The organism is Citrobacter sp. XT1-2-2 (genome assembly GCF_023516235.1).
Taxonomy (GTDB): domain Bacteria; phylum Pseudomonadota; class Gammaproteobacteria; order Enterobacterales; family Enterobacteriaceae; genus Citrobacter; species Citrobacter werkmanii.
Genome location: NZ_CP097324.1, coordinates 3043538 through 3158880, shown reverse-complemented (window position 1 = coordinate 3158880; position 115343 = coordinate 3043538). Strand labels below are relative to the sequence as shown.

At 49.7% G+C, this 115343-nt stretch carries 105 protein-coding genes, 1 tRNA gene and 1 pseudogene (1 of these 107 cut by a window edge); 65 read left to right on the top strand and 42 right to left on the bottom strand.

All coding sequences use genetic code 11. The features are described from left to right. Positions 1 to 47 precede the first annotated feature (47 nt). The 9 genes from rpsA to M4I31_RS15075 all read left to right on the top strand — a co-directional run bounded on the left by rpsA (position 48) and on the right by M4I31_RS15075 (position 10704). A complete protein-coding gene (gene rpsA, locus M4I31_RS15115) occupies positions 48 to 1721 on the top strand; it encodes a 30S ribosomal protein S1 (RefSeq protein WP_003035776.1) in 1674 nt (557 codons plus the stop codon). 159 nt (positions 1722 to 1880) lie between these two features. Further along, positions 1881 to 2165: an integration host factor subunit beta gene (gene ihfB, locus M4I31_RS15110; RefSeq protein ID WP_003035780.1), complete on the top strand. Its 285-nt coding sequence runs from the start codon at positions 1881 to 1883 to the stop codon at positions 2163 to 2165. 205 nt (positions 2166 to 2370) lie between these two features. Further along, the gene (locus M4I31_RS15105) at positions 2371 to 4635 is read left to right on the top strand and encodes a ComEC family protein (protein ID WP_085049196.1); all 2265 of its coding nucleotides are present in this window, start codon (positions 2371 to 2373) and stop codon (positions 4633 to 4635) included. Positions 4636 to 4671: 36 nt separating this feature from the next. After that, a complete protein-coding gene (gene msbA / locus M4I31_RS15100; protein WP_038639312.1) occupies positions 4672 to 6420 on the top strand; it encodes a lipid A ABC transporter ATP-binding protein/permease MsbA in 1749 nt (582 codons plus the stop codon). Continuing rightward, on the top strand, positions 6417 to 7394 hold the full coding sequence (gene lpxK, locus M4I31_RS15095) for a tetraacyldisaccharide 4'-kinase (RefSeq protein WP_038639315.1): 978 nt from the start codon (positions 6417 to 6419) through the stop codon (positions 7392 to 7394). The genes msbA and lpxK overlap by 4 nt, the downstream gene beginning before the upstream one ends. Positions 7395 to 7435: 41 nt before the next feature. Then, positions 7436 to 8668: a winged helix-turn-helix domain-containing protein gene (locus M4I31_RS15090; protein ID WP_085049197.1), complete on the top strand. Its 1233-nt coding sequence runs from the start codon at positions 7436 to 7438 to the stop codon at positions 8666 to 8668. A gap of 51 nt (positions 8669 to 8719) precedes the next feature. After that, positions 8720 to 8902: a protein YcaR gene (ycaR, locus tag M4I31_RS15085; protein ID WP_038639323.1), complete on the top strand. Its 183-nt coding sequence runs from the start codon at positions 8720 to 8722 to the stop codon at positions 8900 to 8902. Further along, complete coding sequence (kdsB, locus tag M4I31_RS15080; protein ID WP_038639327.1) at positions 8899 to 9645, top strand: 3-deoxy-manno-octulosonate cytidylyltransferase; 747 nt, start codon at positions 8899 to 8901, stop codon at positions 9643 to 9645. The genes ycaR and kdsB overlap by 4 nt, the downstream gene beginning before the upstream one ends. A 165-nt stretch (positions 9646 to 9810) precedes the next feature. Further along, positions 9811 to 10704 (top strand): YcbJ family phosphotransferase, encoded by an 894-nt coding sequence (locus tag M4I31_RS15075; RefSeq protein ID WP_038639330.1) that lies wholly within the window; start codon positions 9811 to 9813, stop codon positions 10702 to 10704. A gap of 92 nt (positions 10705 to 10796) precedes the next feature. On the opposite strand, the gene elyC is transcribed toward M4I31_RS15075, so the two are convergent. After that, positions 10797 to 11561, bottom strand: a complete 765-nt coding sequence (gene elyC, locus M4I31_RS15070; protein WP_161668240.1) for an envelope biogenesis factor ElyC — start codon at positions 11559 to 11561, stop codon at positions 10797 to 10799. A 135-nt stretch (positions 11562 to 11696) separates the two neighbouring features. Between elyC and cmoM the strand changes: the two genes are divergently transcribed. From cmoM to M4I31_RS15035, 7 genes are all read left to right on the top strand, one after another. Next, positions 11697 to 12500: a tRNA uridine 5-oxyacetic acid(34) methyltransferase CmoM gene (gene cmoM / locus M4I31_RS15065; protein WP_069323253.1), complete on the top strand. Its 804-nt coding sequence runs from the start codon at positions 11697 to 11699 to the stop codon at positions 12498 to 12500. Beyond that, a complete protein-coding gene (gene mukF / locus M4I31_RS15060) occupies positions 12493 to 13815 on the top strand; it encodes a chromosome partition protein MukF (protein WP_038639340.1) in 1323 nt (440 codons plus the stop codon). The genes cmoM and mukF overlap by 8 nt, the downstream gene beginning before the upstream one ends. Beyond that, positions 13796 to 14500 carry a chromosome partition protein MukE gene (mukE, locus tag M4I31_RS15055; RefSeq protein WP_038639343.1) on the top strand — a complete coding sequence of 235 codons (705 nt, stop codon included), beginning with the start codon at positions 13796 to 13798 and terminating at the stop codon, positions 14498 to 14500. Before mukF ends, mukE begins: the two co-directional genes overlap by 20 nt. Continuing rightward, positions 14500 to 18960: a chromosome partition protein MukB gene (mukB, locus tag M4I31_RS15050; RefSeq protein WP_038639346.1), complete on the top strand. Its 4461-nt coding sequence runs from the start codon at positions 14500 to 14502 to the stop codon at positions 18958 to 18960. Before mukE ends, mukB begins: the two co-directional genes overlap by 1 nt. A 260-nt stretch (positions 18961 to 19220) precedes the next feature. Next, the gene (gene ldtD, locus M4I31_RS15045; RefSeq protein ID WP_085049198.1) at positions 19221 to 20972 is read left to right on the top strand and encodes a L,D-transpeptidase; all 1752 of its coding nucleotides are present in this window, start codon (positions 19221 to 19223) and stop codon (positions 20970 to 20972) included. 177 nt (positions 20973 to 21149) lie between these two features. Continuing rightward, entirely contained in the window at positions 21150 to 21698 is a 549-nt protein-coding gene (locus M4I31_RS15040) for a YcbK family protein (RefSeq protein WP_003831948.1), read from the top strand. A 28-nt stretch (positions 21699 to 21726) separates the two neighbouring features. Further along, a complete protein-coding gene (locus tag M4I31_RS15035; protein ID WP_038639351.1) occupies positions 21727 to 22374 on the top strand; it encodes an MBL fold metallo-hydrolase in 648 nt (215 codons plus the stop codon). Positions 22375 to 22428: 54 nt separating this feature from the next. Here the strand turns inward: M4I31_RS15035 and aspC are convergent, their stop codons facing one another. The 4 genes from aspC to pncB form a co-directional block, all read right to left on the bottom strand. Beyond that, positions 22429 to 23619 (bottom strand): aspartate transaminase, encoded by a 1191-nt coding sequence (aspC, locus tag M4I31_RS15030; RefSeq protein ID WP_085049199.1) that lies wholly within the window; start codon positions 23617 to 23619, stop codon positions 22429 to 22431. A gap of 183 nt (positions 23620 to 23802) precedes the next feature. After that, the gene (gene ompF, locus M4I31_RS15025; RefSeq protein ID WP_121528839.1) at positions 23803 to 24879 is read right to left on the bottom strand and encodes a porin OmpF; all 1077 of its coding nucleotides are present in this window, start codon (positions 24877 to 24879) and stop codon (positions 23803 to 23805) included. Positions 24880 to 25484: 605 nt separating this feature from the next. Next, positions 25485 to 26885: an asparagine--tRNA ligase gene (gene asnS / locus M4I31_RS15020; RefSeq protein ID WP_085049200.1), complete on the bottom strand. Its 1401-nt coding sequence runs from the start codon at positions 26883 to 26885 to the stop codon at positions 25485 to 25487. 166 nt (positions 26886 to 27051) lie between these two features. Further along, positions 27052 to 28254: a nicotinate phosphoribosyltransferase gene (pncB, locus tag M4I31_RS15015; RefSeq protein WP_069323257.1), complete on the bottom strand. Its 1203-nt coding sequence runs from the start codon at positions 28252 to 28254 to the stop codon at positions 27052 to 27054. Positions 28255 to 28520: 266 nt separating this feature from the next. On the opposite strand from pncB, the gene pepN reads away from it, so the two are divergent. Beyond that, positions 28521 to 31133 carry an aminopeptidase N gene (gene pepN / locus M4I31_RS15010; RefSeq protein ID WP_085048605.1) on the top strand — a complete coding sequence of 871 codons (2613 nt, stop codon included), beginning with the start codon at positions 28521 to 28523 and terminating at the stop codon, positions 31131 to 31133. Between the two features lie 71 nt (positions 31134 to 31204). Here the strand turns inward: pepN and ssuB are convergent, their stop codons facing one another. Genes ssuB through ssuE form a run of 5 tightly spaced genes read right to left on the bottom strand, consistent with a single transcriptional unit; the run spans position 31205 to position 35456 of the window. Then, positions 31205 to 31972, bottom strand: a complete 768-nt coding sequence (ssuB, locus tag M4I31_RS15005) for an aliphatic sulfonates ABC transporter ATP-binding protein (RefSeq protein ID WP_085048604.1) — start codon at positions 31970 to 31972, stop codon at positions 31205 to 31207. Continuing rightward, positions 31969 to 32760: an aliphatic sulfonate ABC transporter permease SsuC gene (gene ssuC, locus M4I31_RS15000; RefSeq protein ID WP_038639375.1), complete on the bottom strand. Its 792-nt coding sequence runs from the start codon at positions 32758 to 32760 to the stop codon at positions 31969 to 31971. Before ssuC ends, ssuB begins: the two co-directional genes overlap by 4 nt. Positions 32761 to 32771: 11 nt before the next feature. Beyond that, positions 32772 to 33917, bottom strand: coding sequence for an FMNH2-dependent alkanesulfonate monooxygenase (gene ssuD / locus M4I31_RS14995; protein ID WP_038639379.1), 1146 nt, complete (start codon positions 33915 to 33917; stop codon positions 32772 to 32774). Beyond that, positions 33914 to 34888: a sulfonate ABC transporter substrate-binding protein gene (locus M4I31_RS14990; protein ID WP_085048603.1), complete on the bottom strand. Its 975-nt coding sequence runs from the start codon at positions 34886 to 34888 to the stop codon at positions 33914 to 33916. The genes ssuD and M4I31_RS14990 overlap by 4 nt, the downstream gene beginning before the upstream one ends. After that, entirely contained in the window at positions 34881 to 35456 is a 576-nt protein-coding gene (ssuE, locus tag M4I31_RS14985) for an NADPH-dependent FMN reductase (RefSeq protein WP_061381850.1), read from the bottom strand. Before ssuE ends, M4I31_RS14990 begins: the two co-directional genes overlap by 8 nt. Before the next feature lie 242 nt (positions 35457 to 35698). On the opposite strand from ssuE, the gene pyrD reads away from it, so the two are divergent. Further along, positions 35699 to 36709 (top strand): quinone-dependent dihydroorotate dehydrogenase, encoded by a 1011-nt coding sequence (gene pyrD, locus M4I31_RS14980; protein ID WP_038639394.1) that lies wholly within the window; start codon positions 35699 to 35701, stop codon positions 36707 to 36709. A gap of 165 nt (positions 36710 to 36874) precedes the next feature. Continuing rightward, positions 36875 to 37417 (top strand): cell division protein ZapC, encoded by a 543-nt coding sequence (zapC, locus tag M4I31_RS14975; protein WP_038639397.1) that lies wholly within the window; start codon positions 36875 to 36877, stop codon positions 37415 to 37417. Here the strand turns inward: zapC and M4I31_RS14970 are convergent. Continuing rightward, a complete protein-coding gene (locus tag M4I31_RS14970) occupies positions 37414 to 38520 on the bottom strand; it encodes a YcbX family protein (protein WP_085048602.1) in 1107 nt (368 codons plus the stop codon). The two genes, zapC and M4I31_RS14970, sit on opposite strands and share 4 nt — an antisense overlap. A gap of 98 nt (positions 38521 to 38618) precedes the next feature. Between M4I31_RS14970 and rlmKL the strand changes: the two genes are divergently transcribed. From rlmKL to rmf, 6 genes are all read left to right on the top strand, one after another. After that, on the top strand, positions 38619 to 40727 hold the full coding sequence (gene rlmKL / locus M4I31_RS14965) for a bifunctional 23S rRNA (guanine(2069)-N(7))-methyltransferase RlmK/23S rRNA (guanine(2445)-N(2))-methyltransferase RlmL (protein WP_085048601.1): 2109 nt from the start codon (positions 38619 to 38621) through the stop codon (positions 40725 to 40727). Between the two features lie 12 nt (positions 40728 to 40739). Beyond that, complete coding sequence (locus tag M4I31_RS14960; RefSeq protein ID WP_250856808.1) at positions 40740 to 42647, top strand: ABC transporter ATP-binding protein; 1908 nt, start codon at positions 40740 to 40742, stop codon at positions 42645 to 42647. 15 nt (positions 42648 to 42662) lie between these two features. Continuing rightward, on the top strand, positions 42663 to 43916 hold the full coding sequence (gene pqiA, locus M4I31_RS14955; RefSeq protein ID WP_085048599.1) for a membrane integrity-associated transporter subunit PqiA: 1254 nt from the start codon (positions 42663 to 42665) through the stop codon (positions 43914 to 43916). Between the two features lie 4 nt (positions 43917 to 43920). Further along, on the top strand, positions 43921 to 45561 hold the full coding sequence (pqiB, locus tag M4I31_RS14950) for an intermembrane transport protein PqiB (protein ID WP_038639416.1): 1641 nt from the start codon (positions 43921 to 43923) through the stop codon (positions 45559 to 45561). Next, entirely contained in the window at positions 45558 to 46121 is a 564-nt protein-coding gene (pqiC, locus tag M4I31_RS14945) for a membrane integrity-associated transporter subunit PqiC (RefSeq protein ID WP_085048598.1), read from the top strand. Before pqiB ends, pqiC begins: the two co-directional genes overlap by 4 nt. Positions 46122 to 46375: 254 nt before the next feature. Further along, positions 46376 to 46543, top strand: coding sequence for a ribosome modulation factor (gene rmf, locus M4I31_RS14940; protein ID WP_071888121.1), 168 nt, complete (start codon positions 46376 to 46378; stop codon positions 46541 to 46543). 114 nt (positions 46544 to 46657) lie between these two features. On the opposite strand, the gene fabA is transcribed toward rmf, so the two are convergent. After that, positions 46658 to 47176 (bottom strand): bifunctional 3-hydroxydecanoyl-ACP dehydratase/trans-2-decenoyl-ACP isomerase, encoded by a 519-nt coding sequence (fabA, locus tag M4I31_RS14935; protein ID WP_003035875.1) that lies wholly within the window; start codon positions 47174 to 47176, stop codon positions 46658 to 46660. A gap of 68 nt (positions 47177 to 47244) precedes the next feature. Then, on the bottom strand, positions 47245 to 49005 hold the full coding sequence (locus tag M4I31_RS14930; RefSeq protein WP_085048597.1) for a Lon protease family protein: 1761 nt from the start codon (positions 49003 to 49005) through the stop codon (positions 47245 to 47247). A 185-nt stretch (positions 49006 to 49190) separates the two neighbouring features. On the opposite strand from M4I31_RS14930, the gene matP reads away from it, so the two are divergent. Then, entirely contained in the window at positions 49191 to 49643 is a 453-nt protein-coding gene (gene matP, locus M4I31_RS14925; protein ID WP_042314187.1) for a macrodomain Ter protein MatP, read from the top strand. A gap of 98 nt (positions 49644 to 49741) precedes the next feature. Here matP and ompA read toward each other — a convergent pair whose 3' ends face one another. Both ompA and sulA read right to left on the bottom strand, forming a co-directional pair. Beyond that, on the bottom strand, positions 49742 to 50788 hold the full coding sequence (ompA, locus tag M4I31_RS14920) for a porin OmpA (RefSeq protein ID WP_085048596.1): 1047 nt from the start codon (positions 50786 to 50788) through the stop codon (positions 49742 to 49744). Positions 50789 to 51145: 357 nt separating this feature from the next. Further along, positions 51146 to 51655, bottom strand: a complete 510-nt coding sequence (gene sulA / locus M4I31_RS14915) for an SOS-induced cell division inhibitor SulA (protein WP_038639432.1) — start codon at positions 51653 to 51655, stop codon at positions 51146 to 51148. 216 nt (positions 51656 to 51871) lie between these two features. Here sulA and M4I31_RS14910 point away from each other — a divergent pair, with 216 nt between their 5' ends. Then, positions 51872 to 52486: a TfoX/Sxy family DNA transformation protein gene (locus M4I31_RS14910; RefSeq protein ID WP_085048595.1), complete on the top strand. Its 615-nt coding sequence runs from the start codon at positions 51872 to 51874 to the stop codon at positions 52484 to 52486. Here the strand turns inward: M4I31_RS14910 and yccS are convergent. Both yccS and M4I31_RS14900 read right to left on the bottom strand, forming a co-directional pair. Continuing rightward, a complete protein-coding gene (gene yccS, locus M4I31_RS14905; RefSeq protein WP_085048614.1) occupies positions 52455 to 54617 on the bottom strand; it encodes a YccS family putative transporter in 2163 nt (720 codons plus the stop codon). The genes M4I31_RS14910 and yccS overlap by 32 nt on opposite strands. A gap of 18 nt (positions 54618 to 54635) precedes the next feature. Then, positions 54636 to 55082: a YccF domain-containing protein gene (locus tag M4I31_RS14900; RefSeq protein WP_085048594.1), complete on the bottom strand. Its 447-nt coding sequence runs from the start codon at positions 55080 to 55082 to the stop codon at positions 54636 to 54638. Between the two features lie 125 nt (positions 55083 to 55207). Between M4I31_RS14900 and helD the strand changes: the two genes are divergently transcribed. Then, positions 55208 to 57262, top strand: a complete 2055-nt coding sequence (helD, locus tag M4I31_RS14895; RefSeq protein ID WP_250856807.1) for a DNA helicase IV — start codon at positions 55208 to 55210, stop codon at positions 57260 to 57262. A 32-nt stretch (positions 57263 to 57294) separates the two neighbouring features. On the opposite strand, the gene mgsA is transcribed toward helD, so the two are convergent. Together mgsA and M4I31_RS14885 are read right to left on the bottom strand one after the other, a co-directional pair. Next, on the bottom strand, positions 57295 to 57753 hold the full coding sequence (gene mgsA, locus M4I31_RS14890; RefSeq protein WP_038639442.1) for a methylglyoxal synthase: 459 nt from the start codon (positions 57751 to 57753) through the stop codon (positions 57295 to 57297). Positions 57754 to 57846: 93 nt separating this feature from the next. After that, positions 57847 to 58509: a DUF2057 family protein gene (locus M4I31_RS14885; protein ID WP_038639445.1), complete on the bottom strand. Its 663-nt coding sequence runs from the start codon at positions 58507 to 58509 to the stop codon at positions 57847 to 57849. A 172-nt stretch (positions 58510 to 58681) separates the two neighbouring features. On the opposite strand from M4I31_RS14885, the gene M4I31_RS14880 reads away from it, so the two are divergent. Next, entirely contained in the window at positions 58682 to 59095 is a 414-nt protein-coding gene (locus tag M4I31_RS14880; RefSeq protein WP_006685217.1) for a CoA-binding protein, read from the top strand. Positions 59096 to 59198: 103 nt separating this feature from the next. Here the strand turns inward: M4I31_RS14880 and hspQ are convergent, their stop codons facing one another. Further along, positions 59199 to 59516 carry a heat shock protein HspQ gene (hspQ, locus tag M4I31_RS14875; protein WP_038639447.1) on the bottom strand — a complete coding sequence of 106 codons (318 nt, stop codon included), beginning with the start codon at positions 59514 to 59516 and terminating at the stop codon, positions 59199 to 59201. Between the two features lie 57 nt (positions 59517 to 59573). Continuing rightward, positions 59574 to 60785, bottom strand: a complete 1212-nt coding sequence (rlmI, locus tag M4I31_RS14870) for a 23S rRNA (cytosine(1962)-C(5))-methyltransferase RlmI (RefSeq protein WP_069323269.1) — start codon at positions 60783 to 60785, stop codon at positions 59574 to 59576. Positions 60786 to 60999: 214 nt separating this feature from the next. Here rlmI and M4I31_RS14865 point away from each other — a divergent pair, with 214 nt between their 5' ends. The 3 genes from M4I31_RS14865 to yccX are packed head-to-tail and all read left to right on the top strand — an operon-like array spanning position 61000 to position 62680. After that, the gene (locus M4I31_RS14865; protein ID WP_085048592.1) at positions 61000 to 61551 is read left to right on the top strand and encodes a YbhB/YbcL family Raf kinase inhibitor-like protein; all 552 of its coding nucleotides are present in this window, start codon (positions 61000 to 61002) and stop codon (positions 61549 to 61551) included. 13 nt (positions 61552 to 61564) lie between these two features. Then, positions 61565 to 62353 (top strand): AraC family transcriptional regulator, encoded by a 789-nt coding sequence (locus M4I31_RS14860; RefSeq protein ID WP_085048591.1) that lies wholly within the window; start codon positions 61565 to 61567, stop codon positions 62351 to 62353. A 45-nt stretch (positions 62354 to 62398) separates the two neighbouring features. Continuing rightward, complete coding sequence (gene yccX, locus M4I31_RS14855) at positions 62399 to 62680, top strand: acylphosphatase (RefSeq protein WP_085048613.1); 282 nt, start codon at positions 62399 to 62401, stop codon at positions 62678 to 62680. On the opposite strand, the gene tusE is transcribed toward yccX, so the two are convergent. The 6 genes from tusE to M4I31_RS14825 all read right to left on the bottom strand — a co-directional run bounded on the left by tusE (position 62677) and on the right by M4I31_RS14825 (position 68911). After that, positions 62677 to 63006, bottom strand: coding sequence for a sulfurtransferase TusE (gene tusE / locus M4I31_RS14850; RefSeq protein WP_038639458.1), 330 nt, complete (start codon positions 63004 to 63006; stop codon positions 62677 to 62679). The genes yccX and tusE overlap by 4 nt on opposite strands. A 69-nt stretch (positions 63007 to 63075) precedes the next feature. Beyond that, positions 63076 to 63627, bottom strand: a complete 552-nt coding sequence (locus M4I31_RS14845) for a LuxR C-terminal-related transcriptional regulator (protein WP_085048590.1) — start codon at positions 63625 to 63627, stop codon at positions 63076 to 63078. Positions 63628 to 63637: 10 nt separating this feature from the next. Beyond that, positions 63638 to 64795 (bottom strand): CfaE/CblD family pilus tip adhesin, encoded by a 1158-nt coding sequence (locus M4I31_RS14840; RefSeq protein ID WP_085048589.1) that lies wholly within the window; start codon positions 64793 to 64795, stop codon positions 63638 to 63640. A 1-nt stretch (position 64796) separates the two neighbouring features. Beyond that, the gene (locus M4I31_RS14835; RefSeq protein ID WP_085048588.1) at positions 64797 to 67514 is read right to left on the bottom strand and encodes a TcfC E-set like domain-containing protein; all 2718 of its coding nucleotides are present in this window, start codon (positions 67512 to 67514) and stop codon (positions 64797 to 64799) included. A gap of 72 nt (positions 67515 to 67586) precedes the next feature. Beyond that, complete coding sequence (locus M4I31_RS14830; RefSeq protein WP_069323274.1) at positions 67587 to 68093, bottom strand: CS1 type fimbrial major subunit; 507 nt, start codon at positions 68091 to 68093, stop codon at positions 67587 to 67589. A gap of 74 nt (positions 68094 to 68167) precedes the next feature. Further along, a complete protein-coding gene (locus M4I31_RS14825) occupies positions 68168 to 68911 on the bottom strand; it encodes a fimbrial protein (protein ID WP_069323275.1) in 744 nt (247 codons plus the stop codon). Between the two features lie 308 nt (positions 68912 to 69219). On the opposite strand from M4I31_RS14825, the gene M4I31_RS14820 reads away from it, so the two are divergent. Further along, entirely contained in the window at positions 69220 to 69975 is a 756-nt protein-coding gene (locus tag M4I31_RS14820) for a winged helix-turn-helix domain-containing protein (protein ID WP_085048587.1), read from the top strand. Next, complete coding sequence (locus tag M4I31_RS14815; RefSeq protein WP_038639481.1) at positions 69972 to 70448, top strand: hypothetical protein; 477 nt, start codon at positions 69972 to 69974, stop codon at positions 70446 to 70448. The genes M4I31_RS14820 and M4I31_RS14815 overlap by 4 nt, the downstream gene beginning before the upstream one ends. A 56-nt stretch (positions 70449 to 70504) precedes the next feature. On the opposite strand, the gene yccA is transcribed toward M4I31_RS14815, so the two are convergent. Then, positions 70505 to 71164, bottom strand: coding sequence for an FtsH protease modulator YccA (gene yccA, locus M4I31_RS14810; RefSeq protein ID WP_003035917.1), 660 nt, complete (start codon positions 71162 to 71164; stop codon positions 70505 to 70507). 269 nt (positions 71165 to 71433) lie between these two features. On the opposite strand from yccA, the gene M4I31_RS14805 reads away from it, so the two are divergent. The 8 genes from M4I31_RS14805 (at position 71434) to M4I31_RS14770 (ending at position 77722) form a co-directional block, all read left to right on the top strand. Further along, positions 71434 to 73062: an ABC transporter substrate-binding protein gene (locus M4I31_RS14805; protein WP_085048585.1), complete on the top strand. Its 1629-nt coding sequence runs from the start codon at positions 71434 to 71436 to the stop codon at positions 73060 to 73062. Between the two features lie 142 nt (positions 73063 to 73204). Then, positions 73205 to 73292: transfer RNA gene (locus M4I31_RS14800), tRNA-Ser, on the top strand. Between the two features lie 360 nt (positions 73293 to 73652). Beyond that, on the top strand, positions 73653 to 74498 hold the full coding sequence (locus M4I31_RS14795; protein WP_085048584.1) for a DUF6387 family protein: 846 nt from the start codon (positions 73653 to 73655) through the stop codon (positions 74496 to 74498). Between the two features lie 166 nt (positions 74499 to 74664). Further along, positions 74665 to 74871, top strand: a complete 207-nt coding sequence (locus M4I31_RS14790) for an AlpA family transcriptional regulator (RefSeq protein ID WP_085048583.1) — start codon at positions 74665 to 74667, stop codon at positions 74869 to 74871. An 81-nt stretch (positions 74872 to 74952) separates the two neighbouring features. Next, positions 74953 to 75243 carry a hypothetical protein gene (locus M4I31_RS14785; RefSeq protein ID WP_085048582.1) on the top strand — a complete coding sequence of 97 codons (291 nt, stop codon included), beginning with the start codon at positions 74953 to 74955 and terminating at the stop codon, positions 75241 to 75243. 52 nt (positions 75244 to 75295) lie between these two features. Further along, a complete protein-coding gene (locus tag M4I31_RS14780) occupies positions 75296 to 75592 on the top strand; it encodes a hypothetical protein (protein WP_085048581.1) in 297 nt (98 codons plus the stop codon). A gap of 245 nt (positions 75593 to 75837) precedes the next feature. Next, on the top strand, positions 75838 to 77109 hold the full coding sequence (locus M4I31_RS14775) for a nucleotidyltransferase (protein WP_085048580.1): 1272 nt from the start codon (positions 75838 to 75840) through the stop codon (positions 77107 to 77109). Positions 77110 to 77173: 64 nt separating this feature from the next. Then, the gene (locus M4I31_RS14770; protein WP_085048579.1) at positions 77174 to 77722 is read left to right on the top strand and encodes an SLATT domain-containing protein; all 549 of its coding nucleotides are present in this window, start codon (positions 77174 to 77176) and stop codon (positions 77720 to 77722) included. Positions 77723 to 77896: 174 nt separating this feature from the next. Here M4I31_RS14770 and M4I31_RS14765 read toward each other — a convergent pair whose 3' ends face one another. The 3 genes from M4I31_RS14765 to M4I31_RS14755 form a co-directional block, all read right to left on the bottom strand. Beyond that, a complete protein-coding gene (locus tag M4I31_RS14765; RefSeq protein ID WP_085048578.1) occupies positions 77897 to 78301 on the bottom strand; it encodes an H-NS family nucleoid-associated regulatory protein in 405 nt (134 codons plus the stop codon). Positions 78302 to 78457: 156 nt separating this feature from the next. Next, positions 78458 to 78937, bottom strand: coding sequence for a DUF4756 family protein (locus M4I31_RS14760; RefSeq protein WP_085048577.1), 480 nt, complete (start codon positions 78935 to 78937; stop codon positions 78458 to 78460). Positions 78938 to 79097: 160 nt separating this feature from the next. Next, the gene (locus M4I31_RS14755) at positions 79098 to 79655 is read right to left on the bottom strand and encodes a replication/maintenance protein RepL (protein WP_085048576.1); all 558 of its coding nucleotides are present in this window, start codon (positions 79653 to 79655) and stop codon (positions 79098 to 79100) included. An 857-nt stretch (positions 79656 to 80512) separates the two neighbouring features. Here M4I31_RS14755 and M4I31_RS14750 point away from each other — a divergent pair. The 5 genes from M4I31_RS14750 to M4I31_RS14730 all read left to right on the top strand — a co-directional run bounded on the left by M4I31_RS14750 (position 80513) and on the right by M4I31_RS14730 (position 84642). After that, entirely contained in the window at positions 80513 to 80782 is a 270-nt protein-coding gene (locus tag M4I31_RS14750) for a hypothetical protein (RefSeq protein ID WP_085048575.1), read from the top strand. A gap of 576 nt (positions 80783 to 81358) precedes the next feature. Beyond that, complete coding sequence (locus tag M4I31_RS14745) at positions 81359 to 81937, top strand: hypothetical protein (RefSeq protein ID WP_085048574.1); 579 nt, start codon at positions 81359 to 81361, stop codon at positions 81935 to 81937. Between the two features lie 15 nt (positions 81938 to 81952). Next, positions 81953 to 82525, top strand: a complete 573-nt coding sequence (locus M4I31_RS14740) for a DNA-directed RNA polymerase subunit beta (protein WP_085048573.1) — start codon at positions 81953 to 81955, stop codon at positions 82523 to 82525. Between the two features lie 72 nt (positions 82526 to 82597). Further along, positions 82598 to 83866: a hypothetical protein gene (locus M4I31_RS14735; protein WP_250856806.1), complete on the top strand. Its 1269-nt coding sequence runs from the start codon at positions 82598 to 82600 to the stop codon at positions 83864 to 83866. A 116-nt stretch (positions 83867 to 83982) separates the two neighbouring features. Further along, positions 83983 to 84642: a hypothetical protein gene (locus M4I31_RS14730; RefSeq protein ID WP_085048571.1), complete on the top strand. Its 660-nt coding sequence runs from the start codon at positions 83983 to 83985 to the stop codon at positions 84640 to 84642. 94 nt (positions 84643 to 84736) lie between these two features. Here M4I31_RS14730 and mobQ read toward each other — a convergent pair whose 3' ends face one another. Then, positions 84737 to 86224, bottom strand: coding sequence for a MobQ family relaxase (mobQ, locus tag M4I31_RS14725; protein WP_085048570.1), 1488 nt, complete (start codon positions 86222 to 86224; stop codon positions 84737 to 84739). 804 nt (positions 86225 to 87028) lie between these two features. Between mobQ and M4I31_RS14720 the strand changes: the two genes are divergently transcribed. The 5 genes from M4I31_RS14720 (at position 87029) to M4I31_RS14700 (ending at position 93081) form a co-directional block, all read left to right on the top strand. After that, a complete protein-coding gene (locus M4I31_RS14720) occupies positions 87029 to 87340 on the top strand; it encodes a conjugal transfer protein TraD (protein ID WP_085048569.1) in 312 nt (103 codons plus the stop codon). A 307-nt stretch (positions 87341 to 87647) separates the two neighbouring features. Further along, the gene (gene pilV / locus M4I31_RS14715) at positions 87648 to 89177 is read left to right on the top strand and encodes a shufflon system plasmid conjugative transfer pilus tip adhesin PilV (RefSeq protein ID WP_085048568.1); all 1530 of its coding nucleotides are present in this window, start codon (positions 87648 to 87650) and stop codon (positions 89175 to 89177) included. Between the two features lie 593 nt (positions 89178 to 89770). Then, a complete protein-coding gene (locus M4I31_RS14710; RefSeq protein WP_085048567.1) occupies positions 89771 to 91282 on the top strand; it encodes a recombinase family protein in 1512 nt (503 codons plus the stop codon). 13 nt (positions 91283 to 91295) lie between these two features. Next, positions 91296 to 92198 (top strand): ParB/RepB/Spo0J family partition protein, encoded by a 903-nt coding sequence (locus M4I31_RS14705; protein ID WP_176281269.1) that lies wholly within the window; start codon positions 91296 to 91298, stop codon positions 92196 to 92198. Further along, positions 92191 to 93081, top strand: a complete 891-nt coding sequence (locus tag M4I31_RS14700) for a plasmid partitioning protein RepB C-terminal domain-containing protein (protein WP_049271411.1) — start codon at positions 92191 to 92193, stop codon at positions 93079 to 93081. The genes M4I31_RS14705 and M4I31_RS14700 overlap by 8 nt, the downstream gene beginning before the upstream one ends. 271 nt (positions 93082 to 93352) lie before the next feature. Here M4I31_RS14700 and M4I31_RS14695 read toward each other — a convergent pair whose 3' ends face one another. From M4I31_RS14695 to M4I31_RS14685, 3 genes and pseudogenes are all read right to left on the bottom strand, one after another. Further along, positions 93353 to 94099, bottom strand: a complete 747-nt coding sequence (locus M4I31_RS14695; protein ID WP_250856805.1) for a hypothetical protein — start codon at positions 94097 to 94099, stop codon at positions 93353 to 93355. Between the two features lie 83 nt (positions 94100 to 94182). After that, positions 94183 to 94479, bottom strand: a pseudogene (locus M4I31_RS14690) (tyrosine-type recombinase/integrase); the annotation flags it as partial. Between the two features lie 8 nt (positions 94480 to 94487). Continuing rightward, on the bottom strand, positions 94488 to 95714 hold the full coding sequence (locus M4I31_RS14685) for a site-specific integrase (protein WP_085048565.1): 1227 nt from the start codon (positions 95712 to 95714) through the stop codon (positions 94488 to 94490). Positions 95715 to 96322: 608 nt separating this feature from the next. Between M4I31_RS14685 and M4I31_RS14680 the strand changes: the two genes are divergently transcribed. From M4I31_RS14680 to M4I31_RS14670, 3 genes are read left to right on the top strand one after another with little or no spacing between them, the layout of a single operon-like run. Further along, positions 96323 to 97048, top strand: a complete 726-nt coding sequence (locus tag M4I31_RS14680) for a gluconate 2-dehydrogenase subunit 3 family protein (protein WP_085048563.1) — start codon at positions 96323 to 96325, stop codon at positions 97046 to 97048. 2 nt (positions 97049 to 97050) lie between these two features. Beyond that, positions 97051 to 98826 carry a GMC family oxidoreductase gene (locus M4I31_RS14675; protein ID WP_085048562.1) on the top strand — a complete coding sequence of 592 codons (1776 nt, stop codon included), beginning with the start codon at positions 97051 to 97053 and terminating at the stop codon, positions 98824 to 98826. Positions 98827 to 98839: 13 nt separating this feature from the next. After that, positions 98840 to 100117, top strand: a complete 1278-nt coding sequence (locus tag M4I31_RS14670; protein ID WP_085048561.1) for a cytochrome c — start codon at positions 98840 to 98842, stop codon at positions 100115 to 100117. A 122-nt stretch (positions 100118 to 100239) separates the two neighbouring features. Here the strand turns inward: M4I31_RS14670 and cbpM are convergent, their stop codons facing one another. The 3 genes from cbpM to dsbA form a co-directional block, all read right to left on the bottom strand. Beyond that, entirely contained in the window at positions 100240 to 100533 is a 294-nt protein-coding gene (gene cbpM / locus M4I31_RS14665; RefSeq protein ID WP_085048560.1) for a chaperone modulator CbpM, read from the bottom strand. Continuing rightward, entirely contained in the window at positions 100533 to 101453 is a 921-nt protein-coding gene (gene cbpA, locus M4I31_RS14660; RefSeq protein WP_085048559.1) for a curved DNA-binding protein, read from the bottom strand. The genes cbpM and cbpA overlap by 1 nt, the downstream gene beginning before the upstream one ends. Before the next feature lie 206 nt (positions 101454 to 101659). After that, positions 101660 to 102283: a thiol:disulfide interchange protein DsbA gene (gene dsbA, locus M4I31_RS14655; protein WP_085048612.1), complete on the bottom strand. Its 624-nt coding sequence runs from the start codon at positions 102281 to 102283 to the stop codon at positions 101660 to 101662. A 420-nt stretch (positions 102284 to 102703) separates the two neighbouring features. Between dsbA and M4I31_RS14650 the strand changes: the two genes are divergently transcribed. The 7 genes from M4I31_RS14650 (at position 102704) to agp (ending at position 109106) form a co-directional block, all read left to right on the top strand. Continuing rightward, positions 102704 to 103066, top strand: coding sequence for a hypothetical protein (locus M4I31_RS14650; RefSeq protein ID WP_038639515.1), 363 nt, complete (start codon positions 102704 to 102706; stop codon positions 103064 to 103066). Positions 103067 to 103114: 48 nt separating this feature from the next. Continuing rightward, on the top strand, positions 103115 to 104995 hold the full coding sequence (locus M4I31_RS14645; RefSeq protein ID WP_085048558.1) for a protein-disulfide reductase DsbD: 1881 nt from the start codon (positions 103115 to 103117) through the stop codon (positions 104993 to 104995). Then, positions 104992 to 105615, top strand: coding sequence for a DsbA family protein (locus M4I31_RS14640; RefSeq protein WP_085048557.1), 624 nt, complete (start codon positions 104992 to 104994; stop codon positions 105613 to 105615). Before M4I31_RS14645 ends, M4I31_RS14640 begins: the two co-directional genes overlap by 4 nt. After that, complete coding sequence (locus tag M4I31_RS14635) at positions 105605 to 106111, top strand: protein disulfide oxidoreductase (protein ID WP_085048556.1); 507 nt, start codon at positions 105605 to 105607, stop codon at positions 106109 to 106111. The genes M4I31_RS14640 and M4I31_RS14635 overlap by 11 nt, the downstream gene beginning before the upstream one ends. 134 nt (positions 106112 to 106245) lie before the next feature. After that, positions 106246 to 107001 carry a sulfite exporter TauE/SafE family protein gene (locus M4I31_RS14630; protein WP_085048555.1) on the top strand — a complete coding sequence of 252 codons (756 nt, stop codon included), beginning with the start codon at positions 106246 to 106248 and terminating at the stop codon, positions 106999 to 107001. Positions 107002 to 107069: 68 nt separating this feature from the next. Beyond that, positions 107070 to 107777 (top strand): helix-turn-helix transcriptional regulator, encoded by a 708-nt coding sequence (locus M4I31_RS14625; protein WP_085048554.1) that lies wholly within the window; start codon positions 107070 to 107072, stop codon positions 107775 to 107777. An 87-nt stretch (positions 107778 to 107864) separates the two neighbouring features. Next, complete coding sequence (gene agp, locus M4I31_RS14620; RefSeq protein WP_085048553.1) at positions 107865 to 109106, top strand: bifunctional glucose-1-phosphatase/inositol phosphatase; 1242 nt, start codon at positions 107865 to 107867, stop codon at positions 109104 to 109106. Positions 109107 to 109144: 38 nt separating this feature from the next. Here agp and M4I31_RS14615 read toward each other — a convergent pair whose 3' ends face one another. Both M4I31_RS14615 and wrbA read right to left on the bottom strand, forming a co-directional pair. Next, the gene (locus M4I31_RS14615) at positions 109145 to 109372 is read right to left on the bottom strand and encodes a YccJ family protein (RefSeq protein WP_038639537.1); all 228 of its coding nucleotides are present in this window, start codon (positions 109370 to 109372) and stop codon (positions 109145 to 109147) included. A gap of 20 nt (positions 109373 to 109392) precedes the next feature. Next, complete coding sequence (gene wrbA, locus M4I31_RS14610) at positions 109393 to 109989, bottom strand: NAD(P)H:quinone oxidoreductase (protein WP_003036019.1); 597 nt, start codon at positions 109987 to 109989, stop codon at positions 109393 to 109395. 386 nt (positions 109990 to 110375) lie between these two features. On the opposite strand from wrbA, the gene M4I31_RS14605 reads away from it, so the two are divergent. The 3 genes from M4I31_RS14605 (at position 110376) to rutR (ending at position 112323) form a co-directional block, all read left to right on the top strand. After that, the gene (locus M4I31_RS14605) at positions 110376 to 110549 is read left to right on the top strand and encodes a general stress protein (RefSeq protein WP_003036022.1); all 174 of its coding nucleotides are present in this window, start codon (positions 110376 to 110378) and stop codon (positions 110547 to 110549) included. A gap of 162 nt (positions 110550 to 110711) precedes the next feature. After that, the gene (locus M4I31_RS14600) at positions 110712 to 111626 is read left to right on the top strand and encodes a DMT family transporter (protein WP_069323288.1); all 915 of its coding nucleotides are present in this window, start codon (positions 110712 to 110714) and stop codon (positions 111624 to 111626) included. A 58-nt stretch (positions 111627 to 111684) separates the two neighbouring features. Continuing rightward, on the top strand, positions 111685 to 112323 hold the full coding sequence (gene rutR / locus M4I31_RS14595; RefSeq protein ID WP_085048552.1) for an HTH-type transcriptional regulator RutR: 639 nt from the start codon (positions 111685 to 111687) through the stop codon (positions 112321 to 112323). Here the strand turns inward: rutR and M4I31_RS14590 are convergent. Next, positions 112320 to 112715 (bottom strand): lysozyme inhibitor LprI family protein, encoded by a 396-nt coding sequence (locus M4I31_RS14590; RefSeq protein ID WP_085048551.1) that lies wholly within the window; start codon positions 112713 to 112715, stop codon positions 112320 to 112322. The genes rutR and M4I31_RS14590 overlap by 4 nt on opposite strands. Positions 112716 to 112773: 58 nt before the next feature. After that, a protein-coding gene (gene putA, locus M4I31_RS14585; protein ID WP_085048550.1) for a trifunctional transcriptional regulator/proline dehydrogenase/L-glutamate gamma-semialdehyde dehydrogenase crosses the window boundary here: on the bottom strand, positions 112774 to 115343 show its 3' portion. The gene runs 1393 nt beyond the window's last position; 2570 of the gene's 3963 nt are visible here — the last part of the coding sequence; the start codon falls outside the window, past its right edge; the stop codon is at positions 112774 to 112776.

Sequence of the window (115343 nt, the reverse complement as noted above, 5' to 3'; positions counted from 1 at the left end):
CGGCATGGAGCCAGGTGGACGTTAAATATGAAACCTGAAGATTAAACATGACTGAATCTTTTGCTCAACTGTTTGAAGAATCCTTAAAAGAAATCGAAACCCGTCCGGGTTCCATCGTTCGTGGTGTTGTTGTTGCTATCGACAAAGACGTAGTACTGGTTGACGCTGGTCTGAAATCTGAGTCCGCCATTCCGGCAGAGCAGTTCAAAAACGCCCAGGGCGAGCTGGAAATCCAGGTTGGTGACGAAGTTGACGTTGCTCTGGATGCAGTAGAAGACGGCTTCGGTGAAACCCTGCTGTCCCGTGAGAAAGCTAAACGTCACGAAGCTTGGATCACGCTGGAAAAAGCTTACGAAGAAGCTGCAACCGTTACTGGTGTTATCAATGGCAAAGTCAAGGGTGGCTTCACTGTTGAGCTGAATGGTATTCGCGCGTTCCTGCCGGGTTCCCTGGTAGACGTTCGTCCGGTCCGCGACACGCTGCACCTGGAAGGCAAAGAGCTTGAGTTCAAAGTCATCAAGCTGGATCAGAAGCGTAACAACGTTGTTGTTTCCCGTCGTGCCGTTATCGAATCCGAAAACAGCGCAGAACGCGATCAGCTGCTGGAAAACCTGCAGGAAGGCATGGAAGTTAAAGGTATCGTTAAGAACCTCACTGACTACGGTGCATTCGTTGATCTGGGTGGCGTTGACGGCCTGCTGCACATCACCGACATGGCATGGAAACGCGTTAAGCATCCGAGCGAAATCGTAAACGTTGGCGACGAAATCACTGTTAAAGTGCTGAAGTTCGACCGCGAGCGTACTCGTGTATCTCTGGGCCTGAAACAGCTGGGCGAAGATCCATGGGTAGCTATCGCTAAGCGTTATCCGGAAGGTACCAAACTGACTGGTCGCGTGACCAACCTGACCGACTACGGCTGCTTCGTTGAAATCGAAGAAGGCGTTGAAGGCCTGGTTCACGTTTCCGAAATGGATTGGACCAACAAAAACATCCACCCGTCCAAAGTTGTTAACGTTGGCGATGTAGTGGAAGTTATGGTTCTGGATATCGACGAAGAACGTCGTCGTATCTCCCTGGGTCTGAAGCAGTGCAAAAACAACCCATGGCAGCAGTTCGCGGAAACCCACAACAAGGGCGACCGTGTTGAAGGTAAAATCAAGTCTATCACTGACTTCGGTATCTTCATCGGCCTGGACGGCGGCATCGACGGCCTGGTTCACCTGTCTGACATCTCCTGGAACGTTGCAGGCGAAGAAGCAGTTCGTGAATACAAAAAAGGCGACGAAATCGCAGCAGTTGTTCTGCAGGTTGACGCAGAGCGTGAGCGTATCTCTCTGGGCGTTAAACAGCTCGCAGAAGATCCGTTCAACAACTGGGTTGCACTGAACAAGAAAGGCGCAATCGTAAACGGTAAAGTCACTGCAGTTGACGCTAAAGGCGCAACCGTAGAACTGGCTGACGGCGTTGAAGGTTACCTGCGCGCTTCTGAAGCTTCCCGTGACCGCGTTGAAGATGCAACTCTGGTTCTGAGCGTAGGCGACGACGTTGAAGCTAAATTCACCGGCGTTGATCGTAAGAACCGTGCAATCAGCCTGTCTGTTCGTGCTAAAGACGAAGCTGATGAGAAAGATGCAATCGCAACTGTTAACAAACAGGAAGATGCAAACTTCTCTAACAACGCAATGGCTGAAGCTTTCAAAGCAGCTAAAGGCGAGTAATATCAAGTTCTCTAAATCCTTTGTGCCGTTAACAGCACAAAGGGTGACGAGTAGCTTGACAGATTACAGGATTCGTCCTGTAATCAATGACAAAGGGCGGCTACGGCCGCCCTTAATCAATGCAGCAGCTAATTATGCCTTTAAGGAACCGGAGGAATCATGACCAAGTCAGAATTGATTGAAAGACTTGCAACCCAGCAACCTCATATTCCCGCGAAAGCGGTTGAAGATGCAGTAAAAGAGATGCTGGAACATATGGCCTCGACTCTTGCGCAGGGCGAGCGTATTGAAATCCGCGGTTTCGGCAGCTTCTCTTTGCATTACCGCGCACCTCGCACCGGACGTAATCCGAAGACCGGCGATAAAGTGGATCTGGAAGGGAAATACGTTCCGCACTTTAAACCAGGTAAAGAACTGCGCGATCGCGCCAATATTTACGGTTAAGTTTTTAGCGAGACTTAACGCCGAGGAAAGCACCTGCATGGGTGCTTTTTTCATTTCTGCAGGCCCATACTGGAATCCCCATCCCAATTAATTCGCATGTTACATCCGCCGCCAAAGATCAGCGGAACGCGTGCCGTATAACAGTAAATTGTCGCCAGACAACCGTTGAGTATTACTACACACTCCCCGCAACAGGGAGGTATTGATGAAAATAACAACGGTGAGTACGTGTGCATTGTGCGGCATTCTTCCTCTGATGCTATTACCCGCGCTACCTGAGATGCTGAGCATCAGCGTTGTATTTTGTCTGGCATGTCTGCTCTGCCTTTTTCCCCACAAACATATGCGTTTCGCCGGGTTGACCCTGCTGTTTTTTCTTTGGGGAATAATGGCGGCGAAAGATGCACTTTGGGCGGGTAATACGCTTCCTGCTAAAAACCAGCAGGCAATTGTGCGCATAACCGGAACCGACAATATGACCACGCACTATGGTCAGATCACGCACCTGCTGGGGCGGCGAATCTTTCCTGCGCAAGGAATTGTGCTGTATGGGCAGTACCTGCCCGGCGACGTTTGCGCGGGCCAGACATGGGCGATGACGCTAAAAGTTCGCGCCGTACACGGTCAATTAAATGAGGGAGGATTTGACAGTCAACGTCACGCGTTAGCACAGCATCGGCCGCTGACGGGACGGTTCTTACAGGCTTCGGTCATCGCGCCACACTGTAGCTTACGTTCGAAGTATCTCTCTTCGTTGAAAATCCAGCTCGCCGACTATCCCTGGCAGCAGGTCATACTGGGGCTGGGAATGGGAGAGCGCTTGTCCGTGTCACAAGAGGTAAAAGCCATTATGCGTGATACCGGCACGGCGCATTTGATGGCTATCTCCGGGCTGCATATTGCGTTTGCCGCACTTTTGGCGGGAGGACTGATTCGCGGTGGACAATTTTTTATGCCAACCAGATGGATTTGCTGGCAGGTTCCATTGATTGGCGGGATTATCTGCGCGACATTTTATGCATGGTTAACGGGGCTTCAGCCGCCTGCATTGCGCACGATTGTCGCGCTGATGGTCTGGGGGGCGCTGAAGCTAAGCGGCAGGCAGTGGAGCGGATGGTCGGTCTGGGTCTGTTGTCTCGCAGCCATCGTGGTGGCTGATCCTCTCGCTATTCTGTCACAAAGTCTGTGGTTGTCTGCTTTTGCCGTCGCGGCGCTGATATTCTGGTATCAGTGGGTACCTTTACCTGCCTGGTCGCTCTCTCGCATTGGACGCATACTGCTGGCGCTCGCTCATCTGCAACTGGGTATCACGATTCTGCTTTTGCCTGTGCAAATTTCGATGTTTCACGGCATAAGTCTGACTTCATTGGTGGCTAATATATTTGCCGTACCGCTGGTCACGTTTATTTCCGTACCGCTGATACTAGCCGGCATGCTCGTACATTTAACCGGTCTGGGAGGGCTGGAGTCGGGACTGTGGTATTTAGCCGATCGGTCTCTGGCGCTGTTATTTGGGGGACTTAATGCTCTGCCCCAAGGCTGGATTAACATAGATGCCCGCTGGCAATGGCTTGCATTGGCACCTGGGCTGATGCTCATCGCATGGCGACTGAATGCCTGGCGTACTCTACCGATGCTTTGTTTCACGGCGCTATTTTTGCTGAGTGAACCGCTCTGGCGAGCGCCACGCACGGACGCATGGCAAGTGCATATGCTGGACGTCGGGCAGGGACTGGCGATGGTGATCGCCCGCAATGGAAAAGCGATTCTTTATGATACGGGCCTGGCATGGCCTGAGGGCGATAGCGCGCAGCAACTGATCATTCCCTGGTTACGCTGGCACAACCTCGAGCCTGAAGGGGTTATTTTAAGTCACGAGCATATGGATCATCGGGGAGGGTTGCGCTCGCTGCAACAAGCATGGCCATTCTTATGGATAAGAAGCCCACTAGGCTGGAAAGGTCATCTCCCGTGTTTTCGCGGGGAACGCTGGCAATGGCAAGGATTAACGTTCGGTGCGCACTGGCCGGTGCGCGGAAATACAGCGCAAGGGAATAACCAATCCTGCGTGGTTAAAGTCGATGACGGACATCAGAGTATTCTTCTGACCGGGGATATTGAGTCTCCCGCTGAACAAAAAATGCTAAGTCACTACTGGTCGCATCTGCAGGCTACTGTTATGCAGGTTCCACACCATGGCAGCAATACATCATCATCACTGGCGCTGATTCAGCGAGTTGGCGGACAGGCGGCATTAGCCTCGGCATCCCGTTACAATGCCTGGCGACTGCCTTCCTGGAAGGTGAAGCGGCGCTATCGGCAACAAGATTATCAATGGCTGGATACGCCACATCAGGGGCAGATTACGCTGGATTTTTACCCGAAAACCTGGCAAATACGCAGCATGCGGGATCAGATTTTACCCCGTTGGTATCATCAGTGGTTTGGCGTGTCGGAGGATAACGGGTAGAATATGCGGCTATTCTAACAAATGCTGGTTTTTTGAATGCATAACGATAAAGATCTCTCTACGTGGCAGACGTTTCGCCGACTATGGCCAACCATAGCGCCTTTTAAATCGGGTCTGATCGTGGCGGGTATAGCGTTAATCCTTAACGCGGCCAGCGATACCTTCATGTTATCGCTCCTTAAGCCATTACTGGATGATGGTTTTGGTAAAACTGACCGCTCGGTGCTGTTGTGGATGCCGCTGGTGGTCATTGGGCTGATGATAGTTCGTGGCTTAACCAGCTATGTCTCCAGCTACTGTATCTCATGGGTGTCAGGCAAAGTGGTTATGACCATGCGCCGCCGCCTGTTTGGTCACATGATGGGCATGCCAGTCTCCTTTTTTGATAAACAGTCTACAGGTACGTTGCTGTCACGTATTACCTATGATTCAGAACAGGTTGCGTCATCGTCTTCCGGTGCGCTGATCACCGTGGTACGTGAAGGGGCGTCAATTATTGGCCTGTTCATCATGATGTTCTATTACAGCTGGCAGCTGTCATTGATCCTGATAGTACTGGCGCCAATTGTGTCAGTGGCGATTCGTGTGGTTTCTAAGCGCTTTCGTAGCATCAGTAAAAATATGCAAAACACCATGGGGCAGGTTACGACCAGTGCGGAGCAGATGCTGAAAGGCCACAAGGAAGTTCTGATTTTTGGTGGTCAGGAAGTCGAAACCAAACGCTTTGATAAAGTCAGCAACAAGATGCGCTTACAGGGGATGAAGATGGTTTCCGCCTCTTCTATCTCCGATCCTATCATCCAGTTGATTGCGTCTCTGGCTCTGGCCTTTGTGTTATATGCAGCCAGTTTCCCAAGCGTCATGGAAAACCTGACGGCAGGGACCATTACCGTTGTTTTCTCGTCAATGATCGCGCTGATGCGTCCGTTGAAATCGCTGACTAACGTCAACGCGCAGTTCCAGCGTGGTATGGCGGCATGCCAGACCTTATTTACGATTCTGGATAGCGAACAGGAGAAAGACGAAGGTAAACGCGTTATCGAACGCGCTACCGGCGATCTGGAATTCCGCAATGTGACCTTTACTTATCCAGGACGTGAAGCCCCTGCGCTGCGTAACATCAACCTGAATATTCCGGCGGGTAAAACCGTCGCTCTGGTTGGGCGTTCGGGTTCAGGTAAATCCACCATCGCCAGCCTGATCACGCGCTTCTACGATATCGATGAAGGACAGATTCTGATGGACGGGCACGATCTGCGCGAATATACCCTCGCATCCCTGCGCGATCAGGTTGCTTTGGTTTCGCAGAATGTGCACCTGTTTAACGATACGGTTGCCAATAACATCGCCTACGCGCGTACCGATTTATACAGTCGCGAACAGATCGAAAAAGCGGCGCAGATGGCCTATGCCATGGATTTCATCAATAAGATGGATAATGGTCTGGATACGGTGATTGGCGAAAACGGCGTACTGCTTTCCGGTGGACAGCGCCAACGTATCGCTATCGCCCGTGCCTTACTGCGTGACAGTCCGATCCTGATCCTTGATGAAGCTACGTCGGCTCTCGATACTGAATCCGAACGCGCGATTCAGGCGGCACTGGATGAGCTACAGAAAAACCGTACTTCTCTGGTCATTGCACACCGTCTTTCTACCATTGAGCAGGCGGATGAAATCATCGTGGTGGAAGACGGGGTGATTGTCGAGCGCGGAACCCATAACGAGCTGATTGAGCAACGCGGCGTGTATGCGCAATTACACAAAATGCAATTTGGTCAATGATCGCACGTATCTGGTCTGGTGAATCGCCGCTGTGGCGCTTATTACTTCCACTCTCCTGGCTGTATGGCCTGGTGAGTGGGGGGATCCGCTTATGCTACAAACTTGGGCTCAAGCGCGCATGGCGCGCGCCGGTACCAGTTGTCGTAGTGGGAAACCTTACCGCAGGCGGGAACGGTAAAACGCCGGTGGTGATTTGGCTGGTTGAACGACTACAGCAACGTGGTATCCGCGTGGGCGTGGTTTCTCGTGGTTATGGCGGAAAAGCCGCGGCTTACCCGCTGTTGCTGACAACGGATACCACGACTGCAGAAGCGGGCGATGAACCGGTGCTCATCTACCAGCGCACCGGCGTGCCTGTAGCGGTCTCTCCGAACAGAGCGGATGCGGTAAAAGCTATTTTGGCGCATCATGATGTGCAAATTATTGTGACGGACGATGGCCTGCAGCACTATCGTCTGGCGCGAGATGTTGAAATCGTGGTGATTGACGGCGAGCGTCGGTTTGGCAATGGCTGGTGGCTTCCTGCCGGTCCAATGCGGGAACGCGCAGGTCGGCTTAAATCGGTAGATGCGACAATCGTTAACGGCGGTAGTCCACAGCCGGGGGAGATCCCCATGCGACTTGAACCAGGGCTGGCCGTTAATTTACGCACGGGTGAACGCCGTGATGTGGCACAGCTAACCAATATTGTCGCCATGGCGGGTATTGGTCATCCGCCACGTTTTTTTGCCACGCTTGAAGCGTGTGGCGTCAAACCACAAAAATGTATTGCGCTGGCAGATCATCAATCTCTGACCTACAGTGACGTCAGTGCGTTTTCAGACGCAGGGCAAACGCTGGTGATGACGGAAAAAGATGCGGTTAAATGCCGCGCATTTGCTGATGATAACTGGTGGTATTTACCTGTGGACGCACATTTGTCAGGCGAACGGCCTGATGTGTTGCTGGATAGCTTAATCTCGCTGACTCGCTAACGGATTCAAGCTGCGGCAGCGAATCATTTATGAGGTCATAAATGTCGTTGCCGCACCTTTCTCTGACGGATGCTCGTCATCTTCACCTTGCCGCTCAAGGTCTGCTGAAAAAAACACGCCGCCGGGCATCTCCTGCCGATATTCTTGCCACCATTTCGCGCATATCTTTATTGCAAATCGATACCATCAATATTGTGGCGCGCAGTCCTTACCTGGTGCTGTTCAGTCGTTTAGGTGATTATTCCCCGCAATGGCTGGATGACTCGCTACGGCAGGGTGAACTGATGGAGTACTGGGCGCACGAGGCCTGCTTTATGCCGCGCAGTGACTTTATGCTGATACGCCACCGCATGCTGGCGCCGGAGAAAATGGGCTGGAAATATAAAGCGGCGTGGATGGCAGAACATGCCCATGAGATTGAGCAGTTACTCCAGCATATCCATCATAATGGGCCGGTACGCTCAGCCGATTTTGAACATCCCCGTAAGGGGGCTAACGGTTGGTGGGAATGGAAGCCGCATAAGCGACACCTTGAAGGACTGTTTACTGCCGGGAAAGTCATGGTGGTGGAGCGGCGTAATTTCCAGCGAGTCTATGATTTAACCCATCGCGTCATGCCGCACTGGGATGATGAACGTGACAGGCTTTCACAAGAGGAAGCCGAAATTGTCATGCTGGACAACAGCGCCCGTAGTCTGGGGATTTTTCGCGAACAGTGGTTGGCAGACTACTATCGTTTGAAGCGTCCGGGATTAAAAAACTGGTGTGATGTGCGCAAGGAACAGCAACAAATTATTCCGGTCGACGTTGAAGGGCTGGGAACCCTGTGGTTGCATAGCGATCTTCAACCGCTGCTTGAGCAGGCATTGGCGGGTAAATTAACAGCAACGCATAGCACGGTTTTATCGCCGTTTGATCCGGTGGTCTGGGATCGTAAACGGGCAGAGCAGCTATTCGATTTTAGCTATCGGCTGGAATGTTATACGCCAGCAGCGAAACGACAATACGGTTATTTTGTCCTGCCTTTACTGCATCATGGGCAGTTAGTGGGGCGGATGGATGCCAAAATGCACCGTAAAACAGGTGTACTGGAGGTGATTTCGCTATGGTTACAGGATGGGGTCAAACCTGGCATTACTCTGCAAAAAGGGTTGTTCCAGGCGATTGATGATTTTGCCCGCTGGCAGCAGGCAACGCGCGTGACGCTGGGGCGCTGTCCTGAAGGTATATTTGCTGGTGTACGTCATGGCTGGGAAATAGCCCCAGCCCGTTAAGCGATTATGTTAATATTTACGGATTCACAATCCGGTCCATCTGGAGGAACTATGGATCATCGTCTGCTTGAAATCATTGCCTGCCCGGTATGCAATGGCAAACTCTGGTTTAACCAGGAAAAACAGGAACTAATTTGTAAACCGGATAACCTTGCTTTCCCACTGCGTGATGGCATTCCCGTTTTACTGGAAACCGAAGCTCGCGTTCTGACTGCGGATGAGAGTAAATCATGAGTTTTGTGGTCATTATTCCTGCGCGTTATGCGTCCACCCGTTTGCCGGGCAAGCCACTGCTGGATATCAACGGCAAGCCGATGATCGTGCATGTGCTGGAGCGTGCGCGTGAATCTGGCGCTGAGCGCATTATCGTTGCCACCGATCATGAAGATGTCGCTCGTGCGGTAGAAGCGGTGGGAGGGGAAGTTTGCATGACCCGGGCCGATCACCAGTCTGGTACCGAGCGTCTGGCGGAAGTCGTCGAGAAATGTGGCTTTAGCGATGATACCGTTATTGTGAACGTTCAGGGTGATGAGCCGATGATCCCAGCGGTCATTATTCGTCAGGTGGCCGAAAATCTGGCGCAACGCCAGGTTGGCATGGCGACCCTTGCGGCTCCCATTCATAGTGCGGAAGAAGCATTCAATCCGAATGCGGTTAAAGTCGTTCTGGACAGCGAAGGCTATGCGCTCTATTTTTCGCGCGCAACGATTCCCTGGGATCGCGACCGTTTTGCCAAAAGCCTGGAAACGGTAGGCGATACCTTCCTGCGTCACCTCGGTATTTACGGTTATCGCGCCGGTTTTATTCGCCGCTATGTTAACTGGCAGCCCAGCCCGCTTGAGCATATTGAAATGCTGGAGCAACTGCGTGTGCTGTGGTACGGCGAAAAAATTCACGTGGCCGTAGCTAAAGAAGTACCGGGTACTGGCGTAGACACTGCTGAGGATCTTGAGCGCGTTCGCGCTGAAATGCGTTAGTTTTTCTCATGGCACTCCACCCATAATACCGCCTATTTTTGGGAGGAGTGTCGTATCGTTACGTTTTCCCTGTGCTTTTCTTTTCATCAATTGATCTCATCCGGGTGACATCTGTCTGCGCGACGCTCATTATGAAAGCAGTAGCTTTTATGAGGGCAATCTGAAATGGAACAGTTGCGTGCCGAACTCAGCCATCTGCTGGGTGAAAAACTCAGTCGTATTGAATGCGTGAATGAAAAAGTGGATACCGCCCTGTGGTCACTGTACGACAGCCAGGGTAATCCGATGCCGCTGATGGCGCGAAGTTTCACCACGCCGGGGATGGCGCAGCAGCTGGCATGGAAAACCTCCATGCTGGCGCGCAGTGGCACGGTACGTATGCCGGTCATTTATGGCGTCTTAACGCATGAGGAGCATCCCGGTCCTGATGTGCTCCTGCTTGAGCGTCTACGCGGCGTGCCGGTGGAAGCGCCTGCCCGAACGCCCGAGCGCTGGGAACATTTAAAAGATCAAATCGTAGAAGGTTTGCTGTCATGGCATCGGCAGGACAGCCGCGGCTGCGTGGGAGCTGTGGATAACACGCAAGAGAACATCTGGCCGTCCTGGTATCGCCAGCGTGTCGAGGTATTGTGGAGCACGTTGAATCAGTTCAACAATACTGGGCTGACGATGCAGGACAAGCGGATTCTGTTCCGCACCCGTGAATGTTTACCCGACTTATTTGCCGGTTTTAATGATAACTGCGTGCTGATCCACGGCAATTTCAGTTTACGCAGCATGCTCAAAGATGCTCGTAGCGATCAGCTCCTGGCGATGGTGGGACCGGGCTTGATGCTATGGGCGCCAAGAGAATATGAATTGTTCCGCTTAATGGATAATGCGCTGGCGGAAAGCCTGCTTTGGCAATATCTGCAACGCGCGCCAGTGGCGGAGTCATTCATCTGGCGGCGCTGGTTGTATGTGTTATGGGATGAGGTGGCGCAGTTGGTCAATACCGGACGCTTTAATCGTTCCAACTTTGATCTGGCGACAAAATCCCTGCTGCCGTGGCTCGCCTGATCAACACGTGAACACCGTATCCGGCCTGGAATTCTGCGCTGATCCGTAGGCCTGATAAGACGCGATAGCGTCGCCATCAGGCAACATTTCGGTCAATGTTCAGCTCCCTTCAGCCACTGCCAGATGCGCCCCAGCGTTTCGTATCCGGCACGATCGCTGTGCATCAGCCAGACCGGCGAGGGAATTGCCCGCTCCCATGGATTAAGCGGGGAATCAATCGCTAACTGATTGGCAGGTGCTGGCAGCGGATGTAGCCCGGCCTGCTGGAAGAAAATCATGGCACGCGGTAAGTGCGACGCGGAGGTCACCAGCAGAAAAGGCGCGTTGCCGATGGCCTGCTTTACTGCCGCTGCTTCTTCTTCAGTATCTTTGGGTTGATCCAGCGTGATGATGTCACCAGCCGGCACCCCCAGCGACTTTGCTACGCGAGCGCCAGCTTCCGCGGTACTAACGTTATTCGTTTTTGCGGCGGCACCGGTAAAGATAAGCTTCGACCCCGGATTCGCGCGCCATAGGCGAATACCTTCATTCAGGCGTGGGAGGCTATTGTTAATCAGGTTTGAACTCGGCGCCCACTGAGGGTTCCAGGTATATCCCCCGCCCAGCACCACAATGTATTCCACTTTTTGCGTATCCTGCCAGGTGGGATAGCTGTCCTCAATGGGCTTGAGCAGACTGTCGGCGACGGGTTGTAAACTCAGGAGTAATAGCGCCAGCCAACTCAGGCTGATACACACTTTCCCTGTTTTTTGAAAGCGGCTAAACCAGACCAGCGCCAGGCCAATACCCATCATTGTTAGCATCAGCGGAAGCGGCAGCATCATACCGCCAATCACTTTCTTCAGCGTAAAAAGCATCCTTTTTGGTTCCTTTTTTAACCATACAGCAGGGGATCTGCAGGGATATTACACCAGGAAGGTTCATTCTCGGCGCGGGTGTGACAAAATAGCGGTTTTACTTAGTCACCCTAAAGCCAGTATGTGGAGAGCCCGATGCGGGATCGCAATTTTGATGACATTGCAGAGAAGTTTTCCCGTAACATTTACGGCACCACCAAAGGCCAATTAAGACAGGCTATTCTTTGGCAGGATTTGGATCGATTATTGGCGACATTCGGCGAGCAGCAATTGCATATTCTGGATGCCGGCGGCGGTGAAGGGCAAACGGCCATCAAGATGGCGGAACGTGGGCACTTCGTGACATTATGCGATCTGTCAGGCGAAATGATCGCCCGTGCGCGACAGGCGGCAGAGGCAAAAGGTGTGAGCGGAAACATGCATTTCATACAATGCGCCGCTCAGGACGTTACTGCGCATTTGGAAACCCCGGTTGATCTGATATTGTTTCATGCTGTGCTGGAATGGGTGACGGATCCCGTCAGCGTGTTGCAGACGTTGTGGTCAGTATTGCGTCCCGGCGGCGCGCTGTCGTTAATGTTCTACAATGCTAACGGTCTGTTGATGCATAACATGGTCGCAGGGAACTTTGACTATGTGCAGGTGGGGATGCCGAAACGTAAAAAGCGTACGCTTTCACCGGACTACCCACGCGATCCGGGGCAGGTTTACCAGTGGCTGGAACAGATCGGTTGGCAGATAACAAGTAAAACGGGCGTCCGAGTGTTTCATGACTATCTGCGGGATAAGCATAAACAACATGACGACTATGAAATGTTACTTGAGTTAGAAACGCGCTATTGCCGCCAGGAACCGTATATCAGCCTTGGGCGCTATATTCATGTCACCGCGATTAAAAGTCCGGCCCGAGCCGCAGATGCAAGGATAACCTATGAGTGAATTTTCCCAGACAGTCCCCGAACTGGTTGCCTGGGCCAGAAAAAATGACTTCTCCATCTCTCTGCCGGTAGACAGACTTTCGTTCCTGCTGGCGGTCGCCACTCTGAACGGCGAGCGACTTGACGGCGAGATGAGTGAAGGTGAGCTGGTGGATGCGTTCCGCCATGTGAGTGATGCGTTTGAGCAAACCAGCGAAACCATTGGCGTACGTGCTAACAACGCGATTAACGATATGGTGCGTCAACGTCTGCTGAACCGCTTTACCAGCGAGCAGGCGGAAGGCAATGCCATATATCGTTTAACGCCGCTCGGGATTGGCATCACGGATTACTACATACGTCAGCGCGAATTCTCTACGCTGCGTCTTTCAATGCAACTGTCGATTGTTGCAGGCGAACTGAAGCGCGCGGCGGATGCGGCAGCGGAAGGCGGCGATGAGTTCCACTGGCATCGCAATGTTTACGCGCCATTGAAATATTCGGTGGCGGAGATTTTCGACAGTATCGATCTCACCCAGCGCATCATGGATGAACAGCAGCAGCAGGTGAAAGACGATATCGCGCAGTTGCTGAACAAAGACTGGCGGGCGGCGATTTCCAGCTGTGAACTGCTGCTTTCTGAAACTTCCGGGACGCTGCGCGAACTGCAGGATACGTTGGAAGCGGCGGGGGATAAGCTACAGGCAAACCTGCTACGAATCCAGGATGCCACGATGGCGCATGACGATTTGCATTTTGTCGACAGACTGGTGTTTGACTTACAAAGTAAGCTCGACCGTATTATCAGTTGGGGCCAGCAGTCTATTGATTTGTGGATCGGTTACGATCGCCATGTGCATAAGTTTATCCGTACCGCGATTGATATGGATAAAAACCGCGTCTTTGCCCAGCGTTTGCGCCAGTCCGTGCAGACTTATTTTGACGATCCATGGGCGCTGACTTATGCCAACGCCGACCGTCTGCTGGATATGCGTGATGAAGAGATGGTCCTGCGTGACGAAGAGGTCACCGGTGAGCTTCCGACAGATCTGGAATATGAAGAATTTAACGAGATCCGTGAGCAACTGGCGGCGATCATCGAAGAACAGTTGGCTATCTACAAATCCAGACAAACGCCACTGGATCTCGGTTTGGTAGTGCGCGAGTATCTGGCGCAATATCCACGTGCGCGTCACTTCGACGTCGCGCGTATTGTTATCGATCAGGCGGTACGTCTTGGCGTAGCGCAAGCAGATTTCACCGGACTGCCAGCCAAATGGCAGCCGATTAATGATTACGGAGCCAAGGTACAGGCGCATGTCATTGACAAATATTGAACAAGTGATGCCGGTAAAGCTGGCGCAGGCGCTGGCGAATCCGTTATTTCCGGCGCTGGATAGCGCCTTACGTTCGGGCCGACATATCGGCCTGGATGAACTGGATAATCATGCCTTCCTGATGGATTTTCAGGAATATTTTGAAGAATTTTATAGCCGCTATAACGTGGAACTGATCCGCGCGCCGGAAGGATTCTTCTACCTTCGTCCGCGTTCAACGACGCTCATTCCGCGTTCGGTTCTGTCCGAACTGGACATGATGGTGGGTAAAATTCTTTGCTATCTCTATCTCAGCCCGGAACGCCTGGCGAATGAAGGGATTTTTACCCAGCAAGAGTTATACGACGAGTTGTTGACGCTGGCGGATGAAGCGAAACTGCTGAAGCTGGTGAACAATCGTTCAACCGGTTCGGACGTTGACCGTCAAAAGCTACAGGAAAAGGTACGTTCTTCGCTAAACCGTCTGCGTCGCTTAGGCATGGTGTGGTTTCTGGGTCACGACAGCAGCAAATTCCGTATTACGGAATCGGTCTTCCGCTTTGGCGCGGACGTACGCACCGGTGACGATCCGCGCGAAGCACAGCGTCGCTTAATTCGTGATGGCGAAGCGATGCCGGTCGAGAACCGCCTGCAGCTCAACGATGAGCCCGAAGAGAATCAGCCGGACAGTGGAGAAGAAGAATAATGATTGAACGCGGTAAATTTCGCTCACTTACGCTGATTAACTGGAATGGCTTTTTTGCCCGTACGTTCGACCTGGATGAATTGGTCACCACGCTGTCCGGTGGTAACGGTGCGGGAAAATCCACGACCATGGCGGCATTTGTTACGGCGCTCATCCCGGATTTAACCCTGCTGCATTTCCGTAATACCACCGAAGCCGGTGCGACCAGCGGTTCACGTGACAAAGGTCTGCACGGTAAGCTGAAGGCGGGGGTCTGTTACTCAATGCTTGACGTCCTCAACTCCCGCCATCAGCGCGTGGTTGTCGGCGTTCGTCTGCAACAGGTTGCCGGTCGCGATCGTAAAGTGGATATCAAGCCGTTTGCCATTCAGGGGCTGCCGATGTCGGTGCAGCCCACTCAGTTGGTTACGGAAACGCTGAACGAACGCCAGGCGCGCGTCCTGTCTCTCCCTGAGCTGAAAGAGAAGCTTGATGAGATGGAAGGCGTGCAGTTTAAGCAGTTCAACTCGATAACGGATTATCACTCGCTGATGTTCGATCTGGGCATCATTGCCCGTCGTCTGCGCTCTGCGTCCGATCGTAGTAAATTCTATCGTCTGATTGAAGCCTCGCTGTATGGCGGTATCTCCAGCGCTATTACTCGCTCGCTGCGTGATTACCTGCTGCCAGAAAACAGCGGCGTACGCAAAGCGTTCCAGGATATGGAAGCCGCACTGCGTGAAAACCGCATGACCCTGGAAGCCATTCGCGTAACCCAGTCTGACCGCGATCTGTTTAAGCATTTGATCAGCGAAGCGACCAACTACGTGGCAGCGGATTATATGCGCCATGCCAACGAGCGCCGTATTCATCTGGATAAAGCGCTGGAATATCGTCGTGAACTGCATACCTCACGCAAGCAGTTGGCTGCTGAGCAGTATAAGCACGTGGATATGGCGCGCGAACTGGGCGAGCACAACGGCGCGGAAGGCGATCTGGAAGCTGATTACCAGGCGGCGAGCGATCACCTCAATCTGGTGCAAACCGCGCTGCGTCAGCAGGAAAAAATTGAACGATATGAAGCGGATCTCGAGGAATTACAGATCCGTCTCGAAGAACAAAATGAGGTCGTCGCGGAAGCCGTTGACCGCCAGGATGAAAACGAAGCCCGCGCGGAAGCCGCTGAGCTGGAAGTGGATGAGCTGAAAAGTCAGCTTGCCGATTATCAGCAGGCGCTGGATGTCCAGCAAACGCGAGCTATCCAGTATACCCAGGCGATTCAGGCGTTAAGCCGGGCCAAAGAGTTGTGCCACTTACCGGATCTGACAGCCGACAGCGCTGCCGAATGGCTGGAAACCTTCCAGGCCAAAGAGCAGGAAGCCACAGAAAAACTGTTGACGCTGGAACAAAAAATGAGCGTGGCGCAAACCGCGCACAGCCAGTTCGAACAGGCTTATCAGTTGGTGGCGGCGATTAACGGCCCACTGGCGCGTGGTGAGGCCTGGAGCGTGGCGCGTGAACTGCTGCGGGAAGGCGTTGAGCAGCGTCACCTGGCGGAACAGGTTCAGCCGTTGCGTATGCGTCTTAGCGAACTGGAGCAGCGTCTGCGCGAGCAGCAGGACGCCGAGCGGCTGTTGGCTGAATTCTGCAAACGCCAGGGCAAACAGTTCGATATCGATGAACTGGAAGCGCTGCATCAGGAGCTGGAAGCGCGCATCGCCGCCTTGTCGGACAGCGTATCCTCAGCCAGTGAACAGCGAATGACGCTGCGTCAGGAACAGGAACAACTGCAGTCGCGTATCCAGCATTTGATGAAACGCGCGCCGGTCTGGCTGGCCGCGCAAAATAGCCTGAATCAACTTAGCGAACAGTGCGGCGAAGAGTTTACCTCCAGCCAGGACGTGACCGAGTATCTGCAGCAATTGCTGGAGCGCGAGCGTGAAGCCATTGTTGAGCGCGATGAAGTTGGCGCGCGCAAAAACGCGGTTGATGAAGAAATTGAACGTTTAAGTCAGCCGGGCGGGGCGGAAGATCAGCGTCTGAACGCGCTGGCGGAACGCTTCGGCGGCGTGCTGCTGTCTGAAATTTATGACGACGTTAGCCTTGAAGATGCGCCGTATTTCTCCGCGCTGTACGGTCCGTCGCGCCATGCTATCGTGGTGCCGGATCTGTCGCTGATTACCGAACAGCTTGAAGGGCTGACGGATTGTCCGGAAGATCTCTATTTTATCGAAGGGGATCCGCAGTCGTTTGATGACAGCGTTTTCAGCGTTGATGAGCTGGAAAAAGCGGTGGTGGTGAAAACAGCCGAACGTCAGTGGCGTTATTCCCGCTTCCCAACGGTGCCGATTTTTGGCCGCGCCGCGCGCGAAAGCCGTATCGAAACCCTGCATGCCGAGCGTGAAGGGCTGTCTGAACGTTTCGCCACGCTCTCTTTTGACGTCCAGAAAACCCAGCGTCTGCATCAGGCGTTCAGCCGCTTTATCGGCAGCCATTTATCGGTGGCGTTTGAAGCTGATCCAGAAGCGGAAATTCGTCAGTTGAACAGCCGCCGCGTTGAGCTGGAGCGTGCGCTGACCAATCATGAAAATGATAATCAGCAAAGCCGTATGCAGTTTGAACAGGCGAAAGAGGGGGTTTCTGCGCTGAACCGCCTGCTGCCGCGTTTAAATCTGCTGGCCGATGAAACGCTTGCCGATCGCGTGGACGAAATTCGTGAGCGTCTGGATGAAGCTCAGGAAGCGGCGCGTTTTGTGCAGCAGCACGGCAATCAGTTAGCCAAACTGGAACCGATGGTTTCGGTTCTGCAAAATGATCCTGAGCAGTTTGAACAACTGAAGGAAGATTACGCCTATTCCCAGCAGATGCAGCGTGATGCGCGTCAGCAGGCGTTTGCGCTGACAGAGGTCGTACAACGTCGGGCGCACTTTAGCTATTCCGATTCAGCCGAAATGCTGAGCGGCAACAGCGATCTGAACGAAAAACTGCGCCAACGCCTGGAACAGGCGGAAGCTGAACGTACCCGCGCTCGTGAAGCGCTGCGCAGCCACGCCGCGCAGTTAAGCCAGTACAACCAGGTCATGGCGTCGCTGAAAAGCTCCTATGACACTAAAAAAGAACTGCTCAACGATTTACAACGTGAACTGCAGGATATCGGCGTTCGTGCTGACAGCGGTGCGGAAGAGCGTGCCCGTATTCGTCGGGATGAACTGCACGCGCAGCTCAGTAACAACCGTGCGCGCCGTAACCAGCTGGAAAAAGCGCTGACCTTCTGCGAAGCGGAGATGGACAACCTGACCCGCAAACTGCGCAAACTGGAACGCGATTATTTTGAGATGCGCGAACAGGTAGTGATGGCGAAAGCCGGCTGGTGTGCCGTGATGCGCATGGTGAAAGACAACGGCGTTGAACGCCGTCTGCACCGTCGCGAGCTGGCATATCTTTCTGGTGATGAACTGCGTTCGATGTCGGATAAGGCGCTCGGTGCGCTGCGTCTGGCGGTGGCGGATAACGAACACCTGCGTGATGTGTTGCGCATGTCTGAAGATCCGAAGCGCCCGGAGCGTAAAATTCAGTTCTTTGTCGCGGTTTATCAGCATCTGCGTGAACGTATTCGTCAGGATATTATTCGTACCGACGATCCGGTGGAAGCGATTGAACAGATGGAGATCGAACTGAGCCGTCTGACGGAAGAATTAACCTCGCGTGAACAGAAGCTGGCGATCAGCTCCCGCAGCGTGGCGAACATCATTCGTAAGACGATTCAGCGCGAACAAAACCGTATTCGTATGCTGAACCAGGGGCTGCAAAACGTGTCGTTTGGTCAGGTCAACAGCGTACGTCTGAACGTCAACGTGCGTGAAACGCATGCCACCTTGCTGGACGTACTTTCCGAGCAGCATGAACAGCACCAGGATCTGTTTAACAGCAACCGTCTGACCTTCTCTGAAGCACTGGCGAAGCTGTATCAGCGACTGAATCCGCAGATTGATATGGGGCAACGCACGCCGCAAACCATTGGTGAAGAGCTGCTGGACTACCGTAACTATCTGGAAATGGAAGTCGAGGTTAACCGTGGATCTGACGGTTGGCTGCGTGCTGAATCTGGCGCACTGTCCACCGGTGAAGCGATCGGGACCGGGATGTCTATTCTGGTGATGGTTGTGCAAAGCTGGGAAGACGAAGGTCGCAGACTGCGTGGGAAAGATATCTCGCCATGCCGACTGTTGTTCCTTGATGAAGCCGCACGACTGGATGCCCGCTCCATCGCGACCCTGTTTGAACTGTGCGAGCGTTTGCAGATGCAACTGATTATCGCGGCACCGGAAAACATCAGCCCGGAGAAAGGCACCACCTACAAACTGGTGCGTAAAGTCTTCCAGAACACCGAGCACGTTCACGTGGTGGGGCTACGCGGGTTTGCCCCGCAGTTACCTGAACCACTGCCGGGAACTGAAGACGCTTCCTCACAGGCAAGCTAACGAAGAAGGCGGCTAAATAGCCGCCTTCTGCTTTTCTGAAAAGCACGTAATGCCTGGTGTGATTTCTTTAGACTTCTTTACATTAGGTTAGGCAAAAACTATTTGATGTTTATATACTAAAGGTAAGCCTAACGCATCGCAGGCTTGCTCGTCATACTTCAGCGTGTATTGGCGTTTTACAGGTCCGACCCCAACTAACTTAGGGGGAATGCATACGGCCTGGCTATCCAAAGTATGATAAAGAAAACAGGGGGCAAGGGATGTTGCTTAATAAAATGTGTGGTCGTCGGCTCTCGGCAATCAGTTTGTGCCTGGCCGTAACATTCGCTCCACTGTTCAATGCGCAGGCCGACGAGCCTGAAATGATTCCTGGCGATAGCTCAGCGTCCGTCAGTGAACAGCCTACGGCGTTATCGCAACCGCAGGTTCAATCTTCCGCTACTGCTATTATGGCGGGTATTCAACCGCTGCCAGAGGGCATGTCTGTCGATAAGGCGCGCGCCGACTTACAATCTCAACTTCCAGCGGGCTTCACGCCGGTATACATGAGTCAGTTGGAGCTGCTGTACGCTGCGCGCGATATGAAACCGATGTGGGAAAATCGTGATGCGGTAAAAGCATTTCAGCAACAGTTAGCCGAGGTGGCGATTGCTGGTTTCCAGCCGCAATTTACCACTTGGGTCGCATTGCTGACTGACCCGGCGGTAACCGGTCAGGCGCGAGACATCGTACTTTCTGATGCCCTGATGGGATATCTGCACTTTATCGCGAATATTCCTGTCAAAGGTAATCGCTGGCTCTACAGTAACAAGCCCTATGCGCTGGCAACTCCGCCGATTTCCGTGATCAACCAATGGCAGGTGGCGCTGGATAATGGCCAACTGACGTCGTTTATTGCCAGCCTGGCGCCTCAGCATCCGCAGTATGCAGCCATGCATGAATCGTTGCTAAAACTGGTGAGCGATACGCGTCCCTGGCCGCAGTTAACCAGTACCGCGACGCTGCGTCCTGGCGAGTGGAGTAACGACATCCCCGCGTTGCGTGAAATTTTACGCCGTACCGGGATGCTCGAATCAGTCGTCAGTACGGCAGCTAAAGAAGGGCGTAGCGCTTACGGCAGTGAACTGGTCGAGGCGGTGAAGCGGTTTCAGACCTGGCAGGGGCTGGGGGCTGATGGCGCAATTGGACCCGCAACGCGTGACTGGCTGAACGTAACGCCCGCGCAGCGTGCGGGGGTGCTGGCGTTGAATATTCAGCGTTTGCGCCTGCTGCCGAGTGACTTATCTACCGGTATCATGGTCAATATTCCTGCCTACTCGCTGGTCTATTACCAGAACGGTAATCAGGTGCTGGCCTCCCGTGTCATCGTCGGGCGTCCCGATCGTAAAACGCCGATGATGAGCAGTGCGCTGAATAATGTGGTCGTGAACCCGCCGTGGAACGTCCCGCCGACGCTGGCACGAAAAGATATTCTGCCTAAGTTGTGGAATGATCCGGGATACCTTGAGCGTCACGGCTATACCGTAATGCGCGGCTGGAATAGCAAAGAGACGATAGATCCGTGGCAGGTTGACTGGGCGACCATCACCGCATCCAATCTGCCGTTCCGCTTCCAGCAGGCGCCGGGCGCGCGTAACTCACTCGGACGTTATAAATTTAATATGCCGAGTTCAGATGCTATTTATTTGCACGATACGCCGAATCACAATCTGTTCCAGAAAGATACGCGGGCGCTTAGTTCAGGCTGCGTGCGTGTGAATAAGGCATCTGAGCTGGCGAATATGCTGTTACAGGATGCGGGATGGAATGATTCGCGCATCTCGGACGCCCTGAAGCAAGGGGATACACGGTACGTGAATATTCGCCAGAATATTCCGGTCAATCTCTACTACCTGACCGCGTTTGTGGGAGCGGATGGTCGGACGCAGTATCGTACAGATATTTACAATTACGATCTGACAGCGCGATCCAGCGCACAAATTGTGTCAAAAGCCGAACAATTAATCAGATAAATGAAGCAGTTCGAGAAAAATGATTGTCGTAAGTTATGTCGGAAACGGGGCAAAATGGCTGTAAGCCCCGTATTTCCTGGGGTTGGGAGCCTTGACGTAGACTACTTAGCCAGATAAGGTTTCCCGCGTGCGCTAGAGCATACATACGATAACATTGACCTTGTAGATCTTAATACCATGGACAAATTTGACGCTAATCGCCGCAAACTGCTGGCGCTTGGTGGCATTGCCCTCGGCGCTGCCATCCTGCCTACGCCCGCGTTTGCCACACTCTCTACCCCACGTCCGCGTATCTTGACTCTGAATAACCTGCATACCGGTGAGTCAATAAAAGCAGAGTTTTTTGATGGCAGGGGCTATATTCAGGACGAATTAGCAAAACTTAACCACTTTTTCCGTGATTTTCGGGCCAATAAAGTGAAATCCATTGACCCGGGATTGTTTGACCAACTCTTCCGTCTGCAGGGCCTGCTGGGCACGCGTAAACCCGTACAGCTGATCTCTGGCTATCGCTCAATCGATACCAATAATGAACTCCGTGCGCGCAGCCGTGGTGTCGCTAAGAAAAGCTACCACACGAAAGGCCAGGCTATGGATTTCCATATTGAAGGCATCGCATTAAGTAATATTCGCAAAGCTGCGTTATCTATGCGCGCAGGTGGTGTAGGATACTACCCCAGCAGTAACTTTGTGCATATTGACACCGGACCTGCACGGCACTGGTGATCCGTAAGCTTAATGAAACAGGAGCTGTATGAACTATCGTATTATTCCGGTCACTGCATTTGCCCAGAACTGCTCGTTAATCTGGTGTGAGCAGACTCGTCTGGCCGCGCTGGTCGATCCCGGCGGCGATGCCGGGAAAATCAAACAGGAAGTGGATGCCAGCGGTCTGACGCTTATGCAGATCCTGCTCACTCATGGTCATCTTGACCACGTTGGGGCGGCGGCTGAACTGGCACAGCATTATGGTGTCCCGGTTATTGGCCCGGAAAAAGAAGATGAGTTCTGGCTACAGGGGCTGCCTGCTCAGAGCAGGATGTTTGGCCTGGGAGATTGTGAGCCGCTGACGCCCGATCGCTGGTTAAATGAAGGCGACCGGATAAGCGTGGGCAATGTGACGTTACACGTACTGCATTGTCCGGGCCACACGCCGGGGCATGTGGTCTTCTTTGATGAGCAGTCAAAATTACTGATTTCGGGTGACGTGATTTTCAAAGGCGGCGTAGGACGCAGCGACTTCCCGCGCGGCGATCACAGCCAATTGATTGATTCGATTAAACGTAAACTGTTGCCGTTGGGCGATGACGTGACGTTTATTCCGGGCCACGGTCCACTTTCTACGCTGGGTCACGAACGGTTGCATAACCCGTTCCTGCAGGATGAAATGCCTGTCTGGTAAAAGCGCAGATAAATAAAAAGGCCGCGATTGCGGCCTTTTTTTGTGCGCTATTGATTACAGTACTGCGACAATCGCTTCGCACAGCGGCGCCATGTTATCTGGCGTCATTCCGGCTACGTTTACACGTCCGGAAGCGACGGCATAGACACCAAACTCTTCACGCAGACGCAGAACCTGCTCTTTAGACAGGCCGCTGAATGAGAACATGCCGTTCTGTTTGATGATAAAGCTGAAGTCGCGGCTTGCACCTTTCTCCTGCAGCGTATTCACGAACAGTAAACGCATGCGCTGAATGCGTTGGCGCATATCAGTCAGCTCTTGTTCCCAGATGGCGCGCAGCGCGTCGTTGCTCAGAATCGTAGCGACTACGGATGCGCCGTGTGCCGGCGGGTTGGAATAGTTAGCACGAATGGCTGATTTCATCTGGCTAAACGCGCGGTCAACGGTTTCAGCATCGGCTGCAACCAGCGTACAGGCGCCTACGCGCTCATTGTACAGACCAAAGTTCTTGGAGTAGGAGCTGGCGACGATCAGCTCTTTGTGCAGCGCCGCGAATGCGCGCAGACCTTCCGCATCTTCTTCCAGACCACGGGCAAAACCCTGGTAGGCGAAGTCAAACAGCGGCAACCAACCTTTATCGACGGAAAGCTGAGCCAGCGTTTGCCACTGCTCCAATGTTGGATCGATACCGGTTGGGTTATGGCAGCAGCCGTGGAATAACACCACGTCGCCTGCCTGCGCTTCGCTGAGGCTTGCCAGCATCGCATCAAAGTCTAAAGAGTGGTTTGCCGCATCGTAATAATTGTATTCACGAACTTCCAGACCGGCAGAGTTAAAGACGCTCTTATGGTTCGGCCAGCTTGGATTGCTCACCCAAACGCGTTTAGCCGAGGTGTTTTTTGCCAGGAAATCAGCTGCTACACGCAGTGCGCCAGTACCACCAGGGGTCTGTGCTGTACGTGCGCGTTTGTCGTTGATAAGCGAACTCTCTTTACCAAACAGTAATTCCTGAGTGCAGCGACCAAACTCTGGAATACCGTCAATGCCAAGGTAGTTTTTGGTGGTTTCATTTTCCAGTATATATTGCTCGGCTTTTTTAACGCTGGTCAGTACCGGCGTTTTGCCTGTCTCATCTTTATATACACCGATCCCGAGGTTTATTTTTCCTGGGCGGTCATCGGCACGAAACAAATCAGCCAGACCCAAAATAGGGTCGGCAGGAGCGGCGGTAATGTTCTCAAACATGACGAGGTTCCATAGTGATTACAGAAGGGAAGTCCGCTATCAGGTTAACGGTAGATTTACAAAATGCCAACCGTTACTGACGAAAAGCTGAGGTGTTTTTTTAAGACGCAAGAATCCGCTAGCAGAGATAAAAAAACAGGACCGAAGTCCTGTTTTTTAGGCATTTAACAAAGAGGTCTGCTATTAGAACTGGTAAACGATACCTACTGCGACGGTGTCGTCAGAGCCTACGCCCAGTTTGTTGTCAGAATCGATCTGGTTGATGATGTAATCAACATAGGTGGACATGTTTTTGTTGAAGTAGTAAGTCGCACCCACTTCGAAGTAGTTCACCAGATCTACGTCACCGATGCCTTCAATGTCCTTACCTTTAGATTTGGTATAGGCGAGGGACGGACGCAGGCCGAAGTCGAACTGATACTGGGCAACCAACAGCACGTCTTCAGTTTTGTTGGCATAACCGTTAGCGATACGGGTAGCGTTGTGGGTTTCGCTGTAGTTCGCCGCCAGGTAGATGTTGTTCGCATCGTACTTAACGCCGGTCGCCCACTGCTCAGCTTTGTCGCCATGGCCGCGCAGAGCCGGGTTTTGTTGAGCATCGGTACGGTCAGCCGCACCGTAAGCACCTACGATACCGAAGCCGTCGAATTCGTAGCTGATAGAACCGCCAACGCCATCACCGTTAGAGCGACGAACGTCATCACGCTCATTTTTGCCCAGGTACTGAACGGCGAAGTTCAGACCTTCAACCAGACCGAAGAAGTTGGAGTTACGGTAGGTTGCGAGACCGCCGTTACGCTGGGAGAAGAACTGGTCAGAAGCAGCGGTATCACCACCGAATTCTGGCAGCATATCGGTGTAACCCAGCGCATCGTATACGACGCCGTAGTTACGACCGTAGTCGAAGGAGCCCGCGTCGCCGAATTTCAGACCGGCGAACGCCAGACGGGTTTTGTTGCCTTTCTGGGCATCGTCACCGCCTTCTGGGTTATTGCCGCTGAACTGGTATTCCCACTGGCCGTAACCGGTCAGTTGGTCGTTAATCTGAGTTTCCCCTTTGAAACCAAGACGGGCATAGGTCTGATCGCCGTTAGGCGCGTAGGCGTTATCACCGTTGTTCTTGGAAAAATAGTGCAGACCCACAGCTTTACCGTAAATGTCTACTTTGTTGCCATCTTTGTTATAAACTTCTGCAGCGTTAGCTGCCCCGGCTACCAGCAGAGCAGGGATAACCACTGCCAGAATATTGCGCTTCATCATTATTTATTACCCTCATCGGTTTTTATATGACACCTGCCACTGCCGCCAATAAATTCCGTCAATTAAAATTTACGGAACTATTGATGAGAGTTTGGTGTCTTTATGTGTCTGACAGGCATCTTTCCATTCAAACTATCGTTTCGCTACTCTCAAAGTGCTACAAATATAAAGATTTGGTTTCAAAAAGAAAAAATGTGTAACAAAACGTTATTTTTATGCAACTTTGTGAACAACTTCAAACTTCAGATGTCTCTGCGCTAAAAATCACCCCTGTTATTTCTATTTATATGATTTTCTTATATTTAATTTTGCTAAGACCGCTTTTTCTTCGCTATGACTAAAAGAACTGATTTAACTGAAGGTGATTTATGGACATCTGGACAGCCATGTGAAAGGTTAAAAAATGTACTATTTAATCAGAAAATGCTAATCCACAATAAAACTGCTGATTATTTTTTGTTCGAATGTGTTGCTGTGAAATATTACGTAACAGGAAGAGGGGAGGCGAAGGGTTGTATTTAACGTGTTATGGGGATCCCTGTAACGTGGCGCGGTTACAAAAAAGGCCAGCAATGAATGCTGGCCTTTGGATTAAAAATTCAGTTTTAGAAGCTGGCGTTACGCGGAGTACGCGGGAACGGAATGACATCACGGACGTTCTGCACGCCAGTAACGTAGGCAATCAGACGCTCGAAGCCTAAGCCGAAGCCGGAATGCGGAACGGTACCGTAGCGGCGCAGGTCGCGATACCACCAGTAGTCTTCTTTATTCAGACCCATCTCCAGCATACGGGCATCCAGCACGTCCAGACGCTCTTCACGCTGAGAACCACCGATGATTTCACCGATTCCCGGAGCCAGTACGTCCATTGCCGCAACGGTTTTACCGTCTTCGTTAAGGCGCATATAAAACGCTTTGATATCTTTCGGGTAGTTTTTAACCACGACCGGCGCTTTAAAGTGCTCTTCAGCAAGATAACGTTCGTGCTCGGAAGAGAGATCCACACCCCAGTAAACCGGGTTTTCAAACTGTTTGCCGCATTTTTCGAGAATGCTTACCGCGTCGGTGTAGTCCACCTGCGCGAAGTCGGCGTCAATGAAACGTTCCAGGCGTGAAATCGCGTCTTTGTCTACGCGTTCAGCGAAGAATTTCATATCATCCGCACGCTCTGCCAGTACGGCCTTGAAAGCATACTTCAGCATGGCTTCAGCGAGGCCTGCCACGTCGTCCAGATTGGCGAAAGCCACTTCTGGCTCCAGCATCCAGAACTCTGCCAGGTGACGGCTGGTGTTAGAGTTTTCTGCACGGAACGTCGGGCCAAAGGTATAAATTTTGGACAGGGCGCAGGCGTAGGTTTCGCCGTTCAACTGACCAGAAACGGTCAGGAAGGCTTCTTTACCGAAGAAGTCCTTATCGAAGTCGACTTTTCCCTGATCGTTACGCGGCAGGTTTTCCAGATCCAGCGTAGAAACGCGGAACATCTCACCAGCGCCTTCCGTATCGGAAGCGGTGATCAGCGGCGTGGATACCCAAAAGAAACCCTGCTCATGGAAGAAGCGATGCAGCGCTTGCGCCAGCGTATGACGTACACGCGCTACCGCACCAATCATGTTGGTACGCGGACGCATGTGCGCCACTTCACGCAGATACTCAATGCTGTGACGCTTGGCCGCCATCGGGTAGGTGTCAGGATCTTCAACCCAGCCCGCGACTTCAACCTCAGTGGCCTGAATTTCAAAGCTCTGTCCCTGTCCAGGCGACGCAACGACTTTACCCGTTACGATAACTGAACAGCCGGTTGTCAGGCGCAATACGTCCTGATTGTAATTGGGCAGAGAATTATTGATGACGGCCTGTACAGGATCAAAGCAGGAACCGTCATAAACGGCGAGGAAGGAGATGCCAGCTTTTGAATCTCGGCGGGTACGTACCCATCCGCGCACGGTGACTTCGCTGTCAACGTCTACGCGGCCCTGGAGTACGTCGGCTACAGGCACAACGCTCATAATATTCTCTCTGTTAATAGTCGGATATATAAACACATGTCCACCCGTAATGGGGGGGATACCTATGTTACCTGGCATCTGCAATCAGACAAGCAGAATTCGTTGCTGGAGTGAAAGATTTCGGAAATAAACGCGAAAAGGGAGCCGATGTGGCTCCCTGTGAAGATTAACTGGCTTTTTTAATATGCGGCAAATCGAAAGCTTTGCGCAACGCACGAACAAACGCTTTATCGTGGCAGATGGTTTTACCGGGGCTATCAGATAACTTCGCTACCGGTTTGCCGTTACATTCCACCAGCTTGATAACAATATTGAGCGGCTTAACCTGCGGAATATCACACGTTAGCCGTGTACCAATGCCAAAACTCAACTGTACGCGAGAAGAGAAGTGGCGGTAGAGCTCAATCGCTTTTTTCAGATCGAGGTTATCGGAGAACACCAGCGTTTTGCTCAGTGGATCAATCCCGAGTTTTTCATAGTGGGCAATGGCTTTTTCACCCCATTCAACCGGATCGCCAGAGTCGTGACGTAAGCCCTGGTAACGGGTCGCAAATTCAACGCCAAAGTCGCGTAAAAACGCATCCATGGTGATGCAGTCTGTCAGCGCAATCCCGAGTTGGTCAGGATATTCATTTAACCATGCGGCCAGCGCAACGCGCTGGCTGGTAGCAAGCTCCGGGCTGATTTGCTGATGAGCCTGGAACCACTCATGCGCTTGCGTACCCATCGGGGTTAATGACAGACGACGGGCGAGATCGTAGTTGCTGGTGCCGACAAACCAGGATTCTTGCTGCAGGCGTTTAACAATGGCCTGCTGTACTTCGCGTGAAAAACGGCGGCGCGTACCGAAATCCATCAGATGGAAGCGGGACATATCGACATCTTTCGTTAAAGCAGAGAATTCGACTAGTTTGCTTTCCAGCTCATGGAGTGCCTGTGGGACGCCTGATTCGGGCGAACGGTAACGGTGCACCAGTTCGCTGATAACCGCCAGCAGCGGGACTTCCCACATGATCACTTCACGCCATGGACCGGTTAAGCGGATGTTCAGCTTGCCGTTATCGTTGGTGACGCACACCTGTTCCGGGTTATAGCGGAAATCACGTAACCAGGCGAGGTAATCAGCTTTAAAGAAAGGCAGGCCGGAGAGCCACTGGTACTCGTCCTCCTGCAGTCGCAGGTGCTGCATGGCATTCACCTGCTCACGAATAGCATCGGCATAAATACCGAGCAGGTCATCGCCACGGCAACGAAATTCAGCCGCTACTTGTACATCATAGTAGTGGTGAAAAACGGCTTGCTGCATATGCAACTTATAAGCGTCTGTATCCAGCAGCGAGTGCAGAACAGGAGAAGCGAATTGTGTCATAGGTGCGCAGTAGCATCCTCTCACGGGAGCGTTTAGTACAATAAACAACTAAGAAAACCGCTGGAGTATACCCTGTTTAGCGATTTATTGAACCCCGATCACACCATAAGCTGTCTTTCTGGTCGAGGGCAATTCGTGCCGCGTGTTATGAAAATGTAGCAAAAAGGGTGTTTGTGCCTGAAAAGATGAACATTCTGCGTAGCGCGATTTACGCAACAGGAATAGACTGAAGCCGAGACTCTACCAAAGATGCTAAAGGTTTTTTTATGACACAACAGCCACAAGCCAAATACCGTCACGACTATCGTGCGCCGGATTACCAGATTACTGATATTGACTTGACCTTTGACCTGGATGCTGAAAAAACCGTGGTCACCGCCGTGAGCCAGGCTGTCCGTCATGGTGCGTCCAGTGCGCCGCTGCGCCTGGATGGCGAAGATCTGACCCTGGTGTCAATCCACGTGAACGACGAGCCGTGGACAGAGTATAAAGAAGAAGAGGGCGCTCTGGTCATCAGTCAACTGCCGGAACGATTTACGCTGCGTATCGTGAATGAAATTAGCCCGGCGGCCAATACCGCGCTGGAAGGACTGTATAAGTCTGGCGATGCGCTGTGCACCCAGTGTGAAGCAGAAGGGTTCCGCCATATTACCTGGTATCTCGACAGACCCGATGTTCTGGCGCGTTTTACCACCAAAATTATCGCCGATAAAACCCAATATCCGTTCCTGCTCTCTAACGGCAACCGCGTGGCGCAGGGTGAACTGGAAAGCGGTCGTCACTGGGTGCAGTGGCAGGATCCGTTCCCGAAACCGTGCTATCTGTTTGCGCTGGTAGCCGGTGATTTCGACGTCCTGCGTGACACCTTTACCACCCGCTCAGGACGTGAAGTGGCGCTGGAACTGTATGTTGATCGCGGCAATCTGGACCGTGCGCCGTGGGCAATGACCTCGCTGAAAAACTCCATGAAATGGGATGAGGAGCGTTTCGGCCTTGAGTATGACCTCGACATCTATATGATTGTCGCCGTCGACTTCTTCAATATGGGTGCGATGGAGAATAAAGGTCTGAACATCTTTAACTCCAAATATGTGCTGGCCCGCACCGATACGGCCACCGACAAAGACTATCTCGATATTGAACGCGTTATTGGTCACGAATATTTCCATAACTGGACCGGCAACCGTGTGACCTGTCGCGACTGGTTCCAGTTGAGCCTGAAAGAAGGTTTAACCGTGTTCCGCGATCAGGAGTTCAGTTCCGATCTCGGCTCACGTGCGGTAAACCGTATCAGCAATGTACGTACCATGCGCGGCCTGCAGTTTGCCGAAGACGCCAGCCCGATGGCGCACCCGATCCGCCCGGATATGGTTATCGAAATGAACAACTTCTATACCCTGACCGTGTATGAAAAGGGCGCTGAAGTCATTCGTATGATCCACACTCTGCTGGGTGAGACTAACTTCCAGAAAGGGATGCAGCTGTACTTTGAGCGTCATGACGGTAGCGCTGCTACCTGTGATGATTTCGTGCAGGCGATGGAAGATGCGTCCAATGTCGATCTCTCTCATTTCCGCCGCTGGTACAGTCAGTCCGGTACGCCGATTCTGACCGTGCGTGATGACTACAATCCGTCAACGGAACAATACACGCTGACTATCAGCCAGCGTACGCCAGCCACGCCGGATCAGGCCGAGAAACAACCGCTGCATATTCCTTTCGCCCTCGAGTTGTATGACAACGAAGGGAAAGTGATCCCGCTACAAAAAGGCGGGCATCCGGTGAATGCTGTGCTCAACGTGACCCAGGCAGAACAGACGTTTGTCTTTGATAACGTGTACTTCCAGCCGGTTCCGGCACTGCTGTGCGAATTCTCCGCACCGGTAAAACTGGAATACAAATGGAGCGATCAGCAACTGACCTTCCTGATGCGTCATGCGCGTAACGATTTCTCTCGTTGGGATGCGGCGCAAAGTCTGCTGGCGACCTATATTAAGCTCAACGTTGCCCGTCATCAGCAGGGCCAGCCGTTGTCGCTGCCGGTACATGTGGCCGATGCTTTCCGCGCGATTTTGCTCGATGAGAAAATCGATCCGGCGCTGGCGGCAGAGATCCTGACGTTGCCTTCGGTAAATGAAATCGCCGAACTGTTCGATATCATCGATCCGGTGGCGATAACGGAAGTTCGCGAAGCATTGACCCGCACGCTGGCGGCTGAGCTGGCGGATGAATTCCTCGCTATCTATAACGCTAATCATCTTGACGAGTACCGCGTTGAGCATGCTGATATTGGTAAGCGTACGCTGCGCAATGCCTGCCTGCGCTTCCTGGCCTTTGGCGAAACCCATCTGGCTGACACGTTGGTTAGCAAGCAGTACCGCGAAGCGAACAATATGACTGACGCCCTGGCGGCGCTGTCCGCTGCGGTGGCGGCGCAACTGCCATGCCGTGACGCATTGATGCAGGAGTATGACGATAAATGGCATCATGACGGTCTGGTAATGGATAAATGGTTTATCCTGCAATCCACCAGCCCGGCGAGAAACGTGCTGGAAACGGTACGCGGTCTGCTGAAGCATCGTTCCTTCAGTATGAGTAACCCGAACCGTATTCGTTCTCTGATTGGTGCTTTTGCGGGCAGCAACCCGGCGGCTTTCCATGCGGAAGATGGCAGCGGCTATCAGTTCCTGGTCGATATGCTGACTGAGCTGAACAGCCGCAATCCGCAGGTGGCGTCACGTCTGATTGAGCCGTTGATTCGTTTGAAACGTTATGATGCCAAACGTCAGGCGAAGATGCGTGCGGCGCTGGAACAGTTGAAAGGCCTCGAGAATCTCTCCGGCGATCTGTTCGAGAAGATTGACAAAGCGTTAGCCTGATAATATTGCCGGATGGATCCGGCCTACCATTCACGCGTAGGCCGGATAAGCGGTAGCGCCATCCGGCGTTTTTAACCCTGCTTGCGTAGCTGAACTTCATTTTCGCCACGCTTCATCACCCGGTTCAACACTTCCGCTTCCAGTTCGGCTAATCGCACCGATCCCAAACGGCGGGGGCGCTGAATATCCACCGTTAGATCCAGCCCGATTTTACCCTCTTCGATCAACAGCACGCGGTCTGCCATTGCGACGGCCTCACTGACATCGTGCGTTACCAGCAGCACCGTAAAGCCGTGGTCCTGCCATAGCGAGACGATCAGATCCTGCATCTCAAGACGGGTTAACGCATCCAGCGCGCCGAGCGGTTCATCCAGTAACAGCAGGCCAGGGCGGTGAATTAATGCCCGCGCCAGGGCCACGCGCTGTTTTTGGCCGCCAGACAGGGCGGCAGGCCACTCCTGTGCCCGGTTTTCGAGGCCAACAGCGGCCAACGCATTACGGGCCGCATCGCGCCATTGACCTTTCAACCCCAGACCAACGTTATCAATAACCGTTTTCCATGGCAGCAGACGCGCATCCTGAAACATCATGCGCGTATCATCCTGAATCTCTGCCAGCGGGGTTGTTCCGGCAAGTAATGCGCCTGAAGTGGGCGATTCCAGCCCAGCCAGCAGGCGCAGCAAGGTGCTTTTGCCACCGCCGCTGCGGCCCACTACGGCAACAAATTGCCCTGCCGGAATATGCAGATCTAATTGATTCAGTACCGTATTGGCGGCGTATTGTTTGGTCACGGCGCTCAGCAAAAGCGGCGTACCCTGATTCAAGCGAGCGGTATTCATACAGTAGCCTCCTTCACATGGTAAGCCGGGTTCCAGCGCAGCCAGACTCGCTCCAGCAGTTGGGCGCTGACATCGGCAAGTTTGCCGAGCAGGGCGTAGAGAATGATGGCCACTACCACCACGTCGGTTTGCAGAAATTCTCGGGCATTCATCGCCAGATAACCAATGCCGGCATTGGCGGAAATGGTTTCCGCAACGATCAACGTCAGCCACATCAGTCCGAGAGCAAAACGTACGCCAACCATAATCGAGGGCAGGGCGCCGGGGAGGATCACATGGATAAACAGTGAAAAGCCGGACAACCCATAGCTTCGCGCCATTTCCACCAGGCCGCGATCGATATTGCGGATCCCGTGCCAGGTGTTGATGTAAATCGGGAACAGTGTGCCCAAGGCGACGAGAAAGATCTTCGCCGATTCATCAATGCCGAACCACAAAATCACCAGCGGGATCAGCGCCAGATGGGGAACGTTGCGCAGCATCTGTATCGACGTATCCAGCAGGCGTTCCCCCCAGCGTGAAAGACCGCTGATGAGTCCCAGCGTCAAACCCAACGATCCACCGATCGAGAATCCGATCAGCGCCCGCCAGGAACTGATCGCCAGATGCTGCCAAAGCTCGCCGCTGGCGGAAAGTGTCCAGAAGGCTTCGACAACGCCTTCCGGGGAGGGCAGGATGCGGGTGGATAGCCAGCCCATTGACGAGGCTATCTGCCAGAGCGCCACCAGACCTACCGGCAAAAACCAGGGTGCGAGGCGCAATAGCCACCTGTTTTTCGGTGTTGTCATCAGCGTGCTCCTTAGCTTTGCGCGACCTTACGGGGAATAAATTCGTTAGCCACCGCTTCGCCTTGTTGGTGCAGACGCTGTGGCTGTGGAATTTCAGGTATCGAAACATCCAGATGCGGGAACAGTAGCTCGCCAACTTTGTACGCCTCTTCCAGATGCGGATACCCCGACAACACAAAGCTGTCGATACCCAGCGCGGCGTACTCGTTTATGCGCGCTGCGACGGTCGGGCCGTCGCCGACCAGCGCGGTTCCGGCGCCGCCACGCACCAGCCCAACGCCTGCCCACAGGTTCGGGCTTATTTCCAGTTTGTCGCGTTTACCGTTGTGCAGCGCGGCCATCCGCTGTTGGCCAACCGAATCTGTTCTTGAGAAGGCGGCCTGGGCTTTGGCAATCGTGTCGTCATCAAGATGCGAAATCAGACGCTCCGCTGCCTGCCACGCCTCATCCGTCGTCTCCCGCACGATCACATGCAAACGAATACCAAAGCGGATCTTGCGTCCAAGCGCTGCTGCTTTGGCTCGCACTTGCTCAATCTTCTCTTTCACCTGTTCAGGCGGTTCGCCCCAGGTCAGATAGAGATCAACCTGCTCGGCAGCCAGGTCTTGCGCGACATCGGAAGAACCGCCGAAATAAAGCGGCGGCCAGGGTTGTTGTACGGGAGGAAAAAACAGCTTCGCGCCGCGGACGTGCATATGTTTGCCGTTGAAATCCACCGTTTCCCCCTGTAACAGCCGACGCCAGATCTGGGTGAATTCAGCAGAAGCTTCATAGCGCTCGGTGTGATCAAGAAACACGCCGTCGCCAGCCAGCTCCTGCGGATCGCTGCCGGTCACCAGGTTAAACAGCGCCCGACCGTTAGAGAGTCTGTCGAGCGTTGCAGCCTGGCGTGCGGCAACCGTTGGCGAGGTTACGCTTGGACGCAGCGCGACCAAAAACTTGAGCCGCTGAGTAACAGGGATCATGGAGGCGGCTACCAGCCAGGCATCTTCACAGGAGCGACCGGTTGGGATCAAAACGCCGGTAAATCCCAGGCGATCGGCAGCCTGCGCGATTTGCTGCAGATAACTGTGATCGACCGGACGCGAGCCTTCTTCCGTCCCCAGATAGTGGCCATCCCCGTGGGTGGGTAAAAACCAGAACATGTTCAGACTCATAATTTTGCTCCTGTCTGCTGAGTGGGTTGCCAGATACGCTGGCGAATATCGATTTTTTTCGGCACCAGACGATTGTCATAAAACAGATCGGCGGTTTGTTGTTGCAGGGCGGCAACCGAGGCGCTGACGGGTGAGATGGTCGTTGGCGGCCGGTGATCAAGATAAGACGCAATCACCGGCTCTGGCAGTCCCATGGTTTTGGCCAGCAGGGTAATACTTTGCTGGCGCTGGCTGAGGGTTAACGCATCAGCCTGGCTAAAGGTATCCAGCACGCCAAGAACAAACGCGCCATTTTTCTCCGCATAAGGACGCGCGGCGAGATAAAAGGAGCCGGTCTGTTTGAGGTCTGAGCCGTCTTTCAACACGCGCACATCACCTTGCAGCAACGCGGCGGAATAGTAAGGATCCCAGATAGCCCACGCATCAACGTTACCTTGCTGGAAGGCTGCTCTGGCATCTGCGGGTGTCAGATATGTTGGTTGAATATCGGTAAATTTCAGCTCGGCCTGTTGTAAGGCTCGCAGCAGTAAATTGTGGGCGCTGGAACCTTTCTGGAAGGCGACTTTATGTCCTTTGAGCTGCGCAACGCTCTGGATCGGGCTGTTTTTGGGCACCAGAATCACTTCGGCTTTTGGTTTGGGCGGCTCGACGCCAACGTAAACCAGATCGGCTCCGGCGGCCTGGGCGAAAATCGGTGGAATGTCACCGGTACTGCCGAGATCGATACTGCCAATATTGAGTGCTTCCAGCATTTGCGGCCCTGCCGGAAACTCAATCCACGAGATTTTGGTCTGTGGGTAGCGTTTCTCCAGTAACTGATGGCTTTTTGCCAGCACCATACTGACGCTTCCTTTCTGGTAACCTATGCGCAGCGCGTCTGGTGCAGACTCTGCGGCATGGACGAACGTTGAAAGTGACAGCAATCCGGTCAACGCCAACCACGGCGTGTGACGCTTGAGCAGATTAAGCATGGGCGGCACCTCGCAGAGCATTCAATTGAGGAAGTTGGACATCACGACGATGCAACGCCAGCCAGAAGGTGTCGAGCGCATTGTCCAGACGCAGTTGCAGGTTGGGCGTAAACTGCGGTTTATGCTGATAATCAATGACCTGTGAATCATCAGCAAAAACACCGTGCAGGATTTCCTGGGCTTTTAACGCGCTCAGCACCGGCTTAAGCGCGTAATCAACGGCCAGTAAATGCGCAACGGTACCGCCTGTTGCCAGCGGCAAAACCACTTTTCCTTCCAGTGCGCGTTCGGGAAGCAGATCGAGCAACGTTTTCAACGCTCCGGAGTAAGCTGCTTTGTAGACCGGCGTTGCGACAATCAATCCGTCGGCGTCGTGCAGTTGTTCGACAAAGGTTTTCAGCGCCGGGCTGTCGAAGCGCGCATAGATCAGGTCTTCTGGGGCAAAGTTGTGCAAATTCCAGTGACAGACTTCGACATCCTGGCCGTTCAGTTTTTCCCGGGCGTATTCCAGTAAGGCGCTGGAGCGAGAGGGGAAGCGTGGACTTCCCGCCAGAGTAATGACGCGCATAATTTCAATCTCCCCTTATAACTAATTGTTCGCTTTTATTTAACATTGATAACAATTCGTGCAGTCTGGCAGAGAGATTTTGTTTATCGAAATGATTTATACGGGATAGAAAAGTTGAAAAATGAATAAAACGGCAGAAGCAGGAAAACGATTGCTATTTATTGCCGCAGGTCAATTCCCTTTTTGCTCGCGATCGCACATAATACGCCCCCGGTTTGCACACCGGGAATCCAGGAGAGTTCATGTACTACCCCTTCGTTCGTAAAGCCCTTTTCCAGCTCGATCCTGAGCGCGCTCATGAATTGACATTCCAGCAGTTACGTCGCATTACCGGCACGCCGCTCGAAGCGCTTGTCCGCCAGAAAGTACCCGCAAAACCGGTTACCTGTATGGGGCTGACGTTTAAAAATCCGCTCGGGCTTGCTGCCGGACTGGATAAAGACGGGGAGTGCATTGATGCGCTCGGTGCGATGGGATTCGGTTCAATTGAAATTGGTACCGTGACGCCACGTCCTCAGCCCGGGAACGATAAACCACGTCTGTTCCGTCTGGTGGATGCGGAAGGTTTGATCAACCGCATGGGATTCAATAACCTGGGTGTTGATAACCTGGTAGAGAACGTTAAGAAATCACATTTTGACGGCATTCTCGGCATTAATATTGGTAAGAATAAAGATACTCCGGTAGAAAACGGCAAAGATGACTATCTGATTTGTATGGAAAAAGTCTATGCTTATGCCGGTTATATCGCGATTAATATCTCTTCACCGAATACGCCGGGATTACGCACGCTGCAATACGGTGAAGCGCTGGATGATCTGCTGACGGCAATTAAAAATAAGCAAAACGATCTGCAAGCGATCCACCATAAATATGTTCCGGTGGCCGTAAAGATCGCGCCGGATCTTTCCGTCGAAGAACTGATCCAGGTTGCCGACAGTTTAGTTCGGCATAATATTGATGGTGTAATTGCAACTAACACCACTCTCGATCGTTCTCTCGTACAGGGAATGAAAAATTGCGATCAAATGGGGGGACTGAGCGGTCGTCCGTTACAATTAAAAAGTACAGAAATTATTCGCCAGTTGTCTCAGGAATTAAATGGTCAGTTACCGATTATTGGCGTTGGCGGTATTGACTCGGTGATTGCCGCGCGCGAGAAAATAGCCGCCGGCGCAACCCTCGTACAGATTTATTCGGGCTTTATTTTTAAAGGCCCGCCGTTGATTAAAGAAATCGTCACCAATATCTGAATGCTACCTTAATCACAATCCAGGGCTTTATTTCTAGCCCTGGTTGTTTTATATTCCTTTACTGTTGCTTATTTAAACATTCTGAGCTTTTATTATTAGGGCAATAAACGAAGCGGCAAAAGGATACTGTCGTAACGGCGATGATTAAGGAAAGGAGAGAAACTGATGCGAATTAAACCCGACGATAACTGGCGCTGGTATTATGATGAAGAGCACGATCGTATGATGCTCGATTTAGCCAATGGTATGTTATTCCGTTCGCGTTTTGCTCGTAAAATGCTCACGCCTGATGCCTTTACTCCTTCCGGATTTTGCGTTGATGACGCCGCGCTTTATTTTTCCTTTGAAGAAAAATGCCGCTACCTGGATTTAGCGAAAGAACAAAAAGCGGAACTGGTGCTCAATGCGCTGGTGGCTATTCGTTATCTTAAGCCGCAGATGCCAAAAAGTTGGCACTTTGTCGCCCACGGCATTAACTGGACGCCAGTGCCAGGGGACGCTGCCTGTGTCGATTTAAGCGATACCGATGAACAGGTAAACCTGTTAGTGGTTGAGCCGGGTGAAAACGCCGCGCTTTGTCTGCTGGCGCAACCGGGCGTGGTGATTGCCGGACGCACCATGCAGCTTGGCGACGCAATTAAAATCATGAATGACAGACTGAAACCGCAGACAATGGTTGACAGTTTCAGCCTTGAGCAGGCGGTTTAACTTTCCAGCCTGATTGCCGTTTTGGGCACACAACTGCAGCACAGAATTGTCCCGTCATCTCCAATCGCTGATTTTTTCAGCGGGCTCACTTCGCCTTCGACCAACCGAATTCGACAGCATCCGCAAATTCCCGCCCGACATGAGTAGGGAACCCGGATACCCTGGTTTTCCAGCTGTTCAAGCAATACCTGCTGATTATTTCCGCGAAAGGTCTGTCCCTGCCACTCGATAAGCACCGTGGCATCGGGTTGTTGCACCGGGGCAGTATCATCGGTTTCTGCCGCGCCATATACTCTGGCCGGACCGGTGGACAGAATTTCAACCTCGTCGCCGACACGAATCACGCCACTGTTACGCGCAATGAGATTCTGACCAAAATCGACATCGCCGTTATCCGTCGCAGTGCGAAAGCTTTGCAGCGTGGCCAGCGGTTCGCCGGACGGATGCTTCTGACCTTTTTCAGGGCTGACGGTGGTGAAAATGCAGCGGCTACAAGGTTTAGCCACGTCAAAAATAACCTCGCCAATGCGGATCACTTTCCAGGTATCTTCTTCCCAGGCGGCAGCGCCTGAAACCACCAGATTGGGGCGAAACTGCTCCATTTTTACGCTTGCCGGGCAGCGCTGCTGCAAATCGCGCAATGACGCTTCGTTAGTTAAAAGGTAGGGATAACCATCGGCAAAGGATAACGGAACATCATCGCGGCGCTTCACTCGGCGCGTCAGCTGCGGACCAACCCAGCGAAGCTGCACGTCACGGGAGAAAAAACCGCTCAGCCACTGGTTGATAGCCGCTGGCGCAATACGCGCGGTAAAATGGTTGCCCCACACTTCCGTCGGCGCATCCTGCAGGGCGAAGTCGGCAAATCGCACAAGCGCGCTGCTACCGTCTGGCGCCGTAAGATGCAATCCATCGTGGAAAGGGGAAGGGGTAAAACGCACCATCTGTGGGAACTGTCGGGCGGTAATGAACGTCCCGTCGGGTTCGGTAATCATAAATATGCGATCAAAGGCGAGACCACTAACGTCTGCCAGAGCGTGGGTAAGCCCAATACCGCGCATTGATTTAACCGGATGAATAAAAAGTCGGGTTAACGTGACCACTGTACAGCCCCTCGAGCGAAAATAAGCCTTCAACTTTATGACATACCGCCCATATTAGCTATAATGCGCAGCAATTTTCTCGGAGTAAAAGTGACATTATGAATTCTCTGTTTGCCAGTACGGCCCGCGGGCTGGAAGAGCTGTTAAAAACTGAACTGGAAAACCTTGGCGCGCTGGAGTGTCAGGTCGTTCAGGGTGGGGTCCATTTTAAGGGCGACACGCGGCTTGTTTACCAGAGCCTGATGTGGAGCCGCCTGGCCTCGCGCATTATCCTGCCGATGGGAGAGTGCAAGGTCTACAGCGATCTTGATCTGTACCTCGGTGTTCAGGCAATCGACTGGACAGAGATATTTAATCCGGGCGCTACATTTGCGGTGCATTTTAGCGGCCTGAACGAAACCATTCGTAATAGTCAGTACGGGGCGCTGAAGGTAAAGGATGCGATTGTCGACGCCTTTACCCGTAAAAATCTGCCGCGTCCGAATGTGGATCGTGAATCTCCGGATCTGCGCATTAACGTGTGGCTGAATAAAGATACCGCCAGTATTGCGCTCGATCTGAGCGGTGATGGCCTGCATCAGCGTGGGTATCGCGATCGCGCAGGTCAGGCGCCGATTAAAGAAACGCTGGCTGCCGCCATTGTGATGCGTTCAGGTTGGCAACCGGGCACGCCGTTACTCGATCCGATGTGTGGCTCCGGTACACTGCTGATTGAAGCGGCGATGTGGGCAACCGATCGTGCGCCTGGTCTGCACCGTGGTTATTGGGGCTTTAGCGGTTGGGCGCAGCACGATGACGCTGTGTGGCAAGAGGTTAAAGCCGAAGCGCAGGTGCGCGCGCGTAAGGGTCTCGCAGACTACACCTCGCACTTCTATGGATCTGACAGCGATGCTCGCGTAATTGAAAAAGCACGCAGTAACGCCCGTCGCGCCGGCATTGCCGATCTGATGACGTTTGAAGTTAAAGATGTCGCCAAACTGAGCAACCCGTTACCGAAAGGACCGTACGGGACGGTTATCAGCAACCCGCCGTACGGCGAACGTCTGGATAGCGAACCGGCGCTGATTGCCCTGCACAGCCTGCTGGGGCGCACAATGAAAAACCAGTTTGGCGGCTGGAATCTGTCCCTGTTTAGCGCCTCGCCGGATTTGCTCAGCAGCCTGCAATTACGTGCTGATAAGCAATTTAAAGCGAAAAATGGTCCGCTGGATTGCGTGCAGAAGAACTATCACGTTGCAGAAACCACCGCCGACAGTAAGCCTGCCACGGTCGCGGAAGATTATGCCAACCGCCTGCGTAAGAATCTTAAGAAGCTGGAAAAATGGGCGCGTCAGGAAGGTATTGAATGCTATCGCCTGTACGATGCCGACCTGCCGGAATACAACGTGGCGGTAGATCGCTACGGTGACTGGGTCGTGGTGCAGGAATACGCGCCGCCGAAAACGGTCGATGCGCAGAAAGCGCGTCAACGCCTGTTCGACATCATTGCCGCTACGCTCTCGGTACTTGAGATTGCTCCGAATAAACTGGTGCTGAAAACCCGTGAACGTCAAAAAGGCAAGAACCAGTATCAGAAGATGAATGAGAAGGGTGAATTCATTGAGGTAAGCGAGTACAACGCTCGTCTGTGGGTGAACCTGACTGACTATCTTGATACCGGTTTGTTCCTCGATCACCGCATTGCGCGTCGCATGCTGGGTCAGATGAGTAAAGGTAAGGATTTCCTCAATCTGTTCTCCTACACCGGTAGCGCCAGCGTTCATGCCGGACTGGGCGGCGCGCGGAGCACCACGACGGTTGATATGTCGCGTACCTACCTGGAATGGGCGGAACGCAACCTGCGTTTGAACGGCCTGAGTGGTCGCGCTCACCGTTTAATTCAGGCTGATTGTCTGGGCTGGCTGCGCGATGCCAATGAACAGTTCGATCTGATTTTCATCGATCCGCCAACGTTCTCTAACTCTAAACGCATGGAAGATTCGTTTGATGTGCAGCGCGATCATCTGGCGCTGATGAAAGATCTGAAACGTCTGTTACGTAAAGACGGGACGATCATGTTCTCCAACAACAAACGTGGATTCCGTATGGATCTCGAGGGTCTGGCTGAGCTGGGATTGAAAGCACAAGAAATTACCCAAAAAACGCTTTCCCAGGACTTTGCCCGTAACCGTCAGATCCACAATTGCTGGCTGATTACCGCAGCCTGAAAGGATAAGTAAATGTCATTGATCAGTATGCATGGTGCATGGCTGTCGTTCAGCGATGCGCCCCTTCTTGATAATGCGGAACTGCATATCGAGGATAACGAACGCGTCTGTCTGGTAGGCCGTAACGGCGCGGGCAAATCGACGCTGATGAAGATCCTGAACCGTGAACAGGGTCTTGACGATGGGCGTATTATTTATGAGCAGGATTTGGTCGTCGCGCGTCTGCAACAGGATCCGCCGCGTAACGTCGAGGGCAGCGTGTATGGCTTCGTTGCCGAAGGTATTGAGGAACAGGCTGAATACCTGAAGCGGTATCATGATATTTCGCGCCTTGTCATGACCGATCCCAGCGACAGAAATCTGAATGAGATGGCGCGGGTTCAGGAAATGCTCGATCACCACAATCTGTGGCAGCTCGAAAGTCGCATTAATGAAGTGTTGGCGCAACTGGGGCTGGATCCTAACGCCGCGCTTTCGTCGCTGTCTGGTGGTTGGCTGCGTAAAGCGGCGCTGGGCCGCGCGTTGGTGAGTAATCCGCGCGTATTGCTGCTCGATGAACCGACGAACCATCTGGACATTGAAACAATCGACTGGCTGGAAGGGTTCCTGAAATCCTTCAACGGGACAATCATTTTCATTTCCCACGACCGTTCATTTATTCGCAACATGGCGACGCGTATTGTTGATCTTGACCGCGGCAAACTGGTGACCTATCCGGGGAACTACGATCAGTATCTGCTGGAGAAAGAAGAAGCGCTGCGGGTAGAAGAGTTACAAAACGCGGAGTTTGATCGCAAGCTGGCGCAGGAAGAGGTTTGGATCCGCCAGGGTATCAAAGCGCGTCGTACCCGTAACGAAGGCCGTGTGCGCGCCCTGAAAGCGATGCGTCGCGAGCGCGGTGAACGTCGCGAAGTGATGGGCACGGCGAAGATGCAGGTTGAAGAGGCGAGCCGTTCGGGCAAGATTGTCTTCGAAATGGAGAATGTGGATTATCAGGTTGATGGTAAGCAACTGGTAAAAGATTTCTCTGCACAGGTGCAGCGCAGCGACAAAATTGCGTTAATTGGCCCTAACGGTTGCGGCAAGACGACGCTGCTCAAACTGATGCTAGGCCAACTGCAGGCTGACAGTGGACGTATTCATGTTGGGACCAAGCTGGAAGTGGCTTATTTCGATCAGCACCGGGCTGAACTGGATCCGGATAAAACCGTGATGGACAATCTGGCCGAAGGTAAACAAGAGGTGATGGTCAACGGTAAACCCCGCCATGTGCTGGGCTACCTGCAGGACTTCCTGTTCCACCCGAAACGGGCGATGACGCCAGTACGCGCGCTCTCCGGTGGGGAACGAAATCGTCTGTTGCTGGCGCGTTTGTTCCTGAAACCCAGTAATCTTTTAATTCTCGATGAACCAACGAACGATCTTGACGTCGAAACGCTGGAACTGCTTGAAGAGCTGATTGACAGCTATCAGGGCACCGTACTGCTGGTGAGCCACGACCGTCAGTTTGTGGATAATACCGTCACGGAATGTTGGATCTTCGAAGGCGGTGGTAAAATTGGTCGTTATGTCGGCGGTTACCATGACGCGCGCAGCCAGCAATCGCAGCATGTAGCGTTTAAACAGCCCGTTGTGAAAAAAACAGAGGAAGCTATTGCTCCTAAAGCAGAAATTGTCAAACGTGGCACGAGCAAACTAAGCTATAAACTGCAGCGCGAACTGGAGCAGCTCCCCGCATTGCTTGAAGAACTGGAAGCTAAGCTGGAAACATTACAAGCTCAGGTTGCTGACGCCGCTTTTTTCAGTCAGCCGCACGAGCAAACGCAACAAGTTTTAGCTAATCTGAACGAAGCGGAACAAGAACTTGAGCAAGCCTTTGAGCGCTGGGAGTATCTTGAATCTTTGAAGAATGGCGCATAATTTAAAGGAGCACATATGTGCGAACATCACCATGCCGCGAAGCATATTTTGTGTTCGCAGTGTGACATGCTGGTGGCGTTACCGCGCCTTGAGCATGGTCAGAAAGCGGCATGTCCACGATGTGGCACTACGTTAACGGTTGAGTGGGACGCGCCGAGGCAGCGTCCTACTGCCTATGTTTTAGCAGCGCTGTTCATGCTGCTTTTATCAAACCTCTTCCCTTTTGTGAATATGAACGTCGCAGGGGTAAGCAGCGAAGTGACGTTGCTGGAAATCCCCAGCGTGCTCTTCTCTGAAGATTACGCCAGCCTCGGCACGTTTTTTTTATTATTCGTCCAGTTGGTTCCCGCGTTTTGTTTACTGGCTATTCTGCTGCTGGTGAACCGTGCCGAAATGCCTGGCTGGCTAAAGGCCAGGCTTGCGCGCGTCCTGTTCCAGTTGAAAAGCTGGGGGATGGCGGAAATCTTCCTCGCCGGAGTGCTGGTCAGTTTCGTTAAGCTAATGGCTTATGGTGATATCGGCGTGGGCAGCAGTTTCATCCCATGGTGCTTCTTTTGTGTACTACAGCTACGGGCGTTCCAGTGCGTTGACCGCCGTTGGCTGTGGGATGATATTGCGCCAATGCCTGTCATTAACCAGGAATTAAAGCCAGGCGTGCCCGGCATCCGGCAGGGGTTGCGTTCTTGTTCCTGCTGCACCGCGATTCTTCCCGCTGACGAACGGGTGTGCCCGCGCTGCGAGACGAAAGGCTACGTGCGTCGCAAAAACAGTCTGCAATGGACGATGGCGTTATTGTTCACGTCAATCATGCTTTATCTTCCTGCCAACATCCTGCCGATCATGATTACCGATTTGCTCGGATCCAAGTTGCCGTCAACGATTCTTGAAGGCGTGGTTTTGATTTGGAGCGAGGGCTCTTATCCGGTGGCGGCGGTTATCTTTATCGCCAGTATTATGGTGCCGACGTTGAAAATGATTGCCATTGCCTGGCTATGTTGGGATGCCAAGGGGCACGGCAAACGTGACAGTGAACGTATGCACTTGATTTATGAAGTGGTGGAATTTGTCGGTCGCTGGTCAATGATCGACGTTTTTGTGATTGCGGTACTCTCTGCGCTGGTGCGCATGGGAGGGTTAATGAACATTTATCCTGCAATGGGTGCTTTGATGTTTGCTTTAGTCGTCATTATGACAATGTTTTCTGCGATGACATTTGATCCGCGTCTGTCGTGGGACCGTGAACCAGAACCAGATCATGAGGAGTCCTGACAGCATGGAATCTAAAAGTGGGGAAGCCAAAGTGCAGAAGGTGAAAAACTGGTCGCCCGTGTGGATATTCCCGATCGTTACTGCGCTTATTGGCGCGTGGGTCCTGTTTTATCATTACAGCCATCAGGGGCCGGAAGTCACGCTGATTACCACCAATGCCGAAGGGATTGAAGGCGGCAAAACGACGATTAAAAGCCGCAGCGTGGATGTCGGCATCGTCGAGAGCGCGACTCTGACGGATGATTTGACCCATGTGGAGATTAAAGCTCGTCTTAACTCCGGAATGGAAAAGCTGCTGCATAAAGACTCTGTTTTTTGGGTGGTGAAGCCGCAGGTAGGTCGTGAAGGTATCAGCGGCCTGGGCACGCTATTGTCCGGGGCATATATTGAACTGCAGCCCGGCAATAAAGGGAATAAGCTGGAAAATTACCAACTACTGGACTCACCGCCGCTGGCACCGCCAGATGCGAAAGGGATCCGCGTGATACTGGACAGTAAAAAAGCCGGGCAGTTAAGCCCCGGCGATCCGGTATTGTTCCGTGGATATCGTGTGGGGTCGGTTGAGACCAGCACCTTCGATGCGCAAAAGCGTACTATCAGCTACCAGCTTTTCATTAATGCGCCTAACGATCGTCTGGTGACCAGCAATGTGCGTTTCTGGAAAGACAGTGGGATCGCCGTGGATCTTACCTCCGCAGGTATGCGTGTGGAAATGGGATCGCTCTCCACGCTGTTTGGCGGTGGCGTAAGTTTTGATGTGCCAGAAGGTTTAGAACAAGGTGAGCCGGTTGGGCAACAGTCCGCGTTTAATCTTTATGACGATCAAAAAAGTATTCAGGATTCCCTGTATACCGATCATATTGACTACCTGATGTTCTTTAAGGATTCGATTCGTGGCCTGCAGCCAGGCGCGCCGCTGGAATTCCGCGGCATTCGTCTGGGGACGGTGAGTAAAGTACCTTTCTTCTCACCGAACATGCGTCAGGTATTTAACAATGATTACCGCATTCCGGTGTTGGTACGCATCGAGCCTGAGCGCCTGAAAGCACAGCTGGGCGAGGACACTGATGTTGGCGCTCATCTGGAGCAATTGCTCAAACGCGGATTACGCGCATCGCTGAAAACCGGGAATCTGGTGACCGGCGCGCTGTATGTCGATCTCGACTTCTACCCGAAAGAACCACCGATTAGCGGTGTACGAGAATTTAATGGTTATCAGATTATCCCGACGGTGAGTGGCGGTTTAGCGCAGATCCAGCAGCGCCTGATGGAAGCGCTGGATAAGATTAATAATCTGCCGTTGAACCCGATGATTGAGCAGGCGACCAATACGTTGTCAGAAAGCCAGCGTACGATGAAGCATCTGCAAACCACGCTGGATAATATGAATAAGATCACATCCAGCCAGTCAATGCAGGATCTTCCGGCGGATATGCAAAATACGTTGCGTGAACTTAATCGTAGCATGCAGGGCTTCCAGCCGGGCTCGGCAGCCTACAACAAGATGGTGGCGGATATGCAGCGTCTTGATCAGGTACTGCGCGAACTGCAACCGGTACTGAAAACGTTGAACGATAAGAGCAATGCGCTGGTATTTGAAGCGAAGGACAAAAAAGATCCAGAGCCGAAGAGGGCGAAACAATGAAAAAGTGGCTAGTGGTGATGATGGCGGTCTGGCTGACGTCATGCAGCTCCAGCGGAGAAAATAAAAGCTATTACCAGCTTCCTATCGCGCAAGGGAGCGTCCAAAGCTCCGCCAACCAGGGTAACCGGCTGCTGTGGGTTGAGCAGATTGCGGTGCCGGACTATCTGGCGGGTAATGGAGTGGTTTACCAGACCAGCGATGTGCAATATGTGATAGCGAATAATAATCTCTGGGCCAGTCCTTTAGATCAGCAATTGCGCAATACGCTGGTGACGAACCTCAGTATGCAATTACCTGGCTGGGTTGTCGCTTCGCAGCCGCTGGGAAGCACGCAGGACACGCTGAACGTCACTGTAACCGGCTTCCACGGTAGGTACGATGGGAAGGTTATCGTGAGCGGAGAATGGTTACTGAATCACCAGGGACAGTTGATCAAGCGTCCGTTCCACATCGAAGCAGTGCAGACCAGGGACGGCTACGATGAGATGGTGAAGGTTCTCGCCAGCGCCTGGAGTCAGGAAGCGACGGCCATAGCTAAAGAGCTGAAACGCATCCCTTAAGCTTAAATAATTGTAAATTATGCCGCCCCTGGTTCACCGCCCGGGGCGGTTTTTTTTATTTTTTAGCCGCGAAGATAACTGTTCTGTCTGATTTTTTTGTACAAATGATTTCGCGGGTAGCTCACAAATATGACACTGGCGTGAATTTTGCGCATTGACGAGCCTGATGTTTAGGGGTATTCGTTTAGTGTGATTGCACACTTAGTAATCACTGTTTTCTTTTCCACCAGAACTAAAGATGAGGGAAACGAGGCATGAAGAGACAAAAACGAGATCGCCTGGAACGGGCACATCAACGTGGATATCAGGCCGGCATTGCCGGACGCTCAAAAGAAATGTGTCCCTATCAGGCGCTGAATCAGAGATCATACTGGCTGGGAGGCTGGCGAGAAGCCATGGGGGATAGGGTTTTAATGGCCTGATTCTGTCTCTTTAGATAAAAGAAACCTCCGCAGAGCGGAGGTTTCGCCTTTTTGCAGACCGGATAAGGCGCTTACGCTGTCATCCGACAACGACGCAACGCCTGATCTCTGCGATTAGAACGCGGAAGTGTCCTGGAAAAGACCCACTTTCAGATCGTTTGCGGTGTAGATCAGACGACCATCAACCAGCACTTCGCCATCAGCCAGGCCCATGATCAGGCGACGATTAACGATGCGTTTGAAGTGAATGCGGTAAGTGACTTTCTTCGCAGTCGGCAGAACCTGACCGGTGAATTTCACTTCGCCTACGCCCAGCGCGCGGCCTTTACCTTCGCCGCCCAGCCAGCCGAGATAGAATCCAACCAGCTGCCACATGGCATCCAGACCCAGGCAGCCTGGCATTACCGGATCGCCGATGAAGTGGCATCCGAAGAACCACAGGTCCGGGTTAATATCCAGTTCAGCTTCAACATAACCTTTGTCAAAGTTGCCACCGGTTTCGGTCATCTTAATGACACGGTCCATCATCAGCATGCTTGGTGCAGGCAGTTGCGGGCCTTTTGCGCCAAACAGCTCACCGCGACCAGAGGCAAGAAGGTCTTCTTTTGTATAGGATTCGCGTTTATCTACCATGTTCTCTGTAAGCCTTATTTTATTGAAGCACGCAGGATAGCTAACACGTGTACGCTGAACAAGTCCGATCAGTTCGGAATAATCCAGTTCAGCCAACGTAGCGGCCATGGAAAACGGTGACGGCCTTCCTGTTGCGTTGCTGTCGCAATACGTTCCTGGATGGTTTGCATCAGCGTTGTCTGGCCTTCGCCATCCCACACCAGATTTAGTAATAGCGGCAATGCATCGGTTACGTCGTCCACCGCCCAGATAGTGAATTTTTCTTCTTCTATGGCCTGTAGCAGTGCCGGTTGCAGGCTCAGGTGTCTGACATTAGCTGATGGAATGATAACGCCCTGAGTACCTGTCAGCTCACGCTGCTGGCAGATGGCGAAGAAACCTTCAATTTTCTCGTTAAGACCGCCGACAGGTTGCGCCCGACCAAATTGATCGACAGAACCCGTAATGGCGATGCTTTGATTCACAGGGACGTCGGCGAGGGCGCTAATCAATGCGCACAATTCCGCCATGGACGCGCTGTCACCATCAACTTCGCTGTATGATTGTTCAAAGGTCAGCGAGGCCGAGAAGGGAATTTGCTGCTCAAGCTGGAGTTCAGACATCAGGAACGCCTGCATAATCATCATCCCCTTGGCATGAATATTTCCTCCCAGCTCGGCTTTGCGCTCAATATCTGTGAATTCGCCATCGCCAATATGCACCACGCAACTGATACGTGATGGTTCTCCAAACGCGCGAGGATGACCCGGAAACTCAATGACCGACAGGGCGTTGATCTGACCAATTCGCTCGCCTTCCGTTTCAATAAGGATTTGCTCTTGCAGAATCTCATCCTGCATACGTTCGGCCAGGAATCCTTCCCGCCATTCGCGCTGCGCCAGCATCAGGCTGAACTGCTCCGCTGTGCAGGTTTCGCTCGCGCATAGCGGGGCCACTTCTTTGAACTGTCGGATGATCCACAAGGGGTTAAGCGGCAACGTATCCTGTTCGCCGGTATAGCGCACCGCTTCGCGGATTAGAACCTGCCAGGCATCAGGCGCGGGGTAGGGCAAATTGTTGCGCGTGGCGGTATGCGTTACCCACTGGCACCACTGTGTCATGGTTTCGGCATCGACTATCTGCAGGTTGTCTTCAAATTCGCTGTAGATGGCCTGCTCAGCCAGTTCTGGCTCCATGTCCTGAAAATCTGCCAGTGATTCACGCTCCCCGACTAAAATCACTTTCAGTTTAAGCGGCATCGGCGGAACGGAAACAGGCAATGGGCGAGACTCATCAAAAGCTACCCAGTCAAAGCGCTCGTGGCTGACAATGGCTTTCAGGCGCATCCACAACAGCGGTTGGGCCAGCAGAGTGCGTAATGAGATAACCAACACCCCACCATTCGCCTGATGCACCAGACCTGGTTGCAGGGAAATATCGCCATTGAACTGACGCAGACAGCCAAACAGTTGCTCGGCTTCAACCCAGTCAGCGTTGACCACCTGAGTTAACGTCGCAAAATTGTCTTCTGCTTTTTCCGCTGTACGATAGCGGATAGTGCGACCAGAGATATCATAATGACCCCCAGTCAGGCGTCCTGCGTCCGTGTGCAGTGTATGTGCAGCAGTTGCAATAAGGTTAAGGTATTCAAGCTCTTCCGGTGCTTTTACCAGCATGAACGAGGACGTCGTCCAGTGCTGCAGAAGCTGCTCTAGCGCGAATTGTAAACGTGGCTGAGTATCACTAAGTAAGGTATCGGTGTCGTCAGTGACGTGCGGCTGTGCAAATACTTCCTGATAACTGTCGGTATCAGGAACCAGATCACGCCATGCAAGTTTCGTAATGGTCAAAGTTGATGTTTTTTAGTCTGTTGTTAAAAACGAGATTATACCGTAACCCTCATCACTACACACCTGGAAAGCACCGCGAAACGGAAGTGATGACGCGCGGCAGTTCACAGGCTGGATATTCTTTTCTTCAGTTGCTCAAAAAGCTGATATTCTGATAAGAGTTACACGGTAACATTGAGATCGCAATGAAATATCAACAACTTGAAAATCTTGAAAGCGGCTGGAAGTGGAAGTACTTGGTGAAGAAGCATCGTGAGGGGGAATTAATAACCCGTTACGTAGAGGCCAGCGCTGCCAAAGAAGCCGTTGATTTATTGCTAACCCTCGAAAATGAACCGGTTCGGGTCAATACCTGGATTGAAGAACACATGAACCCTGCGCTACTCAATCGTATGAAACAGACCATACGGGCGAGGCGCAAGCGGCATTTTAATGCTGAGCATCAGCATACACGAAAGAAATCTATCGATCTGGAATTCATGGTTTGGCAACGCTTAGCAGGCCTTGCGCAGCGGCGCGGTAAAACGCTTTCTGAAACCATTGTGCAACTGATTGAAGATGCGGAGCATAAAGAGAAGTACGCAAATAAAATGTCGACATTAAAACAGGATTTACAGGCACTGCTGGGAAAAGAGTAGTGGCAGGGTGGTTTAATGGGTGACGTAGTAGTGTGCTTTGATTAAAACACAGATGAAAAAAAACCCCGCGATGCGGGGTTTTTTTATAAGACGATAACTTAAGCCTGAGGCTGAGTTACAACGTCTTTGATACCTTTAACTTCGATCTCAACACGACGATCCGGAGCCAGGCAGTCGATCAGTGCAGCGCGAGCTTTCACGTTGTCACAGGTGTTGCCAGTAACCGGGTTAGATTCGCCCATGCCACGTGCAGAGATTTTGTCAGAAGGAATACCTTTAGAGATCAGGTAATCAACAACGGACTGAGCACGTTTCTCGGACAGACCCTGGTTGTAAGCGTCAGAACCGATGCGGTCAGTGAAGCCCAGAACCACTACGGAACCGTCTTTCGGATCCAGGTTGCTCAGCTGGCTGTACATCTGGTCCAGAGCCTGCTGGCCTTCTGGTTTCAGAGTTGCTTTGTTGAAGTTGAACAGAACGTCAGACTTCAGAGTGAAGTGCTTGGTCTGTACTTCCGGAGCCGGAGCTGGAGCAACAACTACTGGAGCTGCTTCTTCCTGCTGGCCGAAACGGTAAGAAACACCAACGCTTAACAGACCGTTATCCGGACGACCGCCAACGGTGTTCGCGTCACCGATGTTGTTGGTCCACTGGTATTCCAGACGGGTAGCGATTTCAGGAGTAATTGCATACTCTACGCCACCAGCGAATACTGGGGATACACCAGTGTCGTGGTCTTTGAAGCCAGTGTTGTTTTGAGCGTCTGCACGCCAAACCATACCACCCAGACGGGTATAAACGTCCAGATCGTCAGTGATTGGATAACCCAGTTTAGCGGTCAGCTGAACGCCCTGAGCTTTGAAAGCGCCATTCTGCTCGCTGCCTTTGTACGGCATGCGGCCTAACCAGTCATAACCCATTTCGAAACCAACGTACGGGTTAACCTGGTAACCACCGAACGCACCGGCACCCAGTTGGCTTTCGTGAGTCGGTCCGTTGTTGTTGATCTGGTTGTTGCCAACATCATGGAACTGAGACCAGCCCAGTTTAGCACCAGTGTACCAGGTGTTATCTTTCGGAGCGGCCTGCGCCACGGTAGCGAAACCAGCCAGTGCCACTGCAATTGCGATAGCTGTCTTTTTCATTTTTTGCGCCTCGTTATCATCCAAAATTCGCCATGAATATCTCCGAAGAGAGATAACACGGTTAAATCCTTCACCCGGGGACCAGTTCAATAGTTACTCTACCGATATCTGCGGCTTACGCCGAGCACCCCTGGCGATGTAAAGTCTACAACGTAGTTGAAAACTTACAAGTGTGAAGTCCGTCAGGCATATGAAAAAAAAAGGCTTGTATACATAATATTTAACATTTATTGATGTCTAAATGCACTGGAGATTTCCTGAAAACCGCTTGAGACAGGCGTTCGCACGAAAAACGCGTTAAAGCTCAAAGGCAAATTGAAGCATGAAAAAAAATTCCAGGATAAATCCTAATTTTACTCAATGATACAAATTCGAGTGAATTTTTAGCCCGGAATGCTGTCTCCCCGCAAGTGACTGTGCGCGAACAGGACGCATGATAAATCCCATAGCATTTCCTTCTTCAGCCGCTTTAACCAGTTCAGCGTGTTCGTCTTCCGTTAACTCTTCTCCCAGCCAGCCGATAACGACGCTGTAATTACCTGTGCGCAGCGCACGGATCATCGATTCCAGCGTATTGCAGGGGGAGAGTTGGCGAATCTGCATCACTTTTGTTAATGGAAGCCCGGCTGACTGTACCCACTCCCGGCTTAATTTTTGCTGAGGCGTCAGCCACAGCTGCCAGCGTGATTGCTGCCCTAACTGCTGCAGCAGGGGAAGCAGCAGTAGTTGCGTCATCATGGGCTGGTCCTCGCGATAGACCACTTCACTGATAAGCCCAGCGGTTGCGTTCTCTGATGAAACGCGCGCAATGTTGCTTGATGTGGAAGAGAACGACGAAGAACGATTTGCATAGCCTGAAGTGTACATAATCAATCCAGCCCTGTGAGTTACTGTATGGATATACAGTAACCCTGCTATCAACAAAGATCAACCTTATTTTCGGAAACAGGTTCGCAATTTTTAGTCGTAGTTACGGGAAAAATAAAATTCATCTTGCCCCGTGCGAATAAGTTGCCTATTTTCGTCATTAACGGATCTGTTATTGAAAATCATTTGCTTACGTTATGATTTAAAAGGATTTTTATGAAAGAACTTTCTTATGCAAAGATCTATAAATCACAAGAATATCTGGCGTCTCTGGGAACAATTCACTATCGCTCATTATTTGGCAGCTACAGTTTGACGGTTGGGGATACGGTCTTTGCTATGGTCGCCAGCGGTGAGTTATATCTTCGGGCCTGCGAACAGAGCGTACAGTACTGTGCAAAAAATTCGCCTGTCTGGCTGACATTTATAAAGCGCGGGCGTCCGGTGGTACTCAACTACTATCAGGTAAATGATGCGCTGTGGCAAAACCATCAGCAATTGGTGTCGTTATCGCGGTACTCATTGGATGCTGCTGTTAAGGAAAAACAGAGTCGCTTTGCTCAACATCGTCTGCGGGAACTACCAAATATGACGTTTCATCTGGAGACCCTGCTAAATGAAGCAGGAATTAAAGATGAGGGAACATTGCGAACGTTGGGCGCCCAAATGTGCTGGCTGAAACTGCGGCAAAATAATCCAGCCCTGACGGTAAAAATACTTTATGCCCTTGAAGGCGCGGTCGGTGGCGTGCATGAAGCAGCGCTCCCGGCGGTCCGTCGCCAGGAGCTGGTGGAGTGGGTCAGTTCACTGACGCCGAAGCCAGGGTATTAGAAGGCAGCACGGCAATTTGCTGTTGTAATCGCCGGATTTCCGGTAGCAGGGCGATCAATAGCCCAACCTGCTGTATAACAAGCGGTTCTTTACTATCCGGACGTGGCTCAAGATGCTGAATTCGATGCTTCAGCCCCTCCAGCGCCTGGTAGACGCGCTGTTCGTCTGCGGGTTGATAGTGAAGCGCGTCATCAACGTAGCAGACGGCATCATCCAGTAATGCCAGAACTTCCGGGTTGGTTAACTGTTCGCGGTGTGCGCCAAGGGCAGAAATGTAACTGGTAAACGTATGATTGAGGCACAGCAAGCGAAATGCTGTTTCTCGCGTTTGGGCCGTGACATCCGGTTCACTCGGCATGTTCGACACCACGGAGGCAAGCTCTGCATCACGATTGTGCGCGTCACGACGGGCGATACGGTATGCCATACGATTATCACGACCCTGATGATATTGTTCGAGAATAGCATCGAGGTAACGACAGTTTGCGTCAGTGGCCCGCTCAATGACACGCGGCAGGTTACGAAAACGCCAGTCAGGCCAGATGAAACTCACGGCAGCCCATGCGATGGCACACCCTATCAGCGTATCGATAACGCGCGGCAGCGCAACTTCGAAACCTTCACCGAGCAGATTAAAGCACAGCAGTACCAGCAGCGTGATAAACATCGTGGCGTGCGCATACTGGACGTTGCGAAAGGCAAAAAACAGTACGCCAGTGATCACCAAAAGTATCAACTGACCTTCCAGAGAGGGAACGAACCACAGGATAGGTAAACCAATGGCGATTCCTACCAATGTACCGATAATCCTTAGCGCCAGGCGATGTCGGGTAGCGTTGTAGTTTGGCTGACAGACAAACAGACTGGTCAGCAGGATCCAGTATCCGTGGTTCATCCCGGTAATCTGGATAATGGCATAGCCGACACAAAGCACCAGCGACATGCGTACTGCATGGCGAAACAGGGCTGACTCAGGCGTAAAATTACGGCTCAGACGTAACCAGATATCGCTGAACCCATGCGGACTGTCATCGGCAAGCTGATTTTCAGACTCATTACGCGAGAGTACCTGAGCCTGTTCTGACTCGATGGTGGCCAGTTGGGCGTCGATAGCTCGCAGGTTTGAGAGTAAAAATCCCAGCGTGTTGAGCAGGTCAGCAGGCGCACCGTTCGCACGCATACGCTCCAGGGCGGCATCTATATGCGTGAAGACGCGCTCAAAGTGCGGATCGTGCTGGTAAGGCGTGCGTAATAAAATACAGCGGGACAACTGGGTGCAGGCTTGCCCCTGCATCGACATCAAGCGCTGGAAGCGAAACATCACGTCGCTGTGACGGAAATGGTCGCGTAGCGTTTGATACTGAATATGGGAGGAGCTGGCGCGTTCGTGAATATCCTGCGCTACAAAATAGTAATGTAGCGTGCGACGCGTTCCGCGCTGACCGCGGTCGCCGCGCAGGCGAGTCAGTAACGATACCTTTGTCTGGTTTAGCGTCGCCATCAATTGCCCATTAGCGAGGGCCAAATCATACAACGGCGCCTGGCTTTCATCTTCAATGTCGGGATCAAAAAGGCGTGATTTCAGTTCCAGGTAGTGCGCTAACTGTTCGTAGCTACGCGCCAGATTGTCCTGGAGTGGGCGGATGGGGAACAGAAGATGCCCGGTCAGCGTCAGAAGGTTGTACCAGATAGCGCCAGCGAGCAACAGGATCGGCTGCTGATACCACTGATCGTAAAGCGACGTTCCCAGCATGGTATAAATGGCAATCAACAACGCACCAAAGGCGATGGTTGCATAGCGCTGGCCCAAGCCCCCCAGCAGAATGAAGCCGCTGGTGGAAAGCGTTAACCCAATGGCAAACAGCCATGGCCATGGGAAGAGCAGTTCTACGGAGGCTGAGGCAATAAAAAAGCAGATCAACGTAATGATCAAATTGCGCAGTCGGCCAGCGAGGCGATCGTCCAGATCGGTCAGCGCGGCAGCGACCATACCCAGCGTGAGCGGGATGGTCAGCTTAACATCGCCCAGCCACCAGGGTAGCGCTGTTGTGCCACAAAGCGCGATAAAAATTCTTACGTAGTACAGCCAGGTGCTGTTCCAGGTATAGCGTTTAAGCAGCGGACTTAACATAAAGGCCATCAGTCCTGATTATTCAAAGCGACGGCGCGCATTGGCTTCACGCGCAGCGCGGGCAACTTCGACTGAAACCACCCGACGCCCCACCGGCCAGAGCGCAATAGCGGCAATTTTAAAGTTCGCAATGCCCACCGGAATACCAATAATCGAAATGCACTGGGCAATGCCGGAGACAATGTGCATCAGGCACAGCCACCAACCGAAGAAAATCAGCCAGAAAATATTGAGCAATGTGCCACCGGTATTAAGAAGCACATTTTTCCCTACCGGATTAAGTTCATCGACATGAATCGCTTCGTTGCCATAGGGAAATAGCGAGAGTCGGGTTATTTCCCAGCATGACCGGGTCAAGGGTAAAGTAAAAATAAGCACAATACTGACCAGCGTAGCCAATAACCAGGCTAAGGTGGTGGCGAACCCACCTAGCACAAAATTTAAAATATTCAGAACAGTACGCATAAACCCTCGATTAACTCTGGTTTTCTGTGAATTCGGCAATTGTAACGTTTTTTTGGGCTGGAGCACGTTTTCTCTGGCGGTTACACTGATATGCAAACCTCTTCGTGTGGATCCGCTTGAGTCTTATGGAACTGAAAGCAACTTCTCTTGGAAAACGTCTGGCGCAACACCCTTACGATCGGGCCGTTATTCTCAATGCCGGGATTAAAGTTTCCGGCGATCGTCACGAGTATCTTATTCCCTTCAACCAGTTATTGGCTATTCATTGCAAACGCGGCCTGGTGTGGGGAGAGCTGGAGTTTGTGCTTCCGGATGATAAGGTGGTACGGCTTCACGGCACAGAATGGGCGGAAACCCAACGCTTCCATCACCATTTAAATACGCTCTGGCAGCAGTGGAGCCAGGAAATGAGTGAGGTGGCTGCTGGAGTGTTACAGCAACAATTGGATGCGATTGCGGCCCGGACAAGTGAAAATAAATGGCTGACACGTAGCCAAACCTCAGGATTGCAACAGCAGATCCTCCGTGCCTTTGCGGCGTTGCCGCTACCGCTGAAGCGGCTGGAAGAATTTGAAAATTGTCGTGAAGCGTTACGCCAATGCCAGGCATGGTTGCAGGATATTGAGGCCTGTCGTTTACAGCACAATCAGGCCTATACCGATGCAATGCTGGCAGAGCATGCCGAGTTTTTCCAGCACATTGAATCTTCGCCGCTGAACCCTGCCCAGGCGCGCGCGGTGGTGAATGGTGAGCAAGCCTTATTGGTACTTGCCGGGGCGGGAAGCGGCAAAACATCGGTTCTGGTTGCCCGTGCGGGCTGGCTGTTGGCGCGAGGCGAGGCGGCGGCAGAACAAATTCTGTTGCTGGCGTTCGGTCGTAAAGCGGCTCAGGAGATGGATGACCGCATCCGTGAACGTCTGCATACGGATGAGGTCACCGCGCGGACGTTTCATTCACTGGCGCTGCATATCATTTCGCAGGGCAGCAAAAAAGTCCCGACAGTTAGCAAGCTGGAAAATGACGCCGTTGCGCGCAGCAAACTCTTCATTACTACCTGGCGTCAGCAGTGCAGCGAGAAAAAAGCGCAGGCCAAAGGTTGGCGACAATGGTTAGAAGAAGAGATGCAGTGGCCCGTACCCGAAGGTAACTTCTGGGACGACGAAAAGTTACAGCGGCGTTTGGCCTCCCGGCTCGATCGCTGGGTTAGCCTGATGCGTATGCATGGCGGAGCGCAGGCGGAGATGATTGCCAATGCTCCGCAGGAGATCCGCGACCTGTTCAGTAAACGCATAAAGCTCATGGCGCCCCTGCTCAAAGCCTGGAAGAGCGCCCTGAAGGACGAGAATGCCGTTGATTTTTCCGGGTTAATCCATCAGGCCATTGTTATTCTGGAAAAAGGGCGGTTTATCAGTCCCTGGAAGCATATTCTGGTCGATGAATTTCAGGATATTTCTCCTCAGCGTGCCGCCTTGTTGGCCGCGCTACGCAAGCAAAACTCGCAGACTACGCTGTTTGCCGTAGGCGATGACTGGCAGGCCATTTACCGGTTTAGCGGGGCGCAACTTTCGCTGACCACGGCATTCCAGCAAAACTTTGGCGAGGGCGATCGCTGTAATCTGGATACGACTTACCGTTTCAATAGCCGTATTGGTGAAGTCGCAAATCAGTTTATTCAGCAGAATCCCCATCAGCTTACGAAACCGCTCAACAGCCTGATGACAGGGGATAAAAAAGCCGTCACCTTGCTTGATGAAAACCAGTTGGATCTGTTGCTGGATAAACTGTCGGGTTTTGTGAAAACAGAAGAGAGAATTCTGGTCCTGGCGCGATACCATCATCTGAAACCGGCCAGTCTGGAGAAAGCGGCTACCCGCTGGCCTAAGCTACAACTGGATTTTATGACTATCCATGCCAGTAAAGGACAGCAAGCGGACTACGTTATTGTCGTCGGTCTTCATGAGGGTAATGATGGCTTTCCCGCGCCAGCCCGCGAGTCGATTATGGAAGAGGCGCTGCTCCCGGCGGTTGAAGATTTTCCGGATGCCGAAGAGCGAGGGTTACTGTATGTGGCACTAACACGCGCACGTCATCGGGTGTGGCTGCTGTTCAATAAAGAAACACCATCGTGTTTTGTTGATGAGCTTAAGCGACTGGATGTCCCGGTGACGAGGAAACCCTGAAACGCAGGCGGTAGTTGCCGCCTGCCTGGGCATTATTTGAGGCGTTCTGCCAGATAACGGGCGTAATCCGGGATCAGTATGTCCGTCTCATCGTTGAAGTTTGGCGACTGGATAATAAAATCTGCCGTCGACACGTTGGTGGCGACCGGAATGTTCCAGACTGTGGCAAGGCGCAGCAGGGCTTTGACATCAGGATCGTGGGGAACGGCGTTGAGCGGATCCCAGAAGAAGATCAGCACATCTATTTTCCCTTCTGAAATCAGCGCGCCCACCTGCTGGTCACCCCCCATTGGACCGCTCAGCATTGCGTTGACGTCCATTCCTGTCGCGCGTTGAATTAAGTTTCCTGTTGTTCCCGTGGCATACAGAACGTGTTTTTCCAGTAACGGCTGGTGGCGTTCCACCCAGCTCATCAACATATTTTTACAGTGATCGTGTGCCACCAGCGCAATATGCTTACGCGCTGGCAATGTGCGAGTCGTTAATTCCATAGTACAGCTCCCAAGTTAACCTTGTTACAGAGTACTGGAAGCACTTGACGCTGCAAGAGAAAGACAAAAAAAATGCGTCTGTGAACATAAATGTCATGAAGAAGGCTGTTTCTGGGCCCATTGCAGAAAGTTACTTCGCGTTTGGGCGTCGGCCTGCTCAAACCAAAATTTTAATCGTTGCTCGGTCAGCGTTTGCGACTGAGGCGGCACCCGATCCAGTTCAGACACCCCAGAAAGCAGCGAGCTGTCGTCGGCCATCATGGTGGCGAATTGTGGCAATGACGCATGTTTAGCCGCTTTGTTATAGCGCTCAGTTTCCATTTCATAATCCACGATTTTCGCCGTGGAGGTGATTGACAGAATATCCAGCTTAACGGGGATGGGCATGGCGTCCCCATCCAGCAGTTCCACACGCGGTGCATCATCGAAATGTGATGCGTCCCGCTCATTGTTCAGACGCGGAAGGTGAAAATTAACCTGGCTGACGAGCTGGGTATCAAAGCTGATAACCAGCGGAGGGGAAATATACAGACGTTCTTCGTGGCTGGACAGGCGAAGGGTTTTTTCTACGCGAAATACAAGCTGGTGCCGACCATTTTCCAGCTCAATACTGTCGGCGCCACGCAGTAATGAGCTGGAGACTTTTTTTCCATCCAGCACCAGAAGATCAATTTCACTCGACAGACGCAAAGAGGTGGCAAAAACAGTTACCGGCAAACACAGAGCAATCAAGGCTGTCATAATGCCGGCTTTCATAGGTTTCTCCTGTCCAGAAAATATCTGCATCAGATGTATCTAATTTTTTCACTGGTCACGTTTACTAACATATAGACATATTTTTGAGTTTAGCTCTCATGCGCCAGTATGGGATGAATGGTTGCAAGGCCAGGTTTGTCGTACACTTTGTTAAACAGCCTGGAGGAAGACGATGAAAGAGACCGATATTGCTGGCATTTTGACATCTACCCGTACGATTGCACTGGTTGGTGCAAGCGATAAACCCGATCGTCCAAGCTATCGGGTAATGAAGTATTTACTCGATCAGGGCTATCACGTTATCCCCGTTTCGCCAAAAGTGGCCGGGAAAACGCTGTTGGGGCAGCAGGGGTACGCGACGCTGGCGGATGTGCCGGAGAAAGTGGATATGGTTGATGTCTTTCGTAATTCTGAAGCGGCGTGGGGCGTTGCTCAGGAGGCTATCGCCATCGGTGCGAAGACCTTATGGATGCAGCTTGGCGTAATTAACGAGCAGGCAGCCGTACTGGCACGTGACGCGGGGCTGGCGGTGGTCATGGATCGCTGTCCGGCGATTGAGATCCCGCGGCTGGGACTGGCGAAGTAAGGTTGTGTTGTTGCCTTAGGCACGTTGCTTATCCGGCCCGTGTTGCTGGCCGGATGAGCAACATAAACCCGATAAGCGAATTGCCATCGGGCTTGTGTTCGCATCAATTACGCAGACGCGGAGCCTGAAGCTGTTTACGGATTGTTCGCGCCAGTTCATCCATCGACGGTTGCTCCGGATGTTCTTCCTGTAGCTCGCCACTCAGCTGTGCTTCGGCCAGATACGTATGCACCGGCAGACCATTATCGTCTTCCATCACCACGTGATACCAGGGAGCGGCGCGAAGTTCGTCGTTAACCGCCAGCTCATCGGCTGACGGTTCATCAAGCGAATATTCCGGGTCGATATCCACGACCACTCCGAGGTAACCTAACAGGGAATGGCGGACCTGCTGGCCGATACCGAATTTGCTGGCAATCATAGTCACCTCCCGGGAAATAGATACCCTCTATGTAAGGGTAATATTCCACTTTTCAAGTTACATGATGCGACAGGCAAACCCTTTCAGATACAGCCCTTCCGGGTAGGTAGCGATCACCGGGTGATCGGCGGCCTGACGGAACTGCTCTATAAATTGTACATCACGACCAGCATCTATTGCGGCATCAGCGATGATTTTCTGAAATAAATCGGTGGTCATCAGTCCGGAGCAGGAGAATGTCAGCAATACGCCGCCGGGGTTGAGCAACTGAATAGCCAGCATATTGATGTCCTTATAGCCGCGGCAGGCGCCCATTAACTGGCTTTTGTTTTCGACGAACTTCGGCGGATCCATCACAATGACATCAAATTTCTCACCGCGATCGCGGTAAGCGCGCAGCAGTTTGAATACGTCATCACGCACAAATTCGGCTTTGCTCAGATCCAACTTGTTCAGTTCTACGTTCTGGCGGGCAATATCAAGCGCTTCCTGAGAGGTATCGACGCTGACCACCTGACGGCATCCGCCCATTAATGCCGAGACCGCAAAGCCGCCGGTATAAGAGAAACAGTTCAGAACCCGTTGATTTTCTACATAACGGCGCGTGGCCAGACGGCTGTCGCGTTGATCAAGGTAATAACCGGTTTTGTGACCGTGCTGAATATCAACCAGCAGCTTCATCCCGTGCTCTTCGATAGGCAGCAGGGCTGGCGGCAATTCGCCCGTTACTGGCCCTTGGGTCAGCTCCATACCTTCTTTTTTACGCACGGCCACGTCGCTACGGTCATAAATAGCGCAGTCCGGGAACACAACTTGCAGAGCGCTAATCAGCGCGGCGCGTTGAAATTCAGCACCGGCGCTGAGCAGTTGCAATACCAGAAAGTTGCCAAAGCGGTCAATGGTGATGCCCGGCAGACCATCGGATTCTCCTGCGATCAGACGATAGCTGTTCAACCCGTCTTTTTTCGCTAGCCAGTCGCGCCATGTTTGCGCCTGTTGCAGACGACGGGTGAAGAAATCAATATCGATGGATTCAGACTTGTCGAATGTCCAGACGCGGGCACGGATCTGCGACGCAGGTGAGTACGCGCCGCGTGCTAACCATTTACCCTGATGGTCAACAATATCGATGGTTTCACCGAGGTTGGCTTTACCTTCCATACGTGCGACAGCACCGGAAAATACCCACGGATGGCGGCGCAGTAATGATTTATCGCGCCCTTTGGCTAACACTAAACGAGGATAATGTGGAATTGTAGATTCAGTCATGCGGAGCAACCTCTCACAAACAGTGACGCGGGCTGGAGTAAAGTACCAACCTGAAACCATTAAAATAAAATGGCGCGTAGAGTAGCACAGATGATGAGGTCAATCATCAGCGTATGGCGCTGGGCGTTTCGGCACAAAACGCTATCACAGAGGCACAGTTTCTTTTATACCCACCGTTTACATTGCTATTTCTTAATCAGAAAAAGGAAATGTAATGAAAGCTGTCTACTCTCTGGCTACCGCCGCTATTGTCGCGTTGAGTTTTGATGCCTCTGCCGCCTCGACATTTCGCCTCAGCAGCGCCGATATACCCGCTAACCTGCAATTAACTCAAAAACAAGTGTTTAAGGGGTTTGGCTGCAGTGGCGACAATATTTCCCCGCAGCTGAGCTGGCAAAATCCGCCAGTTGATGCCAAAAGTTTTGCCATTACGCTGTTTGATCCTGATGCGCCAACGGGAAGCGGCTGGTGGCACTGGACCATCGTAAATATTCCCGCTCAGGTCCACACGCTTCCTGGCGGAGCCAGCATGGATAAGTTACCCGCTGGAGCAGTTCAGGGACGCAATGATTTCGGTTATGCTGGATTCGGCGGCGCCTGTCCACCACCGGGCGATAAACCTCATCGCTATCAGTTTACCGTGTGGGCGTTAAATACCGACGCGTTGCCAATTGACAGTAACGCCAGCGGTGCGCTGGTCGGTTTTATGCTGAACAGCCACGTGATTGCCAAAGCGGAATTAACCGCCACTTACGCAAGAAAATAAAGAGGATACACTGGTGCAGGATGTCCATTTTCGCCATAACAACCTTACCACCGCTGAGGTGCGTTCCGGCCATCTGCACCGCCTGCACCGGGTTAAACTGTTTTCTGCTGCTATTTGCCATATTACGCAGGGAAGTAAGGTCATTATTCAGGATGACAATCGTCTGGTTGCAGGGCCGGGTGAGCTGATTATCATCCCGGCGAATACGCCTCTGGAGATTATTAATCAGCCGGAGCAGGGAGCATTTCGTTCGGATTTGCTGTTGCTGTCGACGAGCATCATTAGCACGTTTAAAAATAACTGGGTCAAGGATTTCCCTCCGGCAAAATTGACGTCGCTATGCACGCCCATGAGTAACGGACTGGCATTTATGTGGGAAAGCCTGCTGGACGCTGTACGCCAGGACTTACCTGCAAAATTGCAGGAGCATCAGGCGATGGGATTATTGCTGGCGCTACTGCATGATGGTGTGGCGGGGCCTCTGCTTATCGAACGACGGTTTAATCTGACTGAACAGGTGCGACAACTTATTATGTTATCCCCTGCTAAGCTATGGACAGCTCAGGAGATTGCCGGTCACTTGTCCATCGGTACTTCAACATTACGCCGACGATTACAGATGGAATCGCAGAGTTACCGGCAGATAGTCGAAGAGGTGCGCATGTCCTGCGCGCTCTCTCAACTACAATCGACCACGCTGCCGATTGGCGAAATTGCGTTACGCTGTGGCTATCTGTCAGGCTCACGATTTACCGCAAGATTCCGCCAGCATTACGGATGCCTGCCGAAACAGGTGCGCTAAGGCCTTGTAACTGTTCCTTCATTTATGTTGATTAGGAGAACCGCAATGTCGAAAGTCTGCATAATCGCCTGGGTCTATGGTCGGGTTCAGGGGGTAGGATTTCGCTACACCACGCAACATGAAGCGCAACGACTGGGATTGACCGGATACGCTAAAAATATGGATGATGGCAGCGTAGAGGTTGTCGCCTGCGGCGAAAGCGAACGGGTTGAACAGCTAATGAAGTGGTTAAAAGCCGGAGGGCCGAGCAGCGCCAGGGTAGAACGGGTTCTCAGTGAACCACACCGCCCTGGCGACGAGCTAAAGGGATTTAGTATCCGCTATTAAATACATTTGACCGGTTTCGGCAGGCCGGCAATTTTAGTCGCCTGCTTGGCCGGACCTTTTGGAAACAGACGGTAAAGATAACGGCTGTTGCCTTTCTCTTCGCCAAACTTGTTGGCCATCGCTTTTACCAGCATGCGGATAGCGGGGGAAGTATTAAACTCCAGATAAAACTCGCGTACGAAACGCACCACTTCCCAATGTTCAGGGGAGAGGTCGATACCTTCGTTTTCGGCGATTTTCTCCGCCAGCGGCTCGCTCCACAGCGTGGTATCTTTCAGATAGCCTTCGCTATCGGTCTCAATTTCCTGGCCTGCAAAAATGAACATAGTGCTCTGTCGATAAAGTAAAAACCGCCCCTAGTCTAGCAAATAAGGGGCGGCGTGAGAAACCTTGCCCTACAGAAGAAGCTGTAGCAGATTGTTGGCATTAAGCTTCTTCAGCGCGTTACATTTATACGTCGATACCTGCTTTTCGCTAATCTGCGTCATATGCGCAACATGTTTTACCGATTGTCCGTTAACCAGCCTGTCGAGAACATTGAACTCCATGCCTGTCAGACAACAGTTCAGGCTGCGTACCCGACGGGGCTCTTTTGCGAACATATACGCCGCATCCACGACGGCAAGTCGGTCATCAATGATATGCAAGGTCAGCGTGGTAAAACGCTTTCGCAAATGCGTTGCCAGTGCCCAGCCTTTTTCATTGCACACCAGATAAACGGTTCCCTCCCAGCGTCTGGCCTCCAGTTGCAGCAGAATGTCGACCAGTGCCAGATGCGTTCTCGTGACGGAAAAGCGGCAACGTACAACGAGGGTGTCGCAGGCCAGCAGCGAACGACGCCACTTTACCGTGCCGCACTTCACCTGAGTCGGCGCGTTACGACGCAGAAGGGCATAGCGCAACCCTTCGGCATAAAAACGATTATTATCAAGAATGACGTAATTCACGGCGGCCTCTTTATAACGTACTGGGCGTGTAAATAATGCGTAGCGTACCGGTGTAATCCCCGGCATTTTTGCTGCTGGCGGCAAAGGCAGGCGTTTTCAGGATAATAGGGGCGGGTACGCACAGTACGCCCTCGCGCCCGCCGGGCAGCACGACCTGACGCAGATACTGTGGATCGTTGGTGCCTTGCCAGACCACGGTTTTACCGTTAGCGACAGTTTCGGTTGCGCCAGTGATGGGATTGGTGACAAAGACCTGATAGTCGAGACGATCCCGCGCATCGGTCTGACTTCCGCCACGTCGCCGGATTGAAAACGCGCCTTCGGTACGGCCTGAAGCGTTGAGCTCGTTGTCCTCAAACCGCAGATAAGTGCGAGTGCTGGTACTGTTTTTTCCGTCGTACAAGCACATATCCAGCGTGTTTTCCCCCTGGATCTCGCTGCCGCCGGGCCGCCCCGGGAAGTTGGTCAGGTTGAGGTTAACGATAGGCGTTGAGTGTGGAAATGCGGGCAGATAAATCTGCTGATTACCCGGATCGACCACCTCAATGCGAATATTTGCCTGCCAGTTGGCGATGGTGAGATAGCCAGGACATCCGACATTCACGTCATTGAAGTTCCCGCTACAGTCGGCGCTCTCCCATTGACGCAGGTTCTGCTTCAGGGTGGCGGTCCAGATGCCCGGTAGGGTGAGCTTATCCAGTTCGCTTTTCACAATATAGAAATCGAAGTAGGGTTCTCTGTTCCAGGCTGCAATAGTAGTTGTCCCCCCCGCGACAAAACTGGCAAAGGTAAAGACTTTGTTACTGATAAACAGGTAGTGATCGCCATACACCTTGATATCTACCGTTTTGCGGGTAAGGGCATGTGTAAAACGTAAATTGATGGCATAAGGCGCGGCCGGGTTCGCCGAGAACCACACCGGGGCGGTCATACAGGCGCCATAGGTGGTATCGGTACGGGATAAGCAGGTCAGGGTATTGCGTCCCCACTTTTGCGGATCGGCGGCATCATAGCCGCCTGATTCATGAAGCCAGATATCGAAACGCGCGGGTGGTGCCATGCGATCGTAGCTTATACCGACGCTGGAGTTTCTTCCGGCCGGGGCGCCCGCCAGCGTCTGGCCAGCCCACAGGAGCAGGAAAAGTAAAATAATAAGGCTTTTGTTCACATCATTTCCCTTTAGTGAGGTTGTCTGCGTTCATGGCAGTCGGGCCGGTCGGCACGCTACGTCCGGCGAGCATTAGCTGCGCCTGTTGCTGGACCGTATCCGGCAGGGCAGAGAAGGTTAATTCCCGGCAAGGGATCGACCCGACATAACGCACGACGTCGCGCATACTCTTCACGTTTAGCGCGCACTGATAAAACTGCTGCTGACGCACCAGGTAGAGGTTATGCAGCAGAGCGTCGCTTTGGGCGCTAAACCCGCCGTTGCCAAGGTCGCTCCAGCCGTTTACGTTCAGGGGCACGCCGCCAATAAACGGCGAATGTTGTTCGTCGGTTAACTGGCCGAGCCATGTGTAGCTTGCGGTGGTTTGCACGTGCCGACGGAGCAGTTTGCCTGGCACCATAAACAATGTTCTGCTGCCGGAACCTTGTGTGATTTCACTGCTGGCACCTCGGGAGACATCCAGCGATTCGTTAATCGTCAACGTCGTCTGCTGATAGCCAGGCACGGCGAAGAGGGCGCGGCTATTGCCTGGGATATCTGCGCTGCCGCCGTTATCCAGCGACACAGCGACGCGCGGATCCTGGGAATCTTCCGGCGTGGCAACGTTAACCGCGATGGCTGAAGCAGGGCGTCCGTCGCTCCAACGGCCCAGCCACAGGCCAGAGCGAGATAGCGCGAGCGTTGAACTGTAATTGCCGCTGCTGCTCAACGTATGACGCCCATCCTGACGATCCCAGGCGTCGCTGACGGTCAGACTACCGTTGCCATAGCGTCCGCCCTGGCGCGTATAGGCAGAGGCATTGAGCGAATCGCTGTTAATGCCTGACGCGCTCAGTCCATACTCATTTTCACCACGTGCATCGGCATACCAGTTGTGCGCCACGTTGTAGCTCAGCTGGTTTTTTTCATGCTGCTGGTGCTGCCACGTCGCGCCCAGAGAGGTATAACTCGTCGCATCGCCCTGGCGGTTATGCGCCATTGACAGGCTTACGCTCAGGTAGCCACCTTTATCCCTACCTGCGCGGGAGTCATCGTTTCGCATGAAGAGGTTAATGCTGCTGTTGATGTTCAGGCCGCGAGCGTTAAAAGCTGTACTTAAGCCGCCCTGCCAGGCCCGCGTGCGCGAGCGGGTCATATAAACCGACTCCCATGGCAAGCCCGCATCGTGGCGATCGTCACTGTCCGGGAGTTCCCGACGAGCAACGTAACGTCCTTCGTTGCGGTTATCTGAATACCCCAGACTCGCGTACCAGGTGCCGACAGGGACGGAGAACATGACCGACAGGCTTCGGTAACAGCCATTCACGGCGTCAAACCCTGCGCTTCGGGTATTGCAGTTTTCTGCTGATAACGCGTTGCGATAGAAGCTCAGTGAAAAACCGTCGTTATAGCTAATTTGCTGAATATTGCCGCGTTGACCTTTGCTGCCGTATAGGTAGCTAAAGCGGGTACTTAGCACGCCATCGATCGGGCCGGTGTTGAAACCACGGCTCCAGTCGAGCGCATTTTCCAGAAAACGCTGGTTTTTTTTTATTGTTGCGCCGCTGGTCAGCGCCAGCGTCGGAGTGACAGGCAGGCGGATGCCCGCTTGCGCGACCGCGCTGCGTTCGTCGTTTTGATCGTTATTGTCAGTTTCGCCTGCCTGCAGGAACCACTCGACGCGATCGAAAGGTGTAATGCCGGTTCGGGTAAACGGTACCTGCTCGGTGCGCGTCAGCCGGTTATTTTCATAGACGGACAACGTCACGGTATAGCTCCCGTCCGGGAACGAACGGGTGTCCAGGGTTTGCGCCCCGGCATTCAGATAAAAACTGGCCAGCAGTTGATTACCCCGGCGGGCGTCGATACGCGCATCATGAGAAAGCAATACGGTGATAGGCGTACCCTTTGACTGCTGAACCGGATTGATCCATGCCCTTGTTGAGCCTGTGCGCAAGCCGCGAATTTTACCCATCGGCAGTTGGCTGAGATTGATATTCCCGCCGGCATTGCTGAACAGATCGCGAGTGTCCATCTCGCCCAACTGAACATAGTATTGGCGCCAGATATCCTGACGAAACCAGGCATTGTTGACGGTTATCTCCTGTTGCTGCTGGTGCTTCGAACGTTGCCCCATCCAGGTCCAGTCGAGGTTAAAGTAGCCGTCCTGGGTGAGTGCCAGCGCGCCATTGCCCTGAACGGTGGCTGACTGGTAATCCCTGTCGGCAACAAAATTGATATTCTGCTGATGGATTAACGCATTCTCGGTGTCCTGCGTGGGCTGATACCACTGGCTTTCAGTGGTTTGTTTAGGCAGAAATTTCTTGTCGAAAAAAAGATTAATACGGGCGTTATTTTCATCATAGATAATGGCCGCGCGCTGGGTATCAAGGTAATCGCACCCCGTTGCGGAGCCATTGCTGCTGCATGCCAGATTGCCGTTACGGGCCAGTGGAACGGCCAGGGCTGCAGACACGGTGGCAATGAGGGCAGGATCGTCATTAAACTGCCGTTTGATGGCCGTGACCACGGTTTCAGGCGCGACAAAACTTACTGTTTCAAGCGTGATATCCGTTTCAAAAAGGCCAAGCGACTCGCCATAGAGATTGACTTCTGTCCACAGGCGCTGTGTTTTCGCCAGATCTTCAAAACCTGCCGGGACGGCCATCTCTGCGCAGGCGAGTTGGATGGATGCGGGTAACAAAGCAACTAAGAGGAGAGTATTTCTGTGAAACGCCATGACCGAGCCTCGACATCATCCTGACGTCAGAGGGTGGGCACCCTCTGACGTTATTCCTTAGGTACTGTGGTGTTACGCACCGCCTTCCGTGGTTGTCGCTTGCGTCAGCATCAGGCTGACAACGCCGCTGTACTGACCGGTTTTCAGAATGCCTTTAGTGGTTTGCGAAATGGTCAGCGGCAGTACTGCGGAACCGTTTTCAATGCTGCCAGGGAACAGTTCAGTTCCGGTAAATTCAGCATCGGTGGTAGACAGTGTTTTATCACCCAGAATGACCGTCATTGGTACAATCTGGTCACCATCCGTGTTGGTGAGTTTTGCCGCACTAACGAGGCGCACTTTGACGTTGCTGGTGGCGGAGTTAGACCATACCTTGGTGTTAAGACGGTAGCTTTCCAGACCACGACCAGGCAGGTACTGCATGTCGATGCTGGCCGGCAGCGGCGTGTTATCGGCCTGGGTCATATCCAACTGTGAGTCAACGCTGGCGTTAACGGTAATATCTTTTTGAATTGCCAGCGCGCTAAAGGACGAGGTCATCGCGGCAACGATCATCAGAGGTTTAATATACTTACGCATTGATATCTCCATATTTACAAATGAGCACCTTGGCTCTTTCAACGAACTACGTGGGTTTTTACTGTGATGTCGTGTTATTGCACGACGGGTAAGTCAGCTTCTTCAGCGGTTTTATTTACCCAGTTGAAGTAGCGGAATTTATATTTCTGGCCATGGCTCATTGTGAGTGTTTTTAATTTCCGTTCAGTGTCCGGATAAATCGTCGCGTCTTCTTTTATCCATTTACACGATGAATTTGCATCACAAATACCAATCTCTCTGAGCGGTACACGCAGCGTGCCATTGTTTTTTAACGTCCCGCGGCGAGGGTCGAACGACAGTGAAATTACGTTTTCTTCTGGAGCAATATGGACCAGTGCGCCCCAAATCACGTTGACGCCCAATGTTGCCATCGCGGCAGGGCTTTCTGCCTTGCCCGGAATAATGCTGTCAGGTTGTTTTACCCCTTCAAAATAGACGCGCCAGGTGGTCTCTTTTTTCGGAGGCATAAGCGATACCAGACGAACTACGCGCATCGCGCCGGCCGCGAGGGCAAATTTTTCGGGCGTAACCACCACGCCATCTTCTTTCCATGACGCCACGTCAATTTCTTTTTCCTGAGCCGTGCCGGGATTGAGAATTTTCTTTTGCCTCACCCGAATGAACTGAATATCATCCGTTTTTGAAGCCACCTTAATTTGCGCCGCACCGGAACTGTCTACATTCAGTTCCATGGGATACACGCTCATATTGGCCATTGTCATTTCTGAGAAAAATGGCAATGACAGCGCGGCGACATAAAAGGCGGTTGTCATGCTCACTCTTTTTTTCTGTTTCACAATCAGTCTGCCTGCTCTGAGTTTAAAGGCGGCGCGTTAACACCAGGACACCGTCTGCTTTCGTATCGCTTCAGGGCAGGGAAACTTTAACCAGAACAGCGGTTTGTGAAAATTTGTATTAGTTAACTCGTTATATACAGTTTTTTATCCTGCTTTTTTGGCTTTAAGGTTGTATAGTTAAGCGAAAATACCGCGGCCAAGGATGGGAAGAAAATTCCTTCTGATGAAAAAACAAGCAGGTCAGGAGGTGGTTTTCATGTCGATGTACCAGGGAATAAAAAGCATGCGGTTACAGCCGAGAATAAAAGATGTTTTTTATATGCAATAATTCGTTGTTATTTGATCCTGAAGCACATGCAATAAGCCTTGTTGGACAACCTGAGACTGTATTAACACTTTCGGCGCCAGCCGTTCGTCTTTTACAGGAATTTATTAAACACCGAGGACGCGACCTGAGCCGGGAGGAATTGATCACTCGCGTATGGGAAGAGTTTGGCTTTACGCCATCCGGAAATAATCTTAATAAAGCGGTAAGCGAACTGCGTAAAAGCTTCCAGTCTCTGGGAGAGGGGCACGAATTTATCGTCACTGTCCCGCGCTATGGATTCCGTTTTGATGCCGATGTGATTTTTCAGCCTGGTGAGAATATTCAAACCGCTGAGCCGCAATCCCCTTCCATGCAACCAGACATACAGCCCCGGCGCACTTACCTGAAAAGGTGGTTGATTATAGCGACATTGATCGTCGCAGCGTTGGGGGCGGGCATTTACCTTAGCCGTCCGCAGGAGATAACCGTTCCGGCGAAATTAAAGCCGGTCGAGGAAAAAATCGCACGTTGTAGTGTCTGGATTATCAACGATCATGGACGACCGTTAGTGCTCTCGAAATTAGCCGAGCGACTGGAGGCCAATAACGTGGCTTGTGAGCGTGAGGAGTACGATATTTATTATTTCAGCGCTCGTTTTTCGCTCGCCACCGCCGATGAAATGTTCATTGGTGCCTGCCCGGTCAGTAAAACCAGCCTGTGCAAGACTATTCGCTATAAAAGTGGGGCCGAAAAATGAAAATAAGGCTTCTTTTTGGATTGGGCGGTGCTGTGGTTGGCGGCGCACTGGCGCTGTTCTACTATTGCGGCGCGGTCGGCAAAAGCGATGTGCTGGCCTGCAGCACTGAATTTAACTTTACGCGCAATGAGGGAAAAACAAGTGAAGTGAAGGTCAATACCATTGCCCAGTTCTATTTTCATCGGGACGGTACAGGCTTGACCACCTACAAAGGTGCGGCAAGAGCTGGGGGGCAAAATTTGATTATTGACAGGGATGTAGACTTTACGTGGGAGCGGCGGGACGATGACAACGTCATTGTATTGAGTTACACCAAAACCTGGCGTCGACACAATGACAATACCCCCGATGCCCAGTGGGGAAGCTTCGCCTGGCCGACCGCTCGCTACTACCTGACGATTTCTGAACTTTCACCCGCCGTGTGGCTGATTCAGGACCGGCGTTATCCTACCTATATCTGCCGGAGTGAATAAGGTATAAAAAAAGAGAATGCCATTGGCATTCTCTTTTTTCGTATCAGTGATGCTGCTTAATCGCGGCTGGCGAAGCCCAGAATGCTCAGCAGGCTGACGAAGATATTGTACAGCGAAACGTACAGGCTAACAGTGGCGCGGATGTAGTTGGTTTCACCGCCACGGATGATATTGCTGGTTTCAAACAGGATTGCGCCTGAAGAAATCAGAATAAACACCGCGCTGATCGCCAGATGCAGTGCCGGCAGTTGCAGGAAGATATTCGCAACCATACCGATCAGCACAACCACGATACCTGCCATCAGCATCCCGCCGAGGAAGGACATATCTTTCCGTGTGGTCAGCACATACGCAGAGCAACTGAAGAAGACCAGCGCCGTACCACCCAGCGCCATGCCGATAACGTCACCCATACCTGCAGACAGGTAGGTATTCAGAATTGGCCCCAGAATGTAGCCCAGGAAGCCGGTAAAAGCGAAAGCTGACAGAATACCAACGGGTTTATCCGCCGTTTTATAGGTCAGGAACATCAGACCATACATACCCACCAGCGTCAGGATCAGTCCCGGAGAAGGCAGCATCAGCACCGTACTGGCGGTCGCGGTGATCGCCGAAAACGCCAGCGTCAGGCTGAGCAGGAAATAGGTGTTGCGCAGCACCTTATGTGTGCTGAGTAGCGATGTACGATCGCGCGAAGAACTAATAATACGATCCATGAGTCACTCTCTTATGACAGATGTAATTAATGATGAAGGATAATGAAATCAAGGGGAATGACACAGCGGTTTTACCCATCTTTACGCAGTTTAACCCGCCAGGCTTAAGCATATTATTTCAGCAAAAGCTCCCGAATCAGATGTTAGCACTGTATGTGCAAAAATGCCTGCTAGATATCGGCCAGGTTACTGAAAAATATTGCGTAATTCCCGTTTCTCTCTGACAGTGACAGCGGTGTCATCATAAACAGAGCAATAAGGTAAAGGGAATGACTCAAGATAAAACGAAGAGATTTACATTTACGCTGTTGGCTGTCTGTTTGATGTCGGTAAACGGCGCGGCGAGGGCGGCAAATGTTCCGGCAGGAACAGTACTTGCAGAAAAACAGGAGCTGGTCAGAAACAACGGCAGCGAACCGGCGTCGTTGGATCCGCATAAAGTCGAAAGCAACGTGGAGTTTAATTTAATCAGCGATATGTTCGACGGTCTGGTGGCAGTTAAGCCGGATGGGTCTATTGAACCCCGTCTTGCCGCCTCCTGGGAGAATAAAGGTAACACCGTCTGGACCTTTCATTTACGTCCGGGCATAACCTGGTCGGATGGATCGGCTATCACCGCACAGGATGTCGTCTGGAGCTGGCAGCGCCTGGTCTCACCGCAAACGGCTTCACCATATGCCTCGTATCTGGGCAATATGCACGTGGTGAACGCGGTCGATATTGCTCAGGGTAACAAAGATCCCGCCACGCTGGGGGTCAAGGCCCTGGATGATGCCACGCTGGAAATTACCTTAACGCAACCGACGGCGGCATTTTTGGCGATGCTGGCGCACCCGTCGTTGGTCCCGCTCGATAAAGTGCTGATTGGCCGTTTTGGCGATAAGTGGACCCGCCCAGAGCATATTGTCAGCAGCGGAGCGTACAAATTATCGCAGTGGGTGGTCAATGAGCGCATCGTTGCCGAGCGTAACCCGCATTACTGGGACGATCGGCACACGGTCATTAATAAAGTCACTTACCTGCCCATTAGTTCAGAGTCTGCTGACGTGAACCGCTATAAGGCGGGTGAGATTGACATTGTGTATAGCGTACCGGTCAATCAGTTTGCACAGTTGAAAAAGACCATGGGCGATGAACTCCATGTCTCGCCTCAGCTTTCAACCTATTACTATCAGTTCAATACGACCAGAGCGCACTTTAATGACCCGCGCGTGCGTCGGGCGCTGAATATGGCGTTGGATAAAGACATCATTGCGCAAAAGGTGATGGGCCAGGGGCAACGTGCGGCGTGGGTTATCAGCCAGCCTGAAATAGGTGGGGTACAACTGCATGCGCCAGAGTATGCGTCGTGGCCACTCGACAAACGCATTGCTGAAGCTAAAAAACTGCTCACGGAGGCCGGGTATGGTCCTGACCATCCGCTGAGCTTAAATCTGCTCTACAACACCTTCGAAACGCACCAGCGTATTGCGATTGCCGCATCGTCAATGTGGAAGAAAAATCTTGGCGTTGAGGTGAAGCTGCAAAATCAGGAATGGAAAACCATGCTGGATACTATGCACACCGGTAATTTTGACATTGTGCGCTATGCGTGGATAGCCGACTATGACGATGCCTCTAGTTTCCTCAATATTTTCCGCACCGGGGACAGTGAGAATACCACCGGGTACAGTAGCCCCGCCTTTGATGAAGCGATGCATAATGCAGCGAAAGCAAGTTCACTGGAAGAGCGAGGTAAAGACTACCAGCAGGCTGAAGATCTGTTAGGTGAGGATGTACCTGCTATTCCGATTTATCACTATGTTCGCACTCATCTGGTGAAGCCGTGGGTAGGAGGATTTGCGCCGGATAACCGCGGAAATTACTACACCAAAGATATGTACATCAAAAAACATTAAGCGTGGTAGCCGCTACTTGTGCTGAATAAATGGCCAATTTGTTTTTATTTCAGTCGATTAACACTATTTTGGCTGTTTTTCAGGCAAACGAACACATTGGTACTTTACAGGTCCGTTCGGGATGTTTATAGTGCGCCTCATTGGAAGCGTGGCCGAGCGGTTGAAGGCACCGGTCTTGAAAACCGGCGACCCGAAAGGGTTCTAGAGTTCGAATCTCTACGCTTCCGCCAAATTTGTAATAAAATCAATAACTTGAATAATGGTTTTGATTTTATGGTGCATAAAGTGGTACAAAAAAAGCCCGTTTATACGGGCTTTTTTTACATCTAAAATCCGTCCTTTCTCACTAGAAATCCTTTCAGATACTCATCTTTCAGGTGAGGGCAAAACCATTTCAAACCGTGCTCTGTGAAGAAATCAGGGAACAATCCTTCCAGCGTTAAGTCCTCTAACATACTCCGAGCAGGTAAAGCGACATATCAGCATGGCACCCTGTAGCCCAAACATGTCGCGCTGGTGGTTTACTGGACAACCGATTGTTCTGTCGGTTAAAACAGCTAAAGAGAGCGTAATGGAAGGCAGGAGGATGGATGAAAAGAAGTGAAATCAGGAAAGCACTGGAAGCATGGTTTGATGTCGAGCGTTATGAGGCGATAGAGAAGTTAAGCCTGCAACAGTTTTATGTGGAGATTGAGCGGCGTATCTTGGCCTACAGGATGTTGTTGAGCCGGAATACCATACCAACCTTCAACAGACTACTACTGGATGATTACCGCAATAAAATTTTGCGAGGCGAAATCTTTTTCAGTGGTGATACCGCGACCCTTGGACATGAGCTTGCCAGAACCTACGCGGTAAACCCTACGACACGAAGCCATGCGCAATTTTATGCGAAAACGCTGGCATTAACCGAAGCCACTCCTGAGATTTCCGCGTTAAGCGAATCCGAATTTCTGTCCGAGTATCTAAAACAAACATCGCTGAAAAACCTTGCCCGTATCACTGTCGATATTCATTTGGAAGAGGCATCAACCGAAGAGATCATTGAACATCTGAAAGTGCTAATCCCCCAATGGAAGAGACAGCTAAAGATGAAAGCTCCTGCGGAACGGGAATATCGTTTCGGTAAAAGCACGTTCAGAAAAATCATTGAATATCGTCTTATTCCGATGATGGACCTGATTTTCTGGGGTGAGGACAATGGCGTCAAAATCCCGCTTTCACTGATTTCTTCGCTGCTTCACGAAGACAGCGACAACGATCGTGATGAAGGAATGCTAAAGGCAACGGATTACCCGCTGGCAATGGCTTTTCTGACTGATGCAAGCTATCTAAAATCGCTTGAAGATTACATCATGCAAAACAATCACTTAAAAGACTCACCTGTTGATAAGCATGTTGAGGACGATAAGAAGAAGAAAAAAGCAGCCAAGTAAAAAAGGTTACGTTCGCCGTGAGCGAACGTGATCGCATTCAGCCTTAACGATTTTTTTTCCGTTCACCTCCCTTCGATTTTTTCATAAAACTCTTTTATGAACGTCCCTAAAACGTCATAAGCGAATTCGCTATTATTGTTCTCGTCGCAATAACAGAGGACAGACAATGAAAAATAATATTAAACGATTTATTCGGGTGCCTGAAGTGCTTAATCGGGTAGGATTCAGTCGCACTACCTTATATGAGCGTATTAAGGAAGGGAACTTTCCAGACAGGGTAAAAATAGGTCCAAGGTGCGTAGCTTTTGTCGAGAGTGAGATAGATGAATGGATTGAAGCTACTATTCGGAACTCACGCCAGAACGCAGCATAAAACATAAATACTGTTTCCGGGCGAAAGAATGTTTTTTCGCTCAGTGACTCTTATTATCATTAAATAATGAAAGGGCAATGTATGAAAATAGAACTTAATACAACAGAGCAGTTTATCAAAGAAGCCGAGTATTCGTATAACCACTATATGAATAAACGACTACGAAACCAGTCTGTGCATTTCTACCACCTGCTGAAAAATAAAAAGGATATGAACGAAGTGATTGAAAATACTATCGAGAAAATAAAGGTCCATTTTTATGGGGCTGAAGGTGAACAAAAAGCGGAACGGATCACCGGGAGTGTTAACTATGTGAAAGTAAAGCAACACCTTCGTCAGCTTTGGATCGTCTATAAGTGTGTATACAGCTAATACTTATGCAAATATTTTACTATTCCAATACTAAACTAAAGAGGAAATAAAAATGGATACATTTAAAAATAAATCTACTGAAATCTTTTATGTTGTGTCCTTGCATATTTACGCGGATCTTTTTAACTCAAAGGATAAAACAACCAGTAATATGATTATAACACATGTAATGGATCATGAGTTTGTCTGTAAACTAATCGATCTGGCGATGAGGAATGCTGAGAAGCATCTTCTGAAAAAGGCATGGAAAAAGAACGCTGATGAAAAACTGTCTGAGGTGGATTTTAAAGAGGTTAAGCAGGCATTAGCAAAAATGCATTACACTGTTCTAGCGGAATCAATATGCTGATATGTACTGACGTATATCGGCCCCTTCATGGGGCTGATAATCGGACGATTAAGGTGCTGTTCTGTGGAGAGACTTGTTTTGCTGCTGTTCGAAGGTTGAACCAATGCCTGAGAACTGGTCAGGGCACTCTATTTGTAACTATAAATTTGATTGAGATCATTTTTTAATGGAAAATTAGCGTATGACACATTGATAATCTCTTTTATGGAAGCATATGTAATTGATGACCTTAACAAGGATATTACATGAGCACTGCAACTGACTTTAAGACACTCCTCGACAATATAAAAATAGATAATGCAGGCCAGATTAGTAAAAGGTATGGCCGTATAACTAAGGCTTTGAACCAATACTTTTATAACTTAGATTCTAAGACAGCCAATTCACTACAGGTTGGTTCCTATGGGCGCTTCACAGGGATTCGGGGGATCTCTGATCTTGATATGCTTTACTTTCTACCTGCAACTTCATGGCCAAGATTCCGAGATCGACAATCGTATTTATTACAGGTTGTGAAAACAGAAATCAAGAAAATTTTCAAAAATACGGATATTCGCGGTGATGGGCAAGTTGTTGTTGTTAAATTTAAGAATCAAGAGGTTGAAGTAGTTCCTGTATTCAGTAATGAAGATGGAACTTTTACATACCCGGATACACATGATGGTGGATCGTGGAAGGTATGTAACCCTAGGGCCGAAATGTCGTCTTTTAGGGCACTGAATGATGATAGGAAGGGACATCTGAGACGTCTATCTAAAATGATTCGAGCGTGGAAAGCTCGTCATGAAGTTGAGATAAGTGGATTCTTAATTGATACACTGTGTTATAATTTTTTCTCTAATCTAACTGAATATGATGATAAGAGTTTCAAAAGTTATGATCAACTTTCGCTTGATTTTTTCACTTTCTTAGAGAATGAAGGTGATCGAGTATTTTATTATGCTCCCGGTAGTCGCTCAAAAGTGAGCGTAAAAAAATCATTTAATAAAGTAGCAAAATTAACAAAAGAATATTGTGAAGAAGCTTTATCTGCTACAAGTGAAAACTCAAGAAACTTAGCTTGGAAAAAAGTTTTTGGCAGGCCTTTTCCAAATTATACGACAAAATCACTCAGTAATGTCAATGTATCTGAACAGTTTATTGAAGATCAATATGAGATGAATTTATATGGTCATGTTTCGATAGAATGTGAGATTAGAAAGAATAATTTATTGGAAGCTCTTCTTTCAAATCTTCTTGGCGAAGGGCATGATATTAGCACAAATCGCAAGTTAAGATTCTATGTTGATGAGATAAATAATATATCTCACCCATATAAGATTAAATGGAAAATAAAAAATGTAGGTGATGAAGCTGAGCGCCGAGGAAATTTTAGAGGTGAAATTTTAGACGATGAAGGAGGTTCTGAGCGTTTCGAGACCGCAGATTTCTCAGGACCTCATTTTGTTGAATGTTATGTTATTTATGGCAACCAAGTTGTAGCAAGAGATAGAATCGACGTACCTATACATAATTAGTCCCACTTTATGTTAGGTTAGTGTTAAACTAACATTAACCTAACATATCATAATGGTGAGTCAGATGGACAAAAATATATTAGAAGGGCAATTAAGAGAGTGCTATGGAAGGGTCGTTTACACACATAAAACTCATGAGAAATGTGCAGATATTCTTCAAAACAAACTAAGATGCATGAAAAATTTACAGCTAGTTCTTTTAGCAATAACTACCGGTAGTTTTATAACCACTGTAGTGGGTGATGCTAAAATAGGTGCTATCATTGGGTCAATACTTTCCGCTATACTTCTCTTTCTAAATTCATATTTGAAGGATTATGATTTAGGAACGATAGCTCAAAAGCACAGACAAGCTGCTGGAGATATGTGGTTAATTAGGGAGAGATATTTATCTCTGCTTACTGACTTGAAAATGCAAACTAAAAGTATAGAGGAAATTCTCCACGAAAGAGATGCTCTGATGAATGAACTTTCTGCAATTTATATGGGAGCACCATCCACGAATTACAAGGCATATTCAATGGCTCAAAAGGCGCTGAAGGAACTTGAGGATATGACTTTCTCTGATGAGGAAATTGATAAATTCCTTCCCACTGAATTGAAACGTAAATGAATTTATGAATCCATAGATGAACTAATCTGTATTAGCTCAAACCAGATCTGACAGTTATCGGTTATTTATATATCTGTCAGATTACATTTAGTTTAAGTTCTTTTCAGTCCAGACGCTTTTCCATCAAGTAATATTTTTAAAACCGCCAAATTATATTGACGGCTTTATTTGTGATCAGAGCGCGAAGTCATCCAGAGTTTTACCAGCTTCGATTGCAGCAGCGATTGCTTTAGGAGTGCGGCCCTGACCCGTCCAAGTCTGCTCATTACCGTTTTCATCTGTATATTTGTATTTAGCAGGGCGTGGAGCACGAGTAGATTTGGCTTTAGGCTGAGATGAACCAACTGCTGCTAGGAGTTCTGCTGGATCGATGCCATCTTCTAACAGTTTCTGGCGGAAGGCTTCAAGTTTAGCCTGACGTTCTTCTTGTTCTTTACGGACGGCACTTTCTTCCTCACGACGATCTTCAACGATTGCTGTTAACTTTTCCAGCATCTCTTCAAGCGTTGCCAGATCAGTTTCACGGGCCTGTGCGCGAAGTGTACGAATATTGTTCAGTGCCTTGAGAGCTTCACTCATAGTATGTCATCCAGTGTTTTAAAATGGGCGATTAATAAAAATAATGCTTACGGTGCTGTTGGAAAAATCAAAAAAACAGTCAGTAAATAATATAGTAAACATTATCGTTTAAGCAATCTAAAGCATCCCATTTCACACGAATAGCATAGAGTCGTTTTAAAGAGACATTTTCCTGCGCTTTTGGCTTGATGGTTCGAACTCTAACGAGAGGTGAGAGAGTTGCTCAAGACTTTGTTCTATGGAACGCTGGAACTCAACAGCGGCTTCTGTACGCTGTTTTATGACCAAGGCTACTATTTCTTCATCACTTTTTTCTGAAATGGCCTTACGGTATAATACACGTTCGTTAAATAAATCAAGATTACCTGATGATTTTGCTGATGTGTTAGCTTTTGAACTGCTGATGGGATTTAACTCGTCAATAAAGTATTCAATAAGAGATTCTCTCTTTTTTTCCAGCCTGCGAAGTTCAGTATGTGCAGATTTAAACTTTTGGGCTTTAATCAAAGGAACATCATCGGAGCGTAGCCTACGGTATTCATTCCTGTATTCTTCTATCGAAATATGATTTTTTAGTTCTTTGACTGTATTTACGTATTCGATTAAATCACTGTTGTCTGTTTTTACTTTTCTCATAGGAATACCTCGTTAATAAATAGTGGATATATTTATATTACGAGATATGGTGTTAGTGTCAAATTAGCTCTTTAGCTCTGTTTCTCTCTTGGCAAGAAAATATCTTTAATGCAATCGTGGTTTATTTCGGCGGTTTTTAAACCTGTTTTCTCGTAGGTAATTAATTTTTATTATTCGCTGTTTCCTTTTTGTCCTTCAAGTAATAAGTTTTCATGAAAGTTAAACGATCACCATTAAACATATAGTCTGGATTAATAAAATAATAGTTTTGTATCATGGTCTCAGCAATAAATTTCTTGTCAGCAAGTTCTTTCATACCCTTGAAATAAGTAGTTCTTGATATTTTTACGATATCTTGATCAACAATATCGAATGACATTAATATCGTATCTGTATCTTTATTATCCCTGATAGCAAGATAAAGTATCTTGAACACTTTTTTACCGGAGGAAGACAAACCTTCAATAGCTGATACACCATCAACATAAAGTTTCACAAACTGTGTCTTGTCTACTTCCATTGACTGAAAGAAACCACCATGTCCAACCTGTTCTCCTGTATTTTCATTTACTAATGCTAATCGATCTTTTCCTGTAGTAATACGCCTGACGCCTGTTTTTGTATGTAAGTTTGTATCATTAAGAAACGGATTTTTTGTATGGCGTGGAAGACCTCTTCTCGATTTCTTTACTTCAGTTTGTATATTATTTTCTATCATGGTATTTACTCCTTTATTTTTTTAGTTATACATTTAAGTAAATACTATATTTTGTGTGCAAGTCAATACTTGAAGTTTATTTTTTTTAAAATAACTAACACTTGATGTTTTTACTTGTAAAACTTGTAGTGCTACAGAATATATATAAATAACACTTTATTGTTTTTATTTGAGAATGGTTATCAACTTAAGTACCGGGATTCGGGACTTTAACTCCCGGATGTCGGTACTTGGTTTTGAGCTATAGCTGGCCTGAGAGCATTTTTCTTCTTCATTATTCAATTAGCGAAGCTGAGAACAACTATGCAGTGGTACTTTGGGGTACAGTTCTACTTTTTATTTCATTGGTTTCTTCTCTTCAATTTATATCTCAGCAAAGTGATTGTTTCAAACAATCACTAAGCGCTGCTGATATCTTATTAAAGTTGAAATTGTTTCCCATTTACCTCATAGCGGCTGTCGCCGCAATTCTTCATGGATAAATCCATCATCAACAGGGATGAACCCTGTTCCAGCAATGTGATTGTTTTGAACAATCACGAAGCGCTGCTGCTGAAAACATAGTTTTCATATATCTTTAAAAGAAAATGCTATATGTCGGTAGTAAGATCATATGTGCAGGCACAGGATCTGTTTTCGATTTTAGTATAATACTTTGAACATTAAATCTCATTTCATATCAGTGTCTGGGCGTAGCCGTGCGGTAGCACATGAGCGTTAGCTCATAAGATAAATATATTTTCAAAAAGAATAATAACAAAGACGTAATCCATGCTGCGCATGGTGTGTTAAATTTGATTTTCCACAGTGATAAATGGTATTTAATTACATAACAAACAAAATAAGGAAAGCATGTAATGAAAAACATAAAAATAATAAGTATCTTTAGATCAAATGAAAACATCCCCTTTATGACGGGTATCGTAAACGATATAGAAGAAAGTAAAAATGGAATAAAGCTTATTCTGGAAAACGGCGAAAGCATCAATATTAAAGATTACGGTTATTTCTTCCTGTCAGAGGGCGAAGGCGATTTGGACAGGGAGCGAATGGTAAGTAGTTACAGAAGGTTGATTTCTGAACTCAGTCAGATCAGTGAAGAAACCGTAACATCATTAATGCTCTGACCTGAACATCCCACTGCTGCTGTTATGATATTAACTTCATGAAAGATATTACTTTTTAAGTAAAACCAGAAATCGGTAAGTGATAAAACTCGTGCGGTATCACCGAGCAGCAGGGGTATAAGCTATGCCATGTCGGCTTAGGTCAAGTCTGTGACATTTTCCTCTGCTTCAGATCGCTGTAGACAGGTTTTGTTCCACCTATAAAAGTATCAGAACAAATCATGTGTGCTGCTTCATTCCTTATCCCTTGATCATTTAGCTAAAGCAGGACAACTGTGGCTATCGAACATTTCCCATCACTCCCAATTAATTGATACAAAAGATCGATAAATCACTATTGATAGTTTTAATCGATTGAAATCTGATTATCGATCGATGTTTTAATTGTTTATATCGATCGATAATCATTATTTGATAGCTTTAAGCTATCGTTTGTTTTGTATCGATCGATTTAAACGATATGACGAACAACAAAAATAATTCAATCCTATCAATTGATTAGAAGATGATTCCTGATCTGCGGGCAAGAATACTTAGATCGGGCGAGACAAATCAGACTAAATCTTTGAGGAATAAATGAAAGGACATAACTTCTTACCACTGGTGGTCTCGTTGGCATTTCTTACTGGATGCCAACAGCTTAACGATGGTGTGAATAGCGTTAACGGGGCAATTAACTCTTCACTTTCATCATTGAACAGTGCAGTGGGTAAAACACTTAGCGCTTCAGATTCAACTCAAAGTTCTGGCCCTGCCTCCTCAGTTGCGGGTCTTGGTGCTGTCTGCAAAGACTATGAAGAAAACGCAATGGCAGCAGAAAAGAAATGGACAGGCAAAAGGATCGCTATCACCAATGCCACTGTTCTCGAGGTTACGAAGGGCAGAAGTACCAGCGATATGATGACGGGAATGCCCATGTCAACCCCTAACTATTACCTGCTATTCAAATCAGCCGATACAAGCTATTGTGGTGGTATGGTCTGGATTGATTACTATTCTGGCCTTGATGATACGGTTCTGACTTACAAAAAAGGTCAGAAAGTCAGTGTCACTGGAACAGTCAACAACTTCGAAGTTCGTGGCTTCGCTACCATCAACAATGCCGATATGCCAGTTCGTCTGGTTGTTCTGAGAAATGGCACTATCAATCATTAATTCAGGGTTAATAAAATGCATAAAATATCGTTAGTGGCCGTCGGGGGTATTTTGCTTGTCGGTTGTGGAGATAAGGGAGATTTTGAGAAAACGATAAATAACAAAATTAGTAAGGAGCCTGTTTGTTATTCTTTTAATACAAAAGAAAATAACAGTGATGCTTATGAAAGCTTCAGCGAACCCGGAGTTTTCGTGAGAGTTAATGTTCGAGGATATGATGTGAGTCCTATCTTGGAAGGACTTAAAAAATCGGGCCTAATCGATATTGAATTCGAACAACAAGGGTTTACCCGTGTTGCAGCCTTATCAGCAACAGATAAAGGTACTAAAGCGAAATTTTGGGATAAGGAGCATGGGGCTTGCGTAGGTACTAGAACAGTGGATGAAATAAAAGAGTGGACAGAACCCAGCGACGCTGGTGGTCAAAAAGTAACACGGGTATCATATACATGGAAATTGTCAGATATCCCAAACTGGGTTGATAAGGACGCGTTTGCCAGAGCTGGGGTCAAAGGCATTGACAAATCTGAGAAAGCTACTGCGATATTAGTTAAAACTAATAATGGTTGGAAAGCTAGCGGTTTCTAATGTCAAAACGAGACATTATTTATATCAAGAAAATACTTGAAGGTATTTGCTGTATCATTTAAAGGAATAATTATGCGTAAGTCATTAGTAATGGTTCTAGGATTTTCTATTGTTCTGACTGGTTGTGAGAAAGCTGTTGAAAATAAAAGTATTTCTGAGCTTACAAGTGAAGAAGCAGATGGTATTTGCAAAAGACCAGATGTTATTACACAGATAGAAAATAGCTTCAGAGAGGGGAGTGTTGAATTCTTAAATCGTAATCCATTAAACTATTCCCCGTTTATTGATAGATATAACTCTGTAGAACAACTTTCTGACAATAGAAGAGCGTCAAGGATTGATGTTAGCTATAAATATAGTGCGGATGATTTTTCAAAAGGATTCGGAACTACCGATAAAGTTAAAGTAAGTAACGCAAGGCTAACTGGCACAGGTAAAGACGATTTATCATGTAGTGCTAAAATAGAGTTCACATCTAATAAAATCTATGGGATTTCATTTTCAGATAATTTCACTTACAATATAAAAAAAGAAAACGATAAATTTGTTACTGACATTAAACTTTCTCTTGAAGGACTAACACGTAGTAAAAGTGAACCTACGGTATCTCAAAAGGAGTGGCGTGATAAGTATGAAGAGAAACTTAATGCAGATGATGATGTGTTGAGGAATATTCCTGATTCTGAATATAAAGTCATCTCACAGAATGATATATATTACATTTACTTTGCGCAAGCACTACGTAAGTTCAGCGATGATGAATTAATGGGGTTCTTTAGCTCTAAGTGGAACAATACGACTGATGTCTTTGCCAAAGAAGATATTAAAAAGGAAGAACTTCCTAAAATAAAAGAAAAAATTGAGCAATATAAAAATCTGAAAAACATATTGTCTTACTCAACTTTTAATTTGAGTCAGCAACTGGCAGACAAAAATGCTCTCAAAACAGAAAGTGGTGAAAAATCTATAGAAACTTCTACTAGTTGGTTTTCTACACGTGATAGCTATGACATGACGAAGAAGGGTTATAGCTATGAAGCGCCCTCATGTAATATGAACGGCGGTTTAACAATCGAACGACGTGGAATCCGCTTCACTACAGATGATTCTTTACGTGGGTGTGTAGTTGGCGTACCGGATGACAAAGCTCGCGAAGTATCTGCTAAGCTTGCTGCCATAGGTAGACAAGGAGGTAATGCTGGCTTCTTTGTTAAATCTTATCTTCATATCTCTAAGGTCGATGGTAGTGACAATACCATTCATACGACTGTGATTAAGGATGAAGTTAACGTTTACGATCCTGAAACCAATGAGCTTATTCTTGATACTGTAGTTAGATAGCTGCTATATACATATACATTTCATGGTGCATGCTTACTGGTTCTGGAATAAACATGCACCTGAAGTGGAGTGTAAATAGGCTGGAGCTTCAACACACTCATAAATAGAAGGAATATATGATTCAGTTAATAATAGTGGTTTTCTTGGGGCTTCTGTTAAACATACCATCACTTACACCGGTGCTTTTTCTCAAAAAGACACAAAAGAGCGTGAAGGTATCGATGGCGGTCAGACTGTTTCTACTTAACGCTTTCTTGGTGCTGTCATTGGTGACGGTTTCGCAGAATATTACGCAAAAATACGGGCTGTTTCCTATATGGCTGGTATGTGTTGCTATCGCTCTTTTTATGGTTAATCTGGTATCAACAGTTAAATTCGTGCGTAAGAATTTAACTGTTGGTAAAAGTCGGACTATTATCCTTTCATCATTCCTGATTGTCTATGCCACCAGATTTCATGCCGTGTTTTCAGATGTGTATGGAAGTGGATATACGCTTAACGGATACAACACCGCATGGACATTTTTCTTCTTGTTTGCCTGTCTCTTGGCTTATATCGGTTGCTCTGGGAGTAAAACATATTCTGGTTATTCTGCACCGTCATCTGCATCGCAACCTGATTATTCTAAACCGACCAAAGAGTATGAAACACAATCTCAAGTTGACTACGATATTGCTGTAAAGGGGCGGAGTGTTCTATCTGATCCCAATCTAAGCATTGTTGAGCAACAGCGTTATCGGGATGCTCTTGAGAAAAAAGAAAGAGAAGATTGGTAAAATATATTTACATATACTTAATAAAGCCGATGGAAATCGGCTTTGAAATTCCTTATTGGAATTCATTGACATTATCTTATCTAAATTTTGCCTTTTATTTTCTATATCCCGGTGGCCTCATAGGTGGGGCTTTATCTTTGCTGGCATGTGGTATGAGATCCATGCGATGATCGTTTTCCGGCTGTTCGTTCTTAGGGCGGCTTGGGAAACGGCTGATTTCATCCGGTGTTGGTTTATAGTCATCTTGGTTAAACTTGGCTTTTTCCTCATATTCAGTGCGAGAGATATGACGGCCTAATACCTCGTCAAAGACGTAGTTTTCAGCAATACGTTTATCATGTCCTTCACTGATAAGATCAATTTGGGATTTGTTTGCTTTAGCCCATACAAACTTCTGCTTGAAAAAATCTATGACAAGAGTTGTGAAGCGTTTAAAAATATTATCCTGACGTGGAATAGCCTGTGTCCTCTTAACACGTTCAGGGGCGCTTCTGGATGCCCTGTTTGGGTTTTGAGAAGAGGATGTTTTCAGGATAGTATTTGTTCCAGAATCAGAAATACTGACTGATGGTTTCTTACCAGCAACGACCTTACTGATTTTTGTTTTATCACGGTAAGATTTAACGCCACGCATACGAGTATGAGGAGTTGGTGCTACCAATACAGGTCTTTGATTCTCATCAGTAGAAGAGCGGGGGTGTGTTTTAGGTAATACAATCTCTTCTGGTTCAGCAAGATGTGTAATCGTAAAGCTTCTGACATCAACGACGATTTCAAGATCAAGTTCGCTGAATGTTTTGTAGACTTCAACTGCTTCCTGCTTGGCAGCATCACGAACAGCTTGTTCTGTGGCTCTTTGTTCCTGAGCTGCCTTACTACGCCATTTGGCACTGTGGATGCGTTTCATTGGAGGACGGTTTGTTTCAGCGGCTTTTGCAAGCCATAGAGCTTCTTCTTCATTATCCAGAGCAACTGCTGCTTTCTCTAATGCTTCTTCGTGCTGGGCTTGGAGAGAGCGATGGTCAATACGTTCTGATGAACCAGCGGCAGCGAGGTAGCTGTTAGCCATAGCTGACCATGATTCACGCCATAAAACAGACATTTTTCTGTCGTTCCAGCTCCTTTCCTTTTTACCAAAACCTTCCGGGCCTATAGTTTTTAATGTCAACATAACGTGAGCATGTGGGTTGTCGCTATCAAGATCATGAAAAGCGATGTCGGCAATCATGCCTTTATCAACGAAATTTTTCTGGCAATACTCAAGGACAAGTTTTTTCTTATCGTCATTGTTTAACTCGGCAGGAATAGCAACATCGAAAAAACGGGCTGTTTGACCATTTTGTTGACGCTCAACCCTTTCAACTTCATTCCACAATGCTGTAGAGTCTTTTACAATATATTGAGGAGCATTAACAGGTGATAATATGAAATGCCCGTATAAATCTGTACGGCGGCTATAATCATAGGTATCACCTGTTCTTTCATCGGTGATTCTGCAACGAGCATGATAGGCAGCTTTCGCAACGGAAGATTTGCCCTCACTTCGTTTCACAATTTTAAAATCAAGATGAAAAATAGCCATACAATAAAAAGAACCTCAATATAAATTTAAATATCAAACCAAAATATAAATCTTCAATGCGACTATGCAGGTTTTAGTTTTTCGCAAGAAAAACTCTGGTGTTGACGTTGACCTTGTTTCCGAAGGAAACGGTGTTAGCCTGCGGCAGGCAACCGTCGGTAGACCCCACACGCTCACGAAGTGAGTGTATAGGTGGGCATTGCTTTATTTTTATATCTCCTAAAGGAGCTAAAAATAACGACTATGTAAAAAGTTTTTCTATAGTTAAATAATAACTCTAGTTTTACTGACTGTGAAATTACTGAGGATGAAATCAGACGAACGGCTGAGGTATTACGTAAATATCGTGGCTTTTGGTTTTAGAGAGCGCCCATAAGGGCAAAAGAGTAATTTCCCTCCCGCCGTAAGGCGGGAAAACTGAATTAAGATAAAAAAGGGAAAATAAAAATCAATTTTACATGTTGCACAATTAACAGGTTAAGAACAGAAATCAGAATCAAAAGATAACAGATGAAATTGTTTTCATCGATTTGATAAAATAAGTAACGCGGAGAGTATTAGACATTTTAAGTTAGTGATTGCACTCGGATGTGTTGCACATTTTTATGTTGACCCTGTTGTTAGCTTATTTTTAAAACCAAAACACAATTTTTGGGATGAATCCCATTATTAACAGGACAAGCCTGTTCAGCAGGTGATTGTTTGGAACAATCATCTTGCGCTGCTCAACCTTCTGTCTGTGATTTGACCTTTTCCTTTATTAATTGTATTTCATGTTTTTAACAACTAAAAGGAGAAGTAATTATGAGTGATACTGATAACAGTAGAAAACCACGAACAGAAAAAACAGTAAAGCAAAAAATAGCTTCAGCGCAGATGCGTTTAAATCGTCTTAAGAGTAAAGAAAAATCTTTATCGAAGAGTGTTGAGACTCGATTGAAGATCATCCTTGGGGCCGAAGTAGCTAAAGCGGCTGGAAGTAAAATAGAAGATGTGGATAAGGAGTTTGTGCTTGGACTAATATTATATTTTCAAAGCGTGAGTGCTGAAGATAAGATAAAATTTCAGATACTTGGGAAAAGATTTCTTGCAGATATGATTGGCAGGCAACAATAACAACTGTGCTATTATTAAATAATAAGGATATGAATGTGCGATTTGGTGAACTGGATAATACCGCATTAATCTTAATGAGTGCAAACGTTATAATGTGGAGTATAAATATTGGCTTGTTGAGTTTATGGACTATTAACAGAGTAGGATAGTAGAAAGTTAATCAAAAGGCGTTATGTAATCCCATACCATTAATAAAGACTATTGATTGTTCTAACAATCATTTTTTATCATAAATAACACAACGTCCATTGACCAATCTTTTATTTTTGTTAATTAATTGATGATGGGGTCAAAGAGGATGATAAAAATGAAAGGAATAAATAATAAGGGGTTTTCTTTATTGGAGTTGACATTAGTTTTGGGTATTGGAACAGTGATTGCTTTCGTAAAATTTCAAGACATGAAAACTAATCAAGAAAATATGATGGCTGATACTGTTGGAAATCAGATAAAACAGATAGGAGAGGCGGTAAATCGCTATATCAGTATTCGCTATGATAAACTATCAACACTTTCATCAAGTAGCAGCCAGTCCAGTGATCCGGGGCCAAGGGTATGTTCTGGTAATAGTTGTGAAATTACATATCAGACTTTGGTGAATGAAGGATTGCTGCCTGTGAGTTATACAGGCATCAACATGCAAAAGTCCTCTTACAAGATAGTGTTAAAACGTTCAGGAATAGCTCCTAACTTTGTTATCAATGGTCTTATTACAACAACATCACCTTGGCTGGAAGGCGGGAGGTATCGTTATGACTTGTTAGGAAAGGCAATGCAAGTTGCTGGTATTGATAGTGGAATGACGAAATCAGCAGCTTTAGTATCAGGTCTGCAGGGCGCATGGACAGAGGCATCATCAACTTTCAATAATATTACCGCAGCGGGTCTACTGGCGTATCGTGTTGGGTACGATTCTTCTATGTATTCAGTGTATTTGCGTCGTGATGGCACATTACCTATGACCGGTAATTTAAACATGGGTAATCAGGACATAAATAATGCCAGAAATATAGCGGCAGCGGGAACCATAACTACGGAGGTATTACGAACTGGCGGGGCAGCGGCGATAGGTACAAAATTAGATGTTGGCGGTGTGGCGACATTAAACTCTGATTTGAACGTAGCAGGTAATGGTCAAGTCAATGGCAATTTAAATTCTAATAATAGCGTATCAGGAACAACCATAACATCCAGAGGTGAGACCTATACTAATAACTGGTTCAGAACTATGGGGGATGGGGGGATTTATTTCCAAAAATATGGTGGCGGATGGAATATGACAGATTCCAATACTATAACAGCATATAATGGTAAAAATATTCAGACTTCAGCAGGATTATATGGCGGATACGTTAAATCAACCGGGAATATAGATGCTAATGGAACAGTTAACGCTGGATATGTATGGGCATCAGGGAACCTTAATTCTAACTACGTACACTCTAATGGCAATATTGATGCAGTTGGACAAGTTTATGGTGCTGGTGGAGTTGTATCAGGTGGTAGAACAACAGTTGGAGAATATCTTCAACTAAATGGAGTGTCCTATGCTGGAAATGGATGTTCTCCTAATGGTTTACAAGGTCGAGCAGTTGATGGTTCTATATTATCTTGTACTAATGGAGTGTGGAAAGAAGGGGGCGGAAGTGTAAATAGGATGTTTATTGTTGTTGAGGGGAAGTGTTATGTTCCAAATAAAGATACCGGAGGTTGTTCTTGTCCAAACGACCCTAATCGTCTAAAACAAATAGAAGTGTCAAGATATCGAGGAAATGAATGTAATAATGGTGGAAGTAACTGTAGAGAGCCGGATAGAAGACTATACACATGTAATTAGATGACTGGCGGGATTCCGAACAGTTCATTTTGCCATGATGACGAATCACCTATGACTGGTAATTTAAACATGGATAATCAGGGCGTAAATAATTTCAGAAATATAACAAAACAGATTGCAACAATTTCATGGGTATTACATTTGACTGTTAGGTTAATGGAGTAATCAATTCAAATAACGCTGTTTCAGGTGCAACGATAACATCTCAGCGGGAATCATTAAGTGCTGGTGAATATTTTCATATTGGAGATATTGTTACAAACTTCGAATATTAATAAGGAGGCTACAGCAAGAATTGAATTGAGAAGGAAAAGATTACATGAGGATATGGTAGGTCGACAGGTCTAATGGCTCAAAAGCAATAACATTATGATAATGATAGTTTTTATATGTTCATGGACAATTAAGTACTTAGTTTTGTAGAGGAAATTGTTCAAAAAGTGTTCGTTTTTGGGATCGTGTTCAAGAAATTCACAGTGCTTTATGGTGTAGTTTAGCTTAAGTGTCTTTTAAAAAGAGTATTGTGGAGAAAGGTTTTAGAATTTTGGCTTTCCATGAAACCACAATCTTTATTATGAGGTGAGGTGGATGTTATGGATGAGGTCAATGTTGCTCAGTATCTTAGGATGTCTACGGACCATCAGCAATATTCATTATTTAATCAGTCTCAATTTATAAGAAAATATGCATCGGAACATGGTATGAATATCATTCATACCTACGATGACTCAGGTAAAAGTGGAGTAACTACGAGCGGCAGAGAAGCATTCAAGAAACTTATTGATGATGTTATTCTAAAAAAAATTAGCATCAGAGCCGTCTTAGTTTATGATATCAGTCGTTTTGGTAGATTTCCCCATAATGATGAGTTTGGTTATTATACACATCAACTCAGATTAAATAATGTTGAAATAATATATTGTGCTAATCCAATTTCAGATTCGGATGGTGATTATGCTGATTTTCAGTTGTTTGTCAGCCGAAAAGAGGCATCTTCGTTTAGCAAGAATCTTTCGCAAAAAGTTTTTTTGGGACAAATTAATTTAGCCAGTCGTGGATATCATCAAGGTGGTCCTGCTGGTTATGGTTTACGTAGAATGCTGATAGATGAAAATAGAAAAATTAAAGGTATTCTTAAGTATAAAGAGTGGAAAAGCATCCAGACTGATCGAATAATTTTAGTATTAGGGCCGGAAGATGAGGTCATAACGGTTAGATGGATATACGACCAATTCGTGAATAACTCTAAGCCAGAGAGGGTTATTGCCTCTGAGTTAAATAGAAGAGGGATTACTGCAGAGCATGGCACTAAATGGACCAGAGGAAAGATCCACGAGATTTTAACTAACGAAAAGTATATTGGTCATAATGTCTATAACCGAACATCTTCTCGTTTAAAGCAGCGGCTTATCCACAACCCACAGCATGAATGGATAAGATGTGAAAATGCTTTTGAAGCTATTATTTCTCCTGAGTTATTTTTACAAGCGCAGGCTATTATTAGTAATAGAAGCATTCACCTTAGTAATGAAGATTTACTTGGTAAACTCTCCGAGCTTTTTAAAACAAAAGGGAAACTTTCCGGTATAATTATAGATGAAGATGATGATACACCATCCTCATCTGTTTATAGGAAACGTTTTGGTGGCCTATTACAGGCTTATAAATTAATTGACTATAAACCAAAGCATGATTATGACTATCTGCGTATTAATTCCTTGCTAAGAGAGAAATACCATAGCTTAGTTGAAAAACTCATTTTTGATATTGCAGAACAAGGCTGTTATGTTGAATATGATGAGGAGTCTAAATTATTTACTATTAATGATGAAGTTAAAATGTCTGTAGTTATCTCCCGTTGTTTTATGAATAACACGAGAAAACGCTGGAGAATCCGGTTTGAGCGAAGGTTTAGCTATGATATTTGTATCGTTGTTAGACTTGATAGTCAAAACGTTAACACCAAAGATTACTATATATTCCCTTCAATAGAGTTATTAGATAATCAGTTTGTTTTTGAAGAGTTAAATCCTTACCAGTTAGAGTTTTATCGATATGATGACTTGATACCTTTTTTGCAAATCCTTAAACGTGATGTTTTTTAAAAGGAATCCACTGATGAATGAATACGAAGAAATAAAGTTTATAGATATCTCCGAGATCAGAATCGTTAATCCACGTTCAAGAAGCAAATCTATTCACGATGAACTTGTTGAAAGTATAAAAAAAATAGGGCTAAAAAAACCAATTACGGTTAGGTTATCTGATTCAACCTGTAAGACGTATGTGTACGATTTAATTTGTGGTCAAGGGCGGATTGAGGCTTATCAAATATTAGGTGAAAACCAAATCCCAGCAATAGTAAAGTCAGTAGATCATGAAGATGGTCATATCATGAGTCTTGCAGAAAATATTGCTCGAAGAAAACCACGTTCGACTGAGCTTCTCAATAGCATTATAGAATTAAAGAATAAAGGTTTTTCTGAGTTAGAGGTTGCTAATAAAATTGGACGTTCTAAGAATTGGGTAGCTTCTATTGTATCATTAAAAGAAAATGGTGAAGATAAATTACTTTCTGCTGTTGAGTCTGGCAGGATTCCGATATATATAGCGGTAGAAATATCAAGAGCTAAAGGAGTTGATATACAACACCTTCTTTTAGAAGGCTTTAATTCTGGTGATCTTAACTCAAAGCAGATCGGTGCAATTAAAAGGATCTTAGCTCAGAGAGAAACATCAGGTAAGGGAAGTGATAATAATTCTTTTGTTCAGGGAATAAAAAAGAAGCGGATTACTTCTGATGAGTTAAAAGAACTTTATCAAGAAAATGTCAAAAGGCATAAAATTATTCATACAAGATCTGAGTTTACAATATCTAGCCTAATGGTTGTTAAAGAGATAATGATTAATTTACTGAGAAATCGAGAGTTTTCCAAACTCCTATCTGTTGAGAGCCTAAATTCTGTCCCTGCATTTATTTTGGATAATGTTGACCCTGAGCGAGGCCTTGAAAATGAATAAACCTAACTTCGGTAATAAGTGTTATATTATTAATATTTCTGACCTGTTATATGGGAAAGATTTACCTATCAATGTGAAATTAAGCGTTAAATATCTTCAAATACTTTCAACTGTGAAAACTGTTGGTATCATAGAACCTATAGTAATTTATATTAATAAAATGTCAGAAAAGATCATACTCGATGGTCATTTAAGAGTTGAAGCATCAAAGGATATTGGACTATCCACTGTGCCTTGTTTGATTTCTGAGGATGAAGAATCTTACAGTTATAATAAGTATGTCAATCGATTACCAGTTATTCAGGAGTATCGTATGATCTTACAGGCAGTGGATGCTGGTGTCTCAGAAGAAAAAATTAGTCAATCTCTTAATATATCAGTAGAAACACTCAGGGCAAAGTTCAGATTACTTGATGGGATTAGTCCGGAAACTACTGCATTATTAGCAAATCAACATGTTCCTCAAGCGATATTTGCTATTTTACGTAAAATGAAACCAGAAAGACAGCTGGAAGCGGTATCCACGATGATGAGTATAAACAATTTTAGTCGTAAATTTGTTTTATCATTATTACATTATACTCCTGATCACATGTTAATAAATCCGAAAGATTCGAAGCTCAAGCAACAAGACATAGCAAAAAACTTTGCCAGAATGGAGCGCGAAATGGCTGCTATGGAAATGGAGACTAAACAACTCGAAAATATATATGGTACAAATAATTTAAAGTTGGCAGTGATTATTGGCCATATTAAAAAATTACTTTCTAATTATTCTGTATTAAATTGGTTGGTAGATAATAATTCGGATTATCTAGCTCAACTAAAGAAAATTGCTGCTATTGACTCATTGCCAGTATGCGAAGACGAAGAGTTGCGTTGAATACCATACGGACCACTATGGACAATGCATTTTATGTTGTAGTGTGTTGTTCATAGTTGTGCTATATAATTATTTATTATTTTTAAATCTGAAAGTTTTAGAGAAATAAATTTGACAATTGATATTTAATATTATATTTAATAAGTGTTCCTTGTGAGTATTCACTTTATCAAGTGTCTGATTGCCCCATGTATGGGGATATGTATATTCTCTCCAATGGAGAGTTCCCTTCAAGGGAAAAGGAAAGGGCCGAAAGGCCCTTTAAATTATATTACATGTTATCAAATTTTTTCTTCCAGTCCTCTTCTTTTTTTCTCAGTTTTTTAGCAAGCTTAGGATAATATATTTTACGGTCATGATCTGTAGGCCAACAAACTGCCACTGCGTAGAAAAGTAATGCAGACGAAACTAAAAGGCCAATGAGAAAATGGGGTGTTATTGGATCGCTATGCTTAGATTGCTCCCATAACCAGTCAATAAACATCTTGCTGGAGCCGTCTGATGCAGATAGATACCACTCCATGGAGAAAACAAAGAAGGTCCCGAAAGAAATTAGTTCAACCAGTTTTCTTTCTTTAAAATTCTTCTCTCTTTTCGTTTGTTCTTCAGTGTACAATTTGAATGACAAATCATCACCGTTATCTAAGGCATCATCTCGCAGTTCAGAAATAAAAACGTCAGTTGAAGAACGTTGATAGCTCCTCTCGTCTTTACTTTGTAAAAATTCGCTAAATTTTATTTTTGATAACAACATGTAAAAAAACAATGTCATTACCTCTAATATTAATGACGAGAAAATCCCTAAGGAAATAATCATTCCGGCCAGATCTGCGAGTGAGAGATCGAATTCTTTACCTAATTTTATACCAAACAACCCATTCCCTTTTAGAAGGAAAAATAGGACATCAAAACATAAGGTGAAATAAATAACTTTTGCTACTTTGGCTAAATCCCATAACCCATCTACAAAGCCTAATAAAGAAAGTGTTGAACCGCTACTGCTATTATTGGATGACATAATTATCCCCGTTCAGTCCCTGATAAACTCCTTATAATAATGAGTTATAGAAGGGGTGCAAGCCGTCCTTGGCTTTCAGGGTTTTATTTGTGATGAGCAAACTCAAACGGTCTGACCATACCGTTGCTGTTAGCATCAAGGAAATCGGCCCACCACTGTAGCATCAGGTGTCGCTGGTCAAGGTGCTTGGCTTTATGGGTGTAAGCAGCACGGACGCTGTTGCTTTCTTTATGGCTCATTTGTAGCTCCACAGCGTCTTCTGACGACAAGCCTGACTCAATTAAGGCACTACATGCCAGCGTGCGAAAACCGTGTCCACAGATGTCCTGCTTCGTGTCATAGCCCATATTGCGAAGGGCTTTGTTGATGGTATATTCAGACAGAACAGCTAAACATGGGTAAGACAATAGCCTGACCACTCATCCATCAACGCCACACGCTTAGGCCATAACGTCCCACGTTGATACGCTGCCTCAGCCTTATCTGCCAACTGGTGCGCCAGCGCATGTTCAATAACCTCACGTTGATAGTCCGTTGCTTCACCAGCCCACTCGCGGAAAGTAGAACGGAAGCCATGCTGCGTTAAGCCACTATGTCCCATTCGTTTCAACACAGCCAATAATGACATATCAGAAAGCGTTTCAGCGCGAGGGGCAGGGAATACATGATTGTTATCTTTTAATCGTGGTAAATCTTTTAACAGAGCAACAACAGCATCAGATAGAGGAACCCGATGTTCTTTTGCTGCTTTCATACGACTGGCGGGAATAGTCCATGTTTTACTTTTCAGATCGATCTCTGACCACTCTGCGCCACGAACTTCACCAGAGCGAGAAGCCGTCAGGATAGAAAACTCAAGAGCGCGGGCTGAGATTCCTTTACGTTTGCGCAATTCAGACATAAAAGAACTGATTTCTTCATAAGGTAATGACGCATGGTGTTTCTGATCTTGAACTTTACTTGGTAAAGGGAGTAGGGGTTTCAACATACCTTTCCATGCTGCTGGGTTATCACCTTCAAAATACTCTTTAGCCTTTGCGTAATCGATGATGGCTTCGATACGACCACGAAGACGACTAGCCGTCTCGTTCTTGGTTAACCAGATCGGCTCTAGTATTGCCAGAAGATCAACTTTAGTGATTTCACCAATCACTTTTTGTCCAATGAATGGGTAGGCATAGGTTTCCAGTGTCGATCGCCACTGCGCCACATGCTTTTTATTCTTTAGCTCGCTACTTTTGATTTCTATCACTGCTTCTGCGCATTCACGAAATGTCTTTTGCTTACGTGCCAGAGCTTCTTGAGCCGCTTTTCGAGCGTGTTTTTCTGCAAGGGGATCAATGCCATTACGGATCTGCTTACGGAGTTCACGCGCCTTATCGCGCGCTTCTGACAACGAAATTTCGGGATAGGGGCCTAACCCCATGTTAAGGCGGCGGGGAACTGTTTTACCTGCTTTATTGATGCGGGTTCCCATTACAATACGCAAGCCCCACACTCGTGAGCGTCCGATAATCCGAAGGTATAGGCCATCAGCGCCACCAACGTAATATTCTGCATCGGCCTTAAGTTTAGAAACAGCCAGTGCAGACAGTTCTTTAGCTTTCTTTGGCATAAGTAGTATTTCATCGTGGTGCATTAGGTGGTGCATAAAATGACAGATTTTAGACTGTTTAGCAATACATTACCGAACACTAAATAATGACAACATATTGTTTTATATTTAAAAAAATAGTGTTTGTTTAGAGTTAGACGGACACTAACATGGCGGACTACGCTTCCGCCAAACATGAAAAGGGGTTACCGAAAGGTAACCCCTTTTTTTACGCGTCAATTCTGGGTGCATATTACATCAACACCTCATCAGCGGTCATACAAGCGGTGGCTTTCCGGACAACTTGGGCTACCTATTGCATTGGTAGCCCTGTCTATTCTTCTGAACTGATCTATATCAATTTTATCTGGATAATCTTTAGCATCCTTTCTGCTGGGTTAAATTGATTTGATGAATGCATTTCCCTCTTTAAATCAACATATTAAATTATACTATCTCCATTTTGTTACCAGTAACCCTCTGTTTTTCTCATAAAAAGCAACATTTCCTATCCTTGCGTTAACAAAATAAGGCGATTATTTTTACTTTAATTGACAAACATGGGAATTATTAGCCAGATAACTGTTGATTGATTTGACTTATTAATAAAGCAAATACAGGAATGTTTTATGAGCAATAACGAAAATGAGGGCGTTCCCTCGAGGCGGCGTTTTTTACAGCAAACGTTGGCAATTATCCCTCTGACTGCCATGGGCGGCAGTCTGGTTACCCTGAGCACCTCCGCAGCATTCGCATCTTCTGAAGGCGTATCAGCCCAGTATGTTCCGCGTTTTTTTAATAACGATGAGTGGATGTTTGTCCTGGCGGCGGTCGATCGACTGATCCCCGCAGATGAGTACGGCCCCGGGGCGGTGAGCGAGGGCGTACCGGTATTTATTGATAAGCAGATGGAGTTGCCTTATGGCTACGGGCATCTGTGGTATATGCAGGGGCCCTTTGCTGACGCCGTTCCGGAGCTTGGCTATCAGTCTCATTTGGTTCCTCGCGAAACCTGGCGCCGTGGCATAAAGGCCGTGAATCAGTGGTGCCTGGAGAAGCAGCAGAAACACTTTGCCGAACTGACCCATCCCCAGCAGGAAGAGGTTCTGCGCCAACTGGAAAGCGGAACGCTGACTTTTGAAAACGTGCCGGGGAAAATCTTCTTCACTCAGATGCTGGAAAACACCAAAGAGGGATACCTGGCCGATCCGCTGCACGGAGGCAATAAGACAATGGCATCGTGGAAACTGATCGGATTCCCGGGGGCGCGTGCTGACTATCAGCAGGTGATGGATAACCCTGGTAAGCCGTATCCACTGGGACCGGTAAGCATTTCAGGGAAGAGGAGCGTATAACCATGACAATTAAAAAAGAACCTGTAGATGTGGTTATCGTGGGCTTTGGCTGGACCGGTTCGCTAATGGCGATGGAACTCGCGGAGAGCGGGCTGAAGATTCTGGCGCTTGAGCGCGGTGAAGCGCGCGACACATATCCTGATTTTGCCTATCCGCGTATCGCGGATGAACTTACCTACGGTATACGGCTGAAGCTGTTCCAGAATGCGTCGAAAGAGACGGTAACCGTGCGCCATACGCAGTCAGATACCGCCTTACCGTATCGTCGATTTGGTTCCTTCCTGCCGGGAGACGGTGTTGGCGGCGCTGGCGTGCACTGGAACGGGATGCTCTGGCGCCCGCTGGAAGCCGATCTCAAGATGCGCAGTACGGTCATCGAAAAATATGGCGCAGATTTTATTCCGGCAGATATGACGGTGCAGGACTATCCGTTTACGTATCAGGAGATGGAGCCATTCTTCGATAAGTACGAGAAAATTTGCGGTACCGCCGGACAGGCGGGCAATGTGCAAGGCCAGATTATGGAGGGTGGTAACCCCTTCGAGGCTGAACGGCGGAACCCCTATCCGACGAAAGCGCTGAAACAACAATACTCTGGAATACTGTTCAGCAAGGCGGCTAAAGAGCTGGGGTACCACCCGTTTCCGGTTCCGGCTGCCAACTGTAGCGAACCGTTTACCAACCCTTATGGCGTCCAGCTCGGCGTGTGTAACTACTGTGGATTTTGCGAACGTTTTGGCTGCTTTAACTACTCTAAAGCCTCTCCGCAATCCTGCGTGTTGCCTGCGCTGAAGCAATATAACAACTTCGAGCTGCGTACTGAATCTCAGGTATTGCGGGTTAACACCGACTCGACGGGGAAGAAGGCGACAGGGGTCACCTATATTGACGCCAATGGACAAGAGGTGGAGCAACCGGCCAGCCTGGTTGTGTTGAGCGCTTTCCAATTGCACAACGTGCGGCTACTGCTGCTATCGAAAATCGGTAAGCCTTATGATCCGGTAACCGGAGAAGGTGTGGTCGGGCGCAATTATGCCTACCAGATGAATGGCGGCATCTCATTGTTTTTTAATGAGGATCATGATTTTAATCCGTTTGCCGCGACCGGGACTACCGGAATGTTTATAGATGATTTTAATGCTGAGAACTTTGATCACAGCAAACTGGGATTTGTCGGTGGCGCGACAATTTCCGCCACCATCACAGGTGGACGCCCAATCCAGCAGATGTCTACGCCAAAAGATGCGCCGAAGTGGGGCAGCGGCTGGAAGAAAGCCATTAAAGAGAGCTACCTGCACACGATGAACGTAGGGTCATCCGGTTCGGTGATGCCCTACAAACAGTGCTATCTGGATCTCGATCCAACCTATAAAGATCTGCATGGGCAGCCGCTGTTGCGTATGACCTTCGACTGGCAGCCGAATGAGCTGAAAATGACGCATTTTATCGGTACGAAAGCGGAAGAGATCGTTAAGAAAATCAACCCTCCACATTATGAAATGGGCTTCAAAAAGATGGATGCGCATTATGACGTGCGTCCCTATCAGTCGACCCATACCACCGGTGGCGCAGTCATGGGTGATAACCCTAAAACGAGCGTGGTGAATAAATACATGCAGAGCTGGGATGTGCCCAACGTCTTTGTCCTGGGGGCCTGTTGCTTCCCGCAAAACCTGGCCTATAACCCGACGGGGATCGTTGGCGCGACGGCGCTGTTTGCCGCGCATGCGATTCGTACACAGTATCTGGCAAACCCCGGTCCGTTGGTTCAGGCATAAGGGAGGGATTAACATGACGATTCAATGGAAAGCGTTGCTCCCTGTACTGCCGCTGGCTTTACTGGCCTCCGCCGTTCAGGCCGGAACCACCAGCCAGAGTTTTAGCCAGGGAGATCAGCTGGCGGCGGCTGGCGATTGCGTCGCCTGTCATACCGCTGCGGGCGGCAAGGCTTACGCTGGCGGTCTTAAAATGAGTACGCCAATCGGAGCGGTCTACTCAACCAATATTACGCCGGATAAAGAGACCGGCATCGGTAACTATCGCTACGAAGATTTTGTCAAAGCGGTACGTGAAGGGGTGGCGAAGGATGGGCGCAATCTCTATCCCGCTATGCCGTATACCTCCTATGCCAAAATTACCGATCGGGACATGCATATCCTGTATGACTTTTTTATGCAGCAGGTGCCCGCGGTAAAACAGCAAAATCGCGATAGCGATATTCCCTGGCCGCTAAGTATGCGCTGGCCGTTGTCCATCTGGAATGGAATATTTCATGATGATGCGGTCTTTATACCGGATGGCGCTCAGAGCGCGCAGTGGAATCGTGGCGCTTATCTGGTGCAGGGGCTGGCGCACTGCGGAACCTGTCATACGCCGCGCGGGATCGGTTTTCAGGAAAAAGCACTGGATCAGAATGGGGCTGCTTATCTGACCGGCGGTACGCTGGAGGGCTGGCATGCACCAGATCTCACCGGAAACGTGAAAAGCGGGCTGGGTCGCTGGTCGGCGCAGGAAATTACCGAATTCCTGAAGACCGGTCGCACCGATAACAGTGCGGCATTTGGTTCCATGACTGACGTAGTGGCGCACAGTACTCAGCATCTGAGCGATGACGATCTTGCCGCGGTGGCCGTGTATCTGAAGTCGCTGAAATCTTCCGATCCGCAGGCCGTGGCGCCAAAAGCCGATACTGAAACGTCACTGGCGCTGATTAAGGGCGACATGAGTAAACCCGGCGCGCAGGAATATATGGATAACTGTTCGGCCTGTCACCGTATTGATGGTCAGGGATATGCGAAAACCTTCCCGGCGCTGGCGCATAACTCCGCGGTGCTGAGCGACGATCCGTCATCGTTAATCAGCGTGGTGCTGCGGGGAGGGCAAATGGCGGTCACGCAGGATGCGCCCACCGGGCTAACCATGCCGGATTTCGCCTGGCGTCTGGATGACAAACAGGTGGCCTCACTGCTGACCTTTGTGCGCAGCAGTTGGGGTAACAACGCGCCAGTGGTAACGGCAGACGACGTGAAGAAATTGCGTAAGGATCTGCAAGAAACAAAACAGCAGTAACAGATGGCGGTTCCTGGTGCAATCAGGAACCGCCATGCATTCTGGGTCAACGTCTACTATCCGATGTGGTTTGTGACCTGCGGCGATAGCTATTTCAGGCAGTCCCGGTCAACCGGGTCTTATCATGAATACGCGATAAAGCGAGACAGGCGTTGGCGCAACACGCGGTTTTCCTGACGCAACTGCGCGTTCTCTTCTAACAATGTCAGCGCAACGGCGATTCCCGGCCAGTCAAGCTCCAGCTCCTGGCGCAGGCGCATTGCGCGTCGCATTACGGTCAGGGCATGATCGTCAAAGGTCTCGTCTTCATGGGGTTCAATCACCCCTAAGCCGACAATCTCATGCAGTTCCTCTTCTGATACACCGGTGTACAGACAAAATTCGGTAATGCTAAAGGTGACAGTGACGTTAGCCATTATGCTTTCCCCCACTCTTTGCGCGGATCAAAGGTCTTTTGTGCATCTGCTAGCTGTTGCCACAGGGTGGCTGTGTTGTCGTCAGGTTTCGGCGGCATCACGATTTTGATCACCGCGTACAAATCGCCGGTATGTTTTTTACTCACCAGACCTTTACCTTTAATGCGTAACCGCTGCCCGGCCTGACTGCCCGCAGGGATGGTTAACAGGATGCTTTCTTTCAGCGTAGGTACGGTCACTTTCGCGCCCAAAGCAGCTTCCCACGGTGCTACGGGAACGACAACTTCCAGATCCTGATTGACGATATCAAACAGTGGGTGCGGTGCGATATGAATCACCAACCACAAATCACCGTTCGGTCCTCCGTTTTCACCAGGGGTACCCTGGCCTTTCAAACGGATACGCTGACCGTTGCCCACGCCTGCCGGGATTTTCACGTTGAGCGTTTTGGGAATTTCTCGTTCAACCATGCCGAAGGCATTGTAAACCGGCAGGTTGTAACTGATAGTGCGGCTGTGCTCAGTGAGCGTTTCTTCGAGGAATACGGCAACTTCAATTTCAATATCATGTCCGCGACTGGCATGGCGCTGTCGCGTGTGGTGTGCATGCTGACCAAAAATGGAGGAGAAAATATCGTCGAAATCTTCGGCGCTGTAGTTTTGATTCTCTCCTTGCTGGAATTGACGGTTGAACTGAGGGTCGTTGCGGTGCTGCCACAACTGGTCGTACTCGGCGCGTCGCTGTTCATCACTCAGTACTTCCCAGGCTTCAGCGACCTCTTTGAACCGGGCCTCTGCGTCAGGCTCTTTGCTGACATCAGGATGGTATTTACGGGCGAGTCGACGATAGGCGGTCTTGATTGTCTTGAGATCGTCTGTCGGTTTCACGCCCATAATGGCGTAATAATCCTTTAATTCCATAGCGTTCTCTCGTGTAAATCAACACTTGCAGAAGGTGAACCCTGACAAAAGGTGTCACCGCTAAGTTTAGGGTAATCCTGATAACGGCGAATGCCAACCGGGAAGAAAGGATATCGGTATAAACGATGCTGTCGTCGCACCACCAACAGCGCGTTGCAAGGTGGTGGCGTCTGTTGTGTGGTGCGAATAGTCGGATTAGCGAAATATCAGGATTTGGTCATCAGGAAGCGGACCGTGTCTGCATAGTTCTGTACGAAAGAATTAAGGTCATCTGATTTCAGTCCCTTCGGATTGATCATATATTTACCGTTAATAAAAATGGCAGGCACACCTTTTAAGTCCACCGCTTTAGCCATTTCCTGTTGTTTGGCGGTGAGTGATTTCACGGCAAAGCTATTCCACGCAGCATCATAATCGCTTGCGCTAACGTCGGCGTTGATAAATACGTTACGAATATCGTCTGCTGTCTTAATCGTTTGTTTTTTCTGCACGGCATCAAAAAGCAATGGTTTCACTTTGTCCTCCACGTTCAGGAGAATGGCGACGGACCAGGCATGCGTCATGTCTTGCCCCAAAGGGCCTAAAAAATCGACGTGATACTCGGTGAGTTTGACATCAGCAGGCAGAACTTTTTTCACGTTATCAGTCACTTTAAACACTTCATCATATTGATAGCATGAAGGGCAGTAAAACGAGAAAAACTTCAGCGCCGCCGGTGCTGTAGCGACAGGTTTTTCCAGTGAAATAAATTCTTTGCCGTCGGTAAATGTTGCGGCCTGAGCGCTGACTGTGAAAAGTAATCCAATCAGGGGTAATAAATATTTTTTCATTTCCATATACTCTAAATAACATTTATTAAACATGTTGTTCTTGAAATGAACGGATGTCCATTACGTTACGCTATAATACGATACTCACATTGAAAATGTGCTGACCCTTACTTTCATTTACGCATCAATACATGGCAGTACATTCGACGTGTCTTTTTTATGCTGGTGTTAAATATTATCGGGTACCCTTTGTAAATGATGAATAATAACTGGTGTAACATTTTAAGGGGGTATTTAATCCGCAATGTTATATTGTAATAAGTAATGCTGAAAATATGATGAATAATCATTTCACATATAGTGTTTTTATTGCGCGAGGGCGTGTATGACCTTCAAATAACAGGACATAACTTTACAGCGCAAAGGTTGCTAAAACCTGGCGAGTGGTTAAGATAACCCGCATCAATCAGTGAGGGTAGAATGGCGAAACGTCAACGGCTGGGATGGTGGTTCCTCTGTCTGGCATGTGTTGTGGTGATGGTTTGCACCGCGCAACGCATGGCGGGCCTGCACGCGTTGCAGATGAACACCGTTGCCACCAGCGTTGTCACAAGCGAACAAGCGCAACCTGATGAGGCTGCCCCGGTTACCCCTTGTGAACTGAGCGCGAAGTCGTTACTGGCTGCGCCGCCGGTACTGTTTGAGGGCATTATTCTGGCGCTGTGTCTGCTGCTGTCGCTACTGGCGCCAGTGCGGGCGTTTCGTTTACCTTTTTTCCCACCGCGAGCCATCTCGCCGCCCACTCTCAGGGTACATCTCCGATTTTGCGTCTTCCGTGAATGACAGAACAGCCGTTGCTGACTGTTAGATAATTATTCACGGAGAAAAACTATGATGACTGTTTTCAGGCAGGCGCTGCTCTGTCTGTTATTACTCTGGCTGCCCGTATCCTGGGCGGCTGACCCCGGCTGGCTACGTTCACCCGATAACGATCACGCCAGCGTGCGATTACGCGCCGATACCTCAGCCGCCGGTGAAACCCGTCTGCTGCTGGATGTTAAACTGGAAGATGGCTGGAAAACCTACTGGCGTTCGCCGGGGGAGGGGGGCGTTGCGCCGTCTATCGCCTGGAAGGGCGAAATGCCGACGGTCGACTGGTTCTGGCCAACCCCTGCGCGTTTTGAGGTCGCCAATATCACCACCCAGGGGTATCACGATCGGGTGACGTTCCCGATGATGGTGCGCGGCAGATCGCCCGCCACGCTTAGCGGCGTGTTGACACTATCCACCTGTAGCAACGTTTGCCTGTTGACGGATTTTCCTTTTTCCGTGACGCCCACCGCCGAGGATCCGACTTTTGCGCATGACTATGCTCAGGCGATGGGGCAGATCCCGCTCGCCAGTGGCCTGACTGATTCTCTTCATGCCGGGGCGCGTGCTGGAGAACTGGTCGTTGAGGCGCAGCGCGCCGGAGGCTGGACTGCGCCAGGGCTGTATCTGGATGCCGTAGATGATGCGGATTTTGGTATGCCGCAAATCCAGGTTGACGGGGAAACGCTACGCGCCACGGTACCTGTCCATGATGGCTGGGGGGAAGGCGCGCCGGATCTGCGCGGTAAGTCGGTCACGCTGGTTTTGGCTGATAATGGCGTGGCGCAGGAAAGCCGTCTTGCTATTGGCGAAGCGCCAGCCATCGATAACGCTTCGCTTCCGCTGTGGCAGGTGGCGCTAATGGCGTTACTGGGCGGGTTGATTCTCAACCTGATGCCCTGCGTGTTACCGGTGCTGGGTATGAAGCTGGGTTCGATTTTACTGGTTGAGGAAAAAAGCCGCCGCCAGATTCGCCGTCAATTCCTCGCATCGGTAGCCGGAATACTGGTCTCCTTTATGGCGCTGGCGCTATTGATGACGGTGCTGCGGTTAACCAATCAGGCGCTTGGCTGGGGAATCCAGTTCCAGAATCCGTGGTTCATCGGTGTCATGGTACTGGTGATGCTGACGTTCAGCGCCAGCCTGTTTGGGTGGTTTGAATTCCGCTTGCCTTCGGCGATGACCACCACGCTGGCGACTCATGGCGGCAACGGCCTGGCGGGACATTTCTGGCAAGGCGCATTTGCGACCCTGCTCGCCACGCCATGCAGCGCCCCGTTTCTGGGCACGGCTGTGGCGGTGGCGCTGACGGCCTCATTGCCGACGCAGTGGGGACTGTTTATCGCGCTAGGTCTGGGGATGAGCCTGCCGTGGCTGCTGGTGGCCCTGCGTCCCGGTCTGGCGCTGCGCCTGCCGCGACCGGGGCGCTGGATGAATATCCTGCGGCGTTTGCTTGGCGTGATGATGCTGGGTTCGGCTATCTGGCTTGCGACATTGCTGCTCCCGCATTTAGGCCTGGCGGGGCAAAGTAGCGCTAAAGAAAGCGTGAACTGGCAGCCGCTTAGCGAGCAGGCGATTGAAGAGGCGCTGGCGCAACACAAGCGTGTGTTTATTGACGTCACGGCGGACTGGTGTATTACCTGTAAGGTAAATAAATACAACGTCTTGCATAAAGATGACGTCCAGGCCGCGCTGCAGCAGCCGGATGTGGTGGCGCTGCGCGGCGACTGGACCCTCCCTTCTGAAGCCATCACCGAATTTTTGAAAAAACGCGGCCAGGTTGCTGTGCCGTATAACCAAATTTATGGCCCCGGTCTGCCGGAAGGTCAGGCGTTGCCAACGTTGTTAACCCGCGATGCGGTACTGCAAATGTTGAATGATGCTAAAGGAGTCACCCCATGAAGATGATGATTGTTCTGTTGTTAAGCCTGTTTTCCGCCGTCAGCGTGGCGAAAGAGCCTGCGCCATTTACCCCGGAGCAGGAAAAACAAATCGAAGCGCTTATTCAGGAAGCCCTGTTTAACGATCCCAACAGCCCACGAATTGGTGCAAAGCAGGCGAAACTGACGCTGATAAACTTTACCGATTACAACTGTCCATACTGCAAACAGCTCGATCCGATGCTGGAGAAAATTGTGCAGAAATACCCTGACGTGGCGGTGGTCATTAAACCGCTGCCATTTAAAGGGAAAAGTTCGGAACTGGCGGCGCGGACCGTGCTGACTACCTGGCATCAGCATCCGCAACAGTTTCTGGCGCTGCATGAAAAGCTGATGCAGAAGAAGGGCTATCATACTGACGTGAGTATCAAGCAGGCCCAGGAAAAAGCGGGTGCCAATCCGGTGACGCTGGACGCGCAAAGCGCTGAAACCCTGAGTACGAATCTGCAACTGGCGCGACTGGTCGGGGTGCAAGGTACTCCTGCAACGATTATTGGCGATGAACTCATTCCGGGCGCAGTACCATGGGAAACGCTTGAGGAAGTCGTAAAAGAAAAACTGGCGGCAGCCAATGGTCAGTAAACTGCGCCGCTGGCTGCGCGAAGGGCTGATCTTACTGGCGTTGTTGGCCGGTGTGATGTTGCTGATGGATGCCTGGCGTGCCCCGCAGCTCCCTGCCTCTTTTGACAGCACACCTTTACAAACGCTGGATGGTGAAACCGTCACGCTGGCGGCGCTGAGTCAACACGAGCCAGTATTGCTCTATTTCTGGGCCAGCTGGTGCGGCGTGTGTCGCTTCACGACGCCGGAAGTCGCCAGGCTACGTTCGCAAGGGGAAAACGTGATGACCATTGCGCTACGCTCCGGCAATGAAGCTGAGGTATCCCGCTGGCTGTCGCGAAAAGGCGTGGACTTTCCGGTCATCAATGATGCAAACGGGGCAATTTCCCGCAGTTGGGCAATCAGCGTCACGCCCACGCTGGTGGTAATGTCACAAGGCCGGGTGGTGTCTACAACCAGCGGCTGGACCAGCTACTGGGGCATGAAGCTTCGGTTGTGGTGGGCGAAAACGTTCTAATATTCGTGCCGGGGAACCCCGGCATTTTTTTGGTGCCGCCGCTAAAACGGGAGGACATATTTCGTTGTCTGGCGAAGCAAGCAGAGTGATTGATGTTCAGAATGAGTCACCTTCTCTTTGCAGGAAAGTGCAACATGACGAGTTCTGTAGCGTTTGGACCTTCTCTGGTAATGATGATTGCCGCCACATTTGTCCTCGCCGGCATGGTGAAAGGGGTCACCGGTATGGGGTTACCCACCGTGGCGATGGGGATCCTCGGATCGCTTATTTCGCCGGTTGCCGCGGCGGCAATGCTGCTCTTACCCTCGCTTATTAGTAATTTGTTTCAGTTTGGCGGCGGCGGTAATACACGCAGATTGCTCAAACGGCTGTGGCCAATGCTGTTGACGGTAGTGGTGGCGACCCTGCTTGCCAGCGCCTGGATTACCGGCGGCGACACGGCCCGTACCCAGTTTGCGCTCGGCGTAGCGCTGGTGGCTTACGCCATCTGGACGTTGGCGGGTAAGACGATCGCGGTGGCCGCGCACCGTGAAAAACCATACTCCCTTGTTGTTGGATTCGTTACCGGCTTGCTGACCGGCGGAACCGGCGTATTTGTGATGCCTGCGGTGCCCTGGATCCAATCCCTGGGTTTTGAGAAAGATGAACTGGTGCAGGCGCTGGGGATCTCTTTCACATTTTCAACGCTGGCGCTGGCGCTCGGACTGTGGTGGCATAATGCGCTGCCCGCACAGTCGCTGAGCTTATCGGCGTTGGCCATTGTGCCTGCGCTGATTGGTCAGTGGATGGGGACTCGTGTGCGACGGGTTATATCTCCGCTGTTGTTTAAACGCTGTTTTCTGTTGTGTTTGCTTGGACTGGGTGTGGAGATGATGGTGCGTGCGGCGTGACCCTTCGGTGACTTTAGCGCGTTTTCATGGCATCGTTAATTCAGATATTTAGCGCCAACGAGGTCACTATGGTATCCGTGATGTTAAAGGAAGAAGAGGGCGAGCTGGAGTCGCGCATGGCGCTCACTGCGGCAGTCATGGCCGATAAATCGCGCTCGCGTATGCTGTGTGCGCTGATGGATGGCCGCGCCTGGACCGCGACCGAACTTAGCGCCGTAGCGGATGTATCCGCTTCGACCGCCAGCGCGCATCTGGCGCGTTTGTGCGAACAACATTTTGTGGTGGCGCTCGCTCAGGGAAGGCATCGTTATTTTCGCCTCGCAAGCGCGGAGATTGCTGAACTGCTGGAACGACTGATGGGGGTGGCGTGGGCGACATCTCCCCCTCGAAAAATCACCACGCCCCTAAGTTTGCGGCATGCCCGCACCTGCTACGACCATCTTGCCGGAGAAGTGGCGGTGAGACTGTTTGATACGTTCGTTTCCCGTCAGTGGTTAACGCCGGATGGTGAAACGCTAACTGAACTCGGGCAGGAAAAACTGACGGAAATGGGGATCGTCCTCTTTACCGGCTCGTCACGGCGGAAATTAGCCTGCGGTTGTCTGGACTGGAGTGAGCGACGTTACCATCCTGGCGGCGTGCTTGGCGCAACGCTGCTACGTTGGTTTACCGAACAAAAGTGGATTAAAACGCAGACCGGTAGTCGCCATGTCACCTTTACCCCACCAGGGATCCGCAAACTCAATAGCGAGTTCGGTATTAAAACAACACGGTAGATGCCCTGTTTTGCGAAAGCGTTCCCGGAAAAATGTCCTGTTTCTGTCACACTCTGTTGTGATTGATAACAACAAGAGGTCGTAGGGATGAATAAATCGTTAATCGCCGCAGCCGTGGCAGGGGCTGTATTAGTGTCAGGCGCCGCGTACGCGCAGACCGCGCCGGAAGGCTACCAGCTTCAGCAAGTATTGATGATGAGTCGGCATAACTTACGTGCACCTTTAGCCAATAACGGCAGCGTTCTTGAGCAGTCCACGCCTAAACAATGGCCGGAATGGGATGTTCCTGGCGGGCAACTCACCACCAAAGGCGGCGTGCTGGAAGTCTATATGGGTCACTACATGCGTGAGTGGCTGGCAGAGCAAGGGATGGTAAAAACGGGCGAATGTCCGGCTCCGGACACGGTCTATACCTATGCGAATAGCCTACAGCGTACGGTTGCTACGGCGCAGTTCTTTGTCATCGGCGCATTCCCGGGGTGCGATGTTCCAGTTCATCATCAGGAAAAAATGGGCACTATGGATCCCACCTTTAACCCGGTGATCACCGATGATTCTGCCGCCTTCAGCCAGCAGGCTGTCCAGGCGATGGAAAAAGAGCGCAGCAAAATGCAGCTCAGCGACAGCTATCAATTGCTTGAGCAAATGACAGACTACAAAGACTCGCCATCCTGCAAAGAAAAACAGCATTGTTCCCTGACCGACGCCAAAGATACGTTCAGCGCCAAATACCAGCAGGAGCCGGGGGTGTCAGGACCATTAAAGGTGGGGAACTCGCTGGTCGATGCTTTCACGCTGCAATATTACGAAGGATTCCCGATGGACCAGGTCGCCTGGGGGGAAATTAAGTCCGATCAACAGTGGAAGGTGCTGTCGAAGCTGAAAAATGGCTATCAGGACAGCCTGTTCACCTCGCCGGAAGTGGCGCAGAACGTCGCCAAACCGCTGGTGAAATATATTGATAATGCGCTGGTCACCGAACGCATGAAAGCACCGAAAATAACCGTGCTGGTGGGGCATGACTCAAACATTGCTTCGCTGCTCACCGCGCTGGATTTCAAACCGTACCAGCTTCACGATCAGAACGAGCGTACGCCGATCGGCGGGAAGATTGTCTTCCAGCGCTGGCATGACAGCAAGGCGAATCGTGATCTGATGAAAATCGAATATGTCTATCAAAGCTCGCAGCAGTTGCGTAATGCGGATGTTCTGACGCTGAAATCCCCGGCGCAGCGCGTGACGCTGGAGCTGAAAGGGTGTCCGGTAGATGCGAACGGCTTTTGCCCAATCGATAAGTTCGATAGTGTGTTGAATGAGGCGGCGAAGTAAAAGAAAAACTCCCCCGTGCGAGCGGGGGAGTCAGAGCGCTAGACGTTTTTGCGTTCGATAGTCTGTTCACCCCAAAAGAGCGAATCTTTGTCTGTTTTCTCAAAGGCTTTGATGAGCACCTCATCGCTACCTTCTTCCCAAATTTTTTCCGCCAGTTTCTCGTCATAATGCGCGACTTCAAAAATGGCTTCGGCTATTTCCGGCGATGTATTGCGCAGACTTGCCCATTCACCGACGTGATGGGCTTTCGCTTCTTGAGTTGGCATTCGAATCCTCCTGTTGAAGATTAGCCGTTGAGTTTTACTGCCAGACCTGCGACATATTCACCCTGATAGCGGGCGATAGACAACTCTTCCTGACTTGGCTGACGGGAGCCGTCGCCTCCGGCGATAGTGGTTGCGCCGTAAGGCGTACCGCCGCGAACCTGTGAGACATCAAACAGCTCTTGCGCTGCGTAGCCGATCGGCACAATCACCATCCCATGATGGGCAAGCGTCGTCCAGGTTGAGGTAATGGTTTGTTCCTGACCGCCGCCGGTCCCCGTTGAGCTGAATACGCTGGCGAGTTTGCCGTACAGCGCGCCGGAAGCCCACAGCCCGCCAGTCTGGTCAAGGAAAGTACGCATCTGGCCGGACATATTGCCAAAGCGTGTGGGGGTACCAAAAATGATGGCGTCGTAATCAGCCAGTTCTTGCGGGGTGGCGACTGGTGCATTTTGTGTTTTACCGCCCGCCTTGAGGAAAATCTCAGGCTGCATGGTTTCCGGTACACGCTTAATGATGACTTCCGCGCCGTCTACCTTATTCGCGCCTTCTGCAACTGCATGGGCCATAGTTTCAATGTGTCCGTACATGGAATAATAAAGCACCAGAACTTTTGCCATTTTACACTACTCCTCGAGTTAACCGTGTCCGTAGCGATTCGCTACCTACCTATAAAGATATGACGTACTGTCAGGAGTGCAAATTTCACAAACACTTCTTTGATTTATAACAATTTTTATAACATCCTCTTTTGTTGCAAAATGATACATATTTAACCGTGCGAAATTTGGTAGTCATAAGAAAGGCTTATTGATTTCTTCTTGTTATTATTTTGATCATGCAGCGGATCCTGTTGCAGGATATTACAGTTTGCTGGTCAACAGGCCGGTCTTCGCTAAGCTTAATTCCACGCAGTGAAAACAAGGGCCTCGCCCAGACGCTGCGTTGAGGTATCACTCCTCAGTACCTATGCAATATGATGTCTAATCAATGACGGAGGTCAGTAATGGCAAACCATCGAGGCGGTTCCGGTAACTTTGCGGAAGACCGCGAAAGAGCATCAGAAGCAGGTCGAAAAGGTGGCCAGCATAGCGGGGGCAACTTCAAGAATGACCCGCAACGCGCTTCAGAAGCAGGCAAGAAAGGGGGCAAAAATAGCCACGGCAACAATAAATCGTAATTATTGCATTGCCTGTTAGTTATGTCGTGACGGTCTCGTGTTTCATCTTAGCCGTCACGAAGCCACCGCCGCCGGGAGCATCCGGCGGTTTTTTTTGTCAGCAAGGTTGAACTGTAACAAAACGCAACGCAGACTAATGACATTCTGTTAATCGGGTGTCTCATGTCTTTACTTTCTCGTTATTCCTTTTCGGTTAAACCTCAGGAGGCGATCCTCATTGTGATCACCATGTTCTGGGGTGGAACGTTTTTGGCGGTGCAATATGCCGTTACTTTGAGCGGGCCCTTTTTCTTTGTCGGTGTGCGTTTTGCTACTGCCGCGCTGGCCGTTGCGCTTCTGTCGTGGCGAACGCTGCATAAGCTGACCTGGCTGGAGTTTAAAGCTGGCGTGGCGATCGGCATTGCGATAGCGCTGGGCTATAGCCTGCAAACCTGGGGCTTGCAGTTTATTCCCAGCAGTAAATCGGCGTTTATTACCGCGATGTACGTACCGCTGGTGCCGCTGTTGCAATGGCTGTGCCTGGGGCGTATGCCTGGCCTGATGCCGTGTGTCGGGATTGTACTGGCCTTTATCGGGTTGATTTTTCTTGCCGGACCGGGGGGAAATTTACTGGCGCTGGGTGAAGGTGAGTGGATCACGCTCGCGGGCGCGGTGGCGATTGCGGCAGAAATTATTCTGATTAGCGCGTGGGCGGGAAAAGTAGATGTGCGTCGGGTAACGGTGGTGCAACTGGCAACCGCTTCTGTGGCGGCGTTTATTGCCATGGCCCCGGCAGGAGAGTCTGTACCGCCGATGTCGACAGGATTGCTGGTGGTCGCGCTGGGATTAGGAATTTTTAGCGCGATTATTCAGGTCACCATGAACTGGGCGCAGCGCAGCGTTTCGCCGACGCGGGCGACGGTCATCTACACCGGAGAGCCGGTGTGGGCGGGGATCTTTGGTCGTCTGGCGGGTGAACGCCTACCGCTACTGGCTTTGTTAGGCGCAGCATTCATTATTGTTGGCGTGCTGGTCAGCGAACTGAAGTTCAAGAAGAAAAAAGCGCAGCCGCAGGCGGCGCCTCCTGAATCGCTTTAATTTAACCATTCACCGTGTGATTTGGTATGCTGACGCCCTCACAAGAAGGAGAGGGCGCATGGTCCAACGCGCAGAGAAAAAAAACGGTAAACGCTCGCAGGCCGTCAGTGCAAAACGTCAGGCTATTTTAACCGCGGCATTAAATATCTTCTCCCAATATGGGATCCATGGTACGCGTCTGGAACAGGTAGCAGAGCAGGCGGGGGTGTCAAAAACGAATCTGCTCTATTACTACCCGTCAAAAGAGGTGCTCTATATTGCCGTTTTACGGCAAATCCTCGACATCTGGCTGGCACCGCTAAAGGCGTTTCGCGAAGACTTTGCGCCGCTGGTGGCCATTAAGGAATATATTCGCCTGAAGCTGGAAGTGTCGCGCGATTACCCGCAGGCGTCCCGGTTATTCTGCATGGAGATGCTGGCGGGCGCGCCATTGTTGATGGCTGAATTAACGGGCGATCTTAAAGCGCTGATTGATGAGAAATCGGCGTTGATTGCCGGATGGGTCAGCAGTGGGAAACTGGCTCCTGTCGATCCGCACCATCTGATTTTTATGATTTGGGCTTCAACACAGCATTATGCAGACTTTGCCCCACAGGTAGAGGCGGTAACGGGCGCAACGCTGCGTGATGAAGCCTTTTTTAACCAGACCGTTGAGAGCGTACAGCGGATGATTATCGAAGGGATCCGCGTGCGTTAGCTGGCAGGCGGTAGCGGACAGCTTAAATCGCCTTCTTCACACTGTAAAAGCGAGGCGAGAAACGCTTCGCGCTCGTTGGTCTTATCCGTTAAACACTGGCTGGAAATCATCGCCTGGGCGCTTCCGCCTTCGGTACCGGAACTGATTAACGCACAGTCTGCATCGCGCAGGGTTATCCACGAAGTTTGCGCTTTTTTCAGTAAATCGCGCTGGGTCGGGGCGGCGCGCTTCAGCGCATTCTGATACGTTTCATTAAGTTTGGCGTCGGCCGCTTTAAACTGCTCTGCCGCACAGGTGTTCATTTCAGCTTGATTATTCGCGTTGGCGCAGTCATCTGCCAGCGCCTGGCCGCTCAGCAGCAGCGCTGCACATGTCAGTAAAATTCGTTTCATGTTTCCCTCTGACTTTATAAAAAAGGCCCCGTTACCGGAGCCTTAATTAACCACAACCTTAGCCGATTGTCATCAGGCTGGCGTTGCCTCCGGCGGCGGCGGTATTGACGCTCAGGGAGCGTTCAATATACAGCCTCTCAAGCAGGATATTGCTTTCGCCGCGGGCAAAGCCCTGAACCGACACAATCGCTCCTTCACGAGCCGCCACCGCTTCACACAGCGCGCGAAGCTGATCGGAATCGCCATGGAAAATTACGGCATCAAACGGCTGTGTGGCGATGTTGTCCGCTTTGGCAAACTGAATCCGCCCGGAGACTGCAACTGGCAGACGTTTTGCCAGTTCACGATGGAACGCATCATCCGGCCACAGGATCAAGCTTCCCACCGAAGTCACAGCGGCAACCTGCACCAGCGCATCCTGCTCGTCATCAGCGATACACAGTACGCGCTCGCGCGGTAACAGCGTCCAGGTATTGCGCTCGCCGGTTGGTCCTGGCAGCAGACGTTGCGTTCCGGCCTGCGCCAGTTCACCAAACTGCTGGCAAAGCGCACGCAGCGACGGACGATCGGCGGCCCATTCGGTGAGTGCTTCCAGCGGTTGCACGAGAGCCGCTTTGAGCTGCGCATCGACAGGATAGTCTGCATCCTGACGGGCAAGCGTAATGCCCAGCGCATTCTCCGGGCGGTTAGCCAGCAGGCGGTACAGGTACAGCGGTCCACCTGCTTTTGGTCCGGTTCCTGACAAGCCTTCGCCACCGAATGGTTGCACCCCGACGACGGCGCCAACCATATTACGGTTAACGTACAGGTTCCCAACATGTGCAGATCCTGTGACCTGAGCGATGGTTTCATCGATACGGGTGTGGACGCCCAGCGTCAGGCCGTAGCCGGAGGCATTAATTTGTTCAATCAGGCTGCCCAGATTGTTACGGGTGTAACGCACGACATGCAGTACCGGACCGAACACCTCTTTTTGTAATTCATCGAAGCTTTCCAGCTCGATAAGCGTCGGAGCGATAAAGGTACCGGTTTGCCATTCCCGCGCATCGTCACTGTTCTCACGCACGGCCTGGAATACCGGACGTCCTTTGGCGCGCATGGCCTGAATATGGCGCTCAATATTGGCTTTGGCTTCTTCATCGATAACCGGCCCAATATCGGTAGTCAGGCGACCCGGATTACCCATGCGGCATTCCGCCATCGCCCCGCGCAGCATTTTCAGCGTGTGGTCGGCAATATCATCCTGCAGACACAGCACGCGCAGCGCGGAGCAGCGCTGTCCGGCACTGTCAAAAGCAGAAGCCAACACGTCGACCACCACCTGTTCCGTTAACGCTGAGGAGTCGACGATCATCGCGTTCATGCCACCGGTTTCGGCGATAAGTGGGATTGGACGGCCCTGAGCATCAAGGCGGGTCGCGATATTGCGTTGCAACAGCGTGGCGACTTCCGTCGAGCCGGTAAACATCACGCCGCGTACGCGCTCATCGGAAGTGAGCTGCGCCCCGACGGTTTCGCCCTGGCCTGGCAACAGTTGTACCACGCCTGGCGGTACGCCCGCTTCGAGTAAAATAGCGATACCCTGGGCGGCAATCAGCGGGGTTTGTTCCGCTGGTTTTGCCAGTACGCTGTTGCCTGCGGCCAGCGCGGCGGCAATCTGTCCGCTGAAAATGGCCAGCGGGAAGTTCCACGGGCTGATACAAACTACCGGGCCTAACGGACGATGGGTTTCATTATCGAAGTCATCGCGTACCTGGCCTGCATAATAGTGCAAGAAGTCTACCGCTTCGCGCACTTCTGCAATCGCGTTGCTGAAGGTTTTACCCGCTTCGCGTACCAGAATGCCAATTAATTGCTGCATCTGGCCTTCCATCAGAACGGCAGCGCGATGCAAAATAGCGGCGCGCTCTTGTGGCGGCGTCGCAAACCAGATTGGCGCATTATTAACGGCGTTTTGTAATGCCTGTTCCACTTCGCTGTGAGTCGCTTCACGCACGTAGCCGACAATGTCTTTTGGCTCGGCCGGGTTAACGACCGGCGTCATTTCACCGTCAGCAACCGGCTGCTCGAGAATCGGTTTGGCATGCCATTTTTGCAGCGCGCTATTGAGCAGGGCAGAGGACAGCGAGGCCAGACGATGTTCGTTAGCCAAATCCAGTCCGCCTGAGTTTTCCCGGCCTTTACCGTACAGGTCGCGCGGCAGGGGAATCTTCGGATGCGGTAAACCTGTCTGGCCTTCCTGTTGCGCCAGTTTTTCCACAGCTTCGACCGGATCAGCAACCAGTTCGTCCAGCGGCAAAGTGGTGTCAGCAATGCGGTTGACGAACGAGGTGTTGGCGCCGTTTTCCAGCAGACGACGCACCAGGTACGCCAGCAGGGTTTCGTGTGTACCTACCGGTGCATAAATACGGCATGGACGGTTCAGTTTGCCATCCGCGACTTTGCCCGTAACCTGCTCGTACAGGGGTTCGCCCATACCGTGCAGGCACTGGAACTCATACTGACCAGGATAATAGTTTTGCCCCGCTAACTGATAAATCGCTGCCAGCGTGTGGGCGTTATGGGTGGCGAACTGCGGGTAGATCAGATTCGGTACGGCCAGCAGTTTTTTCGCACAGGCCAGATAGG

Bases quoted from the DNA above. Each gene is read 5' to 3' on its own strand.
- rpsA (WP_003035776.1), top strand. From the start codon at position 48: ATGACTGAATCTTTTGCTCAACTGTTTGAAGAATCCTTAAAAGAAATC.
- ihfB (WP_003035780.1), top strand. From the start codon at position 1,881: ATGACCAAGTCAGAATTGATTGAAAGACTTGCAACCCAGCAACCTCAT.
- M4I31_RS15105 (WP_085049196.1), top strand. From the start codon at position 2,371: ATGAAAATAACAACGGTGAGTACGTGTGCATTGTGCGGCATTCTTCCT.
- msbA (WP_038639312.1), top strand. From the start codon at position 4,672: ATGCATAACGATAAAGATCTCTCTACGTGGCAGACGTTTCGCCGACTA.
- lpxK (WP_038639315.1), top strand. From the start codon at position 6,417: ATGATCGCACGTATCTGGTCTGGTGAATCGCCGCTGTGGCGCTTATTA.
- M4I31_RS15090 (WP_085049197.1), top strand. From the start codon at position 7,436: ATGTCGTTGCCGCACCTTTCTCTGACGGATGCTCGTCATCTTCACCTT.
- ycaR (WP_038639323.1), top strand. From the start codon at position 8,720: ATGGATCATCGTCTGCTTGAAATCATTGCCTGCCCGGTATGCAATGGC.
- kdsB (WP_038639327.1), top strand. From the start codon at position 8,899: ATGAGTTTTGTGGTCATTATTCCTGCGCGTTATGCGTCCACCCGTTTG.
- M4I31_RS15075 (WP_038639330.1), top strand. From the start codon at position 9,811: ATGGAACAGTTGCGTGCCGAACTCAGCCATCTGCTGGGTGAAAAACTC.
- elyC (WP_161668240.1), bottom strand. From the start codon at position 11,561: ATGCTTTTTACGCTGAAGAAAGTGATTGGCGGTATGATGCTGCCGCTT.
- cmoM (WP_069323253.1), top strand. From the start codon at position 11,697: ATGCGGGATCGCAATTTTGATGACATTGCAGAGAAGTTTTCCCGTAAC.
- mukF (WP_038639340.1), top strand. From the start codon at position 12,493: ATGAGTGAATTTTCCCAGACAGTCCCCGAACTGGTTGCCTGGGCCAGA.
- mukE (WP_038639343.1), top strand. From the start codon at position 13,796: ATGTCATTGACAAATATTGAACAAGTGATGCCGGTAAAGCTGGCGCAG.
- mukB (WP_038639346.1), top strand. From the start codon at position 14,500: ATGATTGAACGCGGTAAATTTCGCTCACTTACGCTGATTAACTGGAAT.
- ldtD (WP_085049198.1), top strand. From the start codon at position 19,221: ATGTTGCTTAATAAAATGTGTGGTCGTCGGCTCTCGGCAATCAGTTTG.
- M4I31_RS15040 (WP_003831948.1), top strand. From the start codon at position 21,150: ATGGACAAATTTGACGCTAATCGCCGCAAACTGCTGGCGCTTGGTGGC.
- M4I31_RS15035 (WP_038639351.1), top strand. From the start codon at position 21,727: ATGAACTATCGTATTATTCCGGTCACTGCATTTGCCCAGAACTGCTCG.
- aspC (WP_085049199.1), bottom strand. From the start codon at position 23,619: ATGTTTGAGAACATTACCGCCGCTCCTGCCGACCCTATTTTGGGTCTG.
- ompF (WP_121528839.1), bottom strand. From the start codon at position 24,879: ATGATGAAGCGCAATATTCTGGCAGTGGTTATCCCTGCTCTGCTGGTA.
- asnS (WP_085049200.1), bottom strand. From the start codon at position 26,885: ATGAGCGTTGTGCCTGTAGCCGACGTACTCCAGGGCCGCGTAGACGTT.
- pncB (WP_069323257.1), bottom strand. From the start codon at position 28,254: ATGACACAATTCGCTTCTCCTGTTCTGCACTCGCTGCTGGATACAGAC.
- pepN (WP_085048605.1), top strand. From the start codon at position 28,521: ATGACACAACAGCCACAAGCCAAATACCGTCACGACTATCGTGCGCCG.
- ssuB (WP_085048604.1), bottom strand. From the start codon at position 31,972: ATGAATACCGCTCGCTTGAATCAGGGTACGCCGCTTTTGCTGAGCGCC.
- ssuC (WP_038639375.1), bottom strand. From the start codon at position 32,760: ATGACAACACCGAAAAACAGGTGGCTATTGCGCCTCGCACCCTGGTTT.
- ssuD (WP_038639379.1), bottom strand. From the start codon at position 33,917: ATGAGTCTGAACATGTTCTGGTTTTTACCCACCCACGGGGATGGCCAC.
- M4I31_RS14990 (WP_085048603.1), bottom strand. From the start codon at position 34,888: ATGCTTAATCTGCTCAAGCGTCACACGCCGTGGTTGGCGTTGACCGGA.
- ssuE (WP_061381850.1), bottom strand. From the start codon at position 35,456: ATGCGCGTCATTACTCTGGCGGGAAGTCCACGCTTCCCCTCTCGCTCC.
- pyrD (WP_038639394.1), top strand. From the start codon at position 35,699: ATGTACTACCCCTTCGTTCGTAAAGCCCTTTTCCAGCTCGATCCTGAG.
- zapC (WP_038639397.1), top strand. From the start codon at position 36,875: ATGCGAATTAAACCCGACGATAACTGGCGCTGGTATTATGATGAAGAG.
- rlmKL (WP_085048601.1), top strand. From the start codon at position 38,619: ATGAATTCTCTGTTTGCCAGTACGGCCCGCGGGCTGGAAGAGCTGTTA.
- M4I31_RS14960 (WP_250856808.1), top strand. From the start codon at position 40,740: ATGTCATTGATCAGTATGCATGGTGCATGGCTGTCGTTCAGCGATGCG.
- pqiA (WP_085048599.1), top strand. From the start codon at position 42,663: ATGTGCGAACATCACCATGCCGCGAAGCATATTTTGTGTTCGCAGTGT.
- pqiB (WP_038639416.1), top strand. From the start codon at position 43,921: ATGGAATCTAAAAGTGGGGAAGCCAAAGTGCAGAAGGTGAAAAACTGG.
- pqiC (WP_085048598.1), top strand. From the start codon at position 45,558: ATGAAAAAGTGGCTAGTGGTGATGATGGCGGTCTGGCTGACGTCATGC.
- rmf (WP_071888121.1), top strand. From the start codon at position 46,376: ATGAAGAGACAAAAACGAGATCGCCTGGAACGGGCACATCAACGTGGA.
- fabA (WP_003035875.1), bottom strand. From the start codon at position 47,176: ATGGTAGATAAACGCGAATCCTATACAAAAGAAGACCTTCTTGCCTCT.
- matP (WP_042314187.1), top strand. From the start codon at position 49,191: ATGAAATATCAACAACTTGAAAATCTTGAAAGCGGCTGGAAGTGGAAG.
- ompA (WP_085048596.1), bottom strand. From the start codon at position 50,788: ATGAAAAAGACAGCTATCGCAATTGCAGTGGCACTGGCTGGTTTCGCT.
- sulA (WP_038639432.1), bottom strand. From the start codon at position 51,655: ATGTACACTTCAGGCTATGCAAATCGTTCTTCGTCGTTCTCTTCCACA.
- M4I31_RS14910 (WP_085048595.1), top strand. From the start codon at position 51,872: ATGAAAGAACTTTCTTATGCAAAGATCTATAAATCACAAGAATATCTG.
- yccS (WP_085048614.1), bottom strand. From the start codon at position 54,617: ATGTTAAGTCCGCTGCTTAAACGCTATACCTGGAACAGCACCTGGCTG.
- M4I31_RS14900 (WP_085048594.1), bottom strand. From the start codon at position 55,082: ATGCGTACTGTTCTGAATATTTTAAATTTTGTGCTAGGTGGGTTCGCC.
- helD (WP_250856807.1), top strand. From the start codon at position 55,208: ATGGAACTGAAAGCAACTTCTCTTGGAAAACGTCTGGCGCAACACCCT.
- mgsA (WP_038639442.1), bottom strand. From the start codon at position 57,753: ATGGAATTAACGACTCGCACATTGCCAGCGCGTAAGCATATTGCGCTG.
- M4I31_RS14885 (WP_038639445.1), bottom strand. From the start codon at position 58,509: ATGAAAGCCGGCATTATGACAGCCTTGATTGCTCTGTGTTTGCCGGTA.
- M4I31_RS14880 (WP_006685217.1), top strand. From the start codon at position 58,682: ATGAAAGAGACCGATATTGCTGGCATTTTGACATCTACCCGTACGATT.
- hspQ (WP_038639447.1), bottom strand. From the start codon at position 59,516: ATGATTGCCAGCAAATTCGGTATCGGCCAGCAGGTCCGCCATTCCCTG.
- rlmI (WP_069323269.1), bottom strand. From the start codon at position 60,785: ATGACTGAATCTACAATTCCACATTATCCTCGTTTAGTGTTAGCCAAA.
- M4I31_RS14865 (WP_085048592.1), top strand. From the start codon at position 61,000: ATGAAAGCTGTCTACTCTCTGGCTACCGCCGCTATTGTCGCGTTGAGT.
- yccX (WP_085048613.1), top strand. From the start codon at position 62,399: ATGTCGAAAGTCTGCATAATCGCCTGGGTCTATGGTCGGGTTCAGGGG.
- tusE (WP_038639458.1), bottom strand. From the start codon at position 63,006: ATGTTCATTTTTGCAGGCCAGGAAATTGAGACCGATAGCGAAGGCTAT.
- M4I31_RS14835 (WP_085048588.1), bottom strand. From the start codon at position 67,514: ATGGCGTTTCACAGAAATACTCTCCTCTTAGTTGCTTTGTTACCCGCA.
- M4I31_RS14830 (WP_069323274.1), bottom strand. From the start codon at position 68,093: ATGCGTAAGTATATTAAACCTCTGATGATCGTTGCCGCGATGACCTCG.
- M4I31_RS14820 (WP_085048587.1), top strand. From the start codon at position 69,220: ATGTTTTTTATATGCAATAATTCGTTGTTATTTGATCCTGAAGCACAT.
- M4I31_RS14815 (WP_038639481.1), top strand. From the start codon at position 69,972: ATGAAAATAAGGCTTCTTTTTGGATTGGGCGGTGCTGTGGTTGGCGGC.
- yccA (WP_003035917.1), bottom strand. From the start codon at position 71,164: ATGGATCGTATTATTAGTTCTTCGCGCGATCGTACATCGCTACTCAGC.
- M4I31_RS14805 (WP_085048585.1), top strand. From the start codon at position 71,434: ATGACTCAAGATAAAACGAAGAGATTTACATTTACGCTGTTGGCTGTC.
- M4I31_RS14795 (WP_085048584.1), top strand. From the start codon at position 73,653: ATGAAAAGAAGTGAAATCAGGAAAGCACTGGAAGCATGGTTTGATGTC.
- M4I31_RS14790 (WP_085048583.1), top strand. From the start codon at position 74,665: ATGAAAAATAATATTAAACGATTTATTCGGGTGCCTGAAGTGCTTAAT.
- M4I31_RS14785 (WP_085048582.1), top strand. From the start codon at position 74,953: ATGAAAATAGAACTTAATACAACAGAGCAGTTTATCAAAGAAGCCGAG.
- M4I31_RS14780 (WP_085048581.1), top strand. From the start codon at position 75,296: ATGGATACATTTAAAAATAAATCTACTGAAATCTTTTATGTTGTGTCC.
- M4I31_RS14775 (WP_085048580.1), top strand. From the start codon at position 75,838: ATGAGCACTGCAACTGACTTTAAGACACTCCTCGACAATATAAAAATA.
- M4I31_RS14770 (WP_085048579.1), top strand. From the start codon at position 77,174: ATGGACAAAAATATATTAGAAGGGCAATTAAGAGAGTGCTATGGAAGG.
- M4I31_RS14765 (WP_085048578.1), bottom strand. From the start codon at position 78,301: ATGAGTGAAGCTCTCAAGGCACTGAACAATATTCGTACACTTCGCGCA.
- M4I31_RS14760 (WP_085048577.1), bottom strand. From the start codon at position 78,937: ATGAGAAAAGTAAAAACAGACAACAGTGATTTAATCGAATACGTAAAT.
- M4I31_RS14755 (WP_085048576.1), bottom strand. From the start codon at position 79,655: ATGATAGAAAATAATATACAAACTGAAGTAAAGAAATCGAGAAGAGGT.
- M4I31_RS14750 (WP_085048575.1), top strand. From the start codon at position 80,513: ATGAAAAACATAAAAATAATAAGTATCTTTAGATCAAATGAAAACATC.
- M4I31_RS14745 (WP_085048574.1), top strand. From the start codon at position 81,359: ATGAAAGGACATAACTTCTTACCACTGGTGGTCTCGTTGGCATTTCTT.
- M4I31_RS14740 (WP_085048573.1), top strand. From the start codon at position 81,953: ATGCATAAAATATCGTTAGTGGCCGTCGGGGGTATTTTGCTTGTCGGT.
- M4I31_RS14735 (WP_250856806.1), top strand. From the start codon at position 82,598: ATGCGTAAGTCATTAGTAATGGTTCTAGGATTTTCTATTGTTCTGACT.
- M4I31_RS14730 (WP_085048571.1), top strand. From the start codon at position 83,983: ATGATTCAGTTAATAATAGTGGTTTTCTTGGGGCTTCTGTTAAACATA.
- mobQ (WP_085048570.1), bottom strand. From the start codon at position 86,224: ATGGCTATTTTTCATCTTGATTTTAAAATTGTGAAACGAAGTGAGGGC.
- M4I31_RS14720 (WP_085048569.1), top strand. From the start codon at position 87,029: ATGAGTGATACTGATAACAGTAGAAAACCACGAACAGAAAAAACAGTA.
- pilV (WP_085048568.1), top strand. From the start codon at position 87,648: ATGAAAGGAATAAATAATAAGGGGTTTTCTTTATTGGAGTTGACATTA.
- M4I31_RS14710 (WP_085048567.1), top strand. From the start codon at position 89,771: ATGGATGAGGTCAATGTTGCTCAGTATCTTAGGATGTCTACGGACCAT.
- M4I31_RS14705 (WP_176281269.1), top strand. From the start codon at position 91,296: ATGAATGAATACGAAGAAATAAAGTTTATAGATATCTCCGAGATCAGA.
- M4I31_RS14700 (WP_049271411.1), top strand. From the start codon at position 92,191: ATGAATAAACCTAACTTCGGTAATAAGTGTTATATTATTAATATTTCT.
- M4I31_RS14695 (WP_250856805.1), bottom strand. From the start codon at position 94,099: ATGTCATCCAATAATAGCAGTAGCGGTTCAACACTTTCTTTATTAGGC.
- M4I31_RS14685 (WP_085048565.1), bottom strand. From the start codon at position 95,714: ATGCCAAAGAAAGCTAAAGAACTGTCTGCACTGGCTGTTTCTAAACTT.
- M4I31_RS14680 (WP_085048563.1), top strand. From the start codon at position 96,323: ATGAGCAATAACGAAAATGAGGGCGTTCCCTCGAGGCGGCGTTTTTTA.
- M4I31_RS14675 (WP_085048562.1), top strand. From the start codon at position 97,051: ATGACAATTAAAAAAGAACCTGTAGATGTGGTTATCGTGGGCTTTGGC.
- M4I31_RS14670 (WP_085048561.1), top strand. From the start codon at position 98,840: ATGACGATTCAATGGAAAGCGTTGCTCCCTGTACTGCCGCTGGCTTTA.
- cbpM (WP_085048560.1), bottom strand. From the start codon at position 100,533: ATGGCTAACGTCACTGTCACCTTTAGCATTACCGAATTTTGTCTGTAC.
- cbpA (WP_085048559.1), bottom strand. From the start codon at position 101,453: ATGGAATTAAAGGATTATTACGCCATTATGGGCGTGAAACCGACAGAC.
- dsbA (WP_085048612.1), bottom strand. From the start codon at position 102,283: ATGAAAAAATATTTATTACCCCTGATTGGATTACTTTTCACAGTCAGC.
- M4I31_RS14650 (WP_038639515.1), top strand. From the start codon at position 102,704: ATGGCGAAACGTCAACGGCTGGGATGGTGGTTCCTCTGTCTGGCATGT.
- M4I31_RS14645 (WP_085048558.1), top strand. From the start codon at position 103,115: ATGATGACTGTTTTCAGGCAGGCGCTGCTCTGTCTGTTATTACTCTGG.
- M4I31_RS14640 (WP_085048557.1), top strand. From the start codon at position 104,992: ATGAAGATGATGATTGTTCTGTTGTTAAGCCTGTTTTCCGCCGTCAGC.
- M4I31_RS14635 (WP_085048556.1), top strand. From the start codon at position 105,605: ATGGTCAGTAAACTGCGCCGCTGGCTGCGCGAAGGGCTGATCTTACTG.
- M4I31_RS14630 (WP_085048555.1), top strand. From the start codon at position 106,246: ATGACGAGTTCTGTAGCGTTTGGACCTTCTCTGGTAATGATGATTGCC.
- M4I31_RS14625 (WP_085048554.1), top strand. From the start codon at position 107,070: ATGGTATCCGTGATGTTAAAGGAAGAAGAGGGCGAGCTGGAGTCGCGC.
- agp (WP_085048553.1), top strand. From the start codon at position 107,865: ATGAATAAATCGTTAATCGCCGCAGCCGTGGCAGGGGCTGTATTAGTG.
- M4I31_RS14615 (WP_038639537.1), bottom strand. From the start codon at position 109,372: ATGCCAACTCAAGAAGCGAAAGCCCATCACGTCGGTGAATGGGCAAGT.
- wrbA (WP_003036019.1), bottom strand. From the start codon at position 109,989: ATGGCAAAAGTTCTGGTGCTTTATTATTCCATGTACGGACACATTGAA.
- M4I31_RS14605 (WP_003036022.1), top strand. From the start codon at position 110,376: ATGGCAAACCATCGAGGCGGTTCCGGTAACTTTGCGGAAGACCGCGAA.
- M4I31_RS14600 (WP_069323288.1), top strand. From the start codon at position 110,712: ATGTCTTTACTTTCTCGTTATTCCTTTTCGGTTAAACCTCAGGAGGCG.
- rutR (WP_085048552.1), top strand. From the start codon at position 111,685: ATGGTCCAACGCGCAGAGAAAAAAAACGGTAAACGCTCGCAGGCCGTC.
- M4I31_RS14590 (WP_085048551.1), bottom strand. From the start codon at position 112,715: ATGAAACGAATTTTACTGACATGTGCAGCGCTGCTGCTGAGCGGCCAG.